Here is a 115,343-nt window from a genome sequence, read left to right as displayed (position 1 = left end):
AGCTGCGGAACCTGATGTATACCGCCCAGCAACCTGATATGGGGCCCTTTAGCATTCGCTACCCTAGGGGTGAGGGTGTGATGCCTAATTGGCGTACACCATTCAAGAAGATCACCGTTGGGACAGGTCGTGTAGTGCGCGAAGGACAGGGAGTTGCTATCCTCAGCTTCGGCCACATCGGCAACTACGCAGTGAAAGCCACTACCGCTCTGGCCGCTGAGGGCATCTCCGCTGGCCACTATGATATGCGCTTTGCTAAACCATTAGACGAGGAAATGCTTGCCGACATATTCAGCCGCTACAAAGCTATTGTGACAGTAGAGGATGGCTGTCTGCAAGGTGGCTTCGGGGCTGCTGTACTAGAATTTATGGCTGATCATGGTCACAGTGTTCCCGTTAAGCGCCTTGGTATTCCTGACCGCGTGGTAGAACATGGGTCGCAGGATGAGTTGTATAAAGAGTGCGGATTCGACGCGATGGGTATCGCTGATACTGTGCGGGAATTAACTAGTAAAGTAATAGCTAAAGCTTCTGTTGAACGATTAGCTATTTAGTATTTAGCAACAGGCATATTTTCAAGCAAAAGCAAGGAGGTCAGAACTCGATTCGAGTTCTGACCTCCTTGCTTTTGCTTTTCCCTTTATCCAAGGTTACATAAAAAATGGTATAACTACCATACTATGAATTGATTGAACTTAAAAAGCGGCCTATAAAAAATGAATTTTTAACATATTATTTTTAAATGTTTAAAGTCTTTGCGATAACTAAAATGTATCTGGGCTTAATTATTAGAAATATAGCAAGATAAAATATTGCTTAAGAGGGTGTATATTTGTAGTAACAGCCTGCATCAGCTGATTCATTTGTCACGATTAATAAGCCTCTTTACCTTGAGACAATATCTACTCTTTTGCTTGATCTTACTATCCCTATGCTTGTTCAGCACTAATGTGCCTGCACAGTGTGTCTATACTAGTCTTGCAGACGGTAATTTCTTCAATTCAGATGGGACTACTTTTAACGCATCACTCTTCTCGCGAACGGGGAGTTGTAGCAATGGAGATAATATTAGTAACAGTACTATTCGCATTAATCATAACGTAGTCTTAAATGGTAATTTTTCCAGCACAGGTGCTATCATTATCGCGGATGTAGGGTCCTTGAAACAGGATGGAACTAATCGAATTTTGACGGTAAGAGGTACAGGTAGTGGAAACCAGGTTAGAATTACGTTACTACCTACTGCTACTGTACAACGCAGTTCACCTCAACTATCCGTTGGGGTCCTAGACTTAAGAGCTGCTATAATTAATGTTGGCGTAAATTCCACATTGAGAATATTATGTACATTATATATTGGAAACCAAGTAGGGATTAACTTAGGTAATAGCTCCTTGATCAACGTATTTGGTGATGTTGATCTATTTAATACTACTTCTCAAATCAATGGACCGAGCAGTGGATCTTTTGCTGGATTACGAGTTCTAGGTCGACTTAGAGGTAATAGTAATGCAGCCTCAAATCTTTTTGGGTCAAATGATTTCTTGACTACTTGTGTTCAGGGCAACCCTATCACCTGCAATACTTCGAACGCAGCGGTTTACAATATACCTGCCACGGAAAATAACGATCCATCATGTATTTCTGTATTACCTGTCACACTTACCCGTTTTGTCGGCAACTGGACTACTGGTGGTATTGCGGTTAACTTGAAATGGAGCACAGCTACGGAAGTTAACAATGATCATTTTTTGCTGGAGCGCTCAGCTAATGGAATCACTTTCGAAAAGATAGCGCAGGTAGCAGGAGCAGGCAACTCTACCATGCTTCGGAATTACGTTTACACCGATGCGAGTCCTTTAGCCACCTCGACCTACTATCGCCTACGTCAAGTAGACTATGACGGCACATCAACTTATTCACCTATTATTTTCTTAGACGCCCCCGAACGCCTCACCAATTGGCTGGTTGCTACTTCTTCGCCACAGCACTTTACTATTCAGAGTCAGTTGGACGCTAATAGTCAGTTTACTGTGCTTGATGTGACGGGTCGCCCTGTATTCTTCCAAGCTGTATCGCCAGATAATGCCAACGTAATAGTTCCTTTCCTACCAACAGGCATCTATTTATTCCGCCTCATTACAAAGCAAGGGCGCTTCACAATACGGAAGAGCATAGCACCTAGTAAGTGAGCCGTAGCAACTAAGCTTTACTATAGTTGCACCGAAGCGACAATGGTTTATAAAATAAGTCATATACTAAAAATAGTTCGTTAGAATTGATTAGCAAGTTGATATGGAATAAGTATGCCTGAGTGGTCAGTTTTTAAAAGTAGGGCCAGCATAACCGTTTAAGATACACTCAAGTGCAGGGATGCTTTTTAGATAAAAATGCGCCTACCTATTTTTCATTAAGGACACTCATACTGGTATTAGGCACGTTCTACTTGGTAGGATATAATATCAGCTAAATTTTTCCGATACCTCTATTATACTATTAAGGTATGTTGGTGCTATTCTATATAGTCCTGTTCTAATAAAAAGCATATTAGCATTATAAATGCATTCAATTTAGAAGTTGTACAGGGAAGAAAGACCAAAAAATCATTGAATAGGTAACGAAGAAACATTGAATCGTAATAAAATAATACAAGGTTATAGCTTGTATATATAACTATTGATTATAAATTTGTCAAGGTGAAATATTGTTTGGCGCGCTACGTAGTAGCTTGCCGACTTCTTTCTCTCCTTTTACTTGATCCCTCTTACCTAACCCTTTTGCATTTTGAAACATTATTTACTTCTCTGTATGAGCTTGGTAGTGATGGCATTTGCTAGTAGCAATGCCTCAGCTCAATGTATCTACACTAGTATATCTGATGGAAACTTCTTTCTCCCAGGTACGACAACCATTAATCCAGCTGTTATTCAGCGATCTGCAACAGGCTGTGGTCCTCAAGATAATCCTAGTAACAGTACTATTATCATTGATGATAAAGTAGTCCTCAACGGTAACTTTACCACTACGGGTGAAATAAGGATTAAAGCTGGAGGCTCATTGGTAGAGGATGGCACTAGACGGACCTTAACTATAAACACCCAGGGTAACGTAGCAGGTTTTCTAGCAATAGAAGCTAGTGCTGAACGTATTATAGGTTCTCCACAAGTAAATGTATCGGTCTTAATAGGTAATAAGGCTCAAATTGTTGTAGATAATAACTCTGTCTTACGAGTAAATTGTACTCTACAGTTAATTAATCAGTCATACGTTGGGCTAGGTAATAATGCTCTACTCAATGTACTTGGCGATATCGATGTTCAAAATGGTAATGTTCTTATCACTGGCCCAGATCCCACTCTAGGGGGCTCACCTGCAGGGCTACGCGTTGCTGGTGCTATTCGCACTAATAATGGTGGTGCAGACCTTTTCGCTCCAAATGACCTTCTTATTACCTGTATACAGCAAAAGGAGATTTCCTGTACTGTCTCAACTGGACCAAATGTAACTCCAGCCAACTCCAGCAACGACCCATCATGTATTTCAGTATTGCCTGTGACGCTTACCCGTTTTGTCGGCAACTGGACTGCTGGTGGTACTGCCGTTAACTTAAAATGGACTACAGTTACTGAGGTTAATAATGCGCACTTTGCAGTGGAGCGTTCGGTTGATGGAATTACTTTCGAGAAGGTAGCTCAGGTGACGGGTGCAGGCAACTCTACCATACTTCGGAATTATACTTACACTGATACCAGTCCTTTAGCCGCCTCGTCATACTACCGCCTCAAGCAGGTAGACCACGATGGTAAATCCACTTATTCTACCATCATTTCCTTAGGCAAGCCCCAGCGTGCAACTGATTGGCTGGTCACTACTTCTTCACCTCGCCGCTTTATCATCCAGAGTCAGTTGGACGCAAATAGCCGCTTCTCTGTGCTGGATGTGACTGGTAAGCCTATGTTTTCGCAGGCTGTTTCCTCAGACAATGCCGATGTTGTAATTCCTTCCCTACCTACTGGCGTTTACCTTTTCCGTCTCACAACGCAACAAGGGCGGTTCACAATTCGGCAGGTAGTTACTGCTGGTAACTAATAGGATAGCCAATTTCGTAAATAGCTGCCTCTGGTAAGCTTTATAGCGAAACAATGAAATACCAGCAAAAAGGCCAGGACCGTATACGGTCCTGGCCTTTTTGCTGGTATTTCATTGTTCTTCAACTTGATAATCTTTTACGTCTCATTTAATTAATTAGTAACTATGAATACGTCAGATAAAAAGCTCGTTCTTATCTACCTACATGGGTTTGCTGAAAATCATACCATCTGGACTGAATTCATTCAAAATTGCCCCCCAGAGTACAAAGTACTTACCCCTGACTTCCCCGGCTACGGTACCGCCGATTCGTCTCGGGTTACTGACTACTCCATGGAGGCGCTGGCGGAGTTTGTGAAAGGTGAACTGGATGAGGCTGATGCACAACAAGCCATTTTAATTGGGCACTCGATGGGTGGGTACGTGGCGCTGGCGTTTGCCGAGAAGTACCCAGCGCGGGTCGCGGGCCTGTGCCTGTTTCATTCCTCCGCGCAGGCCGATACGGACGAAAAAAAGGCTAACCGCGACAAAAATATCAGCTTCGTGGAGCGCCACGGCGTAGTCAAATTTATGGAAACATTCATCCGGCCGCTCTTTGCCGATGCCAATGAGGAAACGATGATGCCCTACCGGCGCCAGCTGGAAGAAATAGGTGCTGCCACCTCACAGGCTAGTATAATTGGGGGTATGCGAGCCATGCGCGACCGACCCGACCGTACGGAGGTGTTGCGCAAAGCCACATTTCCAGTGCTATTTATAGTTGGTAAGGAAGATGCGGCCGTGCCGTTAGCTACGTCTTTGGAGCAGGTAGCACTGCCGCCTGAGAGTACAGCCCTATTTCTAGAGCGAGTAGGTCACGTTGGGTTCTTTGAGCGGCCACAATCTACCCGACGGGCAGTGCTAGACTTCGTAGGGGGCATTTTTGGAACGTATTAGGATCAATCAGCAAACAAATAAAAAGCCCTGCTAGCAAACTAGCAGGGCTTTTTTCTAGGCAAAGAAATGCCTATTGATCAGGTGTCATTTTATCACGCAGGCTACTTGGTGCTTCCTCTAGCCACATGATGTGCAAATTAGCTTTGTCGGTAGGGTTGTAGCCTTGTGCACTAGGGACTAGTACGCCTTGCATATCTTTTCAGAGATGCGGCACATAGCATAAAAAAGCATTAACTGCTTAATAACCCCATTTTCATCATTGCCTCCGCAATCTGGACCGCATTGGTAGCGGCGCCTTTGCGCAGATTATCCGCTACCACCCACATATTGAGCGTACGTGGCTGCGACTCGTCGCGACGCAGACGGCCAACTAGTACGGCATCCTTGCCATGAGCGTCTTTTGGCATCGGATATTGGTTTTGAGCTACGTCGTCAACCACTTCCACGCCATCTGTTTCGCGCAGGATGCGATACACGTCGGAAAGGTCAAATTCCCGCTCAAACTCTACGTTTACTGCCTCCGAGTGGCCACCCATCACCGGAATACGCACGGCAGTAGCGGTTACCTGAATGGTATCGTCGCCGAGGATTTTCTTGGTTTCGCGTACCATTTTCATCTCCTCTTTGGTGTAGCCGTTGTCCTCAAACACATCGATGTGCGGTAGCACATTCAGATCGATCGGGTGGGGGTAGGCAGGATTGGAAGCGGCCTGGCCGGCGCGCTCTTCCATGAGCTGATCCACGGCTTTTTTGCCGGTGCCGGTCACGCTTTGGTAGGTGCTTACCACAATGCGCTTGATCTGGAAAGCTTCGTGCAATTGGTGCAGAGCCAACACCATCTGAATAGTAGAGCAGTTGGGGTTAGCGATAATTTTATCGGCTGAAGTAAGCTCTTTGGCGTTGATTTCGGGCACGACCAACTTCTTAGTAGGGTCCATGCGCCAAGCGGAAGAATTGTCAATAACGACAGTACCCACTTCGGCAAAGCGTGGAGCTTGCTCCTTGGAAACGCCACCGCCAGCCGAAAAAATAGCCACTGCGGGACGGGCAGCAATGGCCGCATCCATACTCACTACCTTGTATTTTTTGCCCTGAAACTCGATCTCCTGGCCTACCGACTTTTCGGAAGCTACGGGGAGTAACTCAGTGACGGGGAAGTTGCGCTCGGCCAGCACTTTCAACATTTCGCCTCCGACTAAGCCGGTGGCACCAACTACGGCGATTTTCATAAAAAATGGGTTTCTACATCTTGGCCGTACCTACGGCTTTTACACAAATATAAGCCCTTGGCAATTTGGACATCACGGTATCTTTCTTGCATAGGCGCCGCGCACCACAGGGCAAACTATAGACGGCTTATCAGACCATTGCCTAGCCAGCGCCCCCACTTATTTATTAGGCAACTATACCGCCGACCATAGTAAGCATGAAATCATTTCTACTCAGTTTATTCCTTATTATCCTAACAAACTCCGCCAACGCTCAGCTTACCGAGTCATTCACTGATGGCGATTTTGCCCAAAATCCTACTTGGACCGGCGACGAAGGCAGCTTTCAGGTAAACACTCAACAGCTGCAAAGCAACGGCCCGACCACTACTGGCACCACGCTTCAGCTCGCAACGCCCAGCACAGCGGCCAGCGGCGTTACGTGGGAATTCTATGTGAATCTGCGCCTAGCTACTTCGGGGGGCAATTTGGCCGATGTATGGCTCATGGCCGATCAGGCAAATTTGAAAACGACTGGTACCAAAGGGTATTTCGTGCGGCTGGGCGGCACACCGGATGAGATTAGCCTGTTTCGGCAGGACGCGACGGGTAGCCCAGTGTATGTTATCAATGGGCAGGATGGTACACTTAAGTCCAGCACAAGCAATACAGCACGCGTGCGCGTCACGCGCTCCCCACAAAACCTGTGGACATTAGAATACGACCTGATTGGGGGGCAAAATTTTACCTTAAGCGGCACGGCCACCGATGCTACCCACCAACGGAGCGCATATTTTGGTCTGCGAATTACCTACTCCTCCGCCAACAGCCGCAACTTCTACTTCGACGATTTTCGCATAACCGATACAGTGCCACCAGCCCTGCTCAGTGCTGCGCCCACTAGCCCCAACCAGCTTGATGCGTTATTTAGCGAGGCTTTAAATGCCAGTCCCAGTGCAGCCAGCTACCGCCTTCTTACCGGACCTGCCGTGCTTGCGGCTCAGCTTGATGGAGCCAATCCGGCGCTCGTACACTTGACGCTGGGGGGCAATTTACCGTTGGGCACTAACACGCTGGAGGCCCGCAACGTGACCGATGCCAACGGTATAGTGGCCGCCGGGCCACTCACGGCTACTTTCGTAAATCAGGGGTTTGCGGTACTTCCTGCGCCCAATCAGGTGCTCATCACCGAAATAATGGTCGATGAAACACCCGTTGTAGGCCTGCCAGCGTCGGAATACGTAGAAATTCATAACCCTATGACGGGCACGGTGCTGGACCTAGCGGGTTTGCGGCTGCTGAAGCCGGGCAGCACTACGGCCGCCGTCTTTCCAACCGGGGCCGTGCTGCTGCCGGGCGAGTACGCCATCGTATGCGGCAGCACGCGTACCAGTCAGTTTACTGCTTTCGGCAAAGTGTTCGGGCTGACAAATTTTCCCAGCCTTTCGAATGCGGGCGACCAGCTTGTGCTGCGTGGCCGCAATGGCCAAACCTTATTTGAAATCACGTATTCGGATACCTGGTATAAGGATTTGCGCAAAAAAGAAGGCGGCTGGTCCCTGGAAATGGTAGATCCCGCAAACCCCTGTGCTGGCGGCAGTAACTGGACTGCCAGCACCGATGATCAGGGTGGCACGCCGGGCCGCGCCAATGCTGTGCAGGCAACTAACCCCGACCGCACGCCGCCCACTTTATTGCGAGCTGTGGCGCTGAATTCTACGACAGTACGCCTGTTTTTCGGGGAGAAGCTGGATAGTCTCACTAGCACGAACGTCGGGCGCTATGCCATAACACCGGCTGTGCCTATCGTGCGGGCAACGCCGCAGGGACCCGAATTTCGGACCATTGATTTGCTGCTTGCTACTAATTTGCCCCCCAATCAACCTTTGACCGTAGCCGTTCAGCAAGCTACTGATTGCGCTGGCAACATCTCAGGACCCATCACCTCTGCTACGTTTGCCTTGCCTGTCGCGGCCCAGACGGGTGAGGTGGTAATCAATGAAATCCTCTTCAATCCGCGCACTGGCGGGGTCGATTTTGTGGAGCTGCTGAATCGTTCAGCCAAATATCTGGACGTGCAGGGCTGGCAGTTGGGCGTGGAGCAGCCAACGGGAAGTAGCGCAAGCGCCATCAGTGCAGGGCCTTATGGCTTGGCTCCCGGCCAGCTAGTAGTGCTTACTACTCGCCCCGATATTGTGCAGAACGATTATCCAACCCACGACCCAGCTACATTCCTGGCGATGCCTAGTTTTCCCAGCCTGCCTGACGACGCGGCAACTGTAGTTGTGTTGGACGCGAAAGGCCAGACGATAGAGCGCTTCAGCTACAGCGAAACCCAGCATTTGCCCTTGCTCAGCGACCGTAACGGCGTATCACTGGAGCGCGTTCGGGCGGCGGAAACCAGCGTGGGGGGCAATTTTCATTCGGCGGCCAGCGCTGTTGGATACGCCACGCCCGGTCGGCCCAACTCGCAATATCAGGCCGATCCTACCGGGGCGAAGCTGTTCCAGATTGCGCCCGAAATCTTTACGCCCGACGAAGATGGCCAGCAGGACTTTACGACGCTCACCTACCGCTTCGAGTACCCCGGCTATGCTGCTTCCATCACCGTCTATGATGCCCAAGGCCGCCTGACGCGTCGGCTAGCGCGCAACGAAACGCTGCCTACCAGTGGGTATCTGCAGTGGGACGGCCTCACCGATCAGGGCCGGAAAGCTGCTATCGGACCGTATGTGCTGCTGATCGAGTTATATCGGGTGGCTGGCGGGGAAACGCATGTTTATAAGCGCAACGTGGTGTTAGGTGGCCGGCTCTAGCTAAGCGGATTTTTTCCTGTAAACAGCCTTTGTGGTCATTACTACTGCTGCGAGAAAGCGGCAGAATCCGATAGGCTTGGTGCCGTGTTTTGGCTGTAAGGCGTGGCCTTTGGTTTATATTCTGACCGTAATACCCACGAAAAATTCGTGGTCCGTGTTATGGGTGAGAGGTAATAGGGCACCCATATCAAGCTGGAGATTTTCCCCGATTTTCAGCTCCGGGCCCAAGTTGAAGGTGGCTTGCCACTCGTTTTTACGCGTGTTCCAGCGGCCTACTACTTCGCCATATACCCCCAAGGCATCACTAAAGCTGTGCTCCGTGGTGATGCTGGGCACGAACTGAAAATAATGCTGCTTGTCTTCGCGGTCGTAAGCGCGGTCACCTTCCAGTTGAGTAGTGAGCTCCCAATTTTCGGCCAAATGGTAGTTGACTGGCACCACAATACCCATTTCTGAGCCGCCAGCGCCTTCACTTCCCCCCGTAGGCAGGCGTACAAACCCCGTAACGGCCATCGCAACGCGAGTTTCATCATCATCGCCGATGAGGTTTCGCTTCAACCGTAAGGTTACGTCACCGAACCCACTACGGCGTTGCTGCGTCTCATTTTGAGGCCATTCCTTTTCTATCGTATACGACTCTAGGGCAACTTGAAAGTCGGTTTGGTCAGTGATGCCAAGCTTGAGTACGAGCGGCGCTATCTGCCACGTGCGATGGCGCTCTCCCTGCGTGCGGCCATTGAGAAGTCTCAAAAAGTCGCCTTCCACCTGAAAATGACCAGGATCGATGGTAAAAGGGCTTTCCGTAATGCCCGGCCGGTCGGGATGAAGCTCGCGCATAGAGTCGCGGGGCACGGGCCGAAATAGGGAGTAGCCATCCATCTTAGTGCCTTTCTCAGGCTTTTGGGCAAAGGCCGAAGTCAGGGGCAATAAGGCTAGTACTAGCCAGTAGAGTTTAATCATCAGTAGTAGATTAAGGCTCCAACCCGAAGCCGGCCTCATTACGCAGAAGTGGATCAGAAGATATTGTGCAGCTGATTTTTACTGCCGAATCAGCTTGGCTGGCTCTTATCTGTAGCTCATTTTGGGCGGCCGAACACCGTATATCGCAGCCCCAGAAAGCCCCTGATGCCTTGGTTGGAGGCGTACACGTAGCTCGGGTCAAACGTCAGCGCGTTCGGATTGTCGGCGGTGGCTATGGGCTGGCCCGCGGCGTCGAACTGTACTTGCTTGTCGAAAGGGTCAAAGGCGCGGGCAATAGCTGCGGAAGTAGGGCGGAAGTTGAGCAGGTTTTTTACACCCCCATATATTTCCAGCTTGTCGCCCAGCCGCTTGGTTACCTGTATGTTCTGAATGCTGAACGTAGGCGACGAGGCCGGCCGCGGATCCTGAGATCCCAGCAAAGGCAAACGCATAGGTCCGTATACATTGCCAGTGTAATCTATACTCAGGCCAGCTTCCACGAAGCGGTAGCTCAGCGCAAACGTACCTGATATCCGCTCCGTAAGTAGCTGTCGTTGCTTCTGTTTCGTGCCTTCACCGCTTACCTGATAGACATCTAGTGCCGTGACTCCTAGAATGGCCGTCAGCGGAAAGCCAAACGTCAGATCAGCGTTCAGCGTGAGCCCCCGCGACACGGCATGCCCGCGCAGGTTATCATAAATCAGTAGCGTCGGGTCAGAAGTATAATCGGGCGTAATCTTATTGGTGAAATAGGTGTAGAAAGCGCTGGCATCGAAGCTCAACAAGCTTTGCCCAATCGGCAGCAGACGCTGGTAGTTCAAATTGGCGTTGTAGCTACGCTCGGGCCGCAAAGAATTGCGAATGATAACAGTGCGGGCGCCGGTGAGAGCAGCGTGATCTTCCGTAAACACGTTCACCACCCGATACCCATTGCCCATGCTCAGGCGAAACGTCTGGTGATCATCGGGCGAAAACTTGTAGTTGAGGCGGGGGGTAAAAATGCTGCCGTGGTACGAGTTGTAATCATAGCGCAGGCCCAGCAGCAAGGAGTGCTTGGAATTGAAGCGCACCTCATCCTGCACGAAAACGCCCGGCAACCAAGTGCGTTGGGGGGCATTTTTGGGTGCCAGCGAATCGCCGGTGGCCGTGGCGGGCGTATTGTCGTCGAAGTGCGTGAGGCGCAGCGCTGAGCCCAGTAGCAAGTGATGCTGACCAGTCGTGTGGGCGGCGGTAAGTTGGCCAAAGGCAATATTCTGCTGCGCCTTATACACCGTAGTACCGTACACCGAGTTCTGATTATGCGTATTCAGCGACGTGCTCAGCATCACCTGCGGCCCCCGAGTGGGTAGCTGATACGCACTGATTATCTCCGCCCGACTCGTATAAATAGACTCGGCGTACAGACTATCGCCACCCCGAAACTCCGGCGACCATTGCATTTGTCCGCCCCAGCGGTCCTCATATAAATAGCGCGCTGCCAGCGAAGCCAAGCGCTTTTCGGGGCGAGCCAGTGTGAGCTTATCGAATACCGAGATGCGCTTGGCTAAGGCAATGTCGGTAAAGCCGTCGCCGTTGGCGTCGCGGGGCGAGTTATATACAAAGCCATTGGCGCCCAGCAATGAAGTCACTTTACCTACCCGCGTCTTCAAGGCCAGATCGACATTATGCTCGCCCCAACCCGTGCTAAAGGCATCGGCCGATACCTGGGGGGCTTTTTCCGGGTCGCGGGTGATAATATTGATAATGCCGCCCACCGCTTCGGAACCGTAGAGAGTAGACGCCGGTCCTTTTACTACTTCAATGCGCTCTACGAGGCTGTTCGGAATGCCGGTCAGTCCATATACCGTGCTCAGGCCGCTCACGATGGGCATGCCATCCAGAAGCACCATGGTGTAAGGGCCTTCCAAACCATTGATGTGAATATCGCCAGTGTTGCAGATGTTGCAGTTGAGCTGGGGCCGCACCCCATTTACCGTTTGCAAAGCCTCAAATACCGATGGCGTAGGGTTCTTCTTGAAGTAAGTAGGGTTGTAGACCTCCACCGGCACTGCCGATTCCAGCCGCGTTACGGGATGCAGCGTGCCCGACACAACTACCTCCTTTAGCTCTTGTCCACCGCTGGCTTGTAGGGTCACGTTAAGATGAGTGGTCTGGCCAGTCGTGACAGTTACGACCCGCTCAGTGGCCTTGTAACCGATGGCACTAATTGCTAGGCGGTGGCTGCCGGGGGGCAAATTGTCGAGAACAAAAACCCCATCCTCCATAGCCGTCGCACCCTGAGTTGTGCCCTTCACACCAATGCTGGCAAAGGGCACCGGCTTACCTTCTGCCTGTATGCGGCCGTGCACCTTGCCCGACTGCGCTACTACTTCGAGACAAAGCAAGCAACTGAAAATCAGTAGGGAGAAGTGTTTCATGACTAAAGCGAAAAAGGAATTTAGATGGACTATTTATTTTTATTTAGATTAGTCTAAATCTGTAAACCGAAAAATGCGCAGTTGCTTCTAGAGCAACTGCGCTTAAGGTTAACCCATAAACATCTCGAACAGTAGGTAAGCGTTCAGCGTGATGATAATAGCCGAAACCGTCCAGGCGAGGATTTTAACCAGTGGGGAGTTCGTAAATACGCCCATCTTGAGCTTACTGCCCGTAAACAGTACCAATGGCACTACCGCGAAGCTAAGTTGCAGCGACAGAATGACTTGGCTAAGAACCAATAGCTCGCCCGTGCCTTTCTCTCCGTAAAGCACCGTTACGATAAAGGCCGGAACTACAGCAATAGCGCGGGTGATGAGACGACGCAACCAAGGCTTCAAACGGATGTGCAGAAAGCCTTCCATCACGATTTGCCCCGCCAGCGTACCCGTCAGGGTTGAGTTTTGCCCAGATGCCAGCAACGCTACAGCAAACAACACACTGGCCGCGCCCGCGCCCAGCACCGGCGCCAGCAGCTTATGCGCATCGTTAATATCGGCTACGTTGAAATAGCCATTGCGATGGAACGCGGCCGCCGCCGTTACCAGAATAGCCGCATTCACGAAAAACGCGAGAAACAGCGCCACTGTAGAGTCGATAGTGGCGAATTTAATTGCCATGCGCTTGCCCTGCTCCGTCTGCTCGATGGCGCGGGTTTGCACAATGCTGGAGTGCAAATACAGGTTGTGCGGCATTACTGTAGCCCCCAAAATACCGATGGCGATGTAGAGCATGCCAGGGTCCGTCACGACTTTCGTTTGGGGTACCAAGCCGGCGGCAATACCCAGCCAATCGGGGTTAGAAGCAATAATTTCGTACAGAAAGCAGCCAAAAATCACCACGATCAGGCCTGCCACAATGCTCTCAATAATGCGGAAGCCTTTATTCTGGAAATAAAGCACCACCAACACATCCAGAATAGTAAGCACCACGCCCCACGGCAGCGGTAAGCCAAACAGCAGGTTTAACGCAATGGCCGATCCGATGACCTCCGCTAAGTCACAGGCGGCAATGGCAACTTCGCAGAGCACCCACAGCACCATTGCCACAGGCTTGGAATAGTGGTCGCGGCAGGCCTGCGCCAAGTCGCGGCCCGTCACGATGCCGAGTTTAGCCGCCAAGTGCTGGAGCAGCATGGCAAACAGGTTGGAAATCAGGATAACCGATAGCAACGTGTAGCCATAGCGGGCGCCGCCGGCAATATCGGTGGCCCAGTTGCCGGGGTCCATGTAGCCCACCGCCACCATGAGGCCGGGCCCCCAGAAGGCAAACAGCTTACGCCAGAAAGACGCATCGTGCGCGGGTACTTTAATGCTCGCGTACACCTCCTGTAAAGAAGGGGCATGGCGCGCCTGCCGCCAGCCCGGATGCTCGGAAACAGGCGGCGTGGGGGGCTTTTCTATAAAATCCTTAACCGGTTGAGACACTGTATTGGTAGAAGAGTTATTCACAAAGTACGGTATTTTTAGACTAATCTAAATTTATTTTTCAATTTACCTTAACTACTGATTTTCTGTTAAAATGTTTCGTACACCGGCGAAGTAGATTTTTTAATGGATTTTTGCCCCCCGCTTTTGTGTTCAACCCCCTATGACGCTTTCTGAATCTAAGCTACGCCTCGGCATCCTGTCCCTTGTGGTAAGTGCCGTGCTGGTTGCTGTGAAGTTCTACGCCTATATGCTCACGGCCTCACAGGCCGTACTTACCGATGCCCTGGAATCCATTATCAATGTGTTTACCAGTGGCTTTGCGCTGTATAGTCTGTATTTATCAGGCTTGCCCAAAGATGAAAATCACCCTTATGGCCACGGCAAAGTAGAGTACCTATCAGTAGGGTTTGAGGGTGCTCTGATCCTAATTGCGGGCGTTTATATTTTCTACAGCGCCACGCTGGCCTTCCTTGAGCCGCATGCTATTGCCCGGCCCGACTTAGGTATGGCTTTGCTAGGCATTACGGCGCTGATAAATCTGGCCGTAGGTTTTTTGCTGATTCGGTCTGGTCGTAAGCTCAAATCGGTGGCCTTGGTGGGCGATGGGCAGCACCTGTACCTCGATGCGGTGAGTACGCTTGTCTCCTGCGTAGCCTTGCTGCTGGTAGCCGCTACGGGCAACGTATTGTTTGATGCGGGCGCGGCGTTGCTACTGGGGGGCTTTATTGTGGTAAATGGCCTGCGCATGGTGCGCCGCTCAGTGGGCGGCCTCATGGATGAGTCGGATGTGGTAATCGTGCGGGAAGTAATTGGCGAGCTACAGCAGTTTCGCCGCCCCGCCTGGATTGATGTGCACAATCTGCGTGTGTTGCGCTACGGTGCAAACCTCCACATCGACTGCCACATGACGATGCCGTATTACTTCAGCCTCGACGAAATTCATAACGAGCTAAACGATATCGAAGCCCTCATTCGCCAGCGCTTCGATGTAGATGTGGAGATGTTTGTACACGCCGACCCCTGCACCGCTACGGCGTGCGCTCACTGCCATATGTCGGAGTGCCCGGTGCGCCAGCATCCATTTAGCCAGGAAATCGGCTGGACGCTAACCAACGCCGTGAAGAACGAGCGGCACCAATTGGTAGTAGAGCAATAGCGCTACTCAATTACCAAGCGCCGTGCGTATTGCTCCGTTTCGTTGCGCACCTGCACCACATACACGCCCGCCCGTAAGCCAGATAAGCTTAGGCTTAATTCCGCTTGCTGGGGGGCAAATTTGGCCGTGCGCACCACGCGGCCCAGCGCATCATGAATGGTGGCGGAAGTAGCTGACGTGGGCGCGGCAGGCAGGCGCACCGCTACCGTCTGACGCGCCGGATTCGGCCAAAGGCCCAGCGCCGCGTTGCGCGCTTCGGACTTGGTACTGAGCACAAATCCCCGGTTTTCCAGGGTCACAATCTGGTCGTTGCCGCCGCCGTTGCTGGTCGCTACATACACGCGGCCCGCTGGCGAGACGCACAACGCCCGCAGACGCCCATATCTATTGAGCAAAAAATCAGGTGGAGTTGACGTTGAAATGGCGTCGCCGGCTGCAGTAAGCGGAAGCTGAACCAGCTTAGAAGCCTTCAGGGTAGCCATCAGTAGGCTGCCGCGCCACTCTGGAATGGCGGGCGAATCGTAATACGCTAGCCCCGCCACAGCTAGAGTAGGAGTCCAGATAAACAGAGGCTCTCGGACGTTGTTGGCCGCACAAAAAGCAGCCTCGCCAGTGTCACATTTGCCAGGTACGTTGGGCCAGCCATAATTACGGCCCGGCTCAATCAGATTCAGTTCATCATCTGAGTTTTCTCCATGCTCCGAGCTGTAGACACGTCCTGATGGCAAACGCACCAAGCCCTGCGCATTGCGGTGGCCTAACGAATACACCCGGCTGCCTGGCGTGGGATTATCGGCAGGAATACTGCCGTCTAGGTTCATGCGCAGAATCTTGCCGTTGAGTGAAGCCGGGTTCTGCGAGTCGGAGCGAAGCTGGGCATCGCCAGTGGTCATGAGCAAGGTGCGGTCGGGGAGAATGAGCAGACGCGAGCCGCTGTGAGTAGTAGTGGAAGTGATGTTGCCTAGGAGCACCAGTGGGGCACTGAGCGAAGTGGTAGCCGCGTTGTAGGTGTAGCGCACTACCTTTTCCTTTAGCCCATTATCATTGTAGTTATAGACGATATAGAGGTAAGGCGAAGTAGTAGCAAAATCGGGGTGAAGCACCATACCCAGCAAGCCGCTTTCGCCGGTCGGGGCCACATCGGGCACGCTCAGTAAGGGCGAAATCTGCCCTGTAGTTGGATTTACGCGACTAATGCGTCCGCCGCGCTCCGTCATCCAAATGAAGTCATCCGGCCCCCAAATTAGCTCCCACGGGATATCAAGGCCAGTCGCCAACGGAGTAGCCGAAACAGTAGTATTGCCGACAGTAAAGGTGGTGGTCTGGGCAGAGACAGCAGTAGGTAGCAGACTGCTGACCAGCAACAATGAAGCGGCGAGGGTTTTCATAATATGAATAAATAAACAGCTGAAGCTGAAGGCAGTAGAGAAACTAACGAATGAATAACACATTCGGATTAGCTTCATCCTTATCGGTGAGTAATTATTTTTATTCTCCCGTACTTTCCAGTCTGCTTTTCCGCCTATCTACTCTTCTTTCACATGACGAAAAAACTACTACCGCTGTTAGCGATTGGTGCCATCAGCTTCGGCGCGGGCGCTATGTTGCCCCGCCCCGCCGCCGATTTGCCCCCCATCACGGTACCCATGCTGCAGGCGGCGCAGGGCTTGTTGGGCCTAAATTTTACCGCTGCCCAACTCGACTCTACCCGCCGCGACCTCGAAGACAACCGCAAAGATTACGAGCAGATTCGCCAGGTGAAGCTGCCCAATAGCGTGGCGCCCACGCTCGTCTTCGACCCCGTGCCGCTGCGCCTGCGCCAAGCCATGCTGCCCAAAGCCAGCAACGACTTTGGAAAATTGCCCCCCACAGCCAAAGTAAAGCTGCCCGCCAACCGCGACGATCTGGCTTTCTACACCGTGCGCCAGCTCAGCGAGCTAGTGCGCACCAAACAGATTTCTTCCGAGGAGCTGACCCGGTTTTTCTTGGCTCGTCTCAAAAAATACGACCCCAAGCTGCTCTGCGTCACCACCCTGACTGAGGAACTCGCTCTGCAGCAGGCTCGGGAGGCCGACAAAGAAATCAAGGCTGGCAAATACCGCGGCCCGCTGCATGGTATCCCGTTCGGTGTCAAGGATTTATTTAGCACCAAAACCTACAAAACTACTTGGGGCTCCGTGCCTTACAAAGACCAAACGCTGGACGAAGACGCGGCCGTCGTAACCCGTTTGCGCGAGGCGGGGGGCGTTTTGGTCGCCAAATTTACCCTCGGTGAATTGGCCATGGGCGATGTGTGGTACGGGGGCAAAACCCGCTCACCCTGGAATATTACGCAAGGCAGCAGTGGCTCCTCGGCCGGCTCGGCTTCGGCAGTAGCCGCCGGGTTGGTGCCCTACGCCATCGGTACTGAAACCTTGGGCTCCATCGTAAGCCCCAGCACGGCCTGCGGCGTAACAGGTTTGCGGCCTTCGTATGGGCGAATAAGTAGGGCTGGAGCGATGGCTTTGAGTTGGAGCATGGATAAAGTAGGCCCCCTGGCTCGCTCGGCCGAAGATTGTGCACTAGTATTCGCTGCCTTAGTCGGCGCTGATGCCCGCGACCCCGCTACCACAACCATCCCGGCCGGCTTCAAATACGCGTTCGATACCGACATCAAAAAGCTGCGTGTTGGCTACTTAAAAGCCGATTTCGACCGTGATTATCCCACCAAAGCCAACGACCAAGCTTCCCTTGAGGTAATGCGAAAACTGGGCGTACAGCTCGTTCCGCTCGATTTGCATGATCTGCCCGATGGAGAATTGACATTCGTGCTTGGTGCGGAAGGCGCCGCTGCCTTCGACGAGCTCACGCGCTCGGGGCGCGATGCGATGATGGTGAATCAGGGCCGGAATGCTTGGCCAAATTCGTTTCGCACCGCGCGCTTTATTCCGGCTGTAGAATACATTCAGGCCCAGCGGGTTCGGCGCCAGTTGATAGAAGAAGTAGATAAGCGCATGCAGGGGTTTGATGCGTATTTGGCACCTTCATTTGGTGGTCCTAATCTGGTTATTACCAACCTCACAGGCCATCCGGCGGTAGTAGTGCCCAATGGCTTTCGCGCCAATGGCTTACCCAGCACAATTACGTTTGGCGGACAACTTTTTGAAGAAGGTAAGTTGCTGGCGCTGGTAAAAGCCTACCAGGACGCGACGGATTTTGACGAAAAACACCCCCCGCTTAACTTTTAGTAGTATTTCTCAAGGCGGTCATGCCGAGCGGCGCGAAGCATCTCGCGTGTTTAGTGAGAGTAGTAACTCAACGAAGCGAGTGAGTTGCGCCGCTCTTGATGACGGCCTAATAAATAACCTTACCATTTAAAGAAAATGCCTTCCAGCCTTCACCAACGCGCCGACGGCTACCTTATCTCCACCGACCCTGCCCGCTTGGACTTGGACGTTATCCACGATTTCCTGGCTAATGACTCGTACTGGGCTCGTAAAATGCCCCGCGAATTACTGGATCGGGCCATCCGGAACTCGCTCAACTTCGGCCTGTATGCTCCTGATGGTCGCCAAGCTGGCTTCGCCCGCGTTGTTACCGACCGCGCTACATTCACTTGGCTCTGCGACGTGTTTGTGCTGCCCGAATTTAGGGGCAAGGGCTTGTCGAAATGGCTGATGGAATGCGTGTGGGCGCACCATGATTTGCAAGGACAACGCCGTCATCTGCTGGCCACACTAGATGCGCACACGCTCTATACCCAGTTCGGATTTAGCCCTTTAGCCGAACCTGAGCGCTTTTTGGAGATACGCTTCTCGAATCCGTACGGCGTACCCACCAGTCACTAGGTAAGGTAATGACCACCGACTTAGCAGCTCACTGGTACCAGCTAACAACGCCTTTCACCCCAGATGCGGCTGTACGCACGGCTACTTTTGAGCAACTCGCCGTAGCTTACGAATCGTCTGGGCGGCACTACCACACACTCACGCATATTCGGGCCTTGCTGTGGGCGGTGGAAGAATTTCCGCTTCCACTCAATGATATAGAGGCTGTGCAGCTGGCCATCTGGTTTCATGATGCGGTGTATAACTCGATGCGGACCGATAATGAAGCCCGTAGCGCTGAGCTGGCGCGGCAATTCTTGGCGCAGACCACATTGGGCTCTGACCGAACCAACCGCGTTGCTTTTCTCATTGAGCAAACCAAGGATCACACCCAGCCTCAGCCCAACGACCCGGATTTACATTTCTTCCTGGATGCTGACTTACAGATTTTGGGCGCTCCGGAGCTAGATTACCAGCAATATGCCCAGCAAATACGGCAAGAATACTGGTTGGTGCCGGGGCCGCTGTACCGCCGAGGACGGCGGGCGGTGTTGCAGAAAATGCTGGACACAGTAATGCTCTACCGTACCGAGTTTTTTCGCGAAAAGTTAGAAACCCGTGCCCGCTACAATCTGCAAGCAGAGTTGGAAAGCTTGTAGAGGAAAGAAGATTTGCTCGCAAAAAGCCCCCCGGAGGTGGAATCGGAGCTGACTTAAAGGGTAATTATCCTGCCGTTGTTTGCAACGCACGCCGCGCATGCCTGTCCTTGCCGCGGGCTTGTGTATTTTGCGGTAAGCTTTCATGTTCCATCTTTCTTACCTACCTGATGCGCGTTTCGTTCGTCGTGCGGGCGCTGGCTTTGTTAGGGCCGGTTTCTGCTGCTTTTGCTCAAACTCCTGTCGCTGCGCCGGCGGCTTCGCTCGGCCCGCTTACGGTCGAGAAAATAATGCGCGACCCGGCGCAGTGGATTGGTACGGCTCCTTCTAACATATATTGGGGTGAGGATGGCAAACGCATCTACTTTAACTGGAATCCCGACAAGAACCGGCGCGATTCGCTGTATGCCGTAGCGCCCAGCGGTGGCGCACCCCGCAAAATCAGCTTTCGCGACCAGCTAAATTTGCCCCCCAACACGGGTGTCTACGACCAAAAGTTCGCTCGCAAGGTGTATGAGAAGGAGGGCGACATTTATTTGCTCGACCTGAAAACCAATAAGGTGCGGCGCGTGACCAATACGGCCGAGCGCGAATCGGATGCGGCTTTTGCGCTGCAAGGCCAGCTCGTGAGTTACACGCGGGGGGCAATTTGTTTACCTGGAATCCGGCCAATGGCGAAACCGTGCAGCGCACCGATTTCCGCAAGGGCAACAACCCCGCGAAGGGCTCACCAACGGATCAGTCGGAAAAGTACCTGAAGGCCCAGCAGCTAGCGTTATTTCAGGTGATTAAGCAGCGCGACCAAGACCAGCAGGATCGGCAGCGCGTACAGAAAGCGTTGAATAAGCTGCGTCCGAAGGCTATTTATCTGGGTCTGAAAACGGTACGTAACCTCCAACTCAGCCCTGATGGTCGCTTCGTAACCTACTCGATGGTGCAGGAGCCGGGCAGCGAAAAAGTGGCTATCGTGCCCAGTTTCGTAACGGCTTCGGGCTTTACCGAGGACTTATCTACGCGTACCAAGGTAGGTGCGCCCCAAACCGCTATGGAGTTGGGTATCTACGACATAGGCCGCGACACCACCTTCGTGCTGGGCTACCGCGACCTGAAGGGCTTGGACGAAATGCCCGCGTATCGCAAAGAGTATCAGCTGAAAGCCAAAGCTCCAACAACGGTTACTGATTCAACCAAAGCCTCGGCTAAGAAAACCGAAAAGCCTGCTACGGAGCTGCGCCGCGTAGCCCCTTTTGGGCCGTTTTGGTCGGACAACGGCGAGCGAGCTTTTTTAGTAATGCGCTCATCCGATAACAAGGACCGTTGGATTGTAGCTCTTGATCCAACCACGCAGAAAATCACGTTGCTGGACCGGCAGCGCGACGAGGCCTGGATCAGCGGCCCTGGCATCGGCAACGGGGCGGGCAATGTGGGCTGGCTACCGGATAACAAGCGCGTGTGGTTCCAGAGCGAGGAGAGTGGCTACTCCCACCTGTATACCGTGGATGTGACCAATCAGCAGCGCAAAGCCTTGACCAGCGGCAAGTTCGAAATCCAGAAAGCCGAACTTTCTAAGGATAAAAAGACGTGGTATCTCTCGGCCAACAAAACGCACCCCGGCGAGCAGCACTTCTACCGCATGCCAGTATCTGGGGGGCAAATGACCCAGATTACAACCCTACCCGGCGCGCATGAGGTCACCGTTTCACCCGACGAAAAGACGTTGGCCGTGCGCTATAGCTACTCAAATAAACCTTGGGAGCTGTTTGTGATGGACAATAAGCCGGGCGCCAAAATGCGCCAGCTGACCAATTCGCTTACTTCTGAGTTCAAAAGCTACGCCTGGCGCGACCCGGAAGTCATCACCATCAAAGCCCGCGATGGGGCCGACGTGTATGCGCGCCTCTATCGTCCGGCCAATGCGGTAGCCCAAGGCCCGGCCGTGATTTTTGTGCACGGTGCCGGCTATTTGCAGAACGCGCATAAGTGGTGGAGTCAGTACTCACGTGAGTACATGTTCCATAACCTGCTGGCCGACCAAGGCTACACGGTGCTCGATATTGACTACCGCGGCTCCAGTGGCTACGGCCGCGACGTGCGGACGGGCATTTACCGCTTTATGGGCGGCAAAGACCTCACTGACCACGTGGATGGCGCGAAGCTGCTGACGGAGAAATATGGCGTTAGTCCGCAGCGTATTGGCATTTACGGTGGTTCGTATGGCGGCTTTATTACTCTCATGGCCATGTTCACGGAGCCGGAGGTGTTCAAAGCCGGTGCTGCCCTCCGCTCCGTTACCGATTGGGCCCACTACAACCACGGCTATACCGACAACATCCTCAACGAACCCTACAACGACTCTATCGCCTACGCCCGCTCGTCGCCCATCTATCACGCCGAGGGCTTAAAAGGCGCTTTGCTGATGTGTCACGGCATGGTTGATACGAATGTGCATTTCCAGGACATCGTGCGTCTCACCCAGCGACTCATCGAGTTGAAGAAAGAGAATTGGGAACTTGCCGTATATCCCGTAGAGGACCACGGCTTCGTGGAGCCCAGTTCCTGGACCGATGAGTATAAGCGGATTCTGAAGCTTTTTAATACCAATCTGAAGTCAACCGCGCCGGCCAGCAGTAGCAGTGGTGGAGAATAACTTACCATAAAAAAACCCCCCAGACACAATCTGGGGGGCTTTTTTAGGACACTACAACTGCCGTGTTAGTGAGAAGCCGCTATAGGAGTATCCATTTGGGGTGAAGCCCTGCAATGGTACAAGTGAAAATCCTTTGCCATTGCGTTTTACCTTGTGTAAGTGTGGCACCAAGATGCCCGCCCCGGCACCTACTGCATAGCCCAGTAAGTTATCAGAAAGGAAGTGTTTACCCGCCCGTAACCGCAGGTAGCCTACCGTGGCAGGTACTGCCGCCGCTGCCGCCCACACATAAGGACGGGCCGCAGAGTTTGGGTGAAAATCATTGAATACTTTGGCCGCAAAGAAAGTAGCCGTAGCCGTAGCAGCCGTGTGGCCAGCAAAAAACGAGTTGGTAGAGTTGCGGTTGCTGCGCTGGTTTAGGTCGAGAGCAGTATTGTAAGCCAAGGGCCGACTGCGCTCTACCAACGCCACAGTCGACGTGAATAGCGTACCCGTTACTGCCAACGTCTGGATGTAAAGCGCTCCTATTTGGCCGAATTTCTTATTCATATCCCTGTCCAGTAGAAGGAGGGCTACGGGGGCTGCCAGCGAACCATAGAAAGGGTAGTCGCTGACACGCTTGGCGCTCTCACTATAATAGCCGGCCGAAAAACGGTCAAAGCGATTCACATTTTCTTGGCGCAACGCGTAGGCTTCACCTTCTGTAAGCCCATCTTTTTTTTGCATACCGTTCAGTCCGATGGCTGTTCCAAGAAGCAGGGCGCCAGTGATAGGGGCATCAATGCCAACGTCGGTGCGGTAGGGTGAGCGTTGCTGACCAAAGCTAGAAGATGCGCTAAAAAGCGTAAGCAAGACAAAAAGTGAACGGATACTATTTCTCATGTGGAAAGGCATAAAAGGCTGAATTGGCTACCCAAACGCAGAGTTTAAGTAAAAGTTGGCTGTCTGATTTTGGTGAATAACGCTTGGGGGCATTTTATAGGAATTATTTCCTTCATCATTTTCCGTTAGCTTTGCCGCTGCTGCGCTATGGCGCACTGCTACATTTATTTTTCACCGACGACGTTCTATTCCGACGCTGATGTCCTACTTGTTCACTTCCGAGTCTGTTTCGGAGGGCCACCCAGATAAAGTTGCCGATCAAATTTCTGATGCCATTCTCGACGAGTTTCTTCGTCAGGACCCCGATTCTAAGGTTGCTTGCGAAACGCTGGTAACCACTGGCTTAGTGGTAGTAGCCGGCGAAGTGAAATCCAAGGCTTACGTAGATGTACAATCAGTTGCCCGCAACGTAATTCGGCGCATTGGTTACACCAAGGCTGAGTATAAGTTTGAAGCAGAGAGCTGCGGCATTCTATCGGCCCTGCACGAGCAATCTCCCGACATCAACCAAGGCGTGGAGCGTCAAAGCCCCGAGGAGCAGGGTGCCGGCGACCAAGGAATGATGTTTGGCTACGCTACCCGCGAAACCGACAATTATATGCCGCTGGCGCTGGATCTGTCGCACCGTCTGCTGCGTGAGTTGGCTGCTATCCGCAAGGGTGGTAAAGAAATGACCTATCTGCGCCCCGATGCTAAGTCGCAGGTAACCATTCGCTACGCTGACGACAACACTCCCGAGGCCATCGATACCATCGTGGTCAGCACCCAGCACGATGACTTCGACGAGTCGGAAGCAGGCATGCTAAAGTGCATTTCGGAGGATATCCGCAACATCCTGATTCCACGTGTGAAAGCTGGCCTGAGCGCCGATGTGCAGCGACTCTTCACCGATCAGATCACTTATCATATTAATCCTACTGGCAAATTCGTTATTGGCGGTCCCCATGGCGATTCCGGCCTGACGGGTCGCAAGATCATTGTAGATACCTACGGTGGCAAAGGTGCTCACGGCGGGGGGGCTTTTTCGGGCAAAGACTCCTCGAAAGTTGACCGCTCAGCAGCGTATGCGGCGCGCCATATCGCCAAAAATCTAGTGGCTGCTGGCGTTGCCGACCAAGTGCTCGTACAGGTAGCGTATGCTATCGGTGTAGCCCAGCCAGTTGGCCTCTACGTGACTACCTACGGCACTACTAAAGTGAACGGCAGCAATGGCTTACTTACGGATGGTGAAATTGCCGATAAGGTGAACAAGCTGTTCGATATGCGTCCGTTTGCTATCGTGCAGCGCTTCGGCCTCCAGAATCCCATCTTTGGCGAAACTGCTGCATACGGCCATATGGGCCGTGAAGCTGGTACTACTGAAGTAAAGCTTGGCAACGGCGAAACCCGTACGTTTGAAACCTTCACTTGGGAAAAGCTAGATTACGTAGATAAAATTAAAGCCGAGTTTGGTCTGTAAGCCAGATAACTATCCGCGTTAAATAATAAGGGCGCCCTTCCTCAGTGGAAGGGCGCCCTTATGTTTGTATTTCAATCAGCTCTAATGGCTGGTTAGCTTCTCTTTATGCTTTTTTATCTGACGACGTAAACCCTCAGCCGCCTCGTCGGTAGCTGCCTCGAAGGTAGCCGCATCCGCTTGGCTGAACAGCGTACTGCCCGGCACTAGTACTTTGAGCTCAACGGTTTTGTTGTCAATACCGTCCTTATTGTTCAGCTTCATGATAACCTCGCCTTCGGTTACACGATCGTAGAAGGTTTCGAGCTTATCGAGACGCTTCTGGATGAAATCAAGTAGGCTCTGGTCGGCGGTGAAATGCACCGAATGCATCTGTACTTTCATCGGAAATAGGGGTTTGGTAAATAGAAAGGAAAACACTCAACTAATTACTTAAGCCTTCGGATGGGCTTTGTCAAAGACGGATTTGAGCTTGTCGATAGACAAGTGGGTATACACCTGCGTAGCTGCCAGATTTGCATGACCTAGTAATTCTTTAATAGCGTTTAGGTCAGCACCTTTACTGAGTAGATGCGTAGCAAATGAGTGCCGAAGCACGTGTGGGTGCTGTTGTGATGAGGCGGTGGTAATCTGACTTAAATACTGCTTCACGGTGCGATACACGAGTTTTTCGTACAGAGGCTCTAGCTTATCTGTAACGAGGAGAAAACCGCGGGCGTTGTCGGGAGAAGCAAATTCAGCTTGCTTGCGCGCTATATAGCTTTCCAGCGCTATATGAAGCGTCGGGTTTAGAGGCACTACCCGCTGTTTGTTGCCTTTGCCCGTTACCCGCACTGTACGGCTGGCTAAGCTAAGGTCGTCATGACGAATCCCAATGAGTTCCGAAAGGCGAATGCCGGTGCCGTAGAGCAACTCCAGAATAAGTTGATCACGAGAGCCAACAAATGAATCAGCAAACTTAAAGCTGTTAAGTAGGCCGTTTAGGGCGTCTTCTGGTACAAAGTCAGGAAGTTTCTTAGCCGTTTTGGGCGAAGTAATGCGTAGCATCGGGTTGCGCTGAACAGCGCCCGTACGCAACAAGTACTTGTAATAGGAGCGAAGGCAGGCGATTTTACGGTTCACCGTACGTGGATCACGCTGCTGCTGCATCAACTCCACTATCCAGGAGCGGATGAGGGTATGATCAGCCTGCGCCGGTTCCGACATTTCATAGGTAGCCAGTAAATACTCAGCAAACTGTCGAAGATCGGTTTGGTAAGAAAGAACCGTATGTGGACTGAAGCGCCGCTCAAACCGCAGATAGTCAAAAAATAAATTCATATACAAAGGTTTAGCCGCTGGGGGCAATTATCCAATGTAAGAATTTAAATCGGAACTTTTGGACGCGAAAAAACCGTCTGATTCGCTTGTGTAAGCAAATCAGCCGGTTATCACGAAAAGCTTAATAAGCTAAACGCTAGTAATTCTCAGTAGCGTACATGGTCTGCTTGTACACAGCTTTCTCTCTCTGCTTACGCTTCGTGATAGAAGGCTTTTGGAAGAACGTACGACGACGCAGTTCCTTTAGCACACCCGTGCGCTCGAATTTTTTCTTGAAACGCTTCAGAGCCCGGTCAACCGACTCGTTGTCTTTGATTTGAACGATGATCATATATGCAGTGGAGTTGAAAACTTTCTATTGAGGGGGGCAAAGATAACCACAGATTTTGAAGATTTAAAAATGCTTACGCAGATTCCTAATCAACAGCTATGAGAGCCCTGAAAGAATAGAACCAATAAAGTCTATTTTAGAAGTGTGCGAGCAATAACCAGTTTTTGAATTTCGGAAGTGCCTTCACCTATAGTGCATAGCTTGGAATCGCGATAATACTTCTCTGCTGGGTAATCCTTGGTGTAGCCATAGCCGCCAAAAATCTGCACGCCTTCATTAGCAGCCCGTACGCATACCTCTGAGGCATAAAGCTTAGCCATAGCCGATTCTTGCGTTACATTCAAACCACGGTCCTTCATATCAGCAGCGCGGTAGGTAAGCAAGGCGGCAGCCTCAATTTCAGTAGCCATATCAGCTAACTTGAACGCAATGCCCTGAAAGTTGGAAATAGGCTGGTTGAATTGGTGGCGTTCCTTAGAATACTGAGTAGCTGCCTCAAAAGCCCCCTGCGCAATGCCTAAGCTCAGGGCTGCAATAGAAATTCGCCCTCCATCAAGCACTTTCATCGACTGAATAAAGCCTTCACCTACTTCGCCCAGGATATTCTCTTTCGGTACGCGACAGTCGGTAAAGATTAGCTCAGTAGTCTCAGAAGCGCGCATACCTAGCTTGTCCTCCTTACGCCCGTGCGTAAAGCCCTCGGTAGGCTTCTCAATTACAAATGCTGTCATACCATGCGAATCACCCACCTCGCCAGTACGGGCAATAACAACGGCAATGTTGCTGCTTTTACCATGGGTGATAAAATTCTTGGCGCCATTAAGAACGTAATAATCCCCATCCTCAACGGCTACTGTGCGCATATTGCCAGCGTCAGAGCCCGTATTAGGCTCCGTTAAGCCCCAAGCGCCAATCCATTCAGCCGAAGCTAACTTAGGCAGCCACTTGCGCTTTTGCTCTTCTGATCCGAATTGAAGAATATGACCGGTGCAAAGAGAGTTATGAGCTGCCATCGATAGGCCAATGCTACCGTCAATCTTGGCCAGTTCGGCTATCGCAGTCACATACTCAACGTAACCAAAGCCAGAACCACCATACTCCTGCGGTACTAGTACGCCCATCAGGCCTAAATCACCTAGTTGCTTAAATACGTCGATGGGAAATTCTTGGCTTTCGTCCCATTTCATCATGTGAGGCTTGATGTGGGTCGCGCCAAAGTCGCGCACCATCTGGGCAATCATTGTTTGGTTCTCGGTAGCTACTAATTCCATGGGTGGGGATGGGATTTGGGTGGGTGGTAATGGCATAACCAGCAAGAGCCGGTTTTGGGTTCGCAAAAGTAGTGCTTTGCTTTAAGAGAAGGTGCTTTATAAAGTATCGTATACAGCCCCGATTTTGAAAGGGTGTGCTTATTCGGTTACTTTGAAGGTTTATCGGGAAAAATTAAGCTTGTATTCGGCTGTTTTCCCGGCACTATTTCACCTGTCTCTGGCTTTTTTGGCCCGCATGCTACATCCCATCTTTCGCCGCCTGCTATCTATTGGGTTGCTAGGCTTATCGGTTCTGTTGTCGTTTTCCTGCACGACTTCTAAGATATACCGCCAAAATGTACTATTTCGTTTAGAAGGTACAACAGTTGATACTGCCAGATTACGCACGACCATTAATAGGACCGAACGTAACTACATCATTCAGTCCAATGATTATCTCGATGTGCGAGTATATACTAACAAAGGTGAGCGAATACTCGATCCCAACGGGGAATTACCATTCGGCAATCCTGGCGGACTAAGAGGTGCTACAACCCGGCCGGGAGCCGGTACACGCACCACGACAGCTCAACAAGGTTCTGGCGGTACCACAAGTGGCGGTTCTGAGTTCCTTGTGCAAGACGATGGCATCGTGAAGCTGCCGATGGTAGAGAATGTGAAGCTAAGTGGCTACACGCTCTTAGAGGCTGATAGTGTATTGCAGGTGGCTTATAGTCAATACTATGAGCAGCCTTTCGTCGTGACACGAGTTACCAATAATCGTATCATTGTACTTGGTGCTGTTGGCGGTACAGGTGGTCAGGTCATTCCGATGACCAATGACAATATGAACTTGATTGAGGTATTGGCTATAGCTGGGGGCATTGATGGGGGGGCAATAGGAACGGGTGGAAATCGGGTAGGACGTACAACTAACATACGTCTCATTCGAGGAGATTTGAAGAACCCGCAGATACAAGTCATTGACCTGTCTACGTTTGAGGGAATGCGCCGTGCAAATCTGCAGGTGGAACCCAATGATATAGTTTATGTTGAGCCTGTACGACGACCCTTCTATGAGGCCTTAACAGATGCTGGTCCAGTATTTGGGCTTGTAACCAGTCTCATAAGTGTTTTAAGTACACTGTATATCATAACAAGAGTCTATAACAATTAAGCTTGTTTTTTTGCTGACAATAAGCTTGTTCCCTTCAACCAATAGAATGCCCTGATGGCAGCGAAAGAAGAAACTGAGCTGGAAGAAATGATCCGCAATGCGGGTGGTATGGAAGCGGAAGAAAAAGAGGATGCTGGTGATGGGTTAGACCTCACCACCCTTCTTCAGGTAGCCCGCAAAAGCTTGCCCTGGATTGCCTTACTAATTGCTTTAGGCCTGACGGGCGCATGGCTGTTTTTGCGTTATACAAAGCCTGTGTATCAGTCCTCATCTGTAATAAAGATTGATGAAAGAACAGAGGCCGGATTATTGGGTATGGGTCCTGTTGGTGGCGCGGTGGAGAAGCGTCAGGAGTTGGCCAATCTTTCAGGTGAGGTAGAATTAATCAAATCCAATTTGATCTATCGCCGCTTAAAAGACTCGTTAGCCCTCGACGTCAATTACTATGTGGAAGGCACAGTGCTGGAGTCAGAACTGTATAAAAGGTCACCCTTCAAAGTTGCGTATGCTATTAAAGACCCCGCGTTTTATAACCGGAAGCTGAATGTTAGTTTTATTAGCCCTACTCAATTTCGATTGAGTTACTTGGAGGATAAAGAAGAAGTAAGTGGTGACTATGCTGTAGGTCAACCTATTAACCTTCCTGGTATCAGTTTAAAGCTGACTACTGATTCTTCCTTCTTCGACGCGAGTGCATTAGAAGCACAGTTTTACTTTATCATTCTCGATGATGGATCGGTGAATGGCTACTTGAATAAGAATATCTCAGTTGAGATTGTTAATCCTGAAGCTCATACTGTTGAGATATCGTTTGCTGATTTCAATCCTTTAAAAGCGCAGGATATTGTCAATAAAATTGACACAGTTTACTTACAGGAAAAGCTAGCGCAGAAGAAGGAAGCATCCGAGAAAAGCTTGCGCTTTTTGGGCGAGCAGACGGATGTAACGAACAACAAATTGCAGCAGGCAGAAGACAACTTGCAGTCTTTCGCGCGCGAAAACAAAACCTACGATGTGCGGCGCGATGCCGCTACTGTAATAGATAAGATAGCTATTCAGGAGGAAAAAAGGCAAGAGCTACTGCAAAGGCAAAGCTTATTGGCAGATTTATCGCGCCTAGTAGAACAAGACCAGATAACTAGTAATGAGGATTCCACCGTTGCTCAAAGTATTCCTGGGCTGGCAGAATTGGAAGATAATCGCCTGATACAGGAAATAGAAGCCCTAAATAGTCAGCAATGGGACCTTCGCCGAGTACTGCGTTCTTATAAGGAAACAACGGAAGCTGTAAAGCAGCGGCGTGTTCAGCTGGATTTTACAAAGAACACTATTCGCCGTCTCTTGGAGCAAAACAAAGAACTGTTGCAGGAGCAGATAAATAAGATGGGCCGTCAGCGAGATGAGCTTAGTTCTAAACTTGAAGGATTGCCGGAGAAAGCAACGCAACAAGCACGCCTGCAACGTCCGTTCGAACTCTACGAAAAGACATATGTGAGTTTGATAAACCGGGAGCTGGAATTCCGGATTGGTCAGGCTGGCACGACGGCCGATTTTCAGATTCTATCACCTGCTAGCTTACCAAGTAAACCTATTTCGCCCGTGCGAGCCATGGTGTATGCTATTGGTCTGGCGGGGGGCATTGTGCTAGGGCTTGGATTAATTGCAGTCCGCTATCTCTTGCATGATACTGTAACAAATACGCGTGAGTTGGAGCGTATGACCTCAGCAGCAGTGCTCGGCGTAATTCCAACATACGATAAGGAAAAGATGACAGTGTCAAAGCTGGTGGTGGACAAGAACCCTAAATCTGCCATTTCGGAGTCTATTCGCTCTATTCGTACTAATCTGGATTTTATAGGATCATCGCGAAAGAAGCGCATTATATCGGTTACATCAACCGTATCTGGTGAGGGTAAAACCTTTGTCACAGTGAATCTGGCCGGGATTATTGCTTTGTCGGAACAGCGGGTTGTAATTCTTGACCTCGATATGCGAAAGCCAAAAGTAAATCTGGCGTTTGGTACTGAGAATGTGCGGGGCATTAGTACTATTCTGATTGATAAGCACACTGTAGAAGAGTGTATACAGCATACTGATATTCCTACACTAGACTTCATCTCGGCTGGCCCTACACCACCAAACCCATCTGAGCTCATTCTAAACCCCAAGTTTGATGAGCTATTAGCCGAATTACATCAGCACTACGACGTAATTCTGATTGATACGCCGCCCGTTGGACTGGTAACTGATGGTATCCTAATTATGCGAAAGGCTGATATTCCGCTTTACATAGTGCGAGCAGGCTATTCCAAGAAAGCCTTCCTGAAGAATATTAATAAGCTAATGCGGACGAATAATTTCACTCGCCTCAGCACTATTCTAAACGACGCGAGCACTACTGGTCTTGCTGGCTATGGCTACGGGTATGGCTATGGATATGGCCAAGGCTATTACGACGAGCCGACGCCACCCAAAGGAATAATTAGCCGCCTCAAGCAGCGTATTTCCTAGAAATCTGCTTTCTCTTCACTTAAAATATGGCTTCATTCCTGCGCAAGCTTTTCGGCCAAGCGGCTTCTGCGCCGCTGGTTAACGAAAACTTGCTGGCCGAGCTTGGAGTTGATATGCATTCGCACTTGCTGCCCGGCCTAGATGATGGAGCCGAAACCATCGAGCAATCATTGAGCTTGCTGGAAGCGATGCAGGCATTAGGATACCGTAAGCTGATCATGACGCCCCACATTATGGGCGATTTCTACAAGAATACCCCTGCCACTGTTCATGCGGCATTAGCCCGAATGCGGGACGCTGCCACGGCTGCCGGCTTTACTGATATACAGTTGGAATGTGCCGCTGAGTACTATCTGGATGAATGGCTGGGGGGCAAATTAGATAGTGGAGAAGACCTCCTGAGCTTTGGCGGAGCCAAAAAATACCTGCTGCTGGAAACGTCTTACATGAATGAGCCCTTCAACATGCAGGATATCATCTTCCGGCTCAAAGCGCTGGGATATCAGCCGGTATTAGCGCACCCTGAGCGCTATACTTATTTCTATGGTCGCTTTTCGGATTTGAAAAAGATTCACGACAACGGCGTATTGTTTCAGGTTAACCTTAATTCGTTGGCTGGCTATTATTCCTCCGGCGCCCAGCGTGTAGCCGAAAAGCTGATTGATGCAGGCTTGGTGGATTTTGTCGGTACTGATGCCCACAATCTCAAGCATACCGAAACTCTGCGTAGTAAAGTGTTGCCTTCTGCCTACTTAAAAAAAGTACTGGCTTTGCCTGTCTTAAATAATACGCTACTAACTGATTAGCTTACTGCCACTCGACTTTCTAACCCCTGATATGTATGGTTTTTGTCACCGGTGGTAGCGGATTGTTAGGTAGTTTTCTGATTCCAGCCTTGGTGGCACGCGGCTATGCAGTGCGGGCTCTTTATCGGCAGCAAGTGCCAGCCGTTTCGAATGCCGATAAGGTGGAGTGGATAGAAGGTGATTTGCGTGATACTACACTACTAAGCACTGCCTTAGCAGGAGTTACCCATGTACTTCACTGCGCCGGCTTGGTTTCGTATGCTCCGCAGGATGCGGCGAAGCTACAGCAGATTAATGTCGAAGGCACAGCGGCCGTAGTCGATGCCTGCTTAGAACAAGGACTGCATATTCGCTTATGCCACGTATCATCAGTAGCAGCACTGGGTGGTCCTTCCGCCGCCAAACAGGATATCTGGGGGGCAAATAATGTAGTGGATGAGACGGCTAAATGGGATTTAGGGGCGGAGCATAATGCGTACGCTACCTCCAAATATTTAGGTGAACTGGAAGTATGGCGCGGGATTTCAGAAGGGCTGTCGGCCGTTATTGTAAATCCCTCGGTAATACTCGGTCCCGCCAATTGGCAACGCAGTAGTACCCGTCTTTTCCGGTACGCGCACCGAGAGCACTCCTTTTACACCCCAGGTAGCCTGAATTATGTAGATGTGCGCGACGTCGTGGAGGCTATGCTTCGTCTGACGTTTGAAAGCGAAGTGGCTGGGGAGCGTTTTATTCTGAGTGGCGGCGTGGTGCCTTTGCGTGATTTCCTCGTCCAGGCGGCGGAGTGCTTCGGCAAAAAGCCCCCCACGGTGGTCGTACCTACTTGGGCAGCCGAGACGATCTGGCGCTTGGAGCACGTGCGCTCCGTGCTGACGGGCGCCCGGCCGCTTATCACCAAGGATACGGCCCGCGCGGGTAGACGCTCTGTGATTTACAGCGCCGCCAAAGTGGAAACGACTATGGGCTTACAATTCCGGCCATTGGCTGAAACAATTCAGTGGTGTTGCGCCGGCCTGACATCAGCGAACCAGCCGTCGCCCGGTGTGGTTATTGTATCATAAGTGAGTAGCGTTATCTTCAGTGATTCCGCCGCCCGACGCCGGCAAAGTCTGCCGTTTTGGCGACCTTTGAGTCTTGCATACGAATGAGAATGAACGAAAATTTTGAGGAAAGACAGCAAGTGTTGGATACCGTGCGTCGGTTCGAGCGCATGGTAGCCCAAAACGAGTCTGTCTTTTTTGATTTGGCCGATTTTGAGAATATCATCGACCACTATACGACCAACACGCAGTATGACAAGGCTTTACATGCCTGTGAGACTGCTATAGCCCAATATCCTTTTTCCACCGAATTGCTCATCGACCGCTCCCAAGTATTGGCCATGAAGGGCGAATACTCGGCTGCGGCTCGGCAGATAGAAGATGTAGCCCAACTCGATCCGACTAACCCCGATGTGGCCGTTACCCGTGGCATTATCGCCACGCAGAAAGGCGAGTTTGCCGAGGCAGTAGCTTTTTTCCATGATGCCGCGGAGCACTCACCGGAGCGAGAGGATATCTACTTCAACCTCGGCTTGGCTTACCAAAGCTGGCAGAAGTTTAAGAGCGCGGCCAAGTACTACAAAATGAGTCTGCGGCTGAACTCCGACAATGATATAGCGGTGCAAGAACTGCTTTATTGTTTGGAGGTGAGCGAGCGGCTGGAAAAGAACCTAGAGTTTTTCCGCCGTTTTACTGATGAGGATCCTTACTCCGCTCCGGCGTGGTATAATCTGGGGCAGGCTTATTATCGGCTGGGGCAGTATGATCAGGCAGTAGCGGCTTTTGAGTACGCTATTCTGGTTGATGCTACCTTTTATGAGGCGCACGCTTTTCTGGCCAGCACTTATGTAAGCCAGGAAAAGTATCAGGAAGCCATTGCCGAGTTCAATCTTAGCTATTCAACTGGTGAGCCAACGGCCGAAGCGCTGTGCAATATTGGTGAGTGCTACGAGAAAATGGCCGAATGGGACCAGGCGCGGCGCAATTACCAGCGGGCCATTGACCTCGATCCGGAAATGGATGAAGCGTGGTTTGGGATGGGCGTAGTGCTGAATGCTCAGGAACGGTGGTTTGAGGCCGCTCATTTCTTCCGCAAGGCCACTACGCTGTACGACGAAAGTGTAGAGTATTGGCTAGCCTTGGCTGCTGCCGAATACCAAGTTGGCAATGTCGTGAGTGCTGTGGAGTGCTACGACCGCGCTACGCAGGTAGGACCCGACAACAAAGACGCGTGGCTGAACTGGAGTATTATCCTTTATGAGCAGGGTAACTATGACGGCGCCATCGACCTGATGCGGAATGCTGTGGAGATACAACCTGCTGAAGCTGAGCTACAATATCGCCTTTGCGCTTACCTGCTGGCGGCTGGCCGCTACCGGGAAGCCTACGAGAATCTGGAAAATGCGCTAGTTTTGGACTTCGATAAGCATCGTCTGCTCTTCGAATACTTTCCGGAGCTCGAATCGCAACGGGCTTTGGCTCGACTGATTGATCAGTACCGGAAGTAGATAACCCAACTTCAACCTCTTTGAAACCAGCTGTCATCCTGAACTCTACCTCGTTCGGGATGACAGTTGGTTTTATGGCTTACCTCCATCTGAACTTAAGCGCATGAATTATCACCTCGATCAACTCCCCGAGCGTACCGCCAAACCTCGCGAACAAGGCTACACCATGGTTATGGATAAAGGCCTGAGTATTCGCGAAGTAGAAGACTTTTTAGAAGTTGGCGGCGAGTACACTGATATTGTAAAGCTAGGCTGGGCTACCTCGTATGTTGTGCCTAACCTGAAGCGTAAGCTGGAAGTGTATAAAGCGGCCGGCGTGCCGGTGTACTTCGGCGGAACTCTGTTTGAGGCCTTCATTATCCGTAACCAATTTGATGACTACCGCCGACTGTTGTCGGAGTTCGGGATGGAATACGCCGAGGTTTCGGATGGCTCGCTGGAGCTGCCCCACGACAAAAAATGCGAGTACATCCGCACGCTGGCCAAAGACTTGAATGTGTTGTCGGAGGTCGGTTCGAAGGACGCGGAGAAAATTATTCCGCCCTACAAATGGATTTCTCAGATGCAGACTGAGCTGGACGCTGGCTCCATTAAGGTAATTGGGGAAGCGCGTGAGGCTGGCAATGTGGGCTTGTTTCGGAGTACCGGTGAGGTGCGTTCGGGTCTGGTAGAGGAAATTCTGACCAAGATTCCCTTTGAGAAAATTCTGTGGGAAGCTCCTCAGAAAGCGCAACAGGTTTGGTTTATTAAGATGCTCGGCAGCAACGTAAACCTGGGCAATATCGCACCTAACGAAGTAGTGAGCTTGGAAACCATTCGATTGGGCTTGCGCGGCGACACCTTCACACACTTCATCGATATGGACGCTGTAGACCCCATGTTCAAGCCAGAAGTGAAAACTGGTCGTCCTGGCACATCCATGCCGCGCGGATAAACTACTTAGCTTCATTAGAAGCTCAAAAAAGCCCCCCAGACTGCCATGCGCAGCGACTGGGGGGCTTTTTTGGGTTACGCTTGCTAAGCCATAATGTACTAGGCTAGCAGAAGCATTGTTAACTCTACTGTCGGGAGTGCGTAAGCGGGTGTTGCACATAAGCAACCTTTGCTCCCTCAGTTATCATGAAGAATTACCTGCTTTATCTACCCCTAGCCGCCTTATTCGCCTGCAACCAATCGTCGCCGAAGACGGAAGAAACGGCTGCAACTACTGCCTCTACAGCCGTCGATTCGGTGGCCACCGTGGCTACGCCTGAGTTGCCTAAGCCATACGCTACGCCGTCGGCAAAAAACTTTAGTAAAGTGATTGGCTGGCCTCAGGGCAAAATGCCAACGGTGCCGGCTGGGTTTACGGTGACGGAATACGCTGCTGATTTGCAGAATCCGCGCTGGATATATGTGGCGCCCAACGGCGACATTTTTATTGCCGAATCTAATTCGATAGAGAAAACTTCTACGGCTAAGGGCGAAAAGGCGAAAGGCCTGAAGCAGTCGGGGTCGATGAAGGAAACCAGCGCCAACCGTATCACGCTCCTGCGTGACGCTAACAAGGACGGCAAGCCCGAACTGCGTGAAACCTTCCTGACGGGTCTGAATCAGCCTTTCGGAATGCTGGTTGTCGGCGACAACTTCTATGTGGGCAACACCGATGCCGTATTGCGCTTTCCTTACAAAGCCGGTCAAACCAAAATCACCGCTGGGGGGCAAAAAATCCTGGATTTACCCGTTGGCGGCTACAACAACCACTGGACGCGCAACCTGTTGGCCAACGCTGACGGCTCCAAGATTTACGTATCGGTAGGATCGGGCAGTAACGTGATGGAGAAGGGCGAGAAAAACGATGAGGGCCGGGCGCTGATTCTGGAGATTAATCCCGATGGCTCCGGCAAGCGCGTGTATGCCAGTGGTCTGCGCAACCCGGTTGGTATGGATTGGCAGCCCGGCACCCAAGTCCTCTGGACGGCCGTGAATGAGCGCGACGAGCTAGGCGACGAGCTCGTGCCCGATTATATGACCAGCGTGAAGGAAGGTGGCTTTTATGGCTGGCCTTACTCGTATTATGGCCAAAACGAGGACCCCCGCCGCAAAGGTGAGCGGCCCGATTTGGTAGCTAAATCAATTGTGCCCGATGTGGCTTTGGGCCCGCACACGGCGTCATTAGGCTTGGCCTTTTATGATGCTAATGGCTTCCCAGCCAAGTACCAGAATGGCGCTTTCGTGGGGCAGCACGGCTCTTGGAATAGCTCGAAGTTTACGGGATATAAAGTAGTGTTTGTGCCGTTTCAGAATGGCAAGCCTGCCGGTCAGCCCGAAGATTTTATGACGGGTTTCGTGGTCGACGAAAGCACCAAGGAAGTGTACGGTCGGCCGGTCGGCGTAACTGTGCTGCCCGATGGCTCTATGCTGGTTGCGGATGATGCGGGGGGCAAAATATGGCGCGTAACTGCCACTCAAGGCACAAAGTCTTAGTTACGGGTGCTTTTCTAGCAAGAGGGTTACTCACTAAGGCTGCCCAAAAGTATTTACGCAATACAATCTCATGTCGCCATCCGCTCCGACCGCTAAAATGCCCCCCAGCAGTCCAGTGCAACGCCTGCGGGATCTAGCACAGCGGGCGGGGCTCGATGGGTTTCTGCTTGGTCTGCTGGGAGTCATTGGGTTGGCGTATCTGTGGCCAGCGTTTGGGGCAGAAGATGGGCCACTCCCGCTTGGGCGCATTGCGCATTATGGCGTATCTGTCATTTTCTTTTTCTACGGCTTACGCCTGAGCCGTGAAAAGCTGAAGGCTGGCCTGAGCAATTGGCGCTTACACCTAGTTGTGCAGGGCACCACCTTCCTGCTTTTTCCTTTGCTCTTATTGGCTGTAAAGCCGTTTTTTGATTCTGAGAAAAGTCAGCTGCTGTGGTTGGGAGGCTTTTATTTGGCCGCGTTGCCATCCACGGTTTCTTCCTCCGTTGTGATGGTCTCGATTGCTAAAGGCAATTTGCCAGCGGCCATTTTCAATGCCAGTATTTCCAGCTTGCTGGGCGTATTTATTACGCCCGTTTGGATGGCTCTTTTTCTAACGGCTGGTACTTCCGGTGGCTTGGGTTCTACTATCTTGGATCTGGCGTTGCAGGTGCTATTGCCCGTAGCGGTGGGCATTTTGCTGCATTCGCGCCTGCATTGGTTTGCACAGCGCTTCGCTGGGCCGTTGCGTATGCTCGATCAGGCTATTATTCTCCTGATTGTGTACACCTCGTTTTGTGAGTCGTTTGCGCAGGGCATTTTCCGAGGGTACTCGGCAGGCGACTTGTTTGGGCTGGGCGCGGCTATGCTGGCACTGTTCTTTTTGGTGTACGGCTGCATACTGCTGTTGGGGCGGCTGGTAAAGTTTAACCGCGAAGACACTATCACGGCGCTGTTTTGCGGCTCCAAGAAGTCCTTGGTGCAGGGTACCGTGATGTCGAAAGTGCTGTTCCCGGATGCGCGCACAGCCGGCCTGATCCTGTTACCCCTGATGATTTATCACGCCCTTCAAATTCTGGTGGCCAGTATCGTGGCCCAAGCCCTAAGCCGGCGCGCCGACAAGCAGGCCACGGCAACCCCAGTTATGCCCTAAAGCTGGCCGAAAAAGCCCCCCAGTCAGAAACTTTGCTGGCCGCCTGCTTTCTTTGCAGTAAAATACCTTCGTCTTCTATTCCTATTTCATGGAAATCCTCAAGGACATCATTGATTTCATTCTGCATCTCGATAAGCATCTCGGGGCCATTATCCAGGATTACGGAACGTGGACCTATGCCATTCTCTTCCTGATTATTTTCGTGGAAACGGGCGTAGTAGTGCTGCCTTTTCTGCCCGGCGACTCGCTGCTGTTCGCGGCTGGCTCGCTGGCCGCTCTTCCCGGCTCGCCCCTGAATGTGTGGCTGATGATGGGCCTACTTATCGTGGCAGCGGTGCTTGGCGATACGCTCAACTATCATATCGGCGACTATCTGGGGCCGCGGGTGTTTCGCGAGAATTCTCGCTTTCTGAAGCGGGAGCATCTTATTCGTACCCAGGAGTTCTATGAGAAGCACGGCGCCAAAACAATCATTCTGGCGCGCTTCATTCCAATCATTCGCACGTTTGCGCCCTTTGTAGCAGGCGTGGGCACTATGAGCTACACCAAGTTCTTGTCATACAATGTGGTGGGGGGCGTTTTGTGGGTGGCTTCGCTGACCAGCGCTGGCTATTTCTTCGGCACTATCCCAATTGTGCAGAAAAACTTTTCACTGGTTGTATTAGCTATCATTGGCCTGTCGATACTGCCCGTGATATTCGAGTTTGTAAAGTCGCGCCAAAACAGCCGTCGGCCAGTAGCTTAGTTTCAGGTATTTATTTTTCAAATAAACCGCCCTAATGGTAATCCGTTGGGGCGGTTTTCTATTATTGCATCCGGTAAGCGGTAGTGGTCAGTTTAGCTAGTGAGAAGTTATTATATGAAGGAATTTGGCCTCATTGGCAAGTCGCTTGTCCACTCGTTCTCCCAAACCTATTTCACCCAGAAGTTCGAGAATCTAGGCCTCGATGATCATCGCTACGAGCTCTTTGAGCTACCCACAATTTCGGCCTTGCCAGATCTGCTGGCCCAGCACCCCAACTTGCGGGGGCTCAATGTAACCATCCCGTACAAAGAGCAGATATGGCCCTATCTCACCGAGATATCATCGGCGGCGGCTCGTATTGGCGCCATTAACGTTATCGACTGCACGCCCGATGGCCGCTACATCGGGCATAACACCGACTATATCGGCTTCCGGGAGTCGTTGCGTACGTTCTATCCATTGCGTGGCCCCGAGGCACGGGCGCTGGTACTTGGCACCGGTGGCTCATCCAAGGCAGTTGAGGCAGCTTTGCGGGAGCTAGAGATTCCGTATTGGCTGGTGTCGCGCAACCCGCTCGGGACTGGCCTTACCTACAATGACCTCACGCCCGACGTACTCGCAGGCCATTCGCTGATTATCAATGCAACGCCGCTGGGCACTTTTCCGCAGGTAGACGCGTGTGCTCCCATCCCGTACGAGGCCCTCACGCCCGCCCATTACCTCTACGATTTGATTTATAACCCGAGCGAAACACTGTTCCTGCAAAAAGGTCGCGAAGCCGGTGCTCAAACCAAGAATGGCTTTGAGATGCTTTGTCTGCAGGCGGAAGCTGCTTGGGAAATTTGGACCAAATAGCTTAAAACACAACAAGCCACCCAAATGGGTGGCTTGCTGGTTGTTGCAATATGTGCGTTCAGGATATAAGTCGCAAGTAACGTTTATTTTCTAGAAAGCTTGCTAGCAATTTCGGCGGTATACTTTCCTTGATAACGGGCGCCTTCCAGTTCGTTCTCGCTGGGCTGACGCTCGCCTTGGCCACCGGCTACGGTGCTGGCGCCATAAGGAGTGCCGCCAGTCACTACATCATGGCCCATCTGGCCCTGCCAAGCATAGGGTAAGCCCACGATAACCATGCCATGGTGGAGCAATGCTGTGTGCAGTGCGCGCAGTGTTGTTTCTTGGCCGCCGTGTTGGGTAGCGGTGCTCACGAATGCGCCACCTGCTTTGCCCACGAGGGCACCACGGGCCCACAAACCACCGGTTGAGTCGAGGTATGCCTGAATTTGGCCGCAAGCGTTGCCGTAGCGGGTGGGCGTACCAATAATGATAGCATCGTACTGTTCCAGTTCCTCGGGGGTAGCTACGGGCACGTGGCTGAAAGCTTGCTGTGCCTGCGAGGCGCCAGTTTTGTCGAGAATATCTTTCGATAGCGTCTCGGGTACGCGCTTTACAACTACATCATTGCCTTCTACTTGGCGGGCACCTTCGGCCACAGCCTCGGCCAATTTCCACACGTGGCCATAAGTGGAGTAAAACAGAACGATAGTTTTCATTTGGAACGGGTGAAAAGTGAAAATGAATAAGTATGAACGGGCAACCTCTTGGTTGCAAGTTATTGATTTACGGAAGGCAGCTAAATGAGGTGATCTGCAAATATATGTATGTACATTAAATGTATTGACATTGTTTCAATATATTATTTTTACTATCAAAAAAGCCCCCCAAAGCCATTAGGCAGCTTTAAAAAATATTCGGGCACATGCATGCAACCATGAGGGCAGGTAGTAGCCTCTACTCACCGAAGCCCGCTAGTATATTGCGGATTACTCTATCGATACGTTATTACGAAACGCCGCGTATGCAGCCACTTTATCCTGGCCCAATCGACTATATGAGAAGCCACAACGGCCTAGGCGGCCACCCCAATCGATGAGCGCCTTATCGTTTGCGATGGGTGGCGGCGGGCTGCGCAACCTGCTGGCGGGGGGCAATTCTTCGGCTTCGGTGGCGGCTTCGCCTCCGCCGACTCCTGTCCGTTCGCTCGTGCCGCCTTCTCAGCTCACCGAGGCTGAAATCATTGATGGCTGCCTAGCTGGAAGCCGATTAATGCAGAAGCACTTGTACGACCGGTTTGCAGCCCGCATGATGGCCGTGTGCCTGCGCTACGCCCAAACCACCTTCGAGGCGGAGGATGTATTGCAGGAGGGCTTCGTAACGGTGTTTACCAATCTCAGCAAATTCCGTCGCGAATGCCCCCTGGAGTTCTGGATTCGGCGCATCATGATAAACGCGGCCCTGCGCCAGCACCGCCGCAACAGTGGCTTGGTAGCCATGAGCGAGGGCGAATATCCCGAGGATCTGGCCGGGGAGGAGTTTACGCTCTCCAACTACGCTTTTGAAGAGCTCCTGACACTGGTGCAGGAACTGGCACCGCGCTACCGCATGGTGTTCAACCTGTTCGCCATCGAAGGCTACGGGCACAAGGAAATTGGCGAGTTGCTGGGAATTTCTGAAGGCACCAGCAAATCGCAGTACTCCCGGGCCCGGGTCATCTTGAAAACTAAATTAGAGCGCCTCGACGCGCATCGCAGCAATGGCACTTTCCGTAAATAATCATACACCCCACGAGCCCCGGCCCACCGGCGACTTGGAGCACTTGTTCCGACAGAAGCTCGGCGAGGCAGAAGTAGCGCCTCGTCAGCACGTCTGGGAACAGCTCGACCATGAACTATTGGTTCGGCAAAACGACTCTTACAGGCGGCGCCTGCTGCTGCACCGGTGGGTAGCCGCCGCTTGCGCCCTGCTGGTGCTGGGCTGCGGAAGCTGGCTGTTGCTTCACAATGCGACACATTTGCCCCCCGGCACCGAAATAGCAGCTACTACTCGCTCCGAGGCTACTGCCGATGCGCCGCTGAGCACCCCACGTAGTAGCGCGCCCAATAGCCAGTCGCGCGGCGGCGCTATCACCTCCTCCCGTTTGGCAGCGGCCAGTCAGCAGTCAACTTCAGCTGCTACGGCTTCGGTAACCCCGGCTGCAAGGCCGCAATCAGCAGCGAATGATGTAGCGAGTACCCTGTTGCGGGCGGCTAAATCAGCGGTGGGAATTAGGTCATCTGAATCAGGCAACGGCGTAGCTGAAACCAGCAGCGTAGTAGGCTCCGGTAGCTCTATTGGTAGTTCACTGACGGGTACTGAGCGCCCCATCGGAAATGGAGTGTTTGGTTCTGCTTTTGTGCCATCATTACTAAGCATTGGAAGCTCCCAAAATGAGCGGGGGGCAAATTGGCTAACTACCCGGCCAGCACCTGCTACCACCACTGAGCGAAACACAATGGCAGCCGCCTTTCGTCGCCCTGAAACGCTCCAAGCCGAGGCGCTTCCGGCGTCAGCTACTATGTTAGCCCAAGCGGCAAAAAATGCCCCCCAGGAGGCTTCCGAAGAGGAAAAGCCAGAGCGTAAGCGGAGCAAATGGCGCCTCAGCGGTGCGTTTGCGGCCAGCTCATACAACCCGAATATCGACTTTGCCAGCGTAAGCAGCGGCAGCCTCAGAAATTCATTCAATAATTCCTCAGGCAATAATATTCCTTCCTCCGCCGATTTCCAGTTCCAAAACTCTTATCAGAATGGGGCGGCTGAATATCGCGACAATCTCCAGGCTGGTCCGGCCCAACGTATTGCTTTAGCGGCTGCCTATCCTTTGACGGAGCGTTTGACGCTGGTTACTGGTATAGAAACTGCGCAGCAACGGGCTTCCTCCAAAACTTCTTATGCTTTTAACAATAGCAATTCAGCTTTCGCCGCACGTTCTAGTTCAGTGCAATCGTACATAGGTCAGCGCAAGACGGAGTTTAACTACCGCACGGTGGGTGTGCCAGTGGCTATCCGGTACGGCTCGGCTAAGTCGGGCTGGTCAGTGTATGCGAAAGTGGGTGCGGCCGTAAACCTGCTCCTTAAGAGCCGCACGGAAGTAGCCGATAGCGCTGGCTCCGCCCGCAGCTATACACTCTCATCTCCCGATTCGCCCTACCGCAAGGTGCTAGCGTCGGTGCGCGGCGGCGGCGGCGTGCGCTACCAGCCCACCGAGGCTACCTGGAGCCTCGCCCTGGGGCCCGTAGCTGAAGCTGGCCTGAATACGCTCAACCAAAACCCCGGTGGTTCGTTTTTCAAGCGCTCCCGGCCGTATTCTGTTGGTCTGGAAGCCAGTGTAGAGTTTGGGGGGCAAAAAGCGCCAACGGTAATACGCTGATTTTGTAGTAGATTGAAGTCTAAATTTACTTACCAATGAGACGTCTATTCACGCTTTTCCTTCTAACAAGCCTGCTCAGCGCCTTTCAGTGCGGCGACGAAAATAAGTCGATCTGTCCCAGCTTTATTGATGCCAAAATAGCGGAGCTACAAGCCAAGCCCAAGCAGAACCCTGCGGCTGAAATAACGGAGTATATATGGAAAGGCGAGAAGGTTTACCTGGTTTCCAGCGACTGCTGCGACCAGTTTAACTACCTCTACAATGAGTGCGGCGATGTTATTTGTGCACCCAGCGGCGGCATTACGGGGAAGGGCGATGGGCAATGCCCTGACTTTTCTACGCAGGCCACCGATGCCCGCGTGGTATGGCGCGACCCTCGTTAAGTTTCGTTTAGGGGCAAGCAAGAGTGCTGTGCCTGCTTACGCCAGAATTTGCCCCCCAGTGCCAGCAAAAAGCCCGACTGAATTAGTTGGGCTTTTTTTGTTTACCGGAAACCTACCTTGGCGCTCCGGAGTTATCATAGGCTATCATTTCTGGCTACTTTCCCTGCATGGAATATCAACTTACTTCCGAGTTCAAGCCTACCGGCGACCAGCCCAAAGCCATTGCCCAACTCGTGGCTGGCGTAGAAAGCGGAGAGCCGGCGCAGGTGCTGCTCGGAGCCACTGGTACTGGCAAAACGTTTACTGTGGCCAACGTTGTGGCCCAAACCGGCAAGCCCACGCTGGTACTGTGCCACAACAAAACCCTGGCGGCCCAGCTCTACGGCGAGTTTAAGGCGTTTTTCCCCAATAATGCAGTCGAGTACTACATCAGCTATTACGACTACTACCAGCCGGAGGCCTACATAGCCAGCACCGACGTATTCATTGAGAAAGACCTCGCTATTAATGAGGAAATCGAGAAGCTGCGGCTGCACTGTACTTCTACGCTGCTGAGCGGGCGGCGCGATGTGATTGTGGTGGCGTCCGTATCGTGCATTTACGGTATCGGCAACCCGGAAGAGTTCAGCAAAAACGTCATTTACATGGCACCCGGCCTGCGTTACTCGCGCAATAATCTTTTGTATCAGTTCGTGCAGATTCTTTATTCCCGGACGGAAGTGGAGTTTACGCGCGGCACGTTCCGGGTGAAGGGCGACACGGTAGACATCTTCCCCGCCTACGCCGACTTTGCCTACCGCCTGTTCTTTTTCGGTGACGAAATCGAAGCCATTCACCGCATCGACCCAGACAGCGGCAAGAAACTCGCCGACGAGCAAAGCGTGACGCTGTACCCGGCCAACCTTTTCGTGACCGGCAAAGACACCTTGCACCAGGCCATCAAAGAGATTCAGTTCGATATGATGGCCCAGCAGAGCTACTTCGTGAGGGAGGGCCGCGACCAGGAAGCCAAGCGCATTACCGAGCGCACCGAGTTTGATCTGGAGATGATTCGGGAGTTGGGCTACTGCTCCGGTATCGAGAACTACTCGCGCTACTTTGACGGTCGTACGCCCGGCTCACGTCCCTTCTGCCTACTCGACTATTTCCCCCAAGATTATCTGATGGTTATCGACGAAAGCCACGCCACCATTCCCCAGATTCGGGCGATGTGGGGCGGCGACCGGAGCCGCAAAACGGCTCTGGTGGAGTATGGCTTCCGTCTGCCTTCGGCCATGGACAACCGTCCCTTGACTTTCAACGAGTTCGAGAGCATGTACCGCCAAGCCATTTTCGTATCGGCCACGCCGTCCGATTATGAGCTGGAAACCAGCGGCGGGGTTATCATCGAGCAAATTATTCGCCCCACCGGCCTGCTCGACCCCGAAATCGACATTCGTCCCAGCGCCAACCAGATTGACGACCTACTGGACGAAGTAGATAACCGCGTGAAGATGGGTGACCGGATCCTCGTGACGACGCTCACCAAGCGTATGGCTGAGGAATTGCAGAAGTACATGGAGCGCTTGGGCATCAAGTCGAGCTACGTGCACTCCGATGTGAAAACTCTGGACCGCGTGGAGATTCTGCGCCAGCTGCGACTGGGCGTTATCGACGTGCTGATTGGTGTAAACCTATTGCGCGAAGGCTTGGACTTGCCCGAAGTAAGCCTAGTGGCCATTCTGGATGCCGACAAAGAAGGCTTCTTGCGCGACCAGCGCAGCTTGATTCAGACCATGGGCCGCGCTGCCCGAAATGATAAAGGCAAGGTTATCATGTACGCCGACCGCATTACCGGCTCCATGCAACGCGCCATCGACGAGACGAATCGGCGCCGTGCGGTGCAGTTGGCCTACAACGAGGAGCACGGCATCACGCCGCGGACAGTGCGCAAATCGCACGATGAAATCATGGGCCAAACGTCGCTGTCGGATATGCGCCGCATTGAGCCGGCTGCTTACGCTGGCCCCGATACGGATACGCTGACGTTGGCGGCCGAGCCGGTCATTGCGCTTATGAAGCGCGACGAACTGGAAAAAGTCATCAAAAAGACGGAGAAGCAAATGGAAGGCGCGGCCAAAGATCTCGACTTCCTGCAAGCCGCCAAGTACCGCGATGAATTGGCCCAACTTCGCCAAATGCTAAAGACGAAGAGAGATTAGGAAAACTATATATAGCATTCTGAATAGCTGATTTTTTCTGAAAAAGCCCCCCAATAACGCATTTGGGGGCTTTTTTGTGATTTAGGCAGCCTGTAGTATCGAATCAGGCCAGAAAATTGATGTTTCTAAAGCAAGTAATCAGCCCGGCTGATCACCTTTCAGTTCAAACGTGCGTTGTTTTCTATGCTTATCGCTACTCCAGCATTACGCGTCTATTTCGAAAATCCGGTTGGCCGGGTTATGGAGCACCCCAATGGCTATGCTTACGTCATTTATAATGCGGGCCCGCGCAAGCTCGATCATCTGAAGGCCTTCCTGACCCATACCAGCCAGTTGTTGCTGCGAAACGGGTGGTACAAGCTCCTCGGCGACCAGCGCCTGATGGCCCCCTTCACCGAAGAAGAACGCCTCTGGATTGTTGACTATTGGATGAACCGCGCCGCCGGGGGAAATCAAATGTACGGGGCCGTGCTGATACCACACGACGTGTTTGCCCGCTTGTCGGTGAGTCAGATGATGAGCGAAGCCCGTGAGGCCGCCCTGACGTATCGATTGTTTGAAGATGAAGCAACTGCCGCAGCTTGGCTTCGTACGCTGCCGGATAAAGGAAACCCTACTTTCAAGAGCCTTGCTTAGCTAGTAGAAAGCCGACTGAAAGTAGCAGCATATAAAAAAGCCCCCCAGCCATATGGCCGGGGGGCTTTTTGCTTTATACACGTCCAAAATAATAATGTTATAATACAAAAATATGTTTTGTAACTGTATTCTGTTTTTTACCTTTTTTCAAAGCGTGTTTATGAAATTATTTATGGATAGTGATCTTTAATGCTGGAAAAAGAGGTGATAATATAACTATTAGAATTTTGCAATGTATAAAATTCGGGCAAGTTAAATATTTTATAAAAATGAGTATATAAAAACCTATACTTTGATACCACTTTCAACTACCAACCTATACCTAATGAATAAACTTATACCCGCTTTAGCGCGACCCCTATTGGTGGCCGCGTTATTATCCGGAGGCCATGCCTCCTACAGCCAAAACCAGCTGAGTGCTGAGCAGCAGCTAGTGCCTCAGGCAGCCCTACAACACCTAAAGAAAAACAAGCAGGCGCTGCAGCTGACCGATGAAGACATTGCGGACGTGAAGCTCAGCAGTGAGTCGGTTTCCCCAAAGACTGGTATTAAGCATGTTTATTTGCAGCAGTTGTATCAGGGCATTGAGATTCACAATGCTATTGCCAACATGAGCCTGAATAAGGACGAGAAAATCGTCAATTTGGGCAACAACTTCGTGAAAGGCATTGGGGGAAAATTAAAGCCAGCCAAGTCTAAAATGACGGCTGTAGCGGCCGTAAACGCGGCGGCCCGGCACCTGAACCTGACCGTTAGCCAATCGCTGTCGGTACTGCAGAAGGGCAGCGGCAAAAACGAAGCAGTACTGCTCTCAGCGGGGGGCATTTCCTTGGAATCGATTCCAGCAAAGCTGGTGTATCAGCCGATGGAAGATGGCACTCTGCGGTTGGCGTGGGAAGTGTCTATCTACGAGTTGGACGCGCAGAACTGGTGGAACGTGCGGGTAGACGCTGCCACCGGTGAACTGCTGGACAAGGACAATATGGTGCATCAGTGCGAGTTCGACAACGACGGACCTGGCGGGATGCCATTGAGCGAAACGACGGCTTACGGCCAGGCAGCTCAATCGAAGTCGTTTGCTTCCACGGCGTCTCTAACAGCTGCTAACGCTTATAACGTTTTCCCCATTCCGGTTGAGAGCCCCAATCATGGTCCTCGCGTATTGGTAAGCACTTCCGCTGCTGACCCAAAGGCTTCGCCAGAGGGCTGGCATCATACGCCTGCTGGTAAGCTTACGACTACCCGTGGCAACAACGCCTATGCGTACGAAGACCCCAATAACAACAACAGCTTAAATAATTACAGCCCTAACGGCGGTGCTGAGCTGAACTTCGACTATCCAGTCGATTTTACGAAAGAGCCTGTAGAGTACCGCGACGCGGCTATCACCAACTTGTTTTACTGGAACAACGTCACTCACGACGTATGGTACCAGTACGGCTTCGACGAGGCCAGCGGTAACTTCCAAGCCGACAACTTCGGCCGCGGCGGTGCCCAAGGAGACTATGTAAGAGCCGAAGCGCAGGATAGCCGCAACAATCCGAATCCTCCGGCCGGCGTGACTACCCGCAATAATGCCAACTTCTCTACTCCAGTAGATAACGGCACCAGTGCGCCGCGCATGCAGATGTATCTGTGGGCTGGCCGTGCCGATGCAAATGCGTTTAGAATAACGGCGCCATCCAGCATCGCCAACAGCTATCCTGCTGTACCAGCTGCGTTTGGCCCACGGCTTAATGCCACGCCAGTTACTGGCAAGCTTGTACTTGCTAGCGGTGTGGGGGGTACCTCTACTAACCCTAATGAGGCCTGCGGAGCTTTGACGAACGCTGCAGAAATTGCGGGTAATATTGCCGTATTATATCGCGGCAACTGCGACTTCAGCTTAAAAGTGTACAATGCCCAAGCCGCTGGTGCTATTGCCGTGGTTGTCATTAATAATCAGCCGGGCGCTCCCATCTCAATGGGTGCTGGTGCCGCTACTCCCAGTCCCGTTGTTATTCCCTCCATCATGACTACGGACGTGGCGGGCGGCCTGATTCGGGAGCGGCTAGCCGCTGGCGAAGAAGTACGGGTGAGCTTGAAAAACGAGCCGGGCGTAGAAGTTGACGGTGATTTTGACAATGGCATCATCGTGCACGAGTACGGCCATGGTATCTCAACCCGCCTGACGGGTGGTCGTTTAGTAAACTGCTTAGGCAGCCAGGCTGAACAGGCCGGTGAGGGCTGGAGCGATTGGTTTGCATTGATGATGACCATGAAGCCAGGTGATACCCGCACCAAAATCAGAGGTATCGGCACGTACGCCTCGAACCAGCCCACCACGGGCGGCGGTATTCGGCCTGCTCCCTACACTACCGACTTTGCCGTAAACAATTACACCTACGGCCGCACCAACAATACTGCGCTTTCCCAGCCTCACGGAATCGGGTTTGTGTGGGCTACCACGTTGTGGGATATGACTTGGGATCTGATCGATCTGTACGGCTACGACCCAGACCTATACAATGGCAAGGGCGGCAACAACATGGCCATGCAGCTAGTAATCGATGGCTTGAAAATGCAGCCCTGCGCTCCCGGTTTCGTAGATGCCCGGAATGCTATTCTGGCCGCCGACGTAGCAAACTATGGCGGTGCCAATCAGGAGTTGATTTGGAGAGCATTTGCCAAGAGAGGCGTAGGCTTTGGTGCCAGCCAAGGTGCTGCCAACAGCCGCTTAGATCAGGTAGAATCCTTCGATTTGCCCCCCGTGTATGCTTGCTCGGCTCCTACTATTACGGCCACGGCGCTTGGCGGTACCTTTGTAGAGGAAGGCCAGAGCACGATTTACCTAGGTTATGGTCCGCAGAGCATTCAATTGCAAGCTAGTGGTGATCCTACATTCGTATACACTTGGGCATTCGTTCCTGGGCTGAGCAATACTGGCATTGCCAATCCGGTGTTCACTCCCAGAACTGCTGGTACCTACGAACTCACCGTAACCGGTGTGAATGCGGCAGGATGTACCCGGACGGTTACCAAACGAATAGCAGTTGTTGACGTACGCTGCGGCTTTGTTTTCCTGCGGAATAACAAAGTGTTGGTATGCCATAATGGTAAGCCAGTGTGCGTAAGCGAATCGGCGGTAGCAGCGCATTTGAACCACGGCGACTCGCTGGGTGAATGCCAGGGCTCAGCAACAGCCGGCTTCGCAGCCGAGGAACAAGTGGAAGCCGAGGAAGCGCTGACGCTAACGGCCACGCCTAACCCTACCAACTCGCAAACCTACCTAGACTTCACCCTCACCGAGACGGGCAACTACCGCCTGGAGGTGATGAACATGCAGGGCACTGTAGTGAGTGTAGTAGCAGAAGGAACCGGCCGTGCTGGTGAAAACTTCTCCTTCAAGTTCACGAAAGGCCGCTTGGCCTCGGGCATCTATATGGTTCGCTTGACTTCAGGTAAGAAGAATAAGTTTACCCGAGTAGTATTGCAGGACTAACACGTGCCTCACTTAATAGCCTAGAAAGACAAGCCGTGAACATTCACGGCTTGTCACTTAAAATGTGAAGATCAAAAAAGCCCCCGGATAGCTGTCTGGGGGGCTTTTTTTGTTCTGCCGAACCACACGCACGTTACGGTGGCTACCTTTGACGCGTCCTCAAACCCACAGGTCTTCGTGGCCTGATTTTTCCAGCGCCTGGGCTGTTCTTCCCCCTCTGCATGAACAAACGGTACGTCGTGTGGCTCTGTGCCCTGTTCGTTTTATTTGATTTAGGGTACTCCTGTATTCAAAACTATCAGATACCGCTGGAAGGTGACCTGGCCCCCATCGTGCTGCCTAGCTACTGGTACACCCAAGTGCTGCAAGACCCATTCGGCTGGGCCGTAGTAGCCAAAAACGAGGTGTATGCGGGTCCTAACAGATATTTTGCGCACGCAGCTATGGTTGCCTACTTCAAGTCGGTTCCGTTGTGGCTTCAGCGCTTCACCGATCCCATCAGTAGCGTCTACGTGGCTTGCGCGCTGTTCAAAACGGCTGTACAGGCGCTGTTGCTCTACTTGCTGGCCGTGTATAGCACCGGCGCGCAGCGCCTCACCGACCGCCGCTTGTGGCTGCCCGCGGCGCTACTTGTGCCGCTGTTTCAAACGGCCGGCTACAATGGGCAAATGGGCGTCATCGACCATTCGATTACGTACACTTTTTTCTACGCTTTCCCTTTAGCTCTGCTGCTCTTGCTTCTGTTGCCTTTTTACCGGGCTGCCTTCCATCAGCAGCGCTTGCAGTTACCATGGTTCATGGTTCCTGCCTGCGCCGCGCTCATGGTGGTGCTGGCTTTCAACGGGCCTATTGTGACGGGCGCGGTGCTGGTGCTATTTGTGTGCCTCGGGCTTTACTGGACAAAAAGGTATTGGCCAGCAATTCGGGTACGGTCGTATGCAGGGTGGTGGGCGCAGCGGGCGAAACGGGTGCCACTCGTTGCGGTGCTGCTATTGGGGTTCTTTGGGTTGCTGTGCCTGTATTCGTTGTACATCGGCCGCAACAACTCCGAAAATCTGACGGCTACGCTGCCTGTGTGGGAGCGGTATAAGTTGGTGCCGCAGGGCGTATTCCGCCAACTCACGGGCAAGCTCGGCTTTCCATTGCTGGTGCTGATTGGTCTGGTCAATGCGCAGCTTATTCGTCGATTTTTGCCCCCCAGTGCCGCCAGCCAGCGGTGGCTGCGCATTTTTCAACTGTTAGGCCTCTTCACGCTACTCTATATTCTATTGCTGCCGCTGGGGGGCTACCGCAATTACCGGCCTCTCATTCTGCGCCGCGATTCTATTCTGCCCATCATCCTGGGCCTGATGTATTTCTATAGCGCTTCTACCTATTACCTGCTGCTGCATTTGGAAGGGTGGCCCCGCCGCTGGTACATCGGGGGCGTGGTACTGTTTGCGGCCATCTTTATGAATGCCGATAAGCTCAGGATGACCAACAATAACCAATGTGAGCGAGCTGCCTTGCAGCAACTGGCCCAGTCGACCGAGCCAATTGTACATCTCGACAGCGACTGCACCGTGATGGCCTGGGAAAAGATAACCGATCCGCTACAGTCAGATAATAACGCGCAGCTGCTGGAGTTTTGGGGCGTAACCAAAGGCAAAAAGCTCTACTATCAATGAGCTTTCCGAGAGCATGCAAAAAAGGGTAGCAATGCTTCAGCTTGCGCACGAATTTTTTCGCGCGCGACCCTTTTACTTATAGCTGCAATTCGGTACATTGAATGTATATAAGAGATTGATACACGCAGTGTTAAGCTGAACCGTGGTGAGGCTGATTTCTGAGCGACTCTATTAATTGATAATGCAAATGGTCGCGTTCATGTAGCTAAAAGCGGCGTTGAAAGAAAATGTCGGCATGGGGAATACCATTGTGGTAGCTTTGGTCATAATCATATTTAATAGTTAAATATTGATAATACTATTTACCCTTCCCAGTCATGTTTGCTCGCCTTCGCTTCACGTATGCTGTTGCCTTGCTACTGCTGTTTAAAAGCATTGCTGTAGAGGCCCGGATCGGCAGCGACGCTGATGCTACCGAGCCGATGGTAGGAGGGGGGCAAACAACCACGGATGTTACCGTTCAGCTCCGTCAGCTGTATGCTACCAAATCATCGTCTGTCGAAGCCAGTACTCAGGAGCAGGTCCAGCTGTTTTACACGCTTGTAGATTTCATGCCTGTATGGACCACCGACGCTGGGCCAACTGAGAGTGCGCAGGCGGCGCTAGGCCTACTATTGAAGGCGCCACGGTACGGGCTCAAAGCCACTGACTATGAGGTTACTGACCTTCGTCTGTTGCTCGATTCATTACAGGCAGCACCATCGCAACTCCAGCAGCGCCTGAAGGTCGAAACCCGCATCACGACGGCGCTCATCCGGTTTTCTCAGCATCTAAGCCACGGCCGGATACAGGATAGCACGATTCGGCCCTCGCAGGTGACGGAGAGCGACATCATCAACGTCGCTATTCACCTACAACAGGCACTCCAAAGCAATAACTTTGAGCAACATATGCTCATGGCACAGCCCAACAGTCGGAGCTATGTGCGGCTTCTTTGGTCGTGGCAGCGCCTGTTAGAGTCGGACACGGTAGCAGCCCGTAAAATGGCCCTTACTGTAGCGCTCAACCTAGAGCGCCTACGTTGGGAGCCGCGCGCCGATTCTATCTATCTGGTCGTCAATATTCCGGCCTACAGCCTACAGGTGGTACGCGGCCCGCAGGTAGTGCGTAGCCATCGAGTAGTGGTAGGGAAGGCCGCTACTCCCACGCCGGAGCTCTACAGCGCGGTCAAATTTTTTCAGACGGCGCCCGAGTGGCGTATGCCGCATAGTATAGCCACCAAAGAGGTTTTGCCACGGTTGAAGCGTGATCCGCGCTACCTCAGCTCCCGTAACCTGCGGCTATATAATCAGGTTGGGGAACCGGTAAATGCTTCCCGGGTGAACTGGAAAGCTGTGACGCCTGCCGAATTTCCGTATCAGATTAGACAGGCGCCCTCTTCGCGCAATGCCTTGGGCAACGTGGTCTTTCGCTTTCCAAATCCCTACGAAGTATTCTTGCACGACACTCCTGATCGAGAACTGTTTGAGGCTAATAGCCGCGCGCTCAGCCACGGCTGTATCCGGGTGCAGCACGCGTGGGCGCTGGCCCGCTTTCTAGTGGAGCGTGACGCTGGCAAGGCCAGCATCAATCGAGTAGAGAAAATGAGTGAGAGCCTCAACGAGGGCGAGACTAAGTATTTCGGACTCTACGCTTCCGTGCCCCTTACAATACGCTACCAAACATGCGAAGCGGAAGGCAGCCAGCTCCGGCAGCTACCCGACATCTATGGTCTCGACAAAGTGTTGGCAGAAGCATGGGAGAAGGTGGCCAGTCACACAGCAGACGTAGCAAGTAGCCGTTAGCAAGCACGGTATCCACACTTTCTGTAAGGTGTCTAAAAATAAAAAGCCCCCACTTACATGATGGGGGCTTTTTATGAATGAGCGAGAAACGAGGTTCGAACTCGCGACCCTCAGCTTGGGAAGCTGATGCTCTACCAACTGAGCTACTCTCGCGGGAGTTGGTAGAACAAAAATACGTTGCAGAAATCAATTTGCAATCACCATGCGTATCGGGTAGGGAAAGCGTTGCATTCGGGCAGCGCTTATGTTCCATAGTTGCGCTCGGGGGGCTTTCGTTCGACGCTTATATTTGACTGTATCTGCTATGGCTGACTTGCCGGCTAACCGTTCGCGTAGCTATTTGTATCTAATAGCGGGAGTCACCCTGTTTGTGCTTCAGCTTATCCGCCTGCCAGGCCATTACGCTGCGTGGCAGAGTGGCACTGTAGATACATTTCGCCTCACTATGAGCGTGATTGCTCTGGTAGTGGCAGTGCTTATGATTCGATTTGGCTGGCGAATGCGGCGTGATGGCAAAGCTTCCGACGAGCCCGGCGACCATTCCATTTCCTGATTTAGCGGCTGTCGACTGCTCACGGTGTAGCTTTGCACCGTCTTTACCAATGGCTTACTATGTCTTCTCCGCTCCGTATCACCGTAGCCAAGCGTACCGCTTCGGTGGCTGCTCAACTAACCGAATTAGGGCGTCAAACCTTCCAAGCAACCTTCGCCGCCGATAATCGGCCGGAGGATATGGCCACCTACTTGGCCGAAAACTTCAGTTTGGAAAAGCAGCTGGCTGAACTGCAAGACCCGCAGACCACCTTTTTGCTGGCGCATATGCAGCAGGAATTGGTGGGTTATGCCAAATTATCGCTCAACTCCGTTTTGGGCCTAGAAGAAGGAAAGCCAGCAACTGGTCGCCTAGAAATCGAGCGTTTGTATGTACGCGAAGATTGGCTGGGTACTGGCTTGGGCGCTACACTTATGCGCCGGGCTATTGAGGAAGCACGTACGCACAGCTGTCGCACTATCGTTCTGGGCGTGTGGGAGCATAATCGGCGAGCTGTAGAATTCTACAAGCGATTCGGGTTCAAGGAGATAGGTCGGCATGCGTTCCAACTGGGTGACGATGTTCAGAACGATTTGATCCTGCGCAAAGGGTTATAAAAGCCCCCAAGCTGGCTGACTATGCTCTTGCCCTTAGCTAGTATTTTATTCATAGCTCAGCAGTTCAATAAGGCAGGAACGGAAGTATAAGCACAGCTTCCGCGCTTACTGCGTTACTTTGTCGTATTGCTCACCAACCCTCCTGCTGTGCGAAAAGACCGGCGCGCTACCTCTTTGTTTTCTGTTCCATCGGTGCGCCTACTCTGCTGGGGGCTGCCGTTTCTGCTGGTTTCTTTGCTCAGTAGCTGCTCTACTGATGGTGGTAAAGCAGCCGATTTGCCGCCGCCTACTGGGCATTTCGAGGGGCCGATTTCCTACCAGGGCACAGAACTGCGCGCTACGTTGGATTTGCGTGAAGTAAAGCCGGGCCAATTACAAGGCGAGGTACGCCTAGCTGATCGTCAGAATCTAAGTCTGCCGGCCCAGCAGATAACGTATCAGCACCCGCGCCTCACCGTGCGCTGGGCCACGGGCGCTAGCTCTGATTTTACAATCAATCTGACGCGCGAGGGTGATTTTCTGAAAGGGAAATTTTCTGCCGATAGCACGGAGGCCGAAATCCTGATGGTGCGTCGTGGAGATGCTGAGCCCTTGCCTTACTTTCAAAAGCCGGTGCGCGTGAATAGTGGCAGCAAGGGTTTGCCGGCCACTGTTTTGATTCCCGATGATACACTACAGGTGCATCCGGCGGTAGTGCTACTGCAAAATGCCCCCCAACGCACGCCGCTGGCTATGCACATGCTCACGGACCTGCTAGCGCGGCGCGGCGTGGTCGTTATGCTGATAACCGGGCGCTCTGCTGCTGCAACCGACAGTAGCCCCGATTCATTAGTGACTGATGTGGTGGCAGCGGCTCGGACACTCAAGCGTGTTGCGGGCGTCGATACCACTCAGATTGGCTTAGTGGGGAGCGGCGCCGGGGCAACAGCGCTGGCTATGGCTGCCAGCCAAGATGATAAGGAGAACAGTATAATAAAATACGTGGTGGCTTTGGGCGCACCCGGAACTTCCAAGGCGGCTCGCGATGCTGAAGCTATTGACCGGCAGTTACGGCAACAGGATGCAAGTGCAGCCGACCGGCGACTCGTAGCGCTTACCCGCACACAACTAGAGCAGTACATACGGCGCGAGGGACGAGGTGATACGACAAAGCTGCACCGCAATTTGCAGAAAATTGCCCCCCAGCCGTGGGCCGCAACTACTGGTTTGCCCACTCGGGTGCCGAGCAAAGCTGACTTGGAGCAGCCTAAGTGGCGGGAATTGGTTTTTGACCCCCAAGCGGTTTGGGAGCAAGTGCGCGTGCCCGTCCTGCTGCTGTATGGCGGGGCCGACACAACCCTGAATGTACAGGCCAGCGCCAACCGCCTACGGGGAAATGCTGGTCGCCGGCGGGGCTCGGTGGTGCGGATATACGCCGGTGCCGACCAACAACTCTTGTTGCCAGCCGGGACCCAGAATGGTAAATGGCAATGGCCACGCCCCGTGCCCGGCTATGTGGATGACCTCACCGCTTGGCTACGCGAGCGCCTGGAACGGTAAGAAGAGGTGGGGGGCAAATTCACCCTCGTAAGTTCTTAAAAGAGCAACAAACCCTTCTCTCGCAACTTTAGCCAAGCGTCCGAACTCAAGAAACGCTCAAAGGAAAGACCAGCTTCGGCCGTTGGAAAGCTGCTTGTGGCCTCTTTCAACAGCACTTTCGTGTCGTAATTGGTGGTGAGCTGAATAAGAAGGGTATGCAGCCATTGGCCAATGGCGGGCGTTGTCTTTACCTCGAAGTCTTCGGCCTGCTCGTAGAAAGTGAGTACGGCCTGGGGGGCTTTTTTGCTTGACTCTAGCCGAAGTTCCGGAGCGTTGCCAAGCCAAAATAGGCGCAGATTCTGCTTCGCAAAGTCCGGCTTGGGCGCTTCCTGCACGGCCTGTTGAATCAGGTGGCGCGGGAGCGTAGGGCGCGGCACTTTGAAGTCGAACCAGAAGGAAAGCGGCTCCGCCAAATTCACGCCGTGCAGATAATTGTAGAGGGCTTTCGCTAAGCCCGGTCCGAACTGCTCGTGGTCAGCGCCGGTAGGGTCGTCGTGCCAAAGGTCATTCCAGGCAAAGTCGCCGGGCTCCGGACCGATGGGCACCACTTGGTATTTTGCCGGATTCTTCCCCACGGGGCTATGCGCCGTCATGGAAAAGCGGTGCCAGTAGCCCGACTGAATGACACCCGCCGCAAATAGCTGACGCACTACTTCCAGCGAATCAATTGTTTCTTGGGCTGTTTGGGTCGGGAAGCCGTACATCAGATACGCGTGCACCATGATGCCCGCCTGGGTAAAGCCATCGGTTACGCGGGCAACTTGAGCAATGGTTACGCCTTTTTCCATCAGCGCCAGCAATCTGTCAGAGGCTACCTCCAAGCCGCCCGATACGGCAATACAGCCCGAAGCCGCCAGCAAGCGGCACAGGTCGGGAGTGAAGGTTTTCTCGAATCGAATATTGCCCCACCAGGTAATATTGGTCCGGCGTTTCAGCAGTTCCACGGCCAAATCACGCAGGGCTAGGGGCGGGCGGCTTCGTCTACAAAGTGAAAGCCCGTTTGGCTGGTTTGCTGCACAATCTGCTCGATGCGGTCGGCGAGCAGGGCGGCGGGGGCGGTTTCGTAGCGGGAGATATAGTCGAGCGCGACATCGCAGAAAGAGCAGCGCTTCCAGTAGCAGCCGTGGGCTACGGTAAGCTTGTTCCAGCGCCCGTCGCTCCACAGCCGGTGCATCGGGTTCAGTACTTCTATCACCGACAAATACTCGCTCAAAGGCAGGTCGCTGTAGTCGGGCGTACCTACCTCGTGGTGCGGAATGTTCGGTGCTTCGGTGTTATTCAGATACTCCACCTCACCAGCTTCATTGCGCAGAAAGGTCCGTTGGAGAAGACTTTTGCCCCCAACCCGTTAAGCTGCGTGCTATCATCCTCGCGTTGAAGCGTTTCTAAAGCAAGCTCATTGTCAAAAAGAGGCGCTGCCAAGCTTTCTCGCTCGTTGCCAGAGGCAACTTTCGTGTTGTTTAGCAACGACTGGATATGAGTTACCTCGGCGCTTTGTGCCTTAATATTCTTCTCAGCTTGCAGATATTCTAGCAGTCGTAGCCAAGGACCTTCGCCGTCGTCTAGCGTCAGATAGTCGATATAATCGAAGAAGCGCGGCTCCTTTATCTGGCGTAGCTCAGTGTTGGGATAGCCGCCGCCCATGAGGGTTTTAGCTTCCGGCCGTAGCTCTTTCACCCGCCCGGCGAGGCGTAGCGCTCCGTACAGATTGCCCGGAAACGGCACCGTGAAACCAACGACGTCAGGCTCCGTGCGGGCTACCAGCTCATCAAAAGATTCCAGCAGCAGCTGATCCAGCAGGTTGGGCGGCGCTTGCAACGCCTCATACAGAGGCTCGAAGCTGGTAGCGGACAACGCCAGCTTTTCGGCGTAGCGCGAAAAGCCAAATTGCGGCCCTACTGTTTCTTTTATTAGATCGGCGAGGTCTTCGAGGTAAAGCGTAGCTAAGTGGCGGGCCTGATCGGTGAGGCCCATGGTGCCAAAAGCCGCATCAAGGTCGGCTACATTATCAAAACGAGAAGCTTCGGGCAGATAGCGGCCATGGCAAATACGGGGAGCCAACGTATTGTCTTTGTTCTGCAAAAACCGGATGACCGGCTCAACAGTAGCCAAGTAGCTGTGTTGCAGCCGCACCATTCGCCGGGCGTTATCCGACAGCTTAAAGCTGCCAGCCTCTATAGCTGCAAATACCCGTCGAAGCCCATTCTTCGAAAAAAGCTTCAGTACCAGCTCTAAGCCAAGGTCGGCCTGAGTGCTGGCATAACCGCGCGCTCTCAAAAAGCCTTTTAAGTAGGCAGTAGCCGGGTACGGCGTATTAAGCTGGGTAAGCGGCGGGGTTACAAGAAGAATGCGAAGACTAGTCACGACGTCACAACAACGGGAGAGGGCACAAAGATACCGAACCGTGACGGCGCACGATTCCGTTCCGCCACGTTGCCAGTGTTTTGCCTACGAAGTGTAGTCTTCCCGGGTACTATAGGGAAAAAAGCCCCCGCTTTCCTATAATTCGTCCAGCGACATCCGCTTCGGCATCAGGTCGCGGCGGAATTCGCTGACGGAGCGACCCGTTACCTGCCGAAACTGATTGCTCAGATGCTGACCGCTGCTGTAGCGCATATGATCAGCTATTTCGCTGAGCGTCAACTCACCATAGCTCAACATTTCCTTGACGCGCTCAATCTTAAGGCGAATCAGGTATTTCTCGATGGTGAGGTTGGCAGTACGCGAAAATACTTTGCTTAAGTGCGAATAGGTAGCCGAGAACCGGTCGGTGAGGAACGCCGACGTGGTAAGGGGCATGCGCGCGGTGCGCAGGTGCTCTAAGTATTCAGCGAGGGAGGTTTTTATTTGCTCAGTGAGCTGCTCCGCACGCCCAGTCAGGACATCGAAACCAGCTTCGCGCAGCAAAGGCGCTACCGTGGCAGGGTCGACGGGCGTGGTGTGCTTTAGTTGGGCATGGCCCAATTTAACTTCTGTAGGTTGATACCCAGCCTGTTCGAGCACGTGGTGCACGGCTTCAATGCAACGTGGGCAAACCATGTTTTTAATGTAGAGCAGCGTAGTTTTCACGGGCGAGGTTTTGGTTTTTGGTCTGAACGCGGGGCCGAACGAGTCGACTTCCGCGAAGGTGAGTTAGGAACTGCAACAGAACGCGCACGCTGATCGGATTTAGGCTGATTTACTGCCCAACCCGGACCGAACCAATTAGCTGCTGCCCAATTAATGAAGGGGACAACACCTAAAAAGGTAACGGCTAAGAGCCAGAAAAATAAAAAAAACGCGCCAAACACACGGACCAACAATTCATTTTGCACACCGAATACATAGACCACCAGTATCACGGCGAGTAGTAGACTTATGCCGGCTATTAGGCCTGTACGGCGCAATAACGGACGATAAGTGACTAGTACAGAGCGACTGGCGGGCATTGCTAAAGTGTAAGCAGAACGACAAAGATATTGTTTCTAGAACTTTTGAGCTTTCTGAGCGACTACCAGGTCTGGTAGCTCCTGTTGCAGTGACTGTCCTTGGTCGTCGGACCAAGGATTCATTTGGTTACTAAGCTGCGAGCCATGCAAGCCGATGTCGGCAGGCAAACGGTAAAATAATGCCTGGCAGATGTGGGACGCGGGCTCCAGGTACGCAATTTGGTAAGCGTAGCAGCAGCCGAATAGGTAATATTGGATCGGCTGGTTTTGCCATTGAACTGATCGGCAGCCATCAAGATAGGATATTCCGAACGAAAAAGGACGGATGAGCCAGTGTGGCCGTCGGATTCCTTAGCGAAATGAGCCGCCTTAGGCAGCTGGCCAAGCCCGGCAATGCGGTGCCCATTGGCCAGTTGCCCCACTAAAGCCCCGAACGCAGAATAGCTAAGCACAGCGTTGGATGGGGCCGAAGAAATGAGCATAAGCGAAGGGTTGAGGTTCGGTTTGCGAATTCTAATGTACATACATTCAATTAATTTTTCTAGTTCGAACTGCTATAGTCGGTAGCTAAAATCAACTACCGCCCCAATCTGCCGTATTATAGGCTAACCCCTTTACTTGCCTTGTATATACTTGTACCCAACTCATGAAAACTTCCTTTTTGCCTCGAATTCTGCTCCTGGGGGGCATTTTTGCTGTTTCGCTTACTAGCTGCAGCACCGGCACTGACCCTGGCGAAACCAATGTGGAAAGCGGCTCCGCGAAAGAGCAGGTAAATGAAAATAAATCGGACGCCAACGACCCCGACGATAAACTTTACACGACTTCTGATGCTGCGACCAACGGAGCTACGGCCGATACCTCTACTGTAAAAACCGGTAAACAAGTGTATGATGAAGCCGATGACCGCCGCGACGAAAACGTGGATGGCAAGGCCGGCCCACAGTAATCAGGACCGCATAAAAAAGCCCCCCAGACAATTCTGGGGGGCTTTTTTATTGAGTTAAATATACCTTGTTAATAAAACACAAAGCTGTTCGGGCCTATGTTCACGCCAAATGAATCGATGGCCATGCCGGTAGGCTGATAGCGGATAACCTTGCCTGTGGTGGTAAATGGGGCAATCGATCCGTAAATCGTGTTGTCCTGCGGATCGATGCCTAAGCCGTAGAAGTTACGACGCACAAGAGGTGTGGCGGGCAACGTAGTAGCGGTTGCGTTAAGCTGATATACGGCGCTCCGATAGCTATAATATAGCTGGTCCTTAGCCGCATTGATCACCAGATTGCTGGGGCCGCCGCTAGGGAAAGGTAGTACTGTTTGGTTGGTTGGGCTGCCCGGCGCAAAGCGTATCAAACTGCCGTTGGTAGAAGAAACCACGGCAAACGTAGGTGCCGGACCATAGCGCGTAATACCAGCGCAGGCCACCCAAAGGTTACCACTTTTGTCCTGCACTATACTAGTAGGGCCGTCCTGTACCTGAATGGTGGTTTCTATTACGTCAGAAGTGGGGTTGATAACGCTGACAGTGTTTTCATCTGAGTTGGCGACGTACAAGCGGCCATTAGCCAAAAGCAGCTGCTCGGGCTGCCGGCCTACCGGAATAGACTTGGTTACGGTATTCGTGCGCAGATCTATAACGGCCACTCGGCCCGGCTTGCCGCGCTCAATCCACTCGGTGAGGTAAGCTTTCGATGAGCTTACGGCTACGAGGTAGCGTGGCTGCTGCAATCGGTCGATGGTGGCTACCTGCTTAAAGTCGGCCATAGTCACTACTTCTACCTTGCCAGTGGCATTTACCACAATGTAGCCCTGGTCGCCAACTACCGTCATCGACTGCACCACATCGCCCAGAATGCGGCCATTGACTTTGGTAAACAGGTTATTATCAACAACCGTCTTAGACGTTTTGCTGAATAAGCTGATGGCACCGTTGGGCGTATTAAACTGACCCTCGTTCACGACATATACGTTGGACCCGTTGCCAGCAGGCGCGGGCGGACCGGTAAGCGGACCATCACTCTCTGGGTCGCAGCCAATGAGGGTAAGCGCGCCGACGCCCGTGAGCAGGGTGCGCGTGAAGAAAGAGGAAAGGCGGAGTTGGAACATATAATAAAAGAGTAAAAAGAAAGGAATCTTGATTAGCGCCAAGTGAGGCGGAGGCTGAGCGCGACGTTGCGCGGCGGCATGGCCCGGTAGGCATATACCTGGTAGTTCCGGTTGGTTAGATTGAAGCCTTGCGCCAGCACCGTCACGGCCCAGGTAGGCGTAATAGCCAGTGTTCGGCCCAGGCTGGCGTTAAGCAGGGTATAAGACGGCAGGAAATCGACGGCGGAAGCGTCGGTGTAGCGGTAGCCGGTGAAGGTGAGACCAGTGGTAAGCTGCCATTTGTGCCAGCTCTGATCCGTGGTAAAGGCAAACGAATGCAGCGGCACGTAAGGCAACTGCCGGCCCACCGGGTCAGGATCTTCAGCGCGGCCTTTCACCTTTTCCGACTGCGTAAAACCGTAAGCCGCCCGCGCCGTGAGCGAATAAGCCCCCCAATGACCAGTCAGCTGCGAACTGGCTTCTACACCCCGGGCACGCACTTGGCGCAGGTTGCGCGGCGTGTAGTCGCCTTGGGTATTCGGCAACCATTGCACCCAGTCGTCTACTACTTGGTAGTAAGCCGTGAGTTCTGTTTGGAGGTTCCAGGGGACATTTTTGGTGAACTGATGCCGCAGGCCAGCCTCATAGCCAAGGCCGTTTTCGGGGCGAAGATTCGGGTCGCCGGTACGCCAGAAACGCTCGTTCAGGGTGGGCGCGCGGTAGCTGCGTGAGGCGCTTGCTTTCAGGGATACTTGTTGAGCAGAAGTTTGCCAAAACTGCCATTCGGCCCCTACGGTAGGGGCAAGCGGCGGTCGGCGGCCCGATATAAACGCTTGCCTTAGGTTAGCTGTGAGCTGCAAGCGAGGAATAGGGTCGTAGCGTAGCAGCCCAAAGCCCGAAAATCGGTTTTCGGACACTGAACGGCCGTAGCCATCTACTTCAGCCGCGAAGTGCTGGGCTTCACCACCAAGTCGCAGACTCGCTTTTGAGTTGAAAGTGACTGTGTGCTCGGCCTGTGCCTGCGTGGTGCGAACCCGCGAATTGCTTGTCAGGTCGTCGTTTCGGTAATCAATAACGTCCTCAAACCACGCCACCCGCACCGCCGACTCATGACGCCCGGAGGCTACGTGGCGGTAGCCGGCCAGCAGGCGACGGCTTTGGTCTCGCTCACGAGCGTGGTTGTTGCCTGAACCAATGGCCGGCTGAAGCTGCCGGTCGGCATCCGTGAGCCAGATAGCCGCCATTAGCTCGCCACGCTCACCCAGACGGAGAGTGGCGTCCTGGCTTAGATTCCATTGGCGCACCGCCGCATTCTGCTGGTGCCGGCGCACCAAACCTGTTATTTCGGGTGAGTTGTAAGGGAAATCATTTCGGGCTTCGCGGTAGGAGGCTGCTGTACGTACAGCTACCTTTTGATTGCTGAAGCGCCCTTCCACGCTGCCCGCGCCCAAGCCATACTGACCCGCATCCAGCTGGGCACTTACCTGTGGGCCTGCCCCCCAGCGAATAGGCGAGGAAAGTAGTACGGTGCCGCCCACAGCGCCGGTGCCATACGTAGCGCCAGCCGGCCCATGCTGCACATCGATGCGAGTGTTGGCCCCAGCAGGTAAGAGGGCAAAATCAGCCTCTCCTAGCGAGGGCAAGTTGATGTTGAAGCCATTCCACAGCACGGCCGTGTGCCTAGCCGATGTGCCCCGAATTGTAATAGAAGACAGTTGCCCAGGCCCGTAATTCTTGATAAACAGAGGCGTGCGCGCCGCCAATACATCGGTAAGTGTGCCCGTGCGGTACTGACTTAAGGCCAGCGAGTCGATAGAGGTAAGGCGGCTGCCCACAGCAAACCGGCCAGGGCGTGCGGCTTGTACCCGCACATCAGGAAGCAGTTGGACGGTGGAAAGCCGACTGGAATCGGAAGGTGAGCTGCCGGTGGGAGTAGCTTGCTGAGCCTGACTAGGAAAGGCACTGAAAAAGCCCCCCAGTAGTCCCAAAGCCGATAGTGGCCTAAGCAGCAAGCGCCGCCAAGATATAGATGTACGCATAATCCGAACTAAATTTTCGGTTTAGGAAAATTCAGTTCAAAACCTCGCATAAGTCCTCCTAAAGCAGGAAAACTACCGCGAAGCCGAGGCCGAAAACAGGGAAACCGGCCGCCCAAAGCGGCCACTGCATTCGTTCTCCGCCCTTCCTCCGAAAGCGCTGAACATTAAACTTGTACAGGCAGGTCTCCTGGCTTGCTTCGAGTGGCGCCGCCTTCCCATTTCTCGAACTTCTGCTAGAGCACAAGCTTTCAGCGAAACAGTGGCAGGGGGATTGGCCCACCCTCCTTTGAAGCGTACAGTTGCGGGGACAGCTCCCGATTTGAACGGGATTCCCTTTTCAGCCTCGCCCCACAATCGGGGTCTGGCCACCTATAACAGCACAAAGATAGCGGCATTCGGTCGAATACAACGCGTATCATGTCAGGCGGAAGGTAATGAAGGCGAGTAAAAACTCGTCGGTAGTCGTATAGAAGCTTAAATGACCCTTCAGTTTAGATAATGGCCACCAAATTGCCCCCCAGCTTCTACCGTCGTCCCGACCCGGTCCAGATTGCCCGCGAACTGCTCGGTAAGCATGTATTTTCAAACCTTAATGGCGAGCTAACCGGTGGCCGCATCGTGGAGGCTGAAGCATATTCCCACGTCGGTGACCAGTCACTCACCATGCACATCAAGCGTCGCGGAGCCCACTCGCAAGCTTTATTGGAGCCAGGTGGGTGTGCTTACCTCTACCAAGTATATCAGCGGCATACCTTATTCAACATCAGCACCAATGGGGTGGAAAAGCCCGATACAGTGCTCATTCGGGCTTTTGAGCCGTTGCAGGGAATAGAAATCATGCTACAGCGACGAGGGCAGACGACAGTCTCACCGAAGCTTACTGCTGGTCCGGGCTTGCTTACGCAGGCGCTTGGTATCACGCCTGCCCTTACCGGTGCGGATTTGCAAGGCGATGTGCTATGGTTAGAAGATCATGGCGAAACAGTACCTGAAGAACAGGTAAAAAGAAGCGCCCGCGTCGGGCTGGCCTATGCTGGCGACGAAGCCGCTAACCTGCCTTGGCGCTTTCGCATCATTGGCAACCCGTGGACCAGCAAAGCCTCATAGTCATGTACTAACGCAGTAACAATTCTTAGAATCTAAAAAAGCCCCCGGACTAGTTCTGGGGGCTTTTTTAGGATGATTATATCGGCTAATTTGTTTCCGTCAACTCAACCAGTCAGAAAAGTCTGCGGTTTGGCTTTTCTCGCAGACTAGCACCATCAGACGGCCGCGCAGATCGGTGGTAGCAAACAGGTAAGTGTCACCGCCTTCCCGAATACCTGTACGCAGGCGAAACTCAGCTACTGAGTCCGGGAAGTTGCGTGTTGTGACGTGGGCGCGCGTCTCGGGGCCAAGGTGGGGAGAAGGGCGTCACGGTCGTAGCGCTCGGTGGCTCGAATACGGAAAATACGGCCTGGGAAGTCGGGCCGAAGCGTATCGGCCGTATATAAGTGGCTATGCTGGTGAAGCTTCAGTAGCTCAAAAGCCGTTCCTATACTTTTGAAGCCTCCCGCCTTCAGAACCGCTACGTTGGGCTCGTATAAGTACTGTTGAGGCTCAGCGTAGCGTGGTATCGCACGCGCCTCCCGGGCCTTGTTTAGTCGGAACTCCTGCTGCTCCCCATTGCGCAATAAATTGACGGTAAACCGCTCCGGGTCTATTGCTGCCTCAGGGCCAAGCTCGTACAACACCTCTTTGCACTCATTATCAACAGCTACTACCCACAGGCGGCGCACTTGCCTAAGCTCGCTCAGTGCCTGCTCAATATCAAGCATGGGCGAGGTTTTGAGCAGTACCCGCCGGCTTTTATGAAGTAGCAAAGGCAACAGACGCAATACATCCGGCTCGCAGTCCTGGAGGCGGAATATCTTGCGGGCTGCTGTATCGCGCCGGGCTGGATCGAGGTAAATCCAGTCGAACGTATCGGGCGTGTTTTTAAGGAAATTTACGGCTTCGCTGGCATGGCACTGCACATTATGAATACCCAATTGTGCCAGATTATACTCTACTACGGCTACTAATTTTGCGTCGCGCTCAACATAATGCACCTCCGGTATCCGGGTAGCAAAATACGTGGCATCAACTCCAAAGCCACCGGTTAAGTCGGCTAGGCGTTGGCCACTTACAAGGCTGGCTTTAAAGGCTGCAGCGCGGGCTGAGGATGCTTGCTCGACGGAAACTGCGCTCGGAAAAATCAGGTCAGGATTATCGGCCCAAGCGGGGATTTTCGTGCGGGCTTTCTGGCGCGCCTGAATCTGGCGTACCAAGTCGGGCACGGGCAGGCCCGGAAAGCGTCGAGCCTGAAGGGCAAGTTGGGCGGGGTCGTGGTGCAGGTGGTCGGCAACGTACTGCCGAGCCGCGTCGGGCAGCGGAAAGTCCATGGCTATGCTTACGCAAAAACTGGCTCTTTAGCGCAATCTAGCGCAAATTCCAGCGCAATGCGAGCTGAGGTTGGCCAGTAGGAGCCGCCGTAAGACCTACAGCCGTGGGCGATACACGCTGGAAAAGGCTCCCCCGCGCTGCTGGCCAGCCAGCATTATGAGCTTCTACTGCGCGCTGAAAATGGGTATTAGTGTTACGGCTAATGAATACGTTTGCCAGCAAACTGGCAGCGGCCACCCCAATAGCCACCTTCTGCGGATTGCTAAAATAACGCTGCTCGCCTTCGCCAGCCAGCACCTGCTGACCATAGAATCCTAAGGCACCCACAAAGGTCAGACGCTCCGCCAAAAACAGCCATTTCTGCTGCCGGTAGCTATTTAAGTGCTCCAAAGCCTGGGTGTTACCGGCCAAATAAGGACGCAAGCGCTGCCCAAAAAAGCCAGCATTCTGGTACTCATTTGTGCCCTGGGGGGCAAAATAGAAGTTCTTTTGAGAGCCGTTCAAGCCACGGCCTTGGTCCTCGGGGCTGAGGCGTAAAATGGTAGGCGTTTGCTGGGCTTGTGCAACACTAAATACTAGCAAGAAGCTGAGCAATAAGGCAAAAGAACGAAAAGGATGCATATTCATAGGAGCAGTAAGCAGCAATAGGTAGGGAAAGGTAATTGACTACAGGGCGGCGGAATTAGTTCAGTGAGAGCAAAATCTTTCAACCGCTAACTCAACAAAAGGGCCAAGCTCTACGTTCTGAGGCCAGTTTACTTAGGTTCCACATTTAATTTGCTTATGACAACTCTCGCAACTGCTTTTCGCCGCTACCTCCTGCTGGCTGCAATGCCTGCCGCCGCGCTAGCCTTCTCCGGCTGCGGCGACGATGATGACAATGGTCCGGGTAATGGCCGAGTAATGGCTGTACACGCTGCTGCCTCCGCCAACGTGCGCGTAAAAGTGCTGATCAATAATTCGGAAGTAGGTCAGCTTAACTATGGCCAGAATTCGAGCTACCTGAACGCTCCAGCTGGCGCACAGGAAGTAAAGATTAACGTTGCTGCTTCCGACCAGAACGCTGCAACGCAGACCGTTACTATTGAGCGCGATAAGAATCAGTCACTGTTCGCCTACGCTCCCAGCACGACTGCGAATGCAGTTGCTCTGCTCGCGGTATCCGATGATTTGACGGCTCCGACAGCAGGAAAGGCCAAAATTCGGTTGGTTCATCTGGGCCAGGGTGCTCCTAGCCCCGTAAACTTGGCGCAGGCTTCGGCATCGGGCGCTCCGGTGAACGTTATTCCTACGGTAGCATTTCCGACGGCTTCAGCTTTTGTAGAGATAACGCCCGGTGATTACAACTTTGTAGTGACGAACAGCACCAATGCCACGGTAACCTCAGTAGGCAACGGCACGGGCGCAGGTACCGGCACCCGGAACTATGCGGTCGGCAAAATTTACACCGTGCTTGTACGCGGCGTAGCCAGCAGCCTCGATCAAACCTTGCAGCCCAAAGCAACGGTAATTGAGAATAACTAGCTCAGCAGCAGCTACTAATTAGCTCTAAAAGAACCTGTTCCTTATCGGAGCAGGTTCTTTGTTTTTCATCTCCAACTAACAATTTGATTACCTTTGCAGTTGAATAGCAAAAAAACACTATATCATGGTTGATACGACCTACGTTCCTTACAAAGTAAAAGACATGTCGCTGGCCGAATGGGGCCGCAAAGAAATCCGTTTGGCGGAGGCTGAAATGCCGGGCCTGATGGCTTTGCGCGAAGAGTTTGGCGCTTCGCAGCCGCTGAAAGGTGCCCGCATTGCTGGCTGCCTGCACATGACTATCCAAACCGCCGTACTCATCGAGACGCTTATCGCGCTGGGTGCTGACGTAACTTGGTCATCGTGCAATATCTTCTCTACCCAAGACCACGCTGCCGCTGCTATTGCTGCTGCGGGCATCCCGGTCTATGCCTGGAAGGGTATGAATGAAGAGGAGTTCAACTGGTGCATCGAGCAGACCCTGTATTTCGGTGCAGATCGTCAGCCCCTGAACATGATTCTGGACGATGGTGGCGACCTGACCAACATGGTCCTCAACAACTTCCCTGAGTTGGCTGCTGGCATCAAAGGCATTTCTGAGGAAACCACTACCGGCGTATTGCGCCTCTTGGATCGGGTGAAGAATGGCAGCCTGCTCATGCCTGCCTTCAACATCAATGACTCTGTGACCAAGTCGAAGTTCGACAATAAGTATGGTTGCAAGGAGTCGGCAGTAGACGCTATCCGTCGGGCAACTGACGTAATGATGGCCGGCAAAATTGCTGTTGTAGCTGGCTACGGTGACGTAGGAAAAGGTACGGCTGCTTCGTTGCGCGGTGCTGGTGCTCGCGTTATCGTTACCGAGATTGACCCAATTTGCGCACTGCAGGCTGCTATGGACGGCTACGCGGTGAAGAAGATGTCGAACGCCATCAAAGAGGCCGACATCGTGGTAACGGCTACCGGCAACTGCGATATCATTACTGAGGAGCATTTCCGCGCTCTGAAGGACAAGGCTATCGTTTGCAACATCGGTCACTTCGACGATGAGATTGATATGGCTTGGCTCAATGGCAACTATGGCCACACCAAAGACACAGTAAAGCCCCAGGTTGACTTGTACAACATCGACGGCAAAGAGGTCATCATCTTGGCCGAAGGCCGCTTGGTGAACTTGGGTTGCGCTACTGGCCACCCTTCATTCGTGATGTCGAACTCGTTCACCAATCAGGTATTGGCGCAGCTAGAGTTGTGGCAGAACGCTGACCAGTACGAGAACAAAGTATACACGCTGCCTAAGCACCTTGATGAGAAAGTAGCTTATCTGCACTTGGCTAAAATCGGTGTAGAATTAGATGAGTTACGGCCGAAGCAGGCTCAGTACATCGGTGTAGATGTACAAGGCCCGTTCAAGTCGGACCTGTACCGCTACTAGGATTCGATTTTAATTAATAAAAAAGCCCCCAGACATTGTCTGGGGGCTTTTTGTTGTTTTAATACGTTCTGCCAAAACCATTATACCTGCTGTGCCTTCTTATTAGAGCATTATAGATTTAACAGAAAAGGCCAGCGCTATGCAATCATTACAGATATTTGCCCCCCATGCCCCTTTCTCTCTCCGTCGTCATTATTACGTTCAATGAAGAGCGCAACATCGGCCGTTGTCTGGATGCACTTAGCGACATTGCCGATGAGGTAGTAGTAGTTGATTCCTTCTCGACGGATAAAACGGTGAGGATCTGCGAGAGTCGGCAGGCCCGGGTTGTTCAGCAGGCTTTTGCCGGCTACGTGGAGCAGAAGAATTTTGCCACGGCCCAAGCTCGCTTTGATTATGTGCTCCAACTCGATGCCGATGAGGTGCTGACGGAGGAACTGCGCCAAAGCATTCGGGAAGCGAAACAGAATTGGCAGGGTGCGGGCTACACCTTAGCTCGGCTCACCAACTATTGCGGTACCTGGGTGCGCCACGGTGGCTGGTACCCCGACCGTAAGTTGCGTCTCTACGACCGGCGCTTGGGGCGTTGGACTGGCTTGCTCCTGCACGAGCGCTACGAAGTGACTGTGGGGCAACATGTCGGTGCATTATCGGGCGACTTACTCCATTACTCTTACGATTCGGTAGCACAACACGTCGCGCAACTCAACCGTTTTACCAGCATCGCAGCTGAGGAACTGGCGCTTCGTGGAAAGCAAAACGCCACGCTTTTTCATCTGCTACTCAAGCCTATTTGGAAGTTCGTGCACGGCTATTTTCTGCGTTTGGGCTTTCTCGATGGGTTTGCTGGCCTGTGCATTGCGAGCATTTCTGCGGGGGGCGTTTTTTTAAAATACGCCAAGCTGCGTACTCAGTCTACACCTTCCGCTAAATGAAAACCTTTCTGGTAAGCCGGACAGATGCCATTGGCGATGTGGTACTGACCTTGCCCGTTTGCGGGCAGTTGAAGCGCTTGTTTCCGGGGTGCCGGGTCGTGTTAATTGGCCGCACGTACACACAGGCCGTAGCGGAATCCTGTCCGCAGGTGGATGGGTTTATCAATGTGGATGAACTACTAAAAAAGCCCCCCAGCGCACAAATTGAGCTGCTTAAAGCAGAAGGGGCTACCGCCATTCTTCACGTTTTCCCCAACAAAGCTGTAGCCCGGTTGGCGCAGCAAGCGGATATTCCTGTGCGTATTGGCACGCGCAACCGCTGGTTTCATTGGCTGACTTGCAATCGGTTGGTGGCTCTGAGTCGCCGCCATTCTCCTTTGCATGAAGCTCAACTGAATCTTCGTTTGCTGGGTCCGCTTGCTGCTTCAACTGATGATTTGCCATTGGCCGAGGTAGCGACTTTAAGTAAGCTGCAGCCAACTGAGCTACTGGGGGGCTTTTTTCAACAACTGCTTCAAAATCGTAAAGCGGGCCAGCTCAATATCATTTTGCATCCCAGTTCCCGGGGTAGTGCGCGCGAATGGGGCCTCGATCATTTTGGCACTTTAGCACAGCTACTACATGAGGCCGGGCATCGCGTGTTTATTACGGGCACCGCGGCCGACGGTGAAATGCTGCGTCCGTGGCTGACTGCCCATGCTGCCGCACTTACCGCCGATCTAACCGGACAACTCTCTCTGCCCCAGCTTCTGGCATTCATTCACGCGGCCGATGGGTTGGTAGCGGCCAGCACGGGGCCTCTACATCTGGCCGCTGCGCTGGGCCGACACGCACTAGGAATTTATCCACCCCTGCGACCTACGGACCCGGGTCGGTGGGCGCCACTTGGGCCTCATACCGAGTACCTCGTGTTTGACCGTCCCAACTGTACCGATTGCCGGGCGCAGCCCGCAGCGTGCACTTGCATACGTGCTATTCAGCCAGCGCAAGTGTTGGCACGTATTTCGGGGTGGCAACCGTTAGCTAGTCCCGCATCCTGATATTTTGGCGCTAATATCTCATTCTGCTCCTCCTACTTCCTCGTTGTCACGCTTGCGGCAAGTATGGCAACAAGGCCGCGTATCGCAATACTTGCTGCTGCTAGCTTGTGTGGCTGGGGTAGCTGGGCTTTTTGCTTCACGGGCACTAGTCGCCCTGAGCCCACTGGTAGGCGTGGCCGCTGCCCTAGCAAACCCCAAAGCACAACTAGCCTTAGTACCATGGCTGCGCAATAAATCAGCTTGGGGCTTAGCACTGCTGTATCTATTGTTAGTAGTGAGTGGCTTGTATACCGAGGATTGGCCGGTTTGGAAGCACCAGATATATCGGCAGCTTCCCTTGATAGGAGTACCGCTGGCTTTTGCTTTAGCTGTACCACTGAGCGCCCAGCAGCGCTACGCCGTCGGTTGTTTGTTTGTAGCTGGAGCGTCACTAGTAGGTGGTGCTACGGTTATTCGTTATCTGCTCAACCCGCTGGCCAACAATGAGTTGATTATGATGGGTCAAAACACGGCTTCCGTAACGGGTATTTTTCACATTCATTTTGGCCTGATGCTGGCCTTGGCTGCTTATTTCGGTCCATTATTAAGCAGTAGCAGATATGCGGGAAAAGTAGCGCAGGGGCTACTAATTCTGGGGGCATTTCGGCGGCCGTAGCGCTACACGTTCTAGCTTATCGGACGGGGTTGCTAGTGCTCTATGCCGCTTTATTGGTAAATGGGGTCTTTCTTATTGTAAAGCAGCGGCGTTACCTGTTGGGGGGCATTTTGTTGGCTTTTCTGCTCATTGCGCCTTTCCTAACCTATAACCTCCTAACTTCTTTCCGCTACCGGGTGCTAGGTACAGCCTATGATATAGCGCAGTTCTCCGCGGACCGGGATATCAACGATTTTTCCGTGTCGCAGCGCTTTGCAGCCTGGGAAACGGCCCGCGTCATTACCACTTTCCGGCCGTGGGTGGGCGTAGGCATAGCCGATGTGCGGGCTGAGATGATGCGCCAATACGAATGGCGCGACTATGGCCTATCACCCGCCAACCGCGTCATGATCCATAATCAGTACCTGCACTACTTGGTAGGCGGTGGCGTAATCGGATTATTTCTTTGGCTACTGGTTCTGCTTGGACCGCTGGCGCAACCTAGTTTACGTAGAAACCCGTACGTGATACATTTCCTGGTTGTAATGGGCACCGGAATGCTGGTTGATTCACTGCTGGAGCTCCAAATCGGCTTCAACTTGTTCGTGTTTCTTTACAGCTTTCTAGTGGTGGCCGGCGAGCGGCACAGCCAAACGGCTGCCGCAAACCTTCCCTGAGCGAATAGGTATAGTAGTATACGTTTCTTGGCTGATTGTCCTTTTTTGGTGATATTCGGCCGTAATTTTAGCCTCCATGAGCGATTCTCCCGAACGGGTACCCAAGCTGAGCAAGGAAGAAAAAGACCGGCGGTTTCAGGCCGAACTGATGCCGGTGCTCGACCCGCTCTACAACTTTGCCTACCGCCTTACTCTCGACGAAGACGATGCGAACGACCTCGTGCAGGAGACCTATTTAAAGGCCTATCGTTTCTTTGAGTACTTCGAACAGGGAACCAACGCGAAAGCGTGGCTGTTTCGCATCCTGAAAAACTCGTTCATAAACGACTTCCGAAAAAAGAGCAAGCAACCCGCCAAAGTCGACTACAGCGAAATTGAGGGTTACTATAATACGGAAGATGTAGAGGCCGAGGGCGACGTGGGAAGCACGTCGTCGGATATGCGGCAGCAGTCTGTGCGTGACCTCATCGGCGATGAGGTAGCCAGCGCGCTCAACTCGCTGCCCGTAGATTTCCGCACCGTCATTATTCTCTGTGATCTGGAAGGGTTTACTTATGAAGAAATGGCTAAGGTGCTGGATATCCCGATCGGTACAGTGCGTTCCCGTTTGCACCGGGCCCGCAACTTCCTGAAAGAAAAATTAGAAAAATACGCTAAATCAATGGGCTATGGCAACGAACAAGAAAACGACGCTGACGCTCTTCTCACCGACGAAGATTAATAACAATATTTCTGGCTCCCTTATGGAAACTACTTCTACCACAGCCCCCAACCAGCAAGTCGCCGCTTCTGGTCCTGATTGCGAACGTGTGAACACGATTCTCGACCAAATTATTGTTGGGCAGGATCCTAACGAGGAGGATGAAGAATATTTCATTAATTACGCCGAAGACTGCTCTCCTTGCTTCGATAGCATTGATAAACAGCAGGTTTTCGTTGATTTTATTAATGAGAAAGTAGGTCGTAAGGGTGCTCCTTCTTCCCTTCCCCACACTATCATGGCGAGAGTTCAGGCAGAAATGGCCTAATTTCGCCTCATGCAGGGTAAAATCATCGTGTTTTCGGCCCCTTCCGGAGCCGGCAAAACTACTATAGTCCATCGGCTGCTGGAGCGGATTCCAGAGCTAAGCTTTTCGATTTCAGCCTGTACCCGCGATAGGCGTGGCCGCACGGAGGCGAATGGCAAAGACTATTACTTTATCTCCGTTCAGGAATTTCAGGAGAAAATCCGCCACGATGAATTTGTCGAGTGGGAAGAGGTATATGAGGGCGCTTTTTACGGCACCCTCAAATCTGAGATTGAACGCATCTGGGAGAGTGGTAAACACGCTGTCTTGGATGTTGACGTCAAAGGAGGGTTGAGTATCAAAGAGTTTTACAAAGACCGCGCATTAGCGGTTTTCGTAAAACCACCTTCGCTGGAAATTCTAGAAGAGCGGCTAAAATCGCGTGCTACCGACTCCGCGGCCAGTATATCGGCTCGATTGTATAAGGCAAACTTCGAACTTACATTCGAGGACCGCTTTGACGTAACCATCGTCAATGATGACCTTGATGAGGCAATGGCGCAAGCTCAAAAGCTGGTACGTGAGTTTATAACTGCCGAACCTGCTATTCTGTGAGTTTAGTAGCAGAGCAAGAGCATAAAAAGGTAGGATTGCTTTTTGGCTCTTTCAATCCTGTTCATACCGGCCACCTCATTTTGGCGCATTTTATGGCCACCCACACCGATCTAGATGCGGTGTGGTTGGTGGTATCGCCCCAGAGCCCCTTCAAAGTCGGTCAGGAAATGTTGCCTGAAGGGGAACGACTAGCGCTAGTCGAGTTGGCTATTGCTGGCAATGACCGACTGCGGGCTTTAGATATCGAGGCGCACATGCCGAAGCCCAGCTATACAATTGATACGCTCGACGAGTTAGTTCGACGTTATCCGCAACATCGCTTTGTGTTGCTAATGGGCGAAGATAATCTGCCCGATTTACCGCGCTGGAAACAAGCAGACCGCATTCTGGCCGAACATGAGGTATATGTGTATCCGCGGCCCGATGTGGATTCCACAGAACTGAAAGTGCACCCCAGCGTGCGCGTAGTAGAGGCGCCTCTACTTGATATCTCCGCCACGTTTATCCGTGATTGTGTGCGGGGGGCAAATCTATTCGCTATCTGGTCCCTGAAGCAGTAGAAGATAGAATAATGGCAGCTGGTTATTGGCAGCAATAATAAAAAAGCCCCCAGATTAGTCTGGGAGGCTTTTTTATCAAAAGCGACAGAAATCAAACCGTCATAATTTCGGCTTCCTTCTTACTCATCAAATCATCAATTTTGGTGATATAGCTGTCGGTAGCTTTCTGAACTTTAGCTTCAGCGTCCTTCACTGCGTCTTCCGCAGCGCCCTCTTTCAGCAGCTTGCGCAACGACTCGTTCACGTCTTTGCGAATACCACGGATGCGTACTTTACCACCTTCCGACTCGTTTTTCACCTGTTTCACTAGGTCGCGGCGGCGCTCCTCCGTCATCGGCGGAATGTTCAGGCGAACACCTTCCGCATCTGACTGTGGATTAAGGCCTAAGTCACTGTTCTTAATAGCCTTTACGATTTCACCAACAATATTTTTTTCCCACGCTTTGATATAAAGTGAACGAGCATCGGGGCGGAAATATTTGCTACTTGACTAATGGGAGTAGGCGTACCATAATAATCAACCCGGATGCCTTCAAGCATAGCCGGTGAGGCCTTGCCAGCCCGTATGCGACTCAGCTCCAAGTTGGTGTGCTGCAGAGCCTTACCCATTGATTCCTCCGCCTCGCTCAGATAAAACTGAATTTCTTCGTCCATTGTGAAAATATGTAAATGTTAAAAGTTGAGTTCTGAAGAAGAACTGCGAATTAATTAGGCAGTTATTATTCAGAACTCATGATGTCAGGTGTGCGAATTGTTACGCTGGTAAATTAAGGTTAGGTTGTAGGCTGCTGTGCTTGGCATCCAAAATTTGCCCCCCAGCGCCTTCCATCGACACGCGCGTACCGATGTTCTCGCCATCGATTAACCGCTGCAAGTTGCCGGTTTTGTTCATATCGAATACAACGATGGGCAGATTGTTTTCCTTGCAGAGCGTGAACGCAGTCATGTCCATCACGTTCAGGTTCTTCTCTATCACCTCATCAAATGAGATTTCGGGGAAGCGCACAGCAGAAGGGTCTTTCTCTGGATCGGCCGAGTAAATGCCGTCTACGCGAGTCCCTTTTAGTACCACGTCGGCCTCAATCTCGATGGCTCGCAACGAAGCCGCCGAGTCGGTTGTGAAGTAGGGTGAGCCGATACCAGCTCCGAAAATAACGACGCGGCCTTTTTCTAAATGCCGCAGAGCACGCCGCCGGATGTACGGCTCGCATACCTGCTGAATAGTAAGACCGGAAAGCAGGCGAGTATTCACCTCAAGCTTTTCAAGGGCGCTCTGCAAGGCCATTGAGTTGATAACCGTGGCTAGCATGCCCATATAGTCACCCTGAACGCGGTCGAGACCAAAGGTTTCGGCCTGCACGCCCCGGAAGATATTGCCGCCACCAATTACTACCGCTAACTGCGTACCAGTAGCCGCCACAGCCTTTATTTCTTCAGCGTACTGCATCAGTCGAGTGGCGTCGATACCGTATTGCTGTTGGCCCATCAGCGCCTCACCGCTTAGCTTGAGCAGAATTCGTTTGTACTTCAAAGTGGTGGAAGTTGGTGAATAAGATGCTTACAAAAATGGGTAGCTTCTACTACCCATTCCAAACGCATTTATGTGAACTGTACGAGCACTTGGCCCTTCTGCACGTTATCGCGCAAATTTATTTTAATGGCACCAATCGTAACGTCGCTTGGGGCTTTTAGGATGTTCTCCATTTTCATCGCCTCTAATACCAGAAGCGGCTCACCCTTTTGTACCGTTTGGCCGGGCTCTACCCGAATATCCACGATCAGACCGGGCATTGGGGCTTTTAATTCGTGCACTTTGTTGGCCGCGGCATTGCTCATGCCTAGCTTATCAAGTAGCAGGTCGAAGCGGTCTTTAGCCTGCACCTCTACGAGCCGATTGTTCAGCTTTAGTTGGAGGGTTTTAGCTGCATTATCAATAGTGATTAGCTCAGCAGAATAGGAGCGCCCTTCATAAAGTATGTGATAGCGACCAGAACCTAACGGTACGATATCCCAATTAAATGGCTCGTTATCTACGCTAATAGAGCCGTTGGCTTGGTACTCAATGTCCCATACTTGATTGGGGCCGGTGCGTACTTGCAGCATAGGGGAGGGGCGGTAAAAGACGGAAAGGGGCTTAAAGATAGGCCAAATCTGAAATAATTTCGGAACTTTAGCCATCCTTTCCTTATTGCCACCCAGCATGAAATACTCGGTCCTCGGCGCTCTTAGCCTGGTCCTTACGTGTCACTTCGGGGCTCCGGCTCAGGCGGTGAAATCTAATAAGCCGGCGGCCAATAAGGCTGCTGTGAACAAAAAAGCTTCTTCTACTGCTTCCTCGCCAGCCGCTCAGACGGCTCCAGTTGCCCCATTGGTAGTACCTTCTTGGCTACCTCCTACCAATCCTGTTCAGCCATCAGCTACTATCATCACCGACGTACTTGATACGAAGCTCGATGTGCGGTTTGATTGGGCCAAACAACAGTTGCTTGGCACTGCTTTGCTCACGCTCCGTCCCCATTTCTATCCCCAGAACCAAGTTGTCCTCGACGCCAAAGGCTTTGATATCAAAAATGTGCGTTTGGTTACGGGCAATAAAGACAAGACGCTCACTTACGGCTACGACAAGCGCAAACTGACGATCAATCTCGACCGGCAGTACACGCGCTCCGAGACATATCAAGTCCGTATCAACTACATCGCTAAGCCTAATGAACTACCTGCGAATGGTAGCGCCGCTATTACCTCCGATAAGGGCTTATACTTCGTAAACCCGCTCGGCACTGAGAAAAATAAGCCTAAGCAAATCTGGACGCAGGGGGAGACTGAGGCTAACTCGTGTTGGTTTCCGACTATTGATAAGCCAAATCAGCGGATGACCCAGGAAATTGCCATGACAGTGGAGGCGCAGTACAAAACGCTTTCGAATGGTCTGCTGATTTCCTCCAAGAAGAACTCCGATGGTACCCGCACCGATGTCTGGAAACAGTCATTACCCGCTGCGCCTTATTTGACCATGATGGCCGTCGGTAGTTTTGCTGTGGTAAGCGACACTTGGAGAGGCAAAGCAGTAGATTATTACGTCGATCCACAGTATCAAAGCACGGCTAAGGCAGTATTTGGGAATACGCCCGAAATGATGGAGTTCTACTCCCAGAAACTTGGTGTTGACTTTCCGTGGGAGAAGTACTCTCAAATCGCTGTGCATGATTTCGTGTCAGGAGCGATGGAAAACACGACTGCTGTTACGTTCGAACAGTCCATCGTACAACAGTCGGCCCGTGATATTCAGGACATGAATTACGATGCCGAGTCGACTATTACCCACGAGCTATTCCACCATTGGTTTGGTGACTACGTTACGAGCGAGTCATGGGCCAATTTGCCGCTCAATGAGTCGTTCGCCGATTATTCGGAGTTTTTGTGGGCTGAACACAAATATGGCGCTGATGCCGCCGCCTTAGTACAGCAGAAAAGCCTAGGTCAATATTTAGACGAAGCAAGAAGTAAGCGCGAACCACTTGTGCGCTATCAATATGCTAGCCAAGAAGATATGTTTGATCGTCATTCCTATAACAAGGGAGGGCGCGTACTACATATGCTTCGTAAACATGTTGGCGACGAAGCTTTTTTTGCTTCTCTGAATCGCTACCTCACCCAGCACAAATACACAGCTGTTGAGCTATCCGAGCTGCGCACGGCATTCGAGGACGTGACCGGCGAGGACTTAATGTGGTTCTTCGATCAGTGGTTTCTACAACGAGGCCATCCCGAGTTGCGTGTTACGCATAGCTACGCTGGGGGGCAAATTGCGTTACGCGTTCAGCAGCTCCAAGACTCAACCTTCTCACCTATATATCGGCTACCCATCACTGTCACAACGTGGGTAAATAATCAGGCTACTGATCATCGGATCGTTATTTCGAAAGCCAATCAAACATTTCAACTACCCGCAAGTCAGCGCCCTGCTTTAGTTAAATTTGATTCTGGGGGGCAATTATTAGCGGACATTGATGAAGAGCTAACCCAGGAGGAATTAGTTTATCAATACTATCACGCTCGTAATTATTTGCAGAAATACGAAGCCATCGAAAAGCTGCGCCCCAAGCTAGCAGACTTAGCCGTGAGCGGTATGATGCGCAACGCCCTCAACGATAATTTCTGGGCCGTGCGCCAAGCTGCTGCAGAAGCGTTACGCCGATATAAAGGAGCGGAAGGCAACGCTGTACGAACTGAACTGCAACGGGTGGCTACTAAGGATAAAAAAAGCCAGGTTCGTGCTGCTGCAATAGCAAGCCTATCTTCCTTTCAAAACGAAGATTTTGGAGCTGTATACACGGTCGCCCTAGCGGACAGCTCTAATCTTGTAGTTAGTGCTGCCATCAACGCCCTTGCTAAGGCACCTACTATTGAATCGAGGGCCCAAATAAATAAGATACAGGAAAAAGCTAGTCCCACCCTATTAGGTGCCTTGTCGAATTACTATGCTCTTAACGGCAGCGTAGATCAATATCAATGGTATTTAGGCCGTATGAATGAAGTAAGCGACGAGGATCTGTATGAATCCTACTTGCAGAACTTCGCCACCTTTATGTTACGAATGCCCCCTGTGGAACGTGACAAAGGAGTACAGCGCTTAGAAAGCTATGCCCGGTCTCACTCACGCGACATCGTTCGGCTCGGCGCATATAAGGCCTTAAGCGCAATGGCTCCTAGCATGCCGACCATAAAAACGCTATTGCAAGACATTCGCACAAAAGAAAAAGACCCCAACTTGAAGACCATGTATACTTTGCTTCAATGATGTGAAGGCAGACCTTTATAGCTCTTACGCAGATAATTGGCTTCGTAAATCAGTGGCTCAAATTCTAGCAGTAGGGGGCAATTTCGAAAGATCGCTCCCCATTGCTAGAAAAAATATTGAAAGCTTTTCGGCTGTGAGCTTGACTTACATCAGAAAGCCGTTAATTTTGCAACTCCTTTTGCCACCCTACCACTTTTAGGTCGGCGTTTTTAAAGGAAAATATTCTCTGCGAATGGTGGAGGAAATATACTTGGGGAGGTTCCAGAGCGGCCAAATGGGACAGACTGTAACTCTGTTAGCGTAAGCTTTCGAAGGTTCGAATCCTTCTCTCCCCACAGAGTAAGTTTAAAAATTCAAGAATTGAGTCTCTAACATGTAGCTATCATGCTCCTTTTGAGGACTCATTTCTTGAGATTTTAAACTTTATATCGCGGGAGTAGCTCAGTTGGTAGAGCGACAGCCTTCCAAGCTGTAGGTCGCGAGTTCGAACCTCGTCTCCCGCTCTTTATCATCATCTATCAATAATGGTTAGTTGATTAAAGATGATAAGAGAACGATAACGTTTTAAATCAAGCCGTTTTAGCTCAGTGGTAGAGCACTTCCTTGGTAAGGAAGAGGTCATGGGTTCAAATCCCATAAATGGCTCTTAATATCTAGTACTAATACCGGCGGAGCAGCGCGACTGCACCGTTTGGATCTGTCAGCAAGGCAAAGCGACATGCAGAAGCTTTTCAAATAGCGCTGCGTTTCGCTTTCTTGTAGGTTAGCTCAGTCGCGTTTTCCTCTTATTACCACTACATTTCTCTAATCTCTTTACAATGGCTAAAGAAAATTTTGATCGTTCCAAACCGCACGTGAACATCGGTACCATCGGGCACGTGGACCACGGCAAAACGACCCTGACCGCTGCTATCACCTCGGTACTGGCGAACAAAGGTTTGGCCGCTAAGCGTGACTTCTCCTCGATCGACAATGCTCCTGAGGAAAAAGAGCGTGGTATCACTATCAATACGGCTCACGTTGAGTACGCTACTGAGAACCGTCACTATGCTCACGTTGACTGCCCTGGTCACGCTGACTATGTGAAGAACATGGTAACTGGTGCCGCTCAGATGGACGGTGCTATCCTTGTAGTAGCTGCTACTGACGGCCCAATGCCTCAGACCCGTGAGCACATCTTGTTGGCTCGCCAAGTAGGTGTACCTCAGTTGGTAGTGTTCATGAACAAAGTCGACATGGTCGACGACCCTGAGTTGCTCGAACTCGTTGAGATGGAAATCCGCGAGTTGCTCTCTTTCTATGACTTCGATGGCGACAATATTCCAGTTATCCAGGGTTCTGCTCTGGGTGGCCTGAATGGTGATGCTAACTGGGTTCCTAAGATTGAGGAACTGATGGCAGCTGTTGACAGCTTTATTCCGATTCCAGCACGTCTAACTGACCTGCCCTTCCTGATGCCAGTAGAGGACGTGTTCTCTATCACAGGTCGTGGTACTGTAGCAACTGGTCGTATCGAGCGTGGTATCATTAACTCTGGTGAGCAAGTTGATATCCTCGGTATGGGCGCTGCTCCTGGCTTGAAGTCGACGGTTACAGGTGTGGAAATGTTCCGCAAAATCCTTGACCGTGGCGAAGCTGGTGACAACGTTGGTCTGCTGCTGCGCGGTATTGAAAAAGAAGCCATCCGTCGCGGCATGGTTATTTGCAAGCCAGGTTCAGTAACTCCTCACCAAAAGTTCAAGGCTGAGGTGTACGTGTTGTCGAAAGAGGAAGGTGGTCGTCACACTCCTTTCTTCAATAACTATCGTCCTCAGTTCTATCTGCGTACCACTGACGTAACGGGTATTATCACTCTGCCAGAAGGCGTAGAAATGGTAATGCCTGGTGACAACATCACTATCCAAGTGGAGTTGATCAGCAAAGTGGCTATGGAGAAAGGTCTTCGTTTCGCTATTCGCGAAGGTGGCCGTACTGTAGGTGCTGGTCAGGTGACCGAAATCCTCGACTAATTATTAACAGTCAAGACGATCCGCCTCCGATTTTTCGGGGGCGGATTTGTTTTGAACCTATATTACCTTACATTTGCACTCCCAATTGAGACATTTGTTTCGTGGGGTGCATTTTTTACGGGCGTAGTTCAAGGGTAGAATAGAGGTCTCCAAAACCTTTGATGGGAGTTCGAATCTCTCCGCCCGTGCAAAAAGGTCGTTTGTACGGCCAATCTTCAAAGCCTAACCTGGCTCCAGACATGAGTAAGCTGACAAATTACATCCGCGAGACTACTGAGGAGATGCGTTACAAAGTAACGTGGCCTTCTTTTGAGGAACTGCAGAAAAGTGCCGGTTTGGTACTACTTGGCTCACTCATCTTTGCTGCTGTTGTTGGTCTGATGGACTTAGTGTTCAACACAGGCTTGGAAGCTTTCTACAATTCATTCCGTTAATCGGCTGATCAATGGGAGAATTGAAGTGGTATGTAGTTCGCTCTGTGAGCGGACAAGAAAAGAAAGCTAAGCAATATCTGGAAACAGAGCTTGGCCGACACAATCTGACGGAAATGGTACCACAAGTGCTAATTCCTATTGAGAAAGTGTTCGAAATGCGCAATGGTAAGAAGCGTGTTCGGGAGCGTAACCTGTACCCAGGTTATATTATTATCCATGCCGATCTGACCCACGGTGAGGTTGATCATATCATCACTAGCACTCCAGGAGTCATTGGTTGGGTAGGCGATAAGGACAGTAAGACTGCTTCCAGCAAACCCGCCCCGCTACACATCTCAGAAGTTAACCGCATTCTGGGCATTGTAGATGAACAGGAGGAGCAAACCGCATCCCTAGAGACTCCTTTCATTACTGGTGAGTTAGTAAAAGTGATTGACGGCGCATTCAGTGGTTTCTCGGGTACAGTTTCCGAGGTATTTGAAGAGCGTAAGAAGCTTAACGTAATCGTTAAAATCTTCGGTCGTAGCACTCCAATGGAGTTAAGTTACACTCAAGTAGAAAAAGAATCATAGTATACAAGATCTTATCGTCGCTGGCTAGTCGCTTCGAGCCAGTGATGCTTCCACATAGTAACTCGAAGCAAATTTTAAACTGAGGGCCCATGGTGTTACGACCTGCAAGCCCGAAGCCTTTTAACACCAATGGCCAAAGAAATTAGAGGTTATCTGCGATTGCAGATAAAGGGAGGCGCCGCGAATCCTTCGCCGCCGGTTGGACCTGCACTTGGTAGCAAAGGCCTTAACATCATGGAGTTTTGCAAGCAGTTTAATGCTCGCACCCAGGATAAGGCCGGCCAAGTATGTCCCGTTTTGATCACCATGTACACCGACAAGTCATTTGACTTCGTGGTGAAAACGCCCCCCGCTCCGGTATTGCTACTCGAAGCTGCAAAAATCCAAAGTGGGTCAAAGGAGCCTAACCGTAATAAGGTAGGCTCTGTTACCTGGGATCAGGTGCGCCAGATCGCTGAGACCAAAATGACTGACCTCAATGCTTTCAAGATTGAGTCGGCTATGAAGCTTGTGGCTGGTACAGCCCGGAGCATGGGTATCACCGTCAAGGGCGATTCTCCCTTTGCCAACTAACTTTTAATCCCAGAAAAGCTCATGGCAAAAGTTAGCAAGAAACGCAAGGAAGCCCTTGCCAAGCACGACCTAACGCAAGTACGTTCACTGGTTGAGGCAGCAAAAATAGTGAAGGATATTACCTACACTAAGTTCGACTCATCTGTTGACATTGACGTGCGTTTGGGCGTTGATCCCCGTAAAGCCGACCAAATGGTACGTGGCGTAGCTACGTTGCCCCACGGCACCGGCAAAACTGTTCGTGTACTAGCTCTAGTAACGCCTGATAAAGAAGCTGAAGCAACTGCTGCTGGCGCTGACTTTGTAGGCCTTGATGACTACATCTCGAAAATCGAAAAAGGCTGGACTGATATCGACGTGATTATCACGATGCCATCCGTGATGGCTAAGGTAGGCCGTTTGGGTCGCGTACTCGGTCCTCGTGGCTTAATGCCCAACCCTAAGTCGGGTACTGTAACTACTGATGTAGCTAAAGCTGTACAGGAAGTAAAGGCTGGTAAAATCGACTTTAAAGTTGATAAGACTGGTATTATTCATTGCAGCGTAGGCAAAGTGTCTTTCGAGGATAACAAACTCGCCGAAAACGCTTTCGAAGTAATTCAGACCTTGACTCGTTTGAAGCCTTCTTCTGCTAAGGGTACTTACATCAAGAGCATCACGCTTTCGAGTACGATGAGCCCGGCTGTTCCGGTAGACACGACGGTAACTTCCGCCTAACTAACTGACGACGAACTATGACCCGGGAAGAAAAACAAGACCTCGTCAACGAGTTGAGCGAAAAGTTTCAATCGCACAACGCGTTCTATATCACGGACGCTTCTACAATGTCCGTAGCGAAGATCAACGATTTCCGTCGCCTGTGCTTCAACCGCGGGATGGAGTACAAAGTGTACAAGAATACGTTGATCCGCAAAGCTCTCGATACCCTCGGTGGTGACACTACTGAGATGGATGAGGCTTTGAAAGGCCAATCAGGCATCCTGTTCTCGAAAGAGTCAGGCAATGCACCAGCCAAATTGCTGAAGGATTTCTACAAGCAGCAGAACTACAGCAAAACTGCAGTTCCTAAGCCAGCCCTCAAGGGGGCATATATTGACAGCGGCGTTTATGTCGGTGTTAATCAGCTAGAAATGCTTAGCACTATCAAAGGCAAGCAGGAACTTCTCGGTGAAATCATTGGGTTGCTGCAATCGCCTGCTAAGAATGTTATATCTGCTCTATCGAGTGGCGGCAGCAAACTAGCTGGTATCCTCAAAACACTTTCCGAAAAAGAAGAGGTTGCAGGCTAACCGCTGCTCATCTTTTTCACTTTCAATTTCCAAACGATTCAATAACCTTTTTTTAACAATCTACAGAAATGGCAGATTTGAAAGCATTCGCTGAGCAGCTCGTTAGCCTGACGGTGAAAGAAGTAAACGAACTGGCTACTATCCTGAAGGACGAGTACGGCATTGAGCCTGCTGCGGCTGCTCCAGTAATGATGGCTGGCGGTGGCGGTGGTGCTGCTGCTGAAGCTCCCGAGGAGAAAACCTCGTTCGACGTAATTTTGAAGGCTGCTGGCGGCGCTAAGCTGGCTGTAGTTAAATTGGTAAAAGACCTGACTGGTCTTGGCTTGAAAGAAGCTAAAGAACTAGTTGATGGTGCTCCTAAGCCTTTGAAAGAAGGTGTTACCAAAGACGAAGCCGACACGCTGAAGAAGCAACTGGAAGAAGCCGGCGCTGAAGTAGAAGTTAAGTAAGCTGCGGCCCGCTTTTTCTCCTATAAACTTGGATAGGCCTGGCAACTAAGCCAGGTCTTTTCCTGTTTGTAGGCTATAAGTTTTAATAAATTGCCCCCCAGCGCCGCATTGCGGCTTTTCGTGCCTACGGGTACGTAGGTGGGAATGGTCAGGTTGACCAGAGTGAGTAAGCTTCAGTGTCCATTTCTTAAGACCCAAACGCATTGGCTACACCGAAAGCAGAGGCTTTGCAGAAAGCCGTTGAGCGAATCAATTTCGCCAAGATTAAAAAAGTTATCGAGTATCCGGATTTCTTGGACGTGCAGTTGCAGTCGTTCCAAGATTTCTTTCAGTTGGAAACCGCAGCCGAAAGCCGCGCCGATGAAGGCCTGTTCAAGGTGTTCGCGGAGAACTTTCCAATCTCGGACTCGCGCGAGAATTTCGTGCTACAGTTTATGGATTATCACGTCGACCCGCCGAAATATTCGGTCGACGAGTGTATTGACCGTGGCCTAACTTATTCTGTACCGTTGAAGGCTAAGCTTCGTCTTATCTGCAACGATACAGATAACGAAGACTTCGAGACGATTGAGCAGGAAGTGTTTTTGGGAAATATCCCTTACATGACCGAAAAAGGTTCTTTCGTGATCAATGGTGCCGAGCGTGTTATTGTATCACAACTGCACCGTTCGCCAGGTGTGTTCTTTGCGCAGAGCAAGCACACCAACGGTACCAAGCTGTACTCAGCGCGTATCATCCCGTTCAAAGGTTCGTGGATTGAGTTTGCCACGGACGTGAACAACGTGATGTACGCTTACATCGACCGGAAGAAGAAATTTCCGGTAACAACTCTGCTCCGTGCTATTGGCTACGGAACTGACAAAGACATTCTCGACCTGTTTGGTTTGTCGGAGGAGGTAAAGGCAGAGAAGAAGAGCTTGAAGAAGGCAGTAGGCCGTAAGTTGGCTGCTCGGGTTTTACGCACTTGGACTGAAGACTTCGTAGACGAGGATACTGGTGAAGTAGTGTCGATCGATCGTAACGAAGTTCTGTTGGAGCGTGACTCCACTATTCAAGAAGAGGACATAGATGTCATCTTGAATGCTGGTCCAAAGTCTATCATTCTTCATAAGGAGAATGTGAATATTGCGGACTTCGCTATTATTTATAACACCCTACAGAAAGACAACTCCAACTCGGAGAAGGAAGCTGTGGAGCAAATCTATCGTCAGCTCCGTAATACAGAAGCTCCTGACGAAGAAACTGCCCGTGACATCATCCAGAAACTGTTCTTCTCTGATAAGCGCTACGACCTAGGCGACGTTGGTCGTTACCGCATTAACAAGAAGCTCGGTCTCGACAAAAACTGGGAAGCTCGGGTATTGACTAATGAGGATATTGTTCTCATCGTGAAGTATCTGATCGGTCTTATCAACTCGAAGGCGGTAGTCGATGACATTGACCACTTGTCTAACCGTCGGGTACGGACGGTAGGGGAGCAGCTTTATGCCCAGTTCGGCGTTGGTTTGGCCCGTATGGCGCGTACTATTAAGGAGCGGATGAACGTGCGCGACAACGAGGACTTTAAGCCAGTTGACTTGATTAATGCTCGTACGTTGTCGTCGGTTATCAATTCCTTCTTCGGTACGAACCAGCTTTCTCAGTTCATGGACCAGACCAACCCATTGGCTGAGGTGACGCACAAGCGTCGCGTATCGGCACTGGGGCCAGGAGGTCTGTCGCGTGAGCGCGCTGGTTTCGAAGTACGTGACGTACACTATACCCATTACGGGCGTTTGTGCACTATCGAAACTCCTGAAGGACCTAACATTGGTCTTATCTCTTCACTCTGCGTTCACGCTCGCGTGAATGGTATGGGCTTCATCGAAACTCCTTATCGTGCTGTTAAAGAAGGTAAGGTCGATGTTAGTCATGAAGTGAAGTACTTGACTGCTGAAGAAGAAGATACTCACCACATCGCGCAGGCTAACGCTCGCATCGATGATAAGGGTAACTTCTTGTCAGAGCTGGTTAAAGGCCGCTTCGAAGGTGACTTCCCGGTTGTAGAGCCAGCGGAGTACTCCTATATGGACGTTGCCCCGAACCAAATTGTATCGGTAGCTGCTTCATTGATTCCATTCTTGGAGCACGATGACGCTAACCGTGCACTGATGGGCTCGAACATGCAACGTCAGGCTGTGCCACTTCTCCGCCCTGAGGCTCCTATCGTGGGTACAGGTTTGGAAGGACGTACTGCTATTGACTCGCGCACACTAGTTGTCGCTGAAGGCGATGGCGAAATTGATTATGTAGATGCCAATAAGATCATCGTTCGCTATGATCTGACTGCTGAAGACGTACTCGTAAGCTTCGATGCTGAGCGAGTATCGTATGATCTGATCAAATTCCGTCGCACTAACCAGGACACTTGCATCAACCTTACGCCACTGGTGAAGAAAGGCCAGCGCGTAACGAAGGGCGAGCCGCTGTGCGAAGGTTACGGCACTAACAAAGGTGAACTAGCTCTCGGCCGTAACATGCAGGTGGCCTTTATGCCATGGCAGGGTTACAACTTCGAGGATGCCATCGTTATCTCGGAGCGTGTAGTTCGCGACGATATCTTCACTTCTATCCACATTGAGGAATTCGAACTAGAGGTTCGGGAGACGAAGCGTGGTGAGGAAGAGTTGACGTCGGAAATTCCGAACGTGAGTGAAGAAGCTGTTCGTAACCTCGACGACAACGGTATCATCCGTTTAGGCGCAGAGGTGAAGGAAGGCGACATTCTGATTGGTAAGATTACTCCTAAGGGCGAAACTGATCCAACGCCGGAAGAAAAGCTACTCCGCGCCATCTTTGGTGACAAAGCGGGTGATGTGAAAGACGCTTCGCTTAAGGCGCCGCCGTCCTTGAATGGTGTTGTTATCGGCACTAAGCTGTTCTCGCGTCCGAAGAAAGACAAGAACCTGCGCGCTAAATCGAAGAAGGAAGTAGAAGAGTTGAAAGACCGCTACGCCCAGGAGCTTCGGAGTGTAAAGGCAGTAATGGTTGACAAGCTGGTGCAGCTCTTGGAGGGCAAAACCTCTCAGGGTGTGAAGCACAAGTTTGGTGACGAGATCTTGTCGAAAGGTGTCAAGTTCGGTAAGAAGAACGTCACCGAGGCGCTCTTCCCTGAGAAGAACCCTTATAAGGATGAGAGCAACTACGCTGTACCGGAAGAGGTAAATATGTTCAAGGACTTGATCCTGGAGAATTGGACCGCTGATGAGAAAGTGAATAGTATGTTGCTGCAATTGGTGAAGAACTACGCCAAGCGTCGCAATACGATCACGGCTCGTTTCAAGCGTGACCGGTTTACCTTGGAAGTAGGTGATGAACTGCCCGCAGGTATCGTACAGTTGGCCAAAGTATACATCGCCAAAAAGCGTAAGCTGAAGGTGGGGGACAAAATGGCTGGTCGTCACGGTAACAAGGGGGTTGTAGCCCGCATCGTGCGCGATGAGGATATGCCTTTCTTGGCTGACGGTACGCCAATGGACATCGTGCTTAACCCGCTCGGTGTACCAAGCCGCATGAACATCGGTCAGATTTATGAGACTGTACTTGGTTGGGCTGGCTTGAAGCTGGGCCGTACTTATGCTACCCCAATTTTCGATGGTGCTACCGAAGAGGAAGTGTCCCGCGAGTTGGCAGAAGCTGGACTGCCGCACTTCGGTCGCTCTTACCTGCACGATGGTTTGACTGGTCAGCAGTTCGACCAGCCGGTGACTGTGGGTGTTATCTATATGCTGAAGCTAGGTCACTTGGTGGATGATAAGATGCACGCTCGTTCTATCGGACCATACTCGCTCATTACCCAGCAGCCGCTAGGTGGTAAGGCGCAGTTTGGTGGTCAGCGCTTCGGTGAAATGGAAGTGTGGGCGTTGGAGGCCTTCGGTGCGTCGAACGTACTGCAGGAAATTCTGACGGTGAAGTCGGACGACGTCGTTGGCCGGGCCAAAGCGTACGAAGCCATCGTGAAGGGCGACGTGCTACCTAAGCCAAATATCCCCGAGTCATTCAACGTACTCATTCATGAGTTGCGCGGTCTGGCGCTGGAAATCACGCTTGACTAATTAGAAAAGGCGCGGTTCGCTTTCAAGTAATTGGAACGGGCCGCGCTAGCTCTAGTGTTACGATAGGCTGCAAAGCACATTTTACTTCTGACATAGTTTTTAGAAAAACGACAGTATGGCGTTTGCAAAGAATAAAAAACTGGTGCAGGACTTCTCGAAAGTCACTATCTCGCTAGCCTCGCCCGAATCCATCTTGGAGCGGTCGAATGGGGAAGTAGTGAAACCCGAGACGATCAACTACCGGACGTATAAACCCGAGATGGGGGGCTTTTTTGCGAGCGGATTTTTGGTCCTGTAAAGGACTGGGAATGTCACTGCGGCAAATACAAGCGCATCCGTTACAAGGGCATCATCTGCGACCGTTGTGGCGTGGAGGTGACCGAGAAAAAGGTGCGTCGGGAGCGGATGGGCCACATCGAGCTAGTGGTACCGGTTGCTCACATCTGGTATTTCAAGTCCCTGCCCAACAAAATCGGTTACTTGCTGGGCTTGCCTACCAAGAAACTGGATCAGATTATCTACTACGAGCGCTATGTGGTAGTACAGCCTGGTGTATTGGCCGAAGAGGGCGTACAGCAGCTTGACTTCCTCACCGAAGACGAGTATTTGGATATCATCGATAAACTCCCTCGGGAGAATCAGATGTTGCCCAATGAAGACCCGAACAAATTTATTGCCCGGATGGGGGCTGACGCGTTACAGCTTTTGCTGGAGCGTACCAACCTCGACGAGCTTTCTTATAGCCTACGTGACTCTGCCGCCCACGAGACTTCGCAGCAGCGTAAAGCTGATGCGTTGAAGCGTCTGCGTGTAGTAGAAGCTTTCCGCGACGCGGCTACTCGTATCGAGAACAAGCCTGAGTGGATGGTGATTCGTATGGTACCGGTAATTCCACCGGAACTACGTCCACTTGTTCCATTGGATGGGGGGCGTTTTGCTACCTCTGACCTGAATGATCTGTATCGTCGTGTTATCATTCGTAACAACCGCCTCAAGCGCCTAATAGAAATTAAGGCTCCTGAAGTGATTCTGCGGAACGAGAAGCGCATGCTGCAGGAAGCTGTAGACTCGCTCTTCGACAACTCGCGTAAGGTAAACGCCGTGCGCGCTGAAGGTAACCGTGCGCTGAAGTCGCTGTCTGATATGCTGAAAGGCAAGCAGGGCCGCTTCCGTCAGAACTTGCTCGGTAAGCGTGTTGACTACTCTGGCCGTTCAGTCATTGTAGTTGGCCCTGAGTTGAAGCTACACGAGTGCGGTCTGCCTAAGAACATGGCGGCTGAGCTGTTTAAGCCATTCATCATCCGTAAGCTCATTGAGCGCGGTATTGTGAAAACGGTGAAATCAGCGAAGAAAATCGTTGATCGTAAGGATGCAGTCGTGTGGGATATTCTGGAGAACGTGCTGAAAGGCCATCCAGTCCTGCTCAACCGTGCTCCTACCTTGCACCGCTTGGGTATTCAGGCATTCCAGCCTCGCCTGATCGAGGGTAAGGCTATACAGTTGCACCCACTCGTTTGTACGGCCTTCAACGCTGACTTTGACGGTGACCAGATGGCTGTGCACGTTCCACTCGGACCGGCCGCTATCTTGGAAGCCTCAACGCTGATGCTGGCTTCACATAACATTCTGAACCCAGCCAACGGCGCACCTATCGCGGTACCGTCACAGGACATGGTACTCGGTCTGTATTATGTTACCAAAGGCAAACGCAGCACTGATGAAGAGCAGGTACAAGGCGAAGGCCGTATCTTCTACTCGGATGAAGAAGTTGTAATTGCTATCAACGAAGGTCAACTTTCGAAGCACGCAATTATTAAGGTGCGTACGAAAGTGCGGAACGAGAACGATGAGCTTGTTACCAAGATCATTGAGACTGTAGCCGGCCGTGTTCTGTTCAACCAGCTGGTTCCTGAGGAAGTAGGTTTCGTTGACGAACTGCTGACTAAGAAGAAGCTCCAGCAGATCATTTCGCTCGTGTTTAAGCGTACGGGCATGGCTCGCACGGCTCAGTTCCTCGATGACATCAAGACGCTGGGCTTTCAGTCGGCTTACAAAGGTGGTTTGTCGATGGGTCTGGGTGATATTCAGATTCCGAAGGAGAAGGATGCCCTTATCGCTCAGGCTCAGGCTGACGTGGTAGCGGTCACCCAGAACTACCAGATGGGTCTGATTACCGATAACGAGCGTTACAACCAGGTTATTGACATTTGGACGCGTATTAACAATCAGATCACAGAGACACTCATGGGTCGCCTCGAAAAGGAGAACCAGGGTTTCAACTCGATCTACATGATGATGCACTCCGGTGCTCGTGGCTCGCGTGAGCAGATTCGTCAGCTCGGTGGTATGCGGGGTCTGATGGCTAAGCCACAGAAGTCGTTGCAAGGTTCGGTAGGTGAGATTATCGAAAACCCGATTCTGTCTAACTTCAAAGAAGGCCTGGACGTTATCGAGTACTTTATCTCAACTCACGGTGCTCGTAAAGGTCTAGCCGATACAGCTCTGAAAACGGCTGATGCCGGTTACCTGACTCGTCGTCTGGTAGACGTATCGCAAGACGTTATTGTAAACGAGGTAGACTGCGGTACTCTTCGTGGCCTAGAGGTTTCGGCCTTGAAGGATAACGAGGACATCGTAGAGTCACTTGCTGAGCGTATTCTTGGCCGTGTTGCAGTTCACAATGTTGTTAACCCGCTGACGGACGAGATAATCTTGGCTGCTGGCGAAGAAATCACCGAGGAAATCACTCGTTTGATTGACAATACAGCTATTGAGACGGTGGAAATCCGTTCGGTACTGACTTGTGAATCGAAGCGTGGTATCTGCGCTAAGTGCTACGGTCGTAACCTGTCTTCTGGCCGCATGGTACAGAAAGGTGAGGCTGTTGGTGTAATTGCTGCGCAGTCCATTGGTGAGCCTGGTACTCAGCTTACCCTGCGTACTTTCCACGTGGGTGGTACCGCTTCGAACATCGCTGTTGAAGCTAGCATTCGTGCGAAGTTCGCTGGCACTGTTGAGTTCGAAGACATCCGTACGGTGGCTACCACTACCGACGAAGGTGTGAAGGGCAAAGTAGTAATGGGTCGCTCAGGCGAAGTTCGGATTGTAGATTCTGCTACTGGTAAAGTCTTTATTTCCAACCACGTTCCTTATGGCTCTTTCCTGATTGTTGACGAAGGTCAGCAAGTGGAGAAGGGCGATGAGCTTTGCAACTGGGATCCTTACAACGCTGTCATCCTTTCGGAGTTCGATGGTACTGTTCAGTATGACGCTATTACGGAAGGCATTACTTACCGTGAGGAGTCAGATGAGCAGACCGGTCACCGCGAAAAGGTTATCATCGAATCCAAAGCCAAGGATCAGAACCCATCGATCATCGTGAGAGCCGGTAAGAAAGGCGATACCGAAGGTCAGAAGGGCTACAGCATCCCAGTAGGTTCGCACCTTAACGTGGAGAATGGCGACAAGATAAAGGCTGGTCACATTCTAGCAAAGATTCCTCGCGCTATTGGTAAGACCCGTGACATCACTGGTGGTCTGCCCCGCGTGACGGAGCTATTCGAAGCCCGTAACCCATCGAATCCGGCTGTTGTGTCGGAAATCGACGGTGTGGTAACGTATGGTACAGTGAAGCGTGGCAACCGGGAAATCTTCATTGAGTCGAAAGACGGCGTGAAGAAGAAGTACATGGTGCCCCTGTCTAAGCACATTCTGGTGCAGGATAATGACTTCATCCGTGCTGGTATGCCGCTCTCCGATGGGGCTATTACGCCATCCGACATCCTGAGCATTCAGGGTCCGGGTGCTGTGCAGGAGTACCTCGTGAATGAGATTCAGGAAGTATACCGCTTACAGGGTGTGAAAATCAACGATAAGCACATTGAGGTAGTAGTTCGCCAGATGATGCAGAAAGTAGTTATCCTTGATGCCGGCGACACGACTTTCCTCGAAAATCAGGTGATCGACAAGATCGTCTTCATGGAGGAGAACGATACCATCATTGATATGAAGGTGGTTACTGATGCTGGTGACTCCACGGAGTTGAAGCCTGGTCAGATTGTGAGTGCCCGCCGCCTGCGCGACGAGAACTCCAGCCTGAAGCGCCGTGACTTGAAGCTTGTGGAAGTGCGCGACGCGCAGCCTTCCGTTTCTCGTCCGACTCTGCAAGGCATCACTCAAGCTTCGTTGGGCACACAGAGCTTCATCTCAGCCGCTTCCTTCCAGGAGACGACCAAGGTGCTTAGCGAAGCGGCCATCCGTGGCAAGGCTGATGAACTGCTCGGGTTGAAGGAGAACGTAATCGTTGGTCACCTCATCCCAGCTGGTACCGGCCTGCGCGAGTACACTCGTCAGGTTGTGGGCTCGAAGGAGGAGATGGAAGCGGCCGCCGCTGCTCCTAAGGCTGACACTGAAACGAAGCGCCCTGCTCGCGCAAGCAAGCGTGAAGCTTCTATTCAGGAGTAGTATTTGATACGTGAGTAAAGAGAAAAGCCGACTGGATACTTTCCGGTCGGCTTTTCTCTTTTCACTAATTTTGACCTCATTCTATTATTTGCCTCCCAACCTTATCTTATGAATCTGCCTCCTGACCAAAATGCCCCCCAGGACCCAAACGCAATCAATATTGAATTGTCAGAACAAATTGCTGAGGGTGAGTACGCTAATTTGGCTATGATAGCGCATAGCAGTGGGGAGTTTGTTATCGACTTCATTCGACTGATGCCGGGCTTGCCGAAAGCAAAGGTTAAAGCCCGGATTATCATAACGCCGGAGCATGCTAAACGCCTACTGGCCGCGCTAGCCGATAACGTAGACCGCTTCGAGCAGACTTTTGGGTCAATAAAAACGCAGCCTGACATGCCAAACTTCCCAATGAATTTTGGCGGTACAATGGGAGAGGCGTAAACATTGTAGGTAAGCTGAACATTATCAAGGTCTTTGCAGCTTATTTACAAATAACTTGAAAAAGCCCCCCAGCCGCTGTTTGTGGCTTTTGGAGGCGATTATAAGAATGTTATATGAGGTTAAGTGTAGCAAGAGATAAGTCACTTGTTGTAAAGCACTTTCCTTAAAACAAACTATTTCAACCTGTTTGCTATTGTAAAGCAACTTCTATACCTTTGCAAGCCTAATTTTTTGGGAGAGAACCCTCCTTGACAAACCATTCCGTAGATGCCTACCATCAATCAGTTAGTACGAAAGGGAAGAGAAAAGCTGACGACTAAGTCAAAGTCGCCGGCACTCGATTCCTGCCCGCAGCGCCGTGGCGTTTGCACCCGTGTATATACCACTACGCCCAAGAAGCCAAACTCGGCGATGCGTAAAGTCGCTCGTGTGCGTCTCACCAACGGCAAAGAAGTCAACGCCTACATTCCAGGCGAAGGCCACAACCTGCAGGAGCACAGCATCGTGCTGATTCGCGGTGGCCGCGTGAAGGACCTTCCCGGCGTACGTTACCACATCATCCGCGGTGCTCTTGACACTGCTGGCGTAGGTGGTCGTACCCAGCGTCGTTCCAAGTATGGTGCTAAGCGTCCGAAGCCAGGGCAGCCCGCTGCAACCGGCAAAGGTGGCAAGCCAGCACCCGGCAAGAAAAAGTAATTAAATAAGAGATGAGTAGTAAGAAGTGAGAGGTGAGACACAGTTCTTATCTCACTTCTCACTTCTCGGTACTCACTTCTGATAAAATGAGAAAGTCAAAACCAAAGAAGCGCATTCTCCTGCCCGACCCTAAGTACAAGGAGACGCTGGTAACCCGTTTCGTCAATTACATGATGTATGACGGAAAGAAGAACCTAGCCTACACCATTTTCTATGATGCGTGCGAACTAGTAGAGCAGCGCACCAAAGAGAATGGCCTCGAAATGTGGCGCAAGGCTCTGAATAACGTGATGCCAACTGTAGAAGTAAAGAGCCGCCGCGTAGGTGGTGCTACCTTCCAGGTGCCGATCGAAGTTCGTCCTGACCGCCGCATCTCTGTTGGTGCCAAGTGGATGATTCAGTACGCTCGTCGTCGTGGTGAGAAGACCATGAAGGATAAGTTAGCTGGCGAAATTATCGCCGCTGCTAAAGGCGAAGGTGCTTCCGTGAAAAAGAAAGACGATACGCACCGGATGGCGGAAGCCAACAAGGCTTTCTCGCACTTCCGTTTCTAAAGGAGAAAATTAGGGACTTGGGGACTAAGGAGCTTCAGGAGATGTTGTATCATTTCTACGCTCTTTAGTCCCCAAGCTCTTAAGACCCTAAAAATAAAATGGCTAAACAAGACCTCAAGTACCTCCGCAACATTGGAATTATGGCGCACATCGACGCCGGTAAGACCACGACTTCGGAGCGCATTCTGTATTACACAGGCAAAACCCACAAGATCGGGGAAGTGCACGAAGGTGCTGCCACGATGGACTGGATGGAGCAAGAGCAGGAGCGGGGCATCACGATTACGTCGGCTGCTACTACTACCTTCTGGAACTACCCAACGGACGCAAGCGGTGAACCTACTAGCGAAACCAAGCAGTACAAGATTAACCTGATTGATACTCCCGGCCACGTAGACTTTACTGTAGAGGTAGAGCGCTCATTGCGTGTATTGGATGGTGCTGTCGCGTTATTCTGCGCAGTATCAGGCGTGGAGCCTCAGTCAGAGACTGTATGGCGTCAAGCTGATAAGTACAAAGTGCCACGTATCTGCTTCGTCAACAAGATGGACCGTGCTGGCGCTGACTTCTTCAAGGCTGTAGCTGAGATTAAGGATAAGCTAGGTGCTAATCCAGTTCCATTGCAAATTCCGATTGGCGCTGAAGACACCTTTAAAGGTGTTGTCGATCTGCTGACCGGTAAAGCAATCGTATGGGACGATGCCACCCAAGGTAAAGCCTATCACGAGATTCCCGTACCTGAGGATCTGGTCGAGACGGTAGCTGAATGGCGTCAGAAGTTGGTAGAAAGCGTCGCTGAGTATGACGATGCTCTACTGGAGAAGTTTTTCGAAGATCCAGAAAGCATTACGCGTGAGGAAATGATGGTTGTTATCCGCCAAGCGGTTATCGACATGAAGTTTTCGCCTGTAATGTGCGGCTCGGCTTTCAAAAACAAAGGTGTACAGTCCATGCTAGATGGCGTTATGGCTTACTTGCCTTCGCCGTTGGATATGCCCCCCATCATTGGTACCAACCCGGATACCAACGAGGAAGAGGTTCGTCTACCTACCACTGATGCACCGTTTGCTGCATTGGCCTTTAAGATTGCAACTGATCCTTTCGTAGGTCGCTTGTGCTTCTTCCGTTGCTACAGCGGTACGCTGGAAGCTGGTTCGTATGTGTTTAATAACCGCACAGAAAAGAAAGAGCGTATCTCGCGTTTGATGCAGATGCACTCTAACAAACAGAACCCTATCGACCGCTTGGAAGCTGGTGATATCGGTGCTGGTGTTGGTTTCAAAGACATCAAAACGGGTGATACCCTCACCGATGAGAAGCACCGTCTGGTATTGGAGTCGATGAGCTTCCCTGAGCCCGTAATCGGCTATGCCATTGAGCCCAAAACTCAGGCTGACGTTGATAAGATGGGTATGGCAATCGCCAAACTTGTAGAAGAAGATCCAACCTTGACCGTAAACACTGACCCCGAAACGGGCCAGACTGTACTACGCGGCATGGGTGAGCTTCACTTGGAGATCATCATCGACCGTATGCGTCGTGAGTTCAAAGTGGAAATCAACCAAGGTGCTCCTCAGGTTGCCTATAAAGAGATTCTGACTAAGAAGGTAGAGCACCGCGAAACCTACAAGAAGCAGACTGGTGGTCGTGGTAAATTCGGTGATATTGTCTTCGAAATCGGTCCGAAAGAGACTGAGCCAGAAAAGGCAGGCTTTGAATTCGAGAATGCTATCGTTGGTGGTGTAATTCCCCGTGAATTCATCGCTCCGATTCAGAAAGGTTTTGAGGAAGCTATGAAAAATGGTCCTCTGGCCGGCTTCCCCTTGGATTCAATGAAAGTGCGCTTGTTCCACGGCTCCTTCCATGACGTTGACTCGGACGCCCTATCGTTCGAACTTGCAGCTCGTGGTGGTTTCCGTGAGGCAGCCCGCCAGGCTGGCCCCAAATTGCTTGAGCCTATTATGGCTGTAGAAGTAGTTTGCCCAGATGAGTATACTGGTCCTGTAACTGGTGACTTGAACCGTCGTCGCGGTATTATGAAGGGTATGGACACCAAAGCTGGTGCTCAGCTCATCAAGGCCGACGTGCCACTGTCGGAGTTGTTTGGTTATGTAACGGACTTGCGTACCATTTCTTCGGGTCGCGCTTCTGCTTCGCTAACCTTCTCTCACTATGAGCAGGTACCATCAAACTTGGCTGAAGGCATTGTTGCCAAGACCAAAGGTCACGCCGTTCGCTAATTCGCTTTCAAGACTTAAGACATGAACCAGAAAATTCGCATTAAACTCAAGTCCTACGATCACAACCTCGTGGACAAGTCGTCCGAGAAGATCGTGAAAGCGGTGAAGGCTACGGGCGCTATCGTTAGCGGTCCTATTCCGTTGCCTACGAAGAAGGAAAAGTTTACGGTTCTTCGTTCGCCCCACGTGAACAAGAAATCGCGTGAGCAATTCCAGCTTTGCACATACAAGCGTCTAGTTGACATCTATTCTACTTCGTCGAAGACGGTAGATGCGCTGATGAAGCTTGAATTGCCCAGCGGTGTAGACGTAGAAATCAAAGTCTGAGGCCTGATTTCTCTTAATACTAAAAAAGCCCCCAGATTATTTCTGGGGGCTTTTTTTGCTTATTAAGTTTGTCGCATCCTTATATAAATACCGTTCACTTCCTATCACATTTCACCAAGGTGTCTGTAGCTACTCTTCTTACTGCCGACCGAACTGAGTTGGCGACTACAGCGAGTATTGCGCTGATACTTGTTGGTCTCTTTAGTACTAATCTCCTGCCACATGTTTCTAGTATAGGTGTGCTCTGCTTATTACTAACAGCTTTGCTACATCTTATCCTACATCAACAGATCGTACAGAAGAAGCATTGGCGAGTATATAGTGCACTAACAGGCATCTTCTTTTTACACCTTTTTTCCGGGTTGAATACGAGTGAAGTAAATAGAGACGCTTTCTGGATAGATCTCTTTCAACAAACACCATCTCTAGTAATGCCTGTATCATTCTGGCTTCTGCCACCATTATCGCTACAAGCTTTACGGAGAATCTACTTACTGTTTTTTTACCTGGTGGTAATATCGGCAATTGGAAGTACCTGCTACTATCTAATGCATAGAGAGGAAATAAACCAACTCTACTATCAATCCCAGATTATGCCGACCGTTCCAGACTATATCCGATTCAGTCTCATGGTCACTTTAGCTGTTGCCATAGGAGTGTTGCTGGTAGTAAAAAATTCATTTCAGGGAAGGCATCAGATATTAGTATTGATTGCCGTAACGTACTTGATTCCATACTTATACTTGCTGTCAGTACGAAGTGGGTTAGTAGCTTTCAACGTGCTAGGTATCGCAACACTACTTTGGCTTCTCTTTAAACATAAGTACAAACAAGCCCTAAGGGTGGGGGCTCTGCTATTAGCACTACCATGGTTAAGCTTTCTATGCTTCCCTACGTTTCATAATAAATACTACAATACTAAGGATGATGTGAGCAGAGTAGAAAAAATAAGTTCAGCTAACAATTTTTCCTTGGTAGGTAGGGTGTATTCTTATAAAGTTGGGCTTCAGGTTGCGCAGGCCCATCCCTTCATAGGAGTAGGGAAAGCTGATATCGAGGATGAGGTAGCAGCTTATTATAAAGCTGATTTCCCTGATATTAAGCCATCCGCTTACCTATTACCACACAATCAGTTTATCTATTACTTGGTAGCCTTTGGCGGTGTAGGTCTACTAATCTTTATTGTGTGCTTTTACTACCCATTTTATTGGGCATGGGCCAGAGTGGGGCCTTTAATGATAGCTCAATACGTAATTATTTCGCTTTCTTTTTTAGTAGAATATACGCTTGATCAAAAAAATCAAGTAGGCCTATTATTCACTTTACTATTTCTATTACTACCAATAAATGGCCTAATGCGGCCTACTCGTCCAGAAGTAGGTTGGAGGCCTATCTAGCTGAGTAGCTTGTGATCGGAAATGATTGATAGAGAGCTTCTAGCTTTAGACGCTTACATAGGTCTACCTTGAAAATATTTTAGGGCTGGTTTGAATAAAGCATTAAAATTCCCTAGCTTTGCACTCCCATTACGAAAACGTCATGCGGGCGTTTTCTCTGTGTCTTTTAATTAATCTAAAAACGAATGCCTGGCATCATCGGTAAAAAAATCGGTATGACAAGCCTCTTCACTCCGGACGGGAAGAACATTCCCTGCACGCTCATCGAAGCGGGTCCGTGCGTAGTGACGCAGGTTAAGACTATCGAAAAGGACGGCTACACAGCTGTTCAACTCGGTTACGGCGAGAAAAAAGCCAAGAATACCACCAAAGCACTGGCTGGCCATTTCGCCAAAGCCGGTACTACTCCTAAGAAAAAACTTGTTGAGTTTCGTCTCGACGCAGAGTCTACGTACGCTGCTGGTGCCGAAATCAAAGCTGACCTTTTTGAGGAAGGCGAGTTTGTCGACGTAGTAGGAACATCAAAAGGTAAGGGTTTCCAAGGTGTTGTAAAGCGTTACAACTTTGCTGGTGTGGGTGGTCAAACCCACGGTCAGCATAACCGTCTTCGTCACCCTGGTTCCATTGGTGCTTGCTCATGGCCTTCACGTGTATTCAAAGGAATGCGTATGGGTGGTCGTATGGGTGGTGATCGTGTAAAGATCCAGAACTTGAAGGTAATGCGCATTGTAGCCGACAAAAACCTGATTCTGGTTAGCGGCTCGGTTCCCGGCGCTAAGAATTCTTACGTGGTCCTGGAAAAATAACGCGAGATGGAACTGTCAGTATATAACATCAAAGGCGAAGACACTGGCCGCAAGGTTACGCTGTCTGACGCTATTTTCGGTCTAGAGCCGAATGAGCACGTGATGTACCTCGACGTGAAGCAATATTTGGCCAATCAGCGCCAAGGTACGCACAAGTCGAAGCAACGTCACGAGGTACAAGGCACCACCAAGAAGCTCAAGAAGCAAAAAGGTACAGGTGGAGCCCGTGCTGGTAGCATGAAGTCACCTGTATTCATTGGTGGTGGTCGCGTATTTGGTCCCCAGCCCCGTGATTACGGCTTTAAGCTGAACAAAAAGACAAAGCGTGTTGCTCGTTTGTCGGCTCTGAGCACTTTGGCTCAGGAAGGCAAAGTAGCGCTGGTGGAAACCATCACGCTAGATGCGCCCCGCACGAAAGATTTCCTTTCAATCCTGACTGGTCTGAAGCTAAATAACGGTAAGAAAACCTTACTAGTTACTGGCGAAGCCAACAAGAACGTGCTACTGTCGGCGCGCAATATTCAGAAAGTGACTGTGGCAACGCCTATCGCTTTGAATACGCATGACCTGCTCAATACGGATACTTTGTTACTGTCGGAAGACGGTCTGAAGTCGTTGGAACAACTTTATACCCCTGCTGAGTAATGAGCACGTTGAAGAAACCCATCGTGACCGAAAAGGCCACGGCTTTGAATGAAAAAGGGCAGTACGCTTTCGAAGTAGAGCGCACAGCTAATAAAGTTCAAATCAAAAAAGAGATCGAGCAGCTGTATGGTGTAACGGTAACGGGCATTAGCACGATCCGCACTAATGGCAAGATCAAGTCTAAATTCCAGAAAGGTGGTGCTGTAACAGGTCGTCGTCCTCATGGAAAGAAGGCTATCGTAACTGTGAAAGAAGGCGATATCATCGACTTCTACAGTGGTATATAAGGAGAGCTTACTAGCAAGCGCATTTTAAGATAAAATGGCACTCAAAAAACTAAGACCAACATCACCGGGTCAACGATTTCGCATCGCCCCGGCCTTCGACGAGATAACCACGTCGACGCCGGAGAAATCGTTGTTGGCACCCATGGAAAAATCCGGTGGCCGAAACAATTCGGGCAAAATGTCTAACCGCTACATCGGTGGTGGACATAAGCAGAAGTATCGTATCATCGACTTTAAGCGTGATAAAGCTGGTGTTCCAGCCACGGTGAAGACGATTGAGTATGATCCTAACCGCACGGCGCGCATCGCATTGCTTAACTATGCGGATGGTGAGAAGCGTTACATTATCGCTCCCGCTGGTTTAGAAGTAGGAACAACAGTAGTTGCCGGCCCTGGTGTCGCTCCTGAAGTTGGGAACGCTTTAACATTGCGTGAAATGCCGCTTGGTACCATTGTTCATAATATCGAACTGATGCCCGGTGGTGGTGCTGCTATCGCTCGCTCTGCTGGCACGTATGCTCAGCTAGTGGCACGTGAAGACAAGTACGCTACGCTGAAATTGCCTTCGGGTGAGATGCGCATGGTGCTAGTTACCTGCATGGCTACGGTTGGCACCGTTTCAAATGGCGACCACATGAATGTGCGTCTTGGCAAAGCTGGTCGCAATCGTTGGATGGGTCGTCGTCCACGTGTTCGCGGTGTTGCAATGAACCCAGTCGATCACCCAATGGGCGGTGGTGAAGGCAAATCGTCAGGTGGTCACCCACGTAGCCGTAATGGTATTATTGCCAAGGGTCAAAAGACTCGCAATAAGAATAAGTACTCCGAGCAACTCATCGTAAACCGTAAAGGCAAAAAGTAAGCAATGGCACGTTCGCTAAAAAAAGGGCCGTACATTGACTTCCGGCTCGAGAAGAAAGTAACGGCAATGGAAGATTCTGGTAAGAAATCAGTGGTGAAGACTTGGTCGCGCCGCTCGATGATTTCGCCAGACTTCGTAGGCCACACCTTCGCAGTACACAACGGGAATAAGTTCATCCCAGTGTATGTGACTGAAAATATGGTTGGACACAAGCTCGGCGAGTTCGCACCTACACGCAACTTCCGTGGCCACGTAGCCAAAAAAGATAAAGGCAAGCGCTAAGATGGAAGCAACAGCTAAACTCCGCAATGTGCCTACCTCGCCTCGCAAGATGCGCATGGTAGCCAATCTGGTCCGCGGTCAGAAAGTGACCCGTGCCTTGGGCTTGCTAAAGTTTGAAGCCAATTCAGGTGCTGAGCGTATCGAGAAACTACTTCTCTCCGCTTTGTCGAACTGGCAGCAGAAGAACGAAGACGAGCGTATCGAAGATGCTAACCTTTATATCAAAGAGATATTCGTTGATGAAGGTCGCCAGTTGAAGCGCTTGCGCCCGGCACCTCAGGGCCGCGGTCACCGTATCCGCAAGCGTAGCAATCACGTGACACTGACAATTGACTCGAAAGTTGAGCCGCTAGGCAGCAAAGCTGCTGTGAAGCAAGCTTCAGAGCAAAAGCCAGTAGAAGCGAAAGCTGGAGCTACTCGTACCCGTCGTAGCTCGACCAAGAAAACCACTACTGAAAATAAGGCGGAAGCCACCGTATAAGCACTATGGGACAGAAAGTAAATCCGGTTGGCTTCCGCTTAGGTGTCATCAAAGGATGGGACTCGAACTGGTACGGCGGTAAAGACTTCGCCGATAAACTGGTAGAGGACGAAAAAATCCGTAAGTACATTCTCGCGCGTATTCCGAAAGGCGGTATCTCGCGCATCGTAATCGAGCGTACTCTGAAGCGTATAACTATTACTATCAACACGGCTCGTCCAGGTGTAGTAATTGGTAAAGGCGGTCAGGAAGTTGACAAGATTAAAGACGAGCTAAAGCAGATCACCAGCAAAGACGTTCAGATCAACATCTTCGAAATCAAGCGTCCAGAACTTGATGCAAAGCTAGTAGGTGAGAGTATTGCTCAGCAGTTACAGGCTCGTATTTCGTTCCGCCGTGCGATGAAGCAAGCTATTCAGGCTGCTATGCGCGTTGGTGCTGAAGGCATCAAAGTGCAGTGTGGTGGTCGTCTTGGTGGCGCTGAAATTGCTCGCTCGGAGCAATACAAAGAGGGTCGCACTCCACTGCACACTTTGCGTGCTGACATAGATTATGCTTTGTCAGAAGCTCAAACTGTGTACGGTAAGATCGGTATCAAAGTGTGGATTATGCGTGGTGAGGTATTTGGCAAGCCTGACTTGTCGCCTAACCAACAGCCTGCCAACCAAGGAGCCGACACCCGTGGTAGCGGTAACGATCGTGGCCCACGTGGTGAGCGTGGCGACCGTGGTGGTGATCGTGGCCCACGTCGTGATCGTAATGATCGTGGCGGTGAAGGCCGTGGTGATCGTGGCGGTGATAACCGTGGTGGTCAAGGCCAAGGTGGTGGCCCACGTCGCAATAGCGGCACTGGAGCTGCTGGGGGGCAAAACCGCGGTGGCGGTGCTCCTCGTCGCTAACCCTTTCTCATTTTTCGAATCTATATTTTTCGATAATCATGTTACAACCGAAAAGGACCAAGTATCGCAAGATGCAAAAGGGTCGCGTAACAGGCTTAGCCTACCGCGGCAGCTCCATTGACTTCGGTTCATTCGCTATCAAGTCGCTGGAAACTGCGTGGATTACGGCTCGCCAAATTGAGGCGGCACGTATCGCTATGACCCGTGCCATGAAGCGTGAAGGTCAAGTTTGGATCCGCATTTTCCCTGACAAGCCTATTACCAAGAAGCCTGCTGAAGTGCGGATGGGTAAAGGCAAAGGCTCGCCCGAGTATTGGGTAGCTATTGTACACCCTGGCACTATTATGTTCGAATCGGATGGTGTTCCGCTCGAGGTAGCCCAGGAGTCACTGCGTCTAGCGGCGCAAAAGTTGCCCGTGAAGACCAAGTTTGTTGTTCGTCGCGACTACGTAGAAAACTAGTAAGATGAAAAACGCTGATATCCGTACTCTCTCAGTAGAAGAGCTGAAGAACCAGATTAAAACCGAACAGACTAGCGGTCAGTCGCTGCGTTTCGCGCACGCTATCTCTCCCCTAGAGAATCCGATTCGCCTGAAGCATAGCCGCAAGAACGTAGCTCGTCTGAAGACCGAGTTGACCCGTCGCGAGAACGAGCAGGCAAACCAAACTGCTAAATAACGATGGCAAGCAACACAGATCAGCAGACTACCGCTACCGTTGAGCGGAACATGCGCAAAGAGATTACTGGGCGTGTCTCTAGCTCCAAAATGGATAAATCTATCACTGTTGTGGTAGAGGAAAAGCAAAAGCACCCCATCTATGGCAAGTTTGTGAGCAAGACTACTAAGTTTATGGCTCATGATGAAAACAACGAATGTGGCGAAGGTGATACCGTACGGATTATGTCCACTCGGCCGCTAAGCAAAAACAAGCGTTGGAGATTAGTAGAAATCGTAGAGCGCGCCAAGTAAGATGATACAACAAGAATCCCGTCTGACCGTCGCTGATAATAGCGGCGCTAAAGAAGTGCTCTGCATCCGTGTCCTTGGCGGCACTGGTAAGAAATATGCTAGTGTAGGTGATAAAATCGTTGTTTCGATTAAATCAGCTATACCTTCTGGCAACGCTAAAAAAGGCACTGTATCTAGAGCAGTAGTTGTTCGCACGAAGAAAGAAGTGCGTCGTAAAGACGGCTCTTATATTCGTTTCGATGATAACGCTGCGGTACTGCTCAATAACAACGATGAACCCCGTGGCACCCGCATCTTCGGACCTGTGGCTCGTGAGTTACGTGAGCGTCAGTTTATGAAGATTGTTTCACTGGCCCCTGAGGTTCTATAAGCATAGTAGCAAATGGCAACGAAAGCAAAAGACCAAAAGCCAGTGAAATTGCACGTAAAAACTGGCGATACCGTTAAGGTGATTGCTGGTGATGAGCGTGGCAAGACTGGTACCATCAAATCGGTTAACCGCACTTCACAGCGCGTTATCATCGAGGGTTTGAACCTAGTGACGAAGCACAACAAGCCGAGCGCTAAAAACCCTCAGGGTGGTATTACCAAGATCGAGGCTCCCATTCATGTGAGCAACGTGCAGCCCATTGACCCCAAGACGGGTGAGCGGGTACGCAAAAATGCCCCCCAGCAAAACGCCTAACCCGGCTTTACGACAATGGCTCGACTCAGAGAAATATATCAGAAAGACGTGGTGCCTGCGCTCCAGGAGAAATTCCAGTTCAAGAGCGTAATGCAGGTGCCACGCATCACTAAGATCTGTATCAACCGCGGTATCGGTGCAGCAGTAGCTGACAAGAAACTGGTTGATAATGGTGTAGACGAGCTGACGACCATCACTGGTCAGAAAGCTGTTCCTACTATCGCTAAGCGTTCGGTATCTAACTTTAAGCTTCGTGAGGGCATGCCCATCGGTGCTAAAGTTACCCTGCGGGGCGAGCGCATGTATGAGTTCATGGACCGTCTTTTGACGGTTGCTTTACCTCGTGTACGCGACTTCAAAGGCATCAACGATAAGGGCTTCGATGGCCGGGGTAACTATACCCTCGGTATCAAGGAGCAGATTATTTTCCCAGAAATTTCAATTGACAAGATCAAGTCGATTTCTGGTATGGATATCACCTTCGTTACAACCGCCGAGAACGACGAGCAGAGCTATGAGCTGCTTAAGGCTTTCGGAATGCCCTTCACTAACGCCAAGAAAGAAAACAATGGCTAAGGAATCCGTTAAAGCAAGAGAAAGAAAGCGTATCGCTACAGTTGCTCGTTATGCTGAAAAGCGTAAGGCACTTAAAGCTGCTGGTGATTACGAAGGTCTGGATAAGTTGCCACGCAACGCTTCCCCAGTACGTGTTCACAACCGCGACAAGATCAATGGTCGTCCCCGTGGTTACATGCGTAAGTTCGGCATCAGCCGTGTTACGTTCCGTGAAATGGCACTAGCTGGTAAGATTCCCGGAGTAACTAAGTCGAGCTGGTAGTAAAAACAGCCAGTATGCCTTATCAAACGGTGTGCTGGCTATTTTTTAATCCACCTACGAAGTAGACTCAAGAAACCATTGGCCGCGCCCCGATAGCCGAGCCAAGTAGTCTTAACTGAAAATTTCGCTGTTGCTTTCTGCAGCTGCGAAATTTTCTTATCTTTGCGCTCCCTAAAAAGGAGTGTAGCTTTTCTATATCAAATGAATACAGATCCAATTGCCGATTATTTAACTCGGGTGCGTAATGCCATCAAGGCAAACCACCGGGTAGTAGAAATACCGGCCAGCAACATCAAAAAGGAAATCACGAAAGTGCTCTACCATAAGGGTTACATTCAGAGCTACCGCTTTGATGACTCGTTGGTACAAGGCACGATCAAGATTGCGCTTAAGTACAATCCTGCTACCAAGCAGCCAGCTATCACGAAGCTGGAGCGTGTGAGCACGCCTGGTCTGCGTAAGTATGCTCATGTGGAGAATCTGCCACGCGTATTAAGCGGCCTTGGAGTAGCTATCTTGTCTACGTCGAAGGGTGTGATGACGGAGAAAGAAGCTAAAAACGAAAACGTGGGCGGCGAGGTGCTGTGCTACGTTTACTAAGCGAGAGGAAACAGAACTATGTCACGCATTGGTAAACTGCCGATCAGCCTGCCCGCTAACGTGCAGATTGATATTAGCAAAGAAAACGAAGTAACCGTTAAGGGACCAAAAGGAACTTTGACCACTCCCGTAGACCGCGACATCACCGTTTCTACTGCCGATGGTCAACTCGTAGTAGAACGTCCTACTGAGCAGAAGCGTCATAAGGCTATGCACGGTTTGTATCGTTCGCTTATCAACAACATGGTTGTTGGTGTGAGTGATGGCTACACGGAGCGCTTAGAGTTAGTAGGTGTAGGTTACAAAGCTGCAATGGCTGGTACTACGCTCGAACTTTCTTTAGGTTACTCGCACAATATTTTCTTGGCCCTGCCTAAGGAAGTAACTGCTACTGCTCTTACAGAGAAGGGTAAAAACCCTATCGTTACTCTGACTAGCATCGATAAGCAATTGTTAGGTCAAGTAGCTGCAAAAATTCGTTCGTTGCGTAAAGTCGAGCCCTACAAAGGCAAAGGTGTACGCTTCGTGGGTGAGCAGATTCGTCGCAAGGCTGGTAAAACGGCTTCGAAATAATTTCGCATTATGGCTTTTGATAAAGCAACAAGAAGAAAGCGGATCCAGCGCATCATCCGTACGCGGGTGGCTGGCACGTCCGATCGGCCGCGTTTGTCGGTGTTTCGCAGCAATAAGGGCATTTACGCCCAAATTATTGATGACACCATTGGCCAAACGCTGGTATCTGTATCATCTAAGCATGTAACAACGGCTGATGATGCTACCCCAGTAGCTTCTGCTGCTGCAGTAGGCAAAGAAATTGCCTCCCGCGCTCAGGAGAAGGGTATCACCAAAGTAGTGTTTGACCGCTCAGGTTATCTCTACCACGGCCGCGTAAAATCATTGGCAGAAGGAGCCCGCGAAGGCGGCCTCAATTTCTAAATCATCATGGCAGAATTTAATAACAGCAACCGTGGTGGTGGCAATGACCGTGGCGGCAACGATCGTCGCGGTGGTGGCAATGATCGTGGTGGTAACCGGGATCAGACTCCCCGTGCTGGCGACACGGACTTAAAAGAAAAAGTAGTAGCCATCAACCGAGTAGCCAAAGTGGTTAAAGGTGGTCGTCGTTTCAGCTTCTCTGCAATTGTAGTAGTAGGTGACGGCAACGGTACTGTAGGTTTCGGCCTAGGTAAGGCTAACGAGGTAACTGATGCAATTGCAAAGGGTATCGATGATGCTAAGAAGAACCTAGTAAAAGTTCCTCTTTATAAGCATACGGTTCCTCACGTGATGGAAGGTAAGTATTCGGGTGGCTTCGTATTGGTACAGCCAGCAGCAGCTGGTACCGGTGTAATTGCTGGTGGTGCTATGCGTGCCGTGTTCGAAAGTGCTGGTATCAAAGATGTACTGGCTAAATCTAAAGGCTCGTCTAACCCGCACAACGTGGTAAAGGCTACCTTCGATGCTCTTTTGAAGATGCGCGACCCCATGCAGATCGCACAGCAGCGCGGCATTACTCTCCAACAAGTTTTTAACGGCTAGACGAGATGGCGCAGATCAAAATCAAATTGGTAAAAAGCGTGATTGACCGCCCTGAGCGTCAAAAGCGTACGGTTCAGGCCTTGGGTCTGGGTAAAATCGGTAGCACCTCGGAGAAAGAAAACACCCCCCAGATTGCTGGTATGGTGGCCGCAGTGCAGCATTTGATCGAAGTAACCGAACTTTAAGAAGTAACTCAACATGAATCTCAGCAATCTAAAACCTGCCGTCGGCGCTACGCGCAATGAGAAGCGCATCGGTCGCGGTACGGGTTCGGGCCGCGGTGGTACATCTACCCGTGGTCACAAAGGGCAGAAGTCACGTTCGGGCTATTCTAAGAAGTCAGGCTTCGAAGGTGGTCAGATGCCTCTGCAGCGTCGTGTGCCTAAGTTTGGTTTCACGAACATTAATCGTGTGGAGTATAAAGGTATAAACCTTGATGCTCTTCAGAGCCTAACGGACAAAGACAGCACAACCACTATGGATGTTGCTTACTTCGTGTCTAATGGACTTGTTTCTAAGAACGCTAAAATTAAAATTCTTGGCCGCGGTGAAATCACTCAAGCTGTAGAAGTGCATGCACATGCTTTTTCTAAATCTGCTGTTGAGGCGATTGAAAAGGCGGGTGGCAAAGCAGTGACTTTATAAAGCCTGATTGGCAATGAAGAAGTTTATCGAGACGATAAAGAATATTTTTGCGATTGAGGATCTGCGTATGCGGATTCTCAATACGCTTTTTTTCATTGCTATCTACCGGCTCGGTTCCTTTGTTGTGCTGCCTGGGGTAGATGCTACTAAATTAAAGCAGGGAGCTGAAGGCCTTTTTGGAATCCTTGATACCTTACTAGGTGGAGCATTTAGTAATGCTTCTATCTTCGCACTAGGTATAATGCCTTACATCTCAGCTTCTATCGTACTGCAGCTGTTGACAATAGCAGTTCCTTACTTTCAGAAGCTACAAAAGGAAGGGGAATCTGGGCGTAAGAAGATCAATCAATACACCCGTATTCTGACCATCCCGATTGTAATGGCTCAGTCGATTGGCTTCATTGCGACTATTACTCCTGAGGCTATCATTTCTCCCGGCACATTCTTTACAATTTCCACCATGATAATTATCACGGCTGGAACATTGTTCTGCATGTGGCTCGGTGAAAAGATTACTGATAAAGGCATTGGTAATGGTATTTCCATGATCATTATGATTGGAATCGTCTCCCGATTCCCAGGAGCCATTATTGGTGAAGCAGCTGCTAAAGGGATGCGTGGATCGTTGATCTTTTTGATAGAGATGGTGGTGCTTTTCCTAGTCGTAATGGCTGTGATTGTACTAACACAAGCGGTTCGCCGTATTCCAGTACAGTATGCAAAGCAAGTAGGTGGAACAACTCAACTCAACGCTCAGCGCCAGTTCATTCCATTGAAAGTGAACGCGGCTGGTGTAATGCCAATCATTTTTGCTCAGTCATTGATGTTTGTGCCCGCTATTGTGGCTTCGATATGGCAGAATGATAGCGAAACGGCTAGCTACATTGGTGTTAAGTTTTCAGACTATACCTCTTGGCAGTACAACCTTGTGTTCGCTACTCTTATCATTGTCTTTACTTATTTCTACACCGCTATTAGCGTCAATCCTAATCAGATTGCTGATGACTTAAAACGTAGTGGTGGCTTTGTTCCTGGAGTAAAGCCGGGTCGTGATACATCTGAGCATATGGATGAGATTCTGACTCGTATTACTTTACCTGGAGCAATTGCTTTGGCTCTAATTGCAATCTTTCCTGCCTTAGCATTGTTGGCTGGCGTAACTCGTCCTTTCTCTGCTTTCTATGGTGGTACCTCACTGATTATCATGGTAGGTGTTGTATTAGACACGCTCAATCAGGTAGAAAGTTATCTACTTATGCGTCACTATGATGGCATGATGAAAACAGGTAAGCTGAGGGGAAGATCGCAAAATGTGGCGATGGCTTCTTAAGTCATGATCTTTTATAAGACCGAAGAAGAAATAGAACTCATTCGGGCTAGTGCGAAAGTTCTAGCCCAGGCTCACGGAGAAGTTGCGAGTCTTATTAAGGAGGGAGTAACCACCCGTGAGCTAGATAAGCGCGCGGAGGAGTTTATTCGAGATAGTGGGGGGCAACCTTCATTCAAAGGCTACAATGACTTTCCTTATAGCCTTTGTATCTCACCAAATTCAGTTGTAGTACACGGATTTCCTAGTGACTATACTTTGAAAGGTGGAGATATAGTTTCGATTGATTGTGGCGTATTCCTCAATGGTTACCACAGTGACAGCGCTTATACTTACCCAATTGGGGAGGTGGATACTGAGGTGCTAGACTTATTAGCTCATACTAAGCAGTCTTTGTATCTCGGTATAGAGCAGGCAGTGGCTGGCAACCGAATGGGTGACGTTGGCTATGCAATCCAGAGCTTTGTTGAAAAGCAAGGTTATGGAGTTGTTAGAGAATTAGTTGGCCATGGCTTAGGTAAAAAGCTACACGAGCGACCTGAAGTACCTAATTACGGTAAACGTGGTTCAGGACTTAAGTTGCAAACGGGGTTAGTAATTGCAATTGAGCCAATGGTTAATTTGGGAGTCAAGAATATTGTCCAAGAGAAAGATGGATGGACCATCCGTACCAAGGATAAGAAGCCTTCAGCTCATTTCGAGCACACTGTTGTAGTTAGAAAAGACAAGGCGGAAATTTTAACCTCCTTCGATTACATAGAAAAAGCCTTACAGTAGCCTTATGGCCAAACAATCCTCCATTGAGCAGGACGGAGTAATTCTAGAAGCACTCTCTAATGCGATGTTTCGTGTAGAGTTGGAAAACGGTCACCAATTGGTGGCTCACATTTCTGGGAAGATGCGTATGCACTACATCAAAATTCTGCCTGGAGATAAGGTGAAGCTGGAAATGTCACCCTACGACTTGTCGAAGGGACGCATTGTTTACCGTTACAAATAATTTACTGACGACATGAAAGTCAAAGCATCGGTCAAAAAGCGCAGCGTTGACTGTAAGGTAATTCGCCGCAAAGGCAAACTTTACGTCATTAACAAAAAGAACCCTCGCTATAAGCAGCGTCAAGGTTAAACCATTCGTTTTATAAAAGCATATGGCTCGTATTGCAGGGGTTGATATCCCGGACAACAAGCGCGGCGAAATCGCCCTCACGTACATTTTCGGCATTGGCCGTTCTTTAGCTCAGAAGATTCTTGGCCAAGCCGGTATCTCTGTAGATAAGAAGGTTAAAGACTGGACGGAGGCTGAAGCCAGCGAAATCCGTGCTATCATCGCCGCCCAGCACAAGACTGAGGGTGTTCTACGCTCGGAAGTGCAACTTAACATCAAGCGACTGATGGACATTGGTAGCTACCGTGGATTGCGTCACCGTAAGGGACTGCCAGTTCGTGGTCAGCGCACCAAGAACAACTCACGCACTCGTAAGGGTAAGCGTAAGACTGTTGCCAACAAGAAGAAGGCTACTAAATAAACAGTAGCGGAAATCGGTGCTTGCTTATACGAAGTGAGCATCAACACCTTCCGCATTTTTTGCGATAACTAAATGGCACAAAAGAGAAAAGACAAAGCCAAGAAGCGCGTTGTCGTTGTAGAGCAAGTAGGTCAGATTCACATCAAGGCCTCCTTCAACAACATCATCATCTCCATCACCAACAATAACGGCCAGGTTATTTCTTGGGCTTCTGCTGGCAAGATGGGCTTTCGTGGTTCAAAGAAGAATACTCCATACGCTGCTCAGATGGCAGCCACGGATTGCGGTAAAGTTGCCCATGATCTAGGTATGCGCAAAGCCGAAGTATTTGTAAAAGGACCAGGCTCAGGTCGTGAGTCGGCTATCCGTACCCTCCAGAATGTGGGCATTGAGGTAACTACCATCCGCGACGTAACACCGCTGCCCCACAACGGCTGCCGTCCGCCTAAGCGTCGTCGCGTCTGATATACTGAACAGGCAAAGCGCAGGCTACACGTCTGCGAATTTGCCCCCTGGTGTCGGGTTTCCGATGCGTATGCACCTGTTGCAACGCGTCTGCGAGGCTCGACATTCGCGGTTCAACCCCTGCAAAACTCAACATCCTCGAAATGGCACGTTATACCGGTCCTAAAACTAAGATTGCCCGTCGCTTCGCTGAGCCGATTTTCGGTCCGAGCAAGGCACTCAACAAAAAGAATTATCCTCCCGGCCAGCATGGTCGTGGCCGTCGCAAGAAGCAGTCGGAATATGCTATCCAGTTGATGGAGAAGCAAAAGGTGAAGTACATGTACGGTGTACTAGAGAAGCAATTCGAAAACCTTTTTCACAAAGCTGCTGCACTTCCCGGCATTACCGGTGACAACCTATTGGCTCTGCTGGAGTCACGCCTTGATAACACCGTGTACCGCTTAGGAGTAGCCCCTACTCGCCGCGCTGCTCGCCAATTGGTGTTGCACAAGCACATCACGGTGAACGGTGAAGTTGTTAACATCGCTTCATACAAGCTACGTGCTGGTGACGTTATTGGCGTTCGTGAGAAGTCAAAGTCGCTGGAAACTATCACTACTAGCTTGAGCGCTCGCAATGCCCGCGCTTTCTCGTGGTTGGAGTGGGACGGCAAGGAAATGGTGGGCAAGTTCACCAACGCTCCCTCACGTGAGTTGATCCCGGAGAAAATCCAGGAGCAGCTGATCGTCGAGCTTTACTCGAAGTAATTGCCTTTTGGCATTCTTCGTTTTTCCCTTGTTGTATTTTTAAAGCCCCACTTATGTCAATCTTAGCTTTTCAAATGCCGGAGAAAGTTGTGATGGAGAAATCCGATGACTTTTACGGAACGTTTGAATTCAAACCGCTGGAGAAAGGCTACGGCGTCACGATCGGCAATGCTTTGCGTCGTATCCTGCTGTCGTCGCTGGAGGGCTATGCCGTTACATCGGTTCGCACGCCCAGCGTGCTGCACGAGTTCATGACCATTGAAGGTGTGATTGAGGACATGTCCGAAATCATTCTAAACCTGAAGATGGTCCGCTTTAAGAAGGTAAGCGACGCTATTGAGGACAAGATTACCGTCCGCATCAAAGGTCAGGAGACATTCACGGCCGGCGACATCAATAAGTTTACCAACGGCTTCCAGGTGTTGAACCCAGATTTGGTTATCTGCCACGTAGATGCCAACACTGAGCTGGAGTTTGAACTGGCTGTGCAGAAAGGTCGGGGCTATGTACCCGCCGAAGAAAATAAGCCTACCGATCAGGTATTCGGGCAAATCGCTATTGATGCCATATTCACACCTATCAAGAATGTGAAGTATAGCATTGAGAACACCCGCGTAGAACAGAAGACTGACTATGAGAAGCTTCTCATAGAAATTCAGACCGACGGCTCTATTCACCCCGAGGAAGCCCTAAAAGGTGCTGCTAATATCCTGATTCAGCATTTCATGCTGTTCTCTGACAACACAATGACCTTCGAAACGGCTAAAGCTGAAGAAGAGGAAACTGTTGATGAGGAGACGCTACACATGCGTAAGGTTCTAAAGACGCCATTGGCAGATATGGATCTTTCAGTACGTGCATACAACTGTCTGAAGGCTGCCGATATCAAAACACTTGGTGACTTGGTACAGTTGGATATGAGTGATATGATGAAGTTCCGCAACTTTGGTAAGAAGTCGCTGACTGAGTTGGAGAACCTAGTAGAAGAAAAGGGTCTGAACTTTGGTATGGACCTGAGCAAGTATAAGCTCGACGAAGATTAGTATCTGTAGATAATGACTGAATTACCAATTGGTATTAACCACAGGTAATTCAGTCATTACTTTTTTAATTAATTCAGTGTACCCTAGGTAGTGCGGTTCTAATGAGGAGACTGCTGTAATGCACGTCTCCCGCCGTGGTCGCTCTACGCAAGTACATACACCCCGCATTCGCATAACAATACAATGAGACACGGTAAAACAATTAACCACTTAGGCCGCACTGCTGCACATCGCAATTCGATGCTGTCCAACATGGCTTCTTCGCTGATCATGCACAAGCGTGTGTCAACGACTGTAGCCAAGGCCAAAGCTCTACGCAAGTTCATAGAGCCACTTTTGACCAAAGCAAAGAGCGACACTACGCACGCTCGCCGTACTGTATTCTCGACTCTTCAGAATAAAGAGTCGATGAAAGAACTGTTTGGTGATGTAGCTGCAAAAATCGCTACTCGTCCTGGTGGCTATACTCGTATCATCAAGCTGAGTGATGCTCGTCTGGGCGACAACGCTGAGATGTGCATCATTGAGCTTGTTGATTACAACGAGACACTGCTTGAAGCAAAGAACGCTGGCGAAGCTAAGTCAACGACCCGTCGCTCACGTGGCCGCAAGAAGGCTACGACGGCAGGTGAGGGCAAGTCTTCAGCTGAAGTTGTTTCGGAGTCAAAGGCAGAAGCTCCAGTAGTTGCTACTGCTGCTCCTGAGGATACGCCTACAACGACCGTTAAAGGTGATGACACCCGCGACGAGGCTAAAGCAAAAGACGAAGAAGCTGCTTCATAAGCTTAGCTAACACTTAAAAAGGGGATGTACCGCAAGGTGCATCCCCTTTTTGTTTCTGATCATTCTGGGGGCAAAATACGGTTCATACATCGAAATCAGATTTCCTGTAGAACGAATTCCTTACCTTGCTACCGTCATTTGAGACGCATCAAATCTAGCTTAGCCTTTACGAAGCAGCATACTGATTCATTTTTCACTCCTTACCTCTTAACCATGAGTATTATCTCTTCCATTCACGCCCGGCAAATATTTGATTCGAGAGGCAATCCAACTGTCGAAGTAGATGTGACTACTGACAATGGTGTAGTAGGCCGTGCCGCTGTACCATCTGGGGCCTCCACGGGTAAACATGAAGCAGTGGAGTTGCGCGACGACGATAAGTCGAAGTATATGGGGAAAGGGGTGTTGAAGGCTGTAGAGAACGTGAACAGCACAATTGCTGAAGAACTGATTGGCTTTTCAGTGTATGAGCAAAGCTTGCTCGACCGCATCATGATAGAGCTAGATGGCACACCGAACAAAGCCAACTTAGGTGCTAATGCCATTCTTGGTGTGTCGCTGGCTATTGCACGTGCTGCAGCTCAGGAGGCTGGTATGCCGCTGTATCGCTATGTAGGTGGCGTAGGAGCGTCTACACTGCCTGTGCCTATGATGAATATCCTTAACGGTGGTTCACATGCCGACAACTCCATTGATTTCCAGGAGTTCATGATTATGCCCGTGGGAGCTGAGTCATTCTCTGAGGGCTTGCGCTGGGGAACTGAGATTTTTCATCATCTGAAGAACGTGCTGAAAAAGCAGGGCTTAAGCACGAACGTAGGTGATGAAGGTGGTTTTGCTCCGAATATCAAGTCGAACGAAGACGCTATCAAGGTGGTACTGCAAGCTATTGAGACAGCTGGCTACCGCCCGGGTGAGGATGTGATGATTGCGATGGACGCCGCTACTTCGGAATTTTATGAGAACGGTGTTTACCATTTCAAGAAGAGCACGGGCGATAAGCTGACTTCTTCAGAGATGGCTAACTATTGGGCTGACTGGGTTAGCAAGTACCCCATCCTAAGTATCGAAGACGGAATGGACGAGGACGACTGGGCCGGCTGGAAACAGCATACAGAAAGTCTGGGGGGCAAAATTCAGCTCGTAGGCGACGATCTGTTTGTGACCAATGTGGATCGTTTGCAGCGTGGTATTGACGAGAAAATAGCCAACGCAATTCTGATTAAGGTAAAC

The 115,343-nt window shown here is 51.2% G+C and carries 111 protein-coding genes, 5 tRNA genes, 3 pseudogenes and 1 riboswitch (2 of these 120 only partly in view); of the genes and pseudogenes, 96 read left to right on the top strand and 23 right to left on the bottom strand.

Translation table 11 applies throughout. The annotated features are described in order from the left end of the window. The 4 genes from dxs to G7064_RS09335 all read left to right on the top strand — a co-directional run. On the top strand, window positions 1–554 hold the end of the coding sequence (gene dxs / locus G7064_RS09350; RefSeq protein ID WP_166073356.1) for a 1-deoxy-D-xylulose-5-phosphate synthase. It extends 1,387 nt beyond the left edge of the window; 554 of the gene's 1,941 nt are visible here — the last part of the coding sequence; the start codon falls outside the window, past its left edge; its stop codon occupies window positions 552–554. A gap of 840 nt (window positions 555–1,394) precedes the next feature. After that, window positions 1,395–2,192 carry a T9SS type A sorting domain-containing protein gene (locus G7064_RS09345; protein ID WP_166073355.1) on the top strand — a complete coding sequence of 266 codons (798 nt, stop codon included), beginning with the start codon at window positions 1,395–1,397 and terminating at the stop codon, window positions 2,190–2,192. A 592-nt stretch (window positions 2,193–2,784) separates the two neighbouring features. After that, window positions 2,785–4,089, top strand: coding sequence for a T9SS type A sorting domain-containing protein (locus G7064_RS09340; RefSeq protein WP_166073354.1), 1,305 nt, complete (start codon window positions 2,785–2,787; stop codon window positions 4,087–4,089). Window positions 4,090–4,254: 165 nt separating this feature from the next. Then, on the top strand, window positions 4,255–5,025 hold the full coding sequence (locus tag G7064_RS09335) for an alpha/beta fold hydrolase (RefSeq protein WP_166073353.1): 771 nt from the start codon (window positions 4,255–4,257) through the stop codon (window positions 5,023–5,025). A 230-nt stretch (window positions 5,026–5,255) separates the two neighbouring features. Here G7064_RS09335 and G7064_RS09330 read toward each other — a convergent pair whose 3' ends face one another. Beyond that, on the bottom strand, window positions 5,256–6,254 hold the full coding sequence (locus G7064_RS09330) for an aspartate-semialdehyde dehydrogenase (protein ID WP_166073352.1): 999 nt from the start codon (window positions 6,252–6,254) through the stop codon (window positions 5,256–5,258). Between the two features lie 197 nt (window positions 6,255–6,451). Between G7064_RS09330 and G7064_RS09325 the strand changes: the two genes are divergently transcribed. Then, on the top strand, window positions 6,452–9,049 hold the full coding sequence (locus tag G7064_RS09325; protein WP_166073351.1) for a lamin tail domain-containing protein: 2,598 nt from the start codon (window positions 6,452–6,454) through the stop codon (window positions 9,047–9,049). A gap of 114 nt (window positions 9,050–9,163) precedes the next feature. Here G7064_RS09325 and G7064_RS09320 read toward each other — a convergent pair whose 3' ends face one another. The 3 genes from G7064_RS09320 to G7064_RS09310 all read right to left on the bottom strand — a co-directional run bounded on the left by G7064_RS09320 (window position 9,164) and on the right by G7064_RS09310 (window position 13,809). Continuing rightward, the gene (locus G7064_RS09320) at window positions 9,164–10,009 is read right to left on the bottom strand and encodes a transporter (protein WP_166073350.1); all 846 of its coding nucleotides are present in this window, start codon (window positions 10,007–10,009) and stop codon (window positions 9,164–9,166) included. A 116-nt stretch (window positions 10,010–10,125) separates the two neighbouring features. Then, window positions 10,126–12,426, bottom strand: a complete 2,301-nt coding sequence (locus G7064_RS09315; RefSeq protein WP_166073349.1) for a TonB-dependent receptor — start codon at window positions 12,424–12,426, stop codon at window positions 10,126–10,128. 108 nt (window positions 12,427–12,534) lie between these two features. Next, window positions 12,535–13,809 carry an Nramp family divalent metal transporter gene (locus G7064_RS09310; protein WP_240935868.1) on the bottom strand — a complete coding sequence of 425 codons (1,275 nt, stop codon included), beginning with the start codon at window positions 13,807–13,809 and terminating at the stop codon, window positions 12,535–12,537. A 265-nt stretch (window positions 13,810–14,074) separates the two neighbouring features. On the opposite strand from G7064_RS09310, the gene G7064_RS09305 reads away from it, so the two are divergent. After that, on the top strand, window positions 14,075–15,070 hold the full coding sequence (locus G7064_RS09305) for a cation diffusion facilitator family transporter (protein ID WP_166073348.1): 996 nt from the start codon (window positions 14,075–14,077) through the stop codon (window positions 15,068–15,070). Between the two features lie 2 nt (window positions 15,071–15,072). On the opposite strand, the gene G7064_RS09300 is transcribed toward G7064_RS09305, so the two are convergent. Continuing rightward, window positions 15,073–16,458, bottom strand: coding sequence for a PQQ-dependent sugar dehydrogenase (locus G7064_RS09300; RefSeq protein ID WP_166073347.1), 1,386 nt, complete (start codon window positions 16,456–16,458; stop codon window positions 15,073–15,075). 153 nt (window positions 16,459–16,611) lie between these two features. Between G7064_RS09300 and G7064_RS09295 the strand changes: the two genes are divergently transcribed. From G7064_RS09295 to G7064_RS09280, 5 genes are all read left to right on the top strand, one after another. Then, entirely contained in the window at window positions 16,612–18,297 is a 1,686-nt protein-coding gene (locus G7064_RS09295; protein ID WP_166073346.1) for an amidase, read from the top strand. A 135-nt stretch (window positions 18,298–18,432) separates the two neighbouring features. After that, entirely contained in the window at window positions 18,433–18,897 is a 465-nt protein-coding gene (locus G7064_RS09290) for a GNAT family N-acetyltransferase (protein ID WP_166073345.1), read from the top strand. Between the two features lie 8 nt (window positions 18,898–18,905). Continuing rightward, window positions 18,906–19,535, top strand: coding sequence for a hypothetical protein (locus tag G7064_RS09285; RefSeq protein ID WP_166073344.1), 630 nt, complete (start codon window positions 18,906–18,908; stop codon window positions 19,533–19,535). A 167-nt stretch (window positions 19,536–19,702) separates the two neighbouring features. Continuing rightward, complete coding sequence (locus tag G7064_RS22315; RefSeq protein WP_240935842.1) at window positions 19,703–20,290, top strand: hypothetical protein; 588 nt, start codon at window positions 19,703–19,705, stop codon at window positions 20,288–20,290. Continuing rightward, complete coding sequence (locus G7064_RS09280) at window positions 20,182–22,179, top strand: S9 family peptidase (protein WP_240935840.1); 1,998 nt, start codon at window positions 20,182–20,184, stop codon at window positions 22,177–22,179. Before G7064_RS22315 ends, G7064_RS09280 begins: the two co-directional genes overlap by 109 nt. 51 nt (window positions 22,180–22,230) lie before the next feature. On the opposite strand, the gene G7064_RS09275 is transcribed toward G7064_RS09280, so the two are convergent. Beyond that, entirely contained in the window at window positions 22,231–23,031 is an 801-nt protein-coding gene (locus G7064_RS09275; RefSeq protein ID WP_240935839.1) for a phosphatase PAP2 family protein, read from the bottom strand. Between the two features lie 229 nt (window positions 23,032–23,260). Here G7064_RS09275 and metK point away from each other — a divergent pair, with 229 nt between their 5' ends. Continuing rightward, complete coding sequence (metK, locus tag G7064_RS09270; protein ID WP_166073342.1) at window positions 23,261–24,520, top strand: methionine adenosyltransferase; 1,260 nt, start codon at window positions 23,261–23,263, stop codon at window positions 24,518–24,520. A gap of 81 nt (window positions 24,521–24,601) precedes the next feature. Here metK and hpf read toward each other — a convergent pair whose 3' ends face one another. From hpf to G7064_RS09250, 4 genes are all read right to left on the bottom strand, one after another. Next, entirely contained in the window at window positions 24,602–24,901 is a 300-nt protein-coding gene (hpf, locus tag G7064_RS09265; protein ID WP_084445783.1) for a ribosome hibernation-promoting factor, HPF/YfiA family, read from the bottom strand. 48 nt (window positions 24,902–24,949) lie between these two features. Beyond that, the gene (locus G7064_RS09260; RefSeq protein ID WP_166073341.1) at window positions 24,950–25,837 is read right to left on the bottom strand and encodes a tyrosine-type recombinase/integrase; all 888 of its coding nucleotides are present in this window, start codon (window positions 25,835–25,837) and stop codon (window positions 24,950–24,952) included. A gap of 136 nt (window positions 25,838–25,973) precedes the next feature. Continuing rightward, window positions 25,974–26,168: a 30S ribosomal protein S21 gene (gene rpsU, locus G7064_RS09255; protein ID WP_084445790.1), complete on the bottom strand. Its 195-nt coding sequence runs from the start codon at window positions 26,166–26,168 to the stop codon at window positions 25,974–25,976. 131 nt (window positions 26,169–26,299) lie between these two features. Next, a complete protein-coding gene (locus tag G7064_RS09250) occupies window positions 26,300–27,439 on the bottom strand; it encodes an acyl-CoA dehydrogenase (protein ID WP_166073340.1) in 1,140 nt (379 codons plus the stop codon). A gap of 151 nt (window positions 27,440–27,590) precedes the next feature. Between G7064_RS09250 and G7064_RS09245 the strand changes: the two genes are divergently transcribed. From G7064_RS09245 to G7064_RS09200, 10 genes are all read left to right on the top strand, one after another. Beyond that, entirely contained in the window at window positions 27,591–28,595 is a 1,005-nt protein-coding gene (locus G7064_RS09245) for a polysaccharide biosynthesis/export family protein (protein WP_240935837.1), read from the top strand. 54 nt (window positions 28,596–28,649) lie between these two features. Then, window positions 28,650–31,106 (top strand): GumC family protein, encoded by a 2,457-nt coding sequence (locus G7064_RS09240; protein ID WP_166073339.1) that lies wholly within the window; start codon window positions 28,650–28,652, stop codon window positions 31,104–31,106. A gap of 26 nt (window positions 31,107–31,132) precedes the next feature. After that, window positions 31,133–31,912 (top strand): tyrosine-protein phosphatase, encoded by a 780-nt coding sequence (locus G7064_RS09235; RefSeq protein WP_166073338.1) that lies wholly within the window; start codon window positions 31,133–31,135, stop codon window positions 31,910–31,912. Between the two features lie 35 nt (window positions 31,913–31,947). Further along, complete coding sequence (locus G7064_RS09230) at window positions 31,948–32,973, top strand: NAD-dependent epimerase/dehydratase family protein (RefSeq protein WP_166073336.1); 1,026 nt, start codon at window positions 31,948–31,950, stop codon at window positions 32,971–32,973. Window positions 32,974–33,062: 89 nt separating this feature from the next. Then, window positions 33,063–34,460, top strand: coding sequence for a tetratricopeptide repeat protein (locus G7064_RS09225; RefSeq protein ID WP_166073335.1), 1,398 nt, complete (start codon window positions 33,063–33,065; stop codon window positions 34,458–34,460). Window positions 34,461–34,563: 103 nt separating this feature from the next. After that, complete coding sequence (locus G7064_RS09220) at window positions 34,564–35,394, top strand: phosphosulfolactate synthase (protein ID WP_166073334.1); 831 nt, start codon at window positions 34,564–34,566, stop codon at window positions 35,392–35,394. 185 nt (window positions 35,395–35,579) lie between these two features. Next, on the top strand, window positions 35,580–36,926 hold the full coding sequence (locus G7064_RS09215) for a PQQ-dependent sugar dehydrogenase (RefSeq protein WP_166073333.1): 1,347 nt from the start codon (window positions 35,580–35,582) through the stop codon (window positions 36,924–36,926). Between the two features lie 70 nt (window positions 36,927–36,996). After that, window positions 36,997–38,058: a bile acid:sodium symporter family protein gene (locus tag G7064_RS09210; RefSeq protein ID WP_240935835.1), complete on the top strand. Its 1,062-nt coding sequence runs from the start codon at window positions 36,997–36,999 to the stop codon at window positions 38,056–38,058. A gap of 88 nt (window positions 38,059–38,146) precedes the next feature. Beyond that, complete coding sequence (locus tag G7064_RS09205; protein ID WP_133271606.1) at window positions 38,147–38,803, top strand: DedA family protein; 657 nt, start codon at window positions 38,147–38,149, stop codon at window positions 38,801–38,803. Window positions 38,804–38,917: 114 nt separating this feature from the next. Continuing rightward, complete coding sequence (locus G7064_RS09200) at window positions 38,918–39,658, top strand: shikimate dehydrogenase family protein (protein ID WP_166073332.1); 741 nt, start codon at window positions 38,918–38,920, stop codon at window positions 39,656–39,658. Window positions 39,659–39,741: 83 nt separating this feature from the next. Here the strand turns inward: G7064_RS09200 and wrbA are convergent, their stop codons facing one another. Further along, a complete protein-coding gene (gene wrbA / locus G7064_RS09195; RefSeq protein WP_133271608.1) occupies window positions 39,742–40,356 on the bottom strand; it encodes an NAD(P)H:quinone oxidoreductase in 615 nt (204 codons plus the stop codon). Window positions 40,357–40,732: 376 nt separating this feature from the next. Here wrbA and G7064_RS09190 point away from each other — a divergent pair, with 376 nt between their 5' ends. The 8 genes from G7064_RS09190 (at window position 40,733) to G7064_RS09155 (ending at window position 53,201) form a co-directional block, all read left to right on the top strand. Further along, on the top strand, window positions 40,733–41,416 hold the full coding sequence (locus tag G7064_RS09190) for an RNA polymerase sigma factor (protein ID WP_166073331.1): 684 nt from the start codon (window positions 40,733–40,735) through the stop codon (window positions 41,414–41,416). Then, window positions 41,397–43,049 (top strand): outer membrane beta-barrel protein, encoded by a 1,653-nt coding sequence (locus G7064_RS09185; RefSeq protein WP_166073330.1) that lies wholly within the window; start codon window positions 41,397–41,399, stop codon window positions 43,047–43,049. The genes G7064_RS09190 and G7064_RS09185 overlap by 20 nt, the downstream gene beginning before the upstream one ends. 35 nt (window positions 43,050–43,084) lie before the next feature. After that, entirely contained in the window at window positions 43,085–43,432 is a 348-nt protein-coding gene (locus tag G7064_RS09180) for a DUF6970 domain-containing protein (protein WP_166073329.1), read from the top strand. Between the two features lie 167 nt (window positions 43,433–43,599). Beyond that, window positions 43,600–45,633: an excinuclease ABC subunit UvrB gene (gene uvrB / locus G7064_RS09175; protein WP_166073328.1), complete on the top strand. Its 2,034-nt coding sequence runs from the start codon at window positions 43,600–43,602 to the stop codon at window positions 45,631–45,633. Between the two features lie 183 nt (window positions 45,634–45,816). Continuing rightward, window positions 45,817–46,269, top strand: coding sequence for a hypothetical protein (locus G7064_RS09170; RefSeq protein WP_166073327.1), 453 nt, complete (start codon window positions 45,817–45,819; stop codon window positions 46,267–46,269). Between the two features lie 325 nt (window positions 46,270–46,594). Further along, window positions 46,595–49,750, top strand: coding sequence for a T9SS-dependent M36 family metallopeptidase (locus G7064_RS09165; RefSeq protein ID WP_166073326.1), 3,156 nt, complete (start codon window positions 46,595–46,597; stop codon window positions 49,748–49,750). A 221-nt stretch (window positions 49,751–49,971) separates the two neighbouring features. Further along, window positions 49,972–51,417 carry a hypothetical protein gene (locus G7064_RS09160; RefSeq protein WP_166073325.1) on the top strand — a complete coding sequence of 482 codons (1,446 nt, stop codon included), beginning with the start codon at window positions 49,972–49,974 and terminating at the stop codon, window positions 51,415–51,417. A 317-nt stretch (window positions 51,418–51,734) separates the two neighbouring features. Next, a complete protein-coding gene (locus tag G7064_RS09155; RefSeq protein WP_166073324.1) occupies window positions 51,735–53,201 on the top strand; it encodes a L,D-transpeptidase family protein in 1,467 nt (488 codons plus the stop codon). A gap of 80 nt (window positions 53,202–53,281) precedes the next feature. Here the strand turns inward: G7064_RS09155 and G7064_RS09150 are convergent. Beyond that, window positions 53,282–53,354 (bottom strand) — tRNA-Gly (locus G7064_RS09150). Window positions 53,355–53,505: 151 nt separating this feature from the next. Between G7064_RS09150 and G7064_RS09145 the strand changes: the two genes are divergently transcribed. The 3 genes from G7064_RS09145 (at window position 53,506) to G7064_RS09135 (ending at window position 55,889) form a co-directional block, all read left to right on the top strand. Next, window positions 53,506–53,754 (top strand): hypothetical protein, encoded by a 249-nt coding sequence (locus tag G7064_RS09145; protein WP_166073323.1) that lies wholly within the window; start codon window positions 53,506–53,508, stop codon window positions 53,752–53,754. Window positions 53,755–53,813: 59 nt separating this feature from the next. Continuing rightward, the gene (locus G7064_RS09140; protein WP_166073322.1) at window positions 53,814–54,350 is read left to right on the top strand and encodes a GNAT family N-acetyltransferase; all 537 of its coding nucleotides are present in this window, start codon (window positions 53,814–53,816) and stop codon (window positions 54,348–54,350) included. Between the two features lie 126 nt (window positions 54,351–54,476). Continuing rightward, window positions 54,477–55,889: an alpha/beta hydrolase family protein gene (locus tag G7064_RS09135; protein ID WP_166073321.1), complete on the top strand. Its 1,413-nt coding sequence runs from the start codon at window positions 54,477–54,479 to the stop codon at window positions 55,887–55,889. A gap of 35 nt (window positions 55,890–55,924) precedes the next feature. Here G7064_RS09135 and G7064_RS23250 read toward each other — a convergent pair. The 3 genes and pseudogenes from G7064_RS23250 to G7064_RS09115 all read right to left on the bottom strand — a co-directional run bounded on the left by G7064_RS23250 (window position 55,925) and on the right by G7064_RS09115 (window position 59,838). After that, a pseudogene (locus tag G7064_RS23250) lies at window positions 55,925–58,064 on the bottom strand (B12-binding domain-containing radical SAM protein). Between the two features lie 363 nt (window positions 58,065–58,427). After that, window positions 58,428–58,997, bottom strand: a complete 570-nt coding sequence (locus tag G7064_RS09120) for a helix-turn-helix domain-containing protein (protein ID WP_133271623.1) — start codon at window positions 58,995–58,997, stop codon at window positions 58,428–58,430. Between the two features lie 478 nt (window positions 58,998–59,475). After that, window positions 59,476–59,838, bottom strand: a complete 363-nt coding sequence (locus tag G7064_RS09115; protein ID WP_166073320.1) for a hypothetical protein — start codon at window positions 59,836–59,838, stop codon at window positions 59,476–59,478. 164 nt (window positions 59,839–60,002) lie between these two features. Between G7064_RS09115 and G7064_RS09110 the strand changes: the two genes are divergently transcribed. Beyond that, window positions 60,003–60,305, top strand: a complete 303-nt coding sequence (locus tag G7064_RS09110; RefSeq protein ID WP_166073319.1) for a hypothetical protein — start codon at window positions 60,003–60,005, stop codon at window positions 60,303–60,305. Window positions 60,306–60,373: 68 nt separating this feature from the next. Here G7064_RS09110 and G7064_RS09105 read toward each other — a convergent pair whose 3' ends face one another. Beyond that, entirely contained in the window at window positions 60,374–61,465 is a 1,092-nt protein-coding gene (locus G7064_RS09105) for a DUF5074 domain-containing protein (protein WP_166073318.1), read from the bottom strand. Between the two features lie 32 nt (window positions 61,466–61,497). Continuing rightward, the gene (locus G7064_RS09100; RefSeq protein WP_166073317.1) at window positions 61,498–63,483 is read right to left on the bottom strand and encodes a TonB-dependent receptor; all 1,986 of its coding nucleotides are present in this window, start codon (window positions 63,481–63,483) and stop codon (window positions 61,498–61,500) included. A 159-nt stretch (window positions 63,484–63,642) separates the two neighbouring features. Further along, window positions 63,643–63,871: riboswitch (cobalamin riboswitch) on the bottom strand. Between the two features lie 110 nt (window positions 63,872–63,981). Here G7064_RS09100 and G7064_RS09095 point away from each other — a divergent pair. Further along, window positions 63,982–64,590, top strand: a complete 609-nt coding sequence (locus tag G7064_RS09095) for a DNA-3-methyladenine glycosylase (protein ID WP_166073315.1) — start codon at window positions 63,982–63,984, stop codon at window positions 64,588–64,590. Window positions 64,591–64,689: 99 nt separating this feature from the next. On the opposite strand, the gene G7064_RS22305 is transcribed toward G7064_RS09095, so the two are convergent. Genes G7064_RS22305 through G7064_RS09085 form a run of 3 tightly spaced genes read right to left on the bottom strand, consistent with a single transcriptional unit; the run spans window position 64,690 to window position 66,528 of the window. Next, entirely contained in the window at window positions 64,690–64,815 is a 126-nt protein-coding gene (locus tag G7064_RS22305) for a hypothetical protein (protein ID WP_240935867.1), read from the bottom strand. 11 nt (window positions 64,816–64,826) lie between these two features. Continuing rightward, window positions 64,827–65,906: an RsmD family RNA methyltransferase gene (locus G7064_RS09090; RefSeq protein WP_240935828.1), complete on the bottom strand. Its 1,080-nt coding sequence runs from the start codon at window positions 65,904–65,906 to the stop codon at window positions 64,827–64,829. A gap of 37 nt (window positions 65,907–65,943) precedes the next feature. Continuing rightward, window positions 65,944–66,528 (bottom strand): hypothetical protein, encoded by a 585-nt coding sequence (locus G7064_RS09085; RefSeq protein WP_166073314.1) that lies wholly within the window; start codon window positions 66,526–66,528, stop codon window positions 65,944–65,946. A gap of 162 nt (window positions 66,529–66,690) precedes the next feature. Here G7064_RS09085 and G7064_RS09080 point away from each other — a divergent pair, with 162 nt between their 5' ends. The 10 genes from G7064_RS09080 (at window position 66,691) to nadD (ending at window position 74,334) form a co-directional block, all read left to right on the top strand. After that, the gene (locus G7064_RS09080) at window positions 66,691–67,431 is read left to right on the top strand and encodes a DUF4397 domain-containing protein (RefSeq protein ID WP_166073313.1); all 741 of its coding nucleotides are present in this window, start codon (window positions 66,691–66,693) and stop codon (window positions 67,429–67,431) included. A 124-nt stretch (window positions 67,432–67,555) separates the two neighbouring features. Next, complete coding sequence (gene ahcY, locus G7064_RS09075) at window positions 67,556–68,866, top strand: adenosylhomocysteinase (RefSeq protein WP_166073312.1); 1,311 nt, start codon at window positions 67,556–67,558, stop codon at window positions 68,864–68,866. Window positions 68,867–69,033: 167 nt separating this feature from the next. Next, window positions 69,034–69,801, top strand: coding sequence for a glycosyltransferase family 2 protein (locus G7064_RS09070; protein WP_166073311.1), 768 nt, complete (start codon window positions 69,034–69,036; stop codon window positions 69,799–69,801). After that, window positions 69,798–70,841: a glycosyltransferase family 9 protein gene (locus tag G7064_RS09065; RefSeq protein ID WP_166073310.1), complete on the top strand. Its 1,044-nt coding sequence runs from the start codon at window positions 69,798–69,800 to the stop codon at window positions 70,839–70,841. Before G7064_RS09070 ends, G7064_RS09065 begins: the two co-directional genes overlap by 4 nt. Window positions 70,842–70,845: 4 nt before the next feature. Continuing rightward, a complete protein-coding gene (locus G7064_RS09060) occupies window positions 70,846–71,496 on the top strand; it encodes a hypothetical protein (RefSeq protein WP_166073309.1) in 651 nt (216 codons plus the stop codon). 35 nt (window positions 71,497–71,531) lie between these two features. Further along, window positions 71,532–72,152: an O-antigen ligase family protein gene (locus tag G7064_RS09055; RefSeq protein ID WP_240935866.1), complete on the top strand. Its 621-nt coding sequence runs from the start codon at window positions 71,532–71,534 to the stop codon at window positions 72,150–72,152. A gap of 76 nt (window positions 72,153–72,228) precedes the next feature. Then, the gene (locus G7064_RS09050) at window positions 72,229–72,873 is read left to right on the top strand and encodes a sigma-70 family RNA polymerase sigma factor (protein ID WP_166073307.1); all 645 of its coding nucleotides are present in this window, start codon (window positions 72,229–72,231) and stop codon (window positions 72,871–72,873) included. Further along, window positions 72,821–73,180, top strand: a complete 360-nt coding sequence (locus G7064_RS09045) for a hypothetical protein (protein WP_166071948.1) — start codon at window positions 72,821–72,823, stop codon at window positions 73,178–73,180. The genes G7064_RS09050 and G7064_RS09045 overlap by 53 nt, the downstream gene beginning before the upstream one ends. A gap of 9 nt (window positions 73,181–73,189) precedes the next feature. Further along, window positions 73,190–73,774, top strand: a complete 585-nt coding sequence (gene gmk, locus G7064_RS09040; RefSeq protein WP_166073306.1) for a guanylate kinase — start codon at window positions 73,190–73,192, stop codon at window positions 73,772–73,774. After that, window positions 73,771–74,334 carry a nicotinate (nicotinamide) nucleotide adenylyltransferase gene (gene nadD / locus G7064_RS09035; RefSeq protein WP_317172849.1) on the top strand — a complete coding sequence of 188 codons (564 nt, stop codon included), beginning with the start codon at window positions 73,771–73,773 and terminating at the stop codon, window positions 74,332–74,334. The genes gmk and nadD overlap by 4 nt, the downstream gene beginning before the upstream one ends. A gap of 91 nt (window positions 74,335–74,425) precedes the next feature. Here nadD and frr read toward each other — a convergent pair. The 3 genes and pseudogenes from frr to G7064_RS09020 form a co-directional block, all read right to left on the bottom strand. Beyond that, window positions 74,426–74,988 (bottom strand): annotated as a pseudogene (frr, locus tag G7064_RS09030) (ribosome recycling factor). A 100-nt stretch (window positions 74,989–75,088) separates the two neighbouring features. Then, on the bottom strand, window positions 75,089–75,865 hold the full coding sequence (pyrH, locus tag G7064_RS09025; protein ID WP_133271641.1) for a UMP kinase: 777 nt from the start codon (window positions 75,863–75,865) through the stop codon (window positions 75,089–75,091). A 68-nt stretch (window positions 75,866–75,933) separates the two neighbouring features. Beyond that, window positions 75,934–76,437, bottom strand: coding sequence for a biotin/lipoyl-containing protein (locus G7064_RS09020; RefSeq protein WP_166073305.1), 504 nt, complete (start codon window positions 76,435–76,437; stop codon window positions 75,934–75,936). 97 nt (window positions 76,438–76,534) lie between these two features. Between G7064_RS09020 and G7064_RS09015 the strand changes: the two genes are divergently transcribed. The 51 genes and pseudogenes from G7064_RS09015 to eno all read left to right on the top strand — a co-directional run. Further along, a complete protein-coding gene (locus G7064_RS09015; protein WP_166073304.1) occupies window positions 76,535–79,135 on the top strand; it encodes a M1 family metallopeptidase in 2,601 nt (866 codons plus the stop codon). 252 nt (window positions 79,136–79,387) lie between these two features. Continuing rightward, window positions 79,388–79,470: transfer RNA gene (locus tag G7064_RS09010), tRNA-Tyr, on the top strand. A 95-nt stretch (window positions 79,471–79,565) separates the two neighbouring features. Continuing rightward, window positions 79,566–79,638: transfer RNA gene (locus tag G7064_RS09005), tRNA-Gly, on the top strand. A gap of 70 nt (window positions 79,639–79,708) precedes the next feature. Continuing rightward, window positions 79,709–79,780: transfer RNA gene (locus G7064_RS09000), tRNA-Thr, on the top strand. A 173-nt stretch (window positions 79,781–79,953) separates the two neighbouring features. After that, on the top strand, window positions 79,954–81,144 hold the full coding sequence (gene tuf, locus G7064_RS08995; protein ID WP_133271644.1) for an elongation factor Tu: 1,191 nt from the start codon (window positions 79,954–79,956) through the stop codon (window positions 81,142–81,144). Window positions 81,145–81,261: 117 nt separating this feature from the next. Then, window positions 81,262–81,332 (top strand) — tRNA-Trp (locus G7064_RS08990). A gap of 51 nt (window positions 81,333–81,383) precedes the next feature. Next, window positions 81,384–81,578, top strand: a complete 195-nt coding sequence (gene secE, locus G7064_RS08985; RefSeq protein WP_133271645.1) for a preprotein translocase subunit SecE — start codon at window positions 81,384–81,386, stop codon at window positions 81,576–81,578. A gap of 11 nt (window positions 81,579–81,589) precedes the next feature. Beyond that, window positions 81,590–82,150 (top strand): transcription termination/antitermination protein NusG, encoded by a 561-nt coding sequence (gene nusG, locus G7064_RS08980; protein WP_133271646.1) that lies wholly within the window; start codon window positions 81,590–81,592, stop codon window positions 82,148–82,150. A 129-nt stretch (window positions 82,151–82,279) separates the two neighbouring features. Next, window positions 82,280–82,723 carry a 50S ribosomal protein L11 gene (gene rplK, locus G7064_RS08975; protein WP_133271647.1) on the top strand — a complete coding sequence of 148 codons (444 nt, stop codon included), beginning with the start codon at window positions 82,280–82,282 and terminating at the stop codon, window positions 82,721–82,723. Between the two features lie 21 nt (window positions 82,724–82,744). Further along, window positions 82,745–83,440 (top strand): 50S ribosomal protein L1, encoded by a 696-nt coding sequence (gene rplA / locus G7064_RS08970; protein WP_166073303.1) that lies wholly within the window; start codon window positions 82,745–82,747, stop codon window positions 83,438–83,440. A gap of 17 nt (window positions 83,441–83,457) precedes the next feature. After that, complete coding sequence (gene rplJ, locus G7064_RS08965) at window positions 83,458–84,012, top strand: 50S ribosomal protein L10 (RefSeq protein ID WP_133271649.1); 555 nt, start codon at window positions 83,458–83,460, stop codon at window positions 84,010–84,012. 68 nt (window positions 84,013–84,080) lie between these two features. Beyond that, window positions 84,081–84,461, top strand: coding sequence for a 50S ribosomal protein L7/L12 (rplL, locus tag G7064_RS08960; RefSeq protein WP_084445969.1), 381 nt, complete (start codon window positions 84,081–84,083; stop codon window positions 84,459–84,461). Between the two features lie 203 nt (window positions 84,462–84,664). Next, a complete protein-coding gene (rpoB, locus tag G7064_RS08955) occupies window positions 84,665–88,555 on the top strand; it encodes a DNA-directed RNA polymerase subunit beta (protein ID WP_373285324.1) in 3,891 nt (1,296 codons plus the stop codon). A 115-nt stretch (window positions 88,556–88,670) separates the two neighbouring features. Further along, window positions 88,671–88,853: a hypothetical protein gene (locus G7064_RS23245; protein ID WP_410505544.1), complete on the top strand. Its 183-nt coding sequence runs from the start codon at window positions 88,671–88,673 to the stop codon at window positions 88,851–88,853. Next, entirely contained in the window at window positions 88,838–93,019 is a 4,182-nt protein-coding gene (gene rpoC / locus G7064_RS08950; RefSeq protein ID WP_410505552.1) for a DNA-directed RNA polymerase subunit beta', read from the top strand. The genes G7064_RS23245 and rpoC overlap by 16 nt, the downstream gene beginning before the upstream one ends. Before the next feature lie 108 nt (window positions 93,020–93,127). Next, window positions 93,128–93,460 carry a DUF3467 domain-containing protein gene (locus G7064_RS08945; protein WP_133271651.1) on the top strand — a complete coding sequence of 111 codons (333 nt, stop codon included), beginning with the start codon at window positions 93,128–93,130 and terminating at the stop codon, window positions 93,458–93,460. A gap of 267 nt (window positions 93,461–93,727) precedes the next feature. Next, the gene (gene rpsL / locus G7064_RS08940; RefSeq protein ID WP_084445982.1) at window positions 93,728–94,156 is read left to right on the top strand and encodes a 30S ribosomal protein S12; all 429 of its coding nucleotides are present in this window, start codon (window positions 93,728–93,730) and stop codon (window positions 94,154–94,156) included. Window positions 94,157–94,242: 86 nt separating this feature from the next. After that, entirely contained in the window at window positions 94,243–94,710 is a 468-nt protein-coding gene (gene rpsG / locus G7064_RS08935) for a 30S ribosomal protein S7 (protein WP_100337277.1), read from the top strand. 98 nt (window positions 94,711–94,808) lie between these two features. Next, window positions 94,809–96,950 carry an elongation factor G gene (gene fusA / locus G7064_RS08930; RefSeq protein ID WP_133271652.1) on the top strand — a complete coding sequence of 714 codons (2,142 nt, stop codon included), beginning with the start codon at window positions 94,809–94,811 and terminating at the stop codon, window positions 96,948–96,950. Window positions 96,951–96,971: 21 nt separating this feature from the next. Then, window positions 96,972–97,277, top strand: coding sequence for a 30S ribosomal protein S10 (gene rpsJ / locus G7064_RS08925; RefSeq protein ID WP_084445992.1), 306 nt, complete (start codon window positions 96,972–96,974; stop codon window positions 97,275–97,277). 593 nt (window positions 97,278–97,870) lie between these two features. Then, window positions 97,871–98,674, top strand: a complete 804-nt coding sequence (locus G7064_RS08920; RefSeq protein ID WP_166073302.1) for an O-antigen ligase family protein — start codon at window positions 97,871–97,873, stop codon at window positions 98,672–98,674. A gap of 185 nt (window positions 98,675–98,859) precedes the next feature. Beyond that, window positions 98,860–99,480 carry a 50S ribosomal protein L3 gene (gene rplC, locus G7064_RS08915; RefSeq protein ID WP_133271654.1) on the top strand — a complete coding sequence of 207 codons (621 nt, stop codon included), beginning with the start codon at window positions 98,860–98,862 and terminating at the stop codon, window positions 99,478–99,480. Between the two features lie 6 nt (window positions 99,481–99,486). Then, entirely contained in the window at window positions 99,487–100,125 is a 639-nt protein-coding gene (gene rplD / locus G7064_RS08910; protein ID WP_166073301.1) for a 50S ribosomal protein L4, read from the top strand. Next, window positions 100,125–100,412, top strand: coding sequence for a 50S ribosomal protein L23 (rplW, locus tag G7064_RS08905; RefSeq protein WP_166073300.1), 288 nt, complete (start codon window positions 100,125–100,127; stop codon window positions 100,410–100,412). The genes rplD and rplW overlap by 1 nt, the downstream gene beginning before the upstream one ends. A gap of 34 nt (window positions 100,413–100,446) precedes the next feature. After that, window positions 100,447–101,274, top strand: coding sequence for a 50S ribosomal protein L2 (gene rplB, locus G7064_RS08900; protein ID WP_133271657.1), 828 nt, complete (start codon window positions 100,447–100,449; stop codon window positions 101,272–101,274). 3 nt (window positions 101,275–101,277) lie between these two features. Continuing rightward, window positions 101,278–101,556, top strand: coding sequence for a 30S ribosomal protein S19 (gene rpsS, locus G7064_RS08895; protein ID WP_133271658.1), 279 nt, complete (start codon window positions 101,278–101,280; stop codon window positions 101,554–101,556). Between the two features lies 1 nt (window position 101,557). Beyond that, window positions 101,558–101,908 (top strand): annotated as a pseudogene (rplV, locus tag G7064_RS08890) (50S ribosomal protein L22); the annotation flags it as partial. Between the two features lie 134 nt (window positions 101,909–102,042). Next, a complete protein-coding gene (gene rpsC, locus G7064_RS08885) occupies window positions 102,043–102,936 on the top strand; it encodes a 30S ribosomal protein S3 (protein ID WP_166073298.1) in 894 nt (297 codons plus the stop codon). Between the two features lie 38 nt (window positions 102,937–102,974). Continuing rightward, window positions 102,975–103,397, top strand: coding sequence for a 50S ribosomal protein L16 (gene rplP, locus G7064_RS08880; RefSeq protein ID WP_084446017.1), 423 nt, complete (start codon window positions 102,975–102,977; stop codon window positions 103,395–103,397). A gap of 4 nt (window positions 103,398–103,401) precedes the next feature. Further along, window positions 103,402–103,614, top strand: coding sequence for a 50S ribosomal protein L29 (gene rpmC / locus G7064_RS08875; RefSeq protein ID WP_166073297.1), 213 nt, complete (start codon window positions 103,402–103,404; stop codon window positions 103,612–103,614). Window positions 103,615–103,616: 2 nt separating this feature from the next. Next, window positions 103,617–103,907 (top strand): 30S ribosomal protein S17, encoded by a 291-nt coding sequence (gene rpsQ / locus G7064_RS08870; protein WP_133271661.1) that lies wholly within the window; start codon window positions 103,617–103,619, stop codon window positions 103,905–103,907. Window position 103,908: 1 nt separating this feature from the next. Next, window positions 103,909–104,277: a 50S ribosomal protein L14 gene (rplN, locus tag G7064_RS08865; protein WP_084446026.1), complete on the top strand. Its 369-nt coding sequence runs from the start codon at window positions 103,909–103,911 to the stop codon at window positions 104,275–104,277. A 12-nt stretch (window positions 104,278–104,289) separates the two neighbouring features. After that, the gene (rplX, locus tag G7064_RS08860) at window positions 104,290–104,592 is read left to right on the top strand and encodes a 50S ribosomal protein L24 (protein WP_084446029.1); all 303 of its coding nucleotides are present in this window, start codon (window positions 104,290–104,292) and stop codon (window positions 104,590–104,592) included. A 15-nt stretch (window positions 104,593–104,607) separates the two neighbouring features. Continuing rightward, a complete protein-coding gene (gene rplE, locus G7064_RS08855; RefSeq protein WP_133271662.1) occupies window positions 104,608–105,168 on the top strand; it encodes a 50S ribosomal protein L5 in 561 nt (186 codons plus the stop codon). Then, window positions 105,161–105,430: a 30S ribosomal protein S14 gene (gene rpsN, locus G7064_RS08850; protein WP_084446035.1), complete on the top strand. Its 270-nt coding sequence runs from the start codon at window positions 105,161–105,163 to the stop codon at window positions 105,428–105,430. The genes rplE and rpsN overlap by 8 nt, the downstream gene beginning before the upstream one ends. Before the next feature lie 201 nt (window positions 105,431–105,631). Further along, window positions 105,632–106,030 carry a 30S ribosomal protein S8 gene (gene rpsH, locus G7064_RS08845; protein WP_166073296.1) on the top strand — a complete coding sequence of 133 codons (399 nt, stop codon included), beginning with the start codon at window positions 105,632–105,634 and terminating at the stop codon, window positions 106,028–106,030. A gap of 18 nt (window positions 106,031–106,048) precedes the next feature. After that, window positions 106,049–106,603, top strand: a complete 555-nt coding sequence (rplF, locus tag G7064_RS08840) for a 50S ribosomal protein L6 (protein WP_166073295.1) — start codon at window positions 106,049–106,051, stop codon at window positions 106,601–106,603. Window positions 106,604–106,612: 9 nt separating this feature from the next. After that, window positions 106,613–106,966: a 50S ribosomal protein L18 gene (rplR, locus tag G7064_RS08835; protein ID WP_133271665.1), complete on the top strand. Its 354-nt coding sequence runs from the start codon at window positions 106,613–106,615 to the stop codon at window positions 106,964–106,966. A 6-nt stretch (window positions 106,967–106,972) separates the two neighbouring features. Further along, the gene (rpsE, locus tag G7064_RS08830) at window positions 106,973–107,569 is read left to right on the top strand and encodes a 30S ribosomal protein S5 (protein ID WP_133271666.1); all 597 of its coding nucleotides are present in this window, start codon (window positions 106,973–106,975) and stop codon (window positions 107,567–107,569) included. A 5-nt stretch (window positions 107,570–107,574) separates the two neighbouring features. Beyond that, window positions 107,575–107,754: a 50S ribosomal protein L30 gene (rpmD, locus tag G7064_RS08825; protein WP_133271667.1), complete on the top strand. Its 180-nt coding sequence runs from the start codon at window positions 107,575–107,577 to the stop codon at window positions 107,752–107,754. Window positions 107,755–107,767: 13 nt separating this feature from the next. Further along, on the top strand, window positions 107,768–108,214 hold the full coding sequence (rplO, locus tag G7064_RS08820) for a 50S ribosomal protein L15 (protein ID WP_133271668.1): 447 nt from the start codon (window positions 107,768–107,770) through the stop codon (window positions 108,212–108,214). Window positions 108,215–108,227: 13 nt separating this feature from the next. Next, a complete protein-coding gene (gene secY / locus G7064_RS08815) occupies window positions 108,228–109,544 on the top strand; it encodes a preprotein translocase subunit SecY (protein ID WP_133271669.1) in 1,317 nt (438 codons plus the stop codon). A gap of 3 nt (window positions 109,545–109,547) precedes the next feature. Beyond that, window positions 109,548–110,318 (top strand): type I methionyl aminopeptidase, encoded by a 771-nt coding sequence (gene map / locus G7064_RS08810; protein WP_166073294.1) that lies wholly within the window; start codon window positions 109,548–109,550, stop codon window positions 110,316–110,318. A 4-nt stretch (window positions 110,319–110,322) separates the two neighbouring features. Continuing rightward, window positions 110,323–110,541, top strand: coding sequence for a translation initiation factor IF-1 (gene infA, locus G7064_RS08805; RefSeq protein ID WP_086592757.1), 219 nt, complete (start codon window positions 110,323–110,325; stop codon window positions 110,539–110,541). A gap of 12 nt (window positions 110,542–110,553) precedes the next feature. Further along, a complete protein-coding gene (gene rpmJ / locus G7064_RS08800) occupies window positions 110,554–110,670 on the top strand; it encodes a 50S ribosomal protein L36 (protein WP_071890035.1) in 117 nt (38 codons plus the stop codon). 22 nt (window positions 110,671–110,692) lie between these two features. Then, window positions 110,693–111,070 (top strand): 30S ribosomal protein S13, encoded by a 378-nt coding sequence (rpsM, locus tag G7064_RS08795; RefSeq protein WP_084446066.1) that lies wholly within the window; start codon window positions 110,693–110,695, stop codon window positions 111,068–111,070. Window positions 111,071–111,142: 72 nt separating this feature from the next. Further along, entirely contained in the window at window positions 111,143–111,535 is a 393-nt protein-coding gene (rpsK, locus tag G7064_RS08790) for a 30S ribosomal protein S11 (protein ID WP_084446069.1), read from the top strand. Window positions 111,536–111,678: 143 nt separating this feature from the next. After that, on the top strand, window positions 111,679–112,284 hold the full coding sequence (rpsD, locus tag G7064_RS08785) for a 30S ribosomal protein S4 (protein WP_166073293.1): 606 nt from the start codon (window positions 111,679–111,681) through the stop codon (window positions 112,282–112,284). Between the two features lie 53 nt (window positions 112,285–112,337). After that, window positions 112,338–113,327, top strand: coding sequence for a DNA-directed RNA polymerase subunit alpha (locus tag G7064_RS08780; protein ID WP_133271671.1), 990 nt, complete (start codon window positions 112,338–112,340; stop codon window positions 113,325–113,327). Window positions 113,328–113,510: 183 nt separating this feature from the next. Beyond that, entirely contained in the window at window positions 113,511–114,110 is a 600-nt protein-coding gene (rplQ, locus tag G7064_RS08775; protein ID WP_166073292.1) for a 50S ribosomal protein L17, read from the top strand. A gap of 213 nt (window positions 114,111–114,323) precedes the next feature. After that, window positions 114,324–115,343, top strand: the 5' portion of a protein-coding gene (gene eno, locus G7064_RS08770; RefSeq protein ID WP_166073291.1) for a phosphopyruvate hydratase. Its footprint extends 252 nt past the window's final position; 1,020 of the gene's 1,272 nt are visible here — the first part of the coding sequence; its start codon is at window positions 114,324–114,326; its stop codon lies off the right edge, out of view.

The organism is Hymenobacter sp. HDW8 (assembly GCF_011305775.1).
Taxonomy (GTDB): Bacteria; Bacteroidota; Bacteroidia; order Cytophagales; family Hymenobacteraceae; genus Hymenobacter; species Hymenobacter radiodurans.
This window is presented reverse-complemented; position numbering and strand designations above follow the sequence as displayed.

What these genes read in the sequence shown, in the direction of transcription:
- tuf (WP_133271644.1), top strand. Translation starts at nt 79,954, where the DNA reads ATGGCTAAAGAAAATTTTGATCGTTCCAAACCGCACGTGAACATCGGT.
- rpmC (WP_166073297.1), top strand. Translation starts at nt 103,402, where the DNA reads ATGAAAAACGCTGATATCCGTACTCTCTCAGTAGAAGAGCTGAAGAAC.
- metK (WP_166073342.1), top strand. Translation starts at nt 23,261, where the DNA reads ATGTCCTACTTGTTCACTTCCGAGTCTGTTTCGGAGGGCCACCCAGAT.
- rplJ (WP_133271649.1), top strand. Translation starts at nt 83,458, where the DNA reads ATGACCCGGGAAGAAAAACAAGACCTCGTCAACGAGTTGAGCGAAAAG.
- rplR (WP_133271665.1), top strand. Translation starts at nt 106,613, where the DNA reads ATGGCTTTTGATAAAGCAACAAGAAGAAAGCGGATCCAGCGCATCATC.
- G7064_RS23245 (WP_410505544.1), top strand. Translation starts at nt 88,671, where the DNA reads ATGGCGTTTGCAAAGAATAAAAAACTGGTGCAGGACTTCTCGAAAGTC.
- G7064_RS09225 (WP_166073335.1), top strand. Translation starts at nt 33,063, where the DNA reads ATGAACGAAAATTTTGAGGAAAGACAGCAAGTGTTGGATACCGTGCGT.
- rplW (WP_166073300.1), top strand. Translation starts at nt 100,125, where the DNA reads ATGAGCACGTTGAAGAAACCCATCGTGACCGAAAAGGCCACGGCTTTG.
- G7064_RS09230 (WP_166073336.1), top strand. Translation starts at nt 31,948, where the DNA reads ATGGTTTTTGTCACCGGTGGTAGCGGATTGTTAGGTAGTTTTCTGATT.
- rpsN (WP_084446035.1), top strand. Translation starts at nt 105,161, where the DNA reads ATGGCTAAGGAATCCGTTAAAGCAAGAGAAAGAAAGCGTATCGCTACA.
- G7064_RS08945 (WP_133271651.1), top strand. Translation starts at nt 93,128, where the DNA reads ATGAATCTGCCTCCTGACCAAAATGCCCCCCAGGACCCAAACGCAATC.
- G7064_RS09045 (WP_166071948.1), top strand. Translation starts at nt 72,821, where the DNA reads ATGGCAACGAACAAGAAAACGACGCTGACGCTCTTCTCACCGACGAAG.
- infA (WP_086592757.1), top strand. Translation starts at nt 110,323, where the DNA reads ATGGCCAAACAATCCTCCATTGAGCAGGACGGAGTAATTCTAGAAGCA.
- rpsG (WP_100337277.1), top strand. Translation starts at nt 94,243, where the DNA reads ATGAGAAAGTCAAAACCAAAGAAGCGCATTCTCCTGCCCGACCCTAAG.
- rplO (WP_133271668.1), top strand. Translation starts at nt 107,768, where the DNA reads ATGAATCTCAGCAATCTAAAACCTGCCGTCGGCGCTACGCGCAATGAG.
- G7064_RS08920 (WP_166073302.1), top strand. Translation starts at nt 97,871, where the DNA reads ATGCCGACCGTTCCAGACTATATCCGATTCAGTCTCATGGTCACTTTA.
- rpsH (WP_166073296.1), top strand. Translation starts at nt 105,632, where the DNA reads ATGAATACAGATCCAATTGCCGATTATTTAACTCGGGTGCGTAATGCC.
- nusG (WP_133271646.1), top strand. Translation starts at nt 81,590, where the DNA reads ATGGGAGAATTGAAGTGGTATGTAGTTCGCTCTGTGAGCGGACAAGAA.
- G7064_RS09020 (WP_166073305.1), bottom strand. Translation starts at nt 76,437, where the DNA reads ATGCTGCAAGTACGCACCGGCCCCAATCAAGTATGGGACATTGAGTAC.
- G7064_RS09190 (WP_166073331.1), top strand. Translation starts at nt 40,733, where the DNA reads ATGAGCGCCTTATCGTTTGCGATGGGTGGCGGCGGGCTGCGCAACCTG.
- rplA (WP_166073303.1), top strand. Translation starts at nt 82,745, where the DNA reads ATGGCAAAAGTTAGCAAGAAACGCAAGGAAGCCCTTGCCAAGCACGAC.
- G7064_RS09240 (WP_166073339.1), top strand. Translation starts at nt 28,650, where the DNA reads ATGGCAGCGAAAGAAGAAACTGAGCTGGAAGAAATGATCCGCAATGCG.
- G7064_RS09235 (WP_166073338.1), top strand. Translation starts at nt 31,133, where the DNA reads ATGGCTTCATTCCTGCGCAAGCTTTTCGGCCAAGCGGCTTCTGCGCCG.
- G7064_RS09200 (WP_166073332.1), top strand. Translation starts at nt 38,918, where the DNA reads ATGAAGGAATTTGGCCTCATTGGCAAGTCGCTTGTCCACTCGTTCTCC.
- rplC (WP_133271654.1), top strand. Translation starts at nt 98,860, where the DNA reads ATGCCTGGCATCATCGGTAAAAAAATCGGTATGACAAGCCTCTTCACT.
- rpsD (WP_166073293.1), top strand. Translation starts at nt 111,679, where the DNA reads ATGGCACGTTATACCGGTCCTAAAACTAAGATTGCCCGTCGCTTCGCT.
- G7064_RS09155 (WP_166073324.1), top strand. Translation starts at nt 51,735, where the DNA reads ATGTTTGCTCGCCTTCGCTTCACGTATGCTGTTGCCTTGCTACTGCTG.
- ahcY (WP_166073312.1), top strand. Translation starts at nt 67,556, where the DNA reads ATGGTTGATACGACCTACGTTCCTTACAAAGTAAAAGACATGTCGCTG.
- G7064_RS09315 (WP_166073349.1), bottom strand. Translation starts at nt 12,426, where the DNA reads ATGAAACACTTCTCCCTACTGATTTTCAGTTGCTTGCTTTGTCTCGAA.
- map (WP_166073294.1), top strand. Translation starts at nt 109,548, where the DNA reads ATGATCTTTTATAAGACCGAAGAAGAAATAGAACTCATTCGGGCTAGT.
- rpsJ (WP_084445992.1), top strand. Translation starts at nt 96,972, where the DNA reads ATGAACCAGAAAATTCGCATTAAACTCAAGTCCTACGATCACAACCTC.
- secY (WP_133271669.1), top strand. Translation starts at nt 108,228, where the DNA reads ATGAAGAAGTTTATCGAGACGATAAAGAATATTTTTGCGATTGAGGAT.
- fusA (WP_133271652.1), top strand. Translation starts at nt 94,809, where the DNA reads ATGGCTAAACAAGACCTCAAGTACCTCCGCAACATTGGAATTATGGCG.
- G7064_RS09105 (WP_166073318.1), bottom strand. Translation starts at nt 61,465, where the DNA reads ATGTTCCAACTCCGCCTTTCCTCTTTCTTCACGCGCACCCTGCTCACG.
- rpsM (WP_084446066.1), top strand. Translation starts at nt 110,693, where the DNA reads ATGGCTCGTATTGCAGGGGTTGATATCCCGGACAACAAGCGCGGCGAA.
- rpsL (WP_084445982.1), top strand. Translation starts at nt 93,728, where the DNA reads ATGCCTACCATCAATCAGTTAGTACGAAAGGGAAGAGAAAAGCTGACG.
- rpsK (WP_084446069.1), top strand. Translation starts at nt 111,143, where the DNA reads ATGGCACAAAAGAGAAAAGACAAAGCCAAGAAGCGCGTTGTCGTTGTA.
- G7064_RS09085 (WP_166073314.1), bottom strand. Translation starts at nt 66,528, where the DNA reads ATGCATCCTTTTCGTTCTTTTGCCTTATTGCTCAGCTTCTTGCTAGTA.
- G7064_RS09095 (WP_166073315.1), top strand. Translation starts at nt 63,982, where the DNA reads ATGGCCACCAAATTGCCCCCCAGCTTCTACCGTCGTCCCGACCCGGTC.
- G7064_RS09110 (WP_166073319.1), top strand. Translation starts at nt 60,003, where the DNA reads ATGAAAACTTCCTTTTTGCCTCGAATTCTGCTCCTGGGGGGCATTTTT.
- G7064_RS09330 (WP_166073352.1), bottom strand. Translation starts at nt 6,254, where the DNA reads ATGAAAATCGCCGTAGTTGGTGCCACCGGCTTAGTCGGAGGCGAAATG.
- G7064_RS09215 (WP_166073333.1), top strand. Translation starts at nt 35,580, where the DNA reads ATGAAGAATTACCTGCTTTATCTACCCCTAGCCGCCTTATTCGCCTGC.
- G7064_RS09325 (WP_166073351.1), top strand. Translation starts at nt 6,452, where the DNA reads ATGAAATCATTTCTACTCAGTTTATTCCTTATTATCCTAACAAACTCC.
- G7064_RS09320 (WP_166073350.1), bottom strand. Translation starts at nt 10,009, where the DNA reads ATGATTAAACTCTACTGGCTAGTACTAGCCTTATTGCCCCTGACTTCG.
- G7064_RS09115 (WP_166073320.1), bottom strand. Translation starts at nt 59,838, where the DNA reads ATGCTCATTTCTTCGGCCCCATCCAACGCTGTGCTTAGCTATTCTGCG.
- G7064_RS09220 (WP_166073334.1), top strand. Translation starts at nt 34,564, where the DNA reads ATGAATTATCACCTCGATCAACTCCCCGAGCGTACCGCCAAACCTCGC.
- G7064_RS09015 (WP_166073304.1), top strand. Translation starts at nt 76,535, where the DNA reads ATGAAATACTCGGTCCTCGGCGCTCTTAGCCTGGTCCTTACGTGTCAC.
- G7064_RS09250 (WP_166073340.1), bottom strand. Translation starts at nt 27,439, where the DNA reads ATGGAATTAGTAGCTACCGAGAACCAAACAATGATTGCCCAGATGGTG.
- G7064_RS09295 (WP_166073346.1), top strand. Translation starts at nt 16,612, where the DNA reads ATGACGAAAAAACTACTACCGCTGTTAGCGATTGGTGCCATCAGCTTC.
- wrbA (WP_133271608.1), bottom strand. Translation starts at nt 40,356, where the DNA reads ATGAAAACTATCGTTCTGTTTTACTCCACTTATGGCCACGTGTGGAAA.
- rplP (WP_084446017.1), top strand. Translation starts at nt 102,975, where the DNA reads ATGTTACAACCGAAAAGGACCAAGTATCGCAAGATGCAAAAGGGTCGC.
- rpmJ (WP_071890035.1), top strand. Translation starts at nt 110,554, where the DNA reads ATGAAAGTCAAAGCATCGGTCAAAAAGCGCAGCGTTGACTGTAAGGTA.
- G7064_RS09210 (WP_240935835.1), top strand. Translation starts at nt 36,997, where the DNA reads ATGTCGCCATCCGCTCCGACCGCTAAAATGCCCCCCAGCAGTCCAGTG.
- rpsQ (WP_133271661.1), top strand. Translation starts at nt 103,617, where the DNA reads ATGGCAAGCAACACAGATCAGCAGACTACCGCTACCGTTGAGCGGAAC.
- rpsU (WP_084445790.1), bottom strand. Translation starts at nt 26,168, where the DNA reads ATGATCATCGTTCAAATCAAAGACAACGAGTCGGTTGACCGGGCTCTG.
- G7064_RS09100 (WP_166073317.1), bottom strand. Translation starts at nt 63,483, where the DNA reads ATGCGTACATCTATATCTTGGCGGCGCTTGCTGCTTAGGCCACTATCG.
- rpmD (WP_133271667.1), top strand. Translation starts at nt 107,575, where the DNA reads ATGGCGCAGATCAAAATCAAATTGGTAAAAAGCGTGATTGACCGCCCT.
- G7064_RS09165 (WP_166073326.1), top strand. Translation starts at nt 46,595, where the DNA reads ATGAATAAACTTATACCCGCTTTAGCGCGACCCCTATTGGTGGCCGCG.
- rplQ (WP_166073292.1), top strand. Translation starts at nt 113,511, where the DNA reads ATGAGACACGGTAAAACAATTAACCACTTAGGCCGCACTGCTGCACAT.
- G7064_RS09050 (WP_166073307.1), top strand. Translation starts at nt 72,229, where the DNA reads ATGAGCGATTCTCCCGAACGGGTACCCAAGCTGAGCAAGGAAGAAAAA.
- rpsS (WP_133271658.1), top strand. Translation starts at nt 101,278, where the DNA reads ATGGCACGTTCGCTAAAAAAAGGGCCGTACATTGACTTCCGGCTCGAG.
- G7064_RS09070 (WP_166073311.1), top strand. Translation starts at nt 69,034, where the DNA reads ATGCCCCTTTCTCTCTCCGTCGTCATTATTACGTTCAATGAAGAGCGC.
- G7064_RS09335 (WP_166073353.1), top strand. Translation starts at nt 4,255, where the DNA reads ATGAATACGTCAGATAAAAAGCTCGTTCTTATCTACCTACATGGGTTT.
- G7064_RS09140 (WP_166073322.1), top strand. Translation starts at nt 53,814, where the DNA reads ATGTCTTCTCCGCTCCGTATCACCGTAGCCAAGCGTACCGCTTCGGTG.
- hpf (WP_084445783.1), bottom strand. Translation starts at nt 24,901, where the DNA reads ATGAAAGTACAGATGCATTCGGTGCATTTCACCGCCGACCAGAGCCTA.
- rpsC (WP_166073298.1), top strand. Translation starts at nt 102,043, where the DNA reads ATGGGACAGAAAGTAAATCCGGTTGGCTTCCGCTTAGGTGTCATCAAA.
- G7064_RS09160 (WP_166073325.1), top strand. Translation starts at nt 49,972, where the DNA reads ATGAACAAACGGTACGTCGTGTGGCTCTGTGCCCTGTTCGTTTTATTT.
- gmk (WP_166073306.1), top strand. Translation starts at nt 73,190, where the DNA reads ATGCAGGGTAAAATCATCGTGTTTTCGGCCCCTTCCGGAGCCGGCAAA.
- G7064_RS09065 (WP_166073310.1), top strand. Translation starts at nt 69,798, where the DNA reads ATGAAAACCTTTCTGGTAAGCCGGACAGATGCCATTGGCGATGTGGTA.
- rplD (WP_166073301.1), top strand. Translation starts at nt 99,487, where the DNA reads ATGGAACTGTCAGTATATAACATCAAAGGCGAAGACACTGGCCGCAAG.
- G7064_RS09180 (WP_166073329.1), top strand. Translation starts at nt 43,085, where the DNA reads ATGAGACGTCTATTCACGCTTTTCCTTCTAACAAGCCTGCTCAGCGCC.
- secE (WP_133271645.1), top strand. Translation starts at nt 81,384, where the DNA reads ATGAGTAAGCTGACAAATTACATCCGCGAGACTACTGAGGAGATGCGT.
- rplE (WP_133271662.1), top strand. Translation starts at nt 104,608, where the DNA reads ATGGCTCGACTCAGAGAAATATATCAGAAAGACGTGGTGCCTGCGCTC.
- G7064_RS09285 (WP_166073344.1), top strand. Translation starts at nt 18,906, where the DNA reads ATGACCACCGACTTAGCAGCTCACTGGTACCAGCTAACAACGCCTTTC.
- G7064_RS09305 (WP_166073348.1), top strand. Translation starts at nt 14,075, where the DNA reads ATGACGCTTTCTGAATCTAAGCTACGCCTCGGCATCCTGTCCCTTGTG.
- G7064_RS09090 (WP_240935828.1), bottom strand. Translation starts at nt 65,906, where the DNA reads ATGGACTTTCCGCTGCCCGACGCGGCTCGGCAGTACGTTGCCGACCAC.
- rplK (WP_133271647.1), top strand. Translation starts at nt 82,280, where the DNA reads ATGGCCAAAGAAATTAGAGGTTATCTGCGATTGCAGATAAAGGGAGGC.
- G7064_RS09205 (WP_133271606.1), top strand. Translation starts at nt 38,147, where the DNA reads ATGGAAATCCTCAAGGACATCATTGATTTCATTCTGCATCTCGATAAG.
- G7064_RS09080 (WP_166073313.1), top strand. Translation starts at nt 66,691, where the DNA reads ATGACAACTCTCGCAACTGCTTTTCGCCGCTACCTCCTGCTGGCTGCA.
- rpsE (WP_133271666.1), top strand. Translation starts at nt 106,973, where the DNA reads ATGGCAGAATTTAATAACAGCAACCGTGGTGGTGGCAATGACCGTGGC.
- G7064_RS09260 (WP_166073341.1), bottom strand. Translation starts at nt 25,837, where the DNA reads ATGAATTTATTTTTTGACTATCTGCGGTTTGAGCGGCGCTTCAGTCCA.
- rplN (WP_084446026.1), top strand. Translation starts at nt 103,909, where the DNA reads ATGATACAACAAGAATCCCGTCTGACCGTCGCTGATAATAGCGGCGCT.
- G7064_RS09145 (WP_166073323.1), top strand. Translation starts at nt 53,506, where the DNA reads ATGGCTGACTTGCCGGCTAACCGTTCGCGTAGCTATTTGTATCTAATA.
- rplL (WP_084445969.1), top strand. Translation starts at nt 84,081, where the DNA reads ATGGCAGATTTGAAAGCATTCGCTGAGCAGCTCGTTAGCCTGACGGTG.
- rplF (WP_166073295.1), top strand. Translation starts at nt 106,049, where the DNA reads ATGTCACGCATTGGTAAACTGCCGATCAGCCTGCCCGCTAACGTGCAG.
- G7064_RS22315 (WP_240935842.1), top strand. Translation starts at nt 19,703, where the DNA reads ATGCGCGTTTCGTTCGTCGTGCGGGCGCTGGCTTTGTTAGGGCCGGTT.
- G7064_RS09185 (WP_166073330.1), top strand. Translation starts at nt 41,397, where the DNA reads ATGGCACTTTCCGTAAATAATCATACACCCCACGAGCCCCGGCCCACC.
- G7064_RS09170 (WP_166073327.1), top strand. Translation starts at nt 45,817, where the DNA reads ATGCTTATCGCTACTCCAGCATTACGCGTCTATTTCGAAAATCCGGTT.
- rplX (WP_084446029.1), top strand. Translation starts at nt 104,290, where the DNA reads ATGGCAACGAAAGCAAAAGACCAAAAGCCAGTGAAATTGCACGTAAAA.
- uvrB (WP_166073328.1), top strand. Translation starts at nt 43,600, where the DNA reads ATGGAATATCAACTTACTTCCGAGTTCAAGCCTACCGGCGACCAGCCC.
- G7064_RS09300 (WP_166073347.1), bottom strand. Translation starts at nt 16,458, where the DNA reads ATGAAAACCCTCGCCGCTTCATTGTTGCTGGTCAGCAGTCTGCTACCT.
- G7064_RS09290 (WP_166073345.1), top strand. Translation starts at nt 18,433, where the DNA reads ATGCCTTCCAGCCTTCACCAACGCGCCGACGGCTACCTTATCTCCACC.
- G7064_RS08780 (WP_133271671.1), top strand. Translation starts at nt 112,338, where the DNA reads ATGTCAATCTTAGCTTTTCAAATGCCGGAGAAAGTTGTGATGGAGAAA.
- rplB (WP_133271657.1), top strand. Translation starts at nt 100,447, where the DNA reads ATGGCACTCAAAAAACTAAGACCAACATCACCGGGTCAACGATTTCGC.